Below are 103709 nucleotides of genomic sequence, written 5' to 3' on the forward strand. Positions count from 1 at the left end.
GACGGGTAACTGCGGCAATATGTGGCGTCATCGCCACACGCGGATGTTTCCATAATGGGCTGTTTTCTGGCAGCGGTTCACGACTATAAACATCCAGCATGGCCCCCTTCACCTTGCCGCTTTCCAGCGATGCCAGAAGATCGTCTTCATTGAGATGAACACCGCGTGCAAGGTTCAGCACGTAGGCGCCATCCTGCAATTGGCTAAGTAAATCAGCGTTAATAATGCCTACGGTTTCTGCCGTATTAGGCAGAAGGTTGATCAGCACGCGAGTTTGACTCAAAAACGCGCCCAGTTCCTCAGTACCGGCGAAGCTTTCCACGCCAGACCAGGATTTACGCGTACGACTCCAGCAGCGCAGTGGGAATCCCCATGCCTGCAGGCTTTCGGCAACTTTTGCGCCCAATACCCCAGCCCCCATGATCCCGACGGTAAACTCCTCGCGAGTATATTCTGGCAACGGCTGCCATTTCGCCTGATTTTTCAATGCTTGATAATCATCAAAGCGACGAAACCAGTGCAGCACCTGACTGACAGCATATTCCTGCATTTGCAGGCCCATACCCGTATCTTCCAGACGGAAAAGCGGGATCGACGCATCCAACATTTCCGGATGAGCATTGAGTTTACTGAGAATAGAATCGACACCCGCTCCCAGCGCAAATACGGCTTTTAATTTTCGTCCTGCGAGCATTTCAACCGGCGGATGCCAGACCAGCGCATAGTCAGCATGTGCATTATCACCCGCTTTCCACTCACGTACGTTCGCACCAGGTATTGCCTTTGCCAACGCATTAATCCACCAGGTCGTATCGAATGTTGGGTGATAGAAAATTATATCCATATTGTCTCCTGAACATTGTTGTGCGGAACTTTCTCGCACTTATTATCATCATTTTTCGAGGGAACATCAGAGTAGCAAATTTTAGGATGCTGGCAAAAAAAACAATTCCCGCTTATTTATGCTCCATGTTGCTTGAAGTTTGTGTAAATGCACATTTTTTTCAAAAAGTTGATTGACGGCGGGGCGGTGTTTCCCCTACATTAGCGCCCGTTCCGGTAGCACAGGAACAACAATATGGTGAGGTGTCCGAGTGGCTGAAGGAGCACGCCTGGAAAGTGTGTATACGGCAACGTATCGGGGGTTCGAATCCCCCCCTCACCGCCATATTTTAAGAAGAGCTCGTACGAAAGTACGGGCTTTTTTTTCGCATGTTGCACATCTACGGGGGGATGAGAAGCCCCGACCGGGGTTCGACTACTGGCGCAGCCAGTTGGACAGACCGGGAGCGCAGCGAACGGGCTGCCCCGCAGGGGCGAGCAAAGCGAGTCAATCCCCCCTCACCGCCATATTTTGAGAAGAGCTCGTACGCAAGTACGGGCTTTTTTTTCACATATTGCACATCTGCGGGGGGATGAGAAACCCCGACCGGGGTTCGACTGCTGGCGCAGCCAGCTGGACAGACCGCGAACGGAGTGAGTGGGCTGCCCGAAGGGCGAGCGAAGCGAGTCAATCCCCCCCTCACCGCCATATTTTAAGAAGAGCTCGTACGAAAGTACGGGCTTTTTTTTCGCATGTTGCACATCTACGGGGGGATGAGAAGCCCCGACCGGGGTTCGACTGCTGGCGCAGCCAGCTGGACAGACCGCGAACGGAGTGAGTGGGCTGCCCGAAGGGCGAGCGAAGCGAGTCAATCCCCCCCTCACCCCCATATTTTAAGAAGAGCTCGTACGAAAGTACGGGCTTTTTTTCGCATGTTGCACATCTACGGGGGGGATGAGAAGCCCCGATCGGTCATGTACTGGCGTCAAACAACAAAGCCCGGTTTCCCGGGCCTTGAAGACGGAGTACTTATCAGTTGTAAGCGTTGAGCGTCCGCTGACAGAGCGCAGAGCGGACGCAATCGTCTTTATTGAAACGAACAATCCCAACCATCTCATCTTCTTCGAAACGGGCCAGCGCATCGCTAAGCCCTGAGCGAACGTGGGCTGGTAGATCGCACTGGGTCACATCCCCATTCACAATCACCGTCACATTCTCCCCGAGGCGGGTCAAAAACATCTTCATTTGCGCAGCAGTGACGTTCTGAGCCTCGTCAAGAATGACCACTGCATTTTCAAAGGTACGTCCACGCATATAGGCGAACGGCGCGATTTCCACCTTACCAATCTCAGGTCGCAGGCAATATTGCATGAAGGAGGCTCCCAGCCGTTTGACAAGCACGTCATACACGGGGCGAAAATAGGGAGCAAACTTCTCGGAAACATCTCCAGGTAAGAAGCCGAGGTCTTCATCAGCTTGCAGAACTGGACGGGTTACAATGATCCTGTCCACATCTTTATGGATCAGGGCCTCTGCTGCTTTTGCCGCGCTGATCCAGGTTTTACCACACCCGGCTTCACCGGTGGCGAAGATCAGCTGTTTACTCTCGATAGCATTCAGGTAGTGCGCCTGAGCTTCATTCCGCGCCGTGATTGGCGAGGCGTCGCGACTGTCACGCGCCATACCAATCGTTTCTACGCCGCCCATCTGCACAAGCGAGGTGACCGATTCATCTTCACGTTGCTTATGGCTACGCGAATCCCGCCTCAGCACACGTTTTGCTTCACGACGAGCTTTGATCACTGCTTTTTGTCTTCCCATGGATAGCACCTTGAGTTGTAGGTATACATCACACGCGCCGTTGGCGGCACGATTATGCGCACGAACATCTGAGGGTTGGCTTCCTTGTAAGCCATTGCTTGCTTTCGGATAAGACGCCACGCACAGCTACGCGCACCGTACAGGGCGTCAGTTGCGAAGATAAGAAGTGAATGAGAGAGAGATTTAGCGGTGACGAGGAGGCTACCGGAAGAGAAACGTCCGCGTAAGGTACTGCTGTTACTGTGAAAAACGTGTCCAATACAGGACTTTTCCATTCGCGATCTCCATAGTGAATGACAATCACCGCCGGGAACTACCGCTATTACTTATAAGTACATCATAACCTTTCGCTAATGCAACAATATTTTTACTTGTTGTTAACTTAAATTCTATCTTATCACCAGAGACAGTCTCTTGCAGAAAGATGACAGAATTATTTCAGTCGCATACCGATCATAAAAAATAGTTTGTTCCTTCATCAAGATGTCAGGAAAAACCCCGCTGTACTGCGGGGCATAATCATCAGGCTTCAAGCAGAGACTGTCCCAGATAATTATCTGCAGTTTTAACACCCGGCAAAGCAAAGAAATATCCCCCACCAATCGGTTTGACATATTCTTCCAGCGCTTCACCGTTCAGACGTTTCTGCACTGTCAAAAAACCTTTTTCCAGATCGTGTTGATAGCAGACAAACAACAGCCCCATATCCAGTTGACCGGAATTAGTCACACCGAGCGAATAACTGTAGCCACGACGCATCATCAGGCTGGAGTCGGTCTCTTTCGTACGCGGATTTGCGAGACGGATATGGCTGTCGAGCGCAATCACCTCGCCTTCAGGATCCCTGGCATAGTCAGGCACATCATGCTCATGCTGCATACCCAGCGGTGCGCCGGTGTGTTTATCGCGACCAAAAATCGTTTGCTGCTCTTTCAGCGGCGTACGATCCCAGAACTCAACGCGAAACTGAATGAGCCTGACGGCCTGATAGCTTCCGCCTTGTGCCCAGGCAGGCTCGCCCTGCCCGTCCGTAACCCACACCACGTGTTGCATCAACTTCGCGTCCGTAGCGTCCGGATTCGCGGTGCCGTCTTTAAAGCCAAGCAAATTGACCGGGGTCTCTTTGCCTTTACTACGTGCGGCGTGGTCGGAAATAAAACCTTCACGTTTCCAGCGCACGCTAAGGAGATCGGGCGTATGTTTAATGATATCGCGCAACGCGTGGATGACGGTGTCCTGGGTGTTGGCACAAATCTGCAGCAGCACATCGCCATGGCACAGCGCCGCATCCAGTGAATCATTCGGGAAGCGGGTCATTTTTTGCAGCTTTTTCGGCATCTGCGATTTCAGGCCATAGCGTTCATCAAACAGCGAGGAGCCGACTGACAACGTCATCGTCAGGTTGTCTGGCGCAATGTATGCGCCGAGGATACCTGAATCCATAGGAGGAAGACGCGGATTCGGCGTATCCGGCGCCGGTCCACCGGTGGTCAGAAACGCAAACCGGCTGGTCAGCAACCGGAATAAACGCTCAAGATCGGCCTTGTCGCTGGCAAGAACATCGAATGCCACCAGCATCATTGATGCCTGCTGCGGCGTCAGGATCCCCGCCTGATGCTGACCATAAAACGGCTGCGCTTCACTACGTGCATCCGGAGACAACGTGCCCGGCGCGCTTTGTGGTTTTTGCGCGTGGGCAACCGGACACCCACCCGCCAGCGCCAGCGCCCCACCCAGGGCGCCCATCCCTTTCAGTAAACGTCGGCGTGACGGTTCGCTCACGCCGTTTTCATTATCTTGCTGCATAGTGCTTAATCCAGACCCAGAACACCGCGTAATTGCGACAAATCTTCCGCCAGCGTCGTGATTGGCCCTTTCAGTGCATTACGATCGGCATCAGTCAGTTTGTCATAGGTTTCAAAGCCGTCTTTGGTACGGTACTTGCTCAGAATGGTATCGACCTTTTTGAAGTTCGCATCCACCTTCGCAAGCAGTTCAGCATTGGATTTTTGCAACTGAGGACGCAGGAGATCGACAATTTTCTGCGCACCATCGACGTTGGCCTGGAAATCCCACAGATCGGTATGGCTATAGCGATCTTCTTCCCCACTGATTTTGCTGGCAGCAACTTCTTCAATCAGTCCTGCTGCCCCGCCAACAACTTTAGACGGTGGGAAAGCCAGCTCGCTAATACGCGTTTGCAGGTCAAGAACATCGCTGTTTAATTGGTCGGCGTACTTATCCATACCTTTGGTGGTATTGTCGCCAAACAGCGCTTTCTCCAGGCGGTGGAAGCCGGTGAATTTAGGATCGGCGGCTTTTTGTTCGTAATCATCTTCCCGCGCATCGATGCTGCCGTCGAGATCGGAGAACAGTTCAGCAATCGGTTCAATACGCTCATAATGCTGACGGGTTGGCGCATACAGCGATTTCGCTTTTTCCAGATCGCCTGCCTTAATCGCATCGGTAAAGGCTTTAGTGCCCGCAACCAACTGCGCGGTTTCGGCTGTCACATAGGCTTTGTATTCGGTAATCGCGCCGCTCAGACTCAGCAGAGCCTCGCTTTGCGCGGCATCCGCCGTTGCGCTACCTTTTACGATCAGTTTGCCTTTCGGGTTAGTCAACAGACCGCAGGTCATATCATATTCGCCAGGCTGGAGGTTAGCGGTCATTTTCTGGCTAAAGCCTGGTGCAATGTTTTCGCGCTCTTCAACCACCATAACGCCTTTGAGGATCTCCCACTCCAGCGCTTTCTGGCTATGGTTCTGGATGATGAACTGCGTTTTCCCGGCATTAACCGTGATAGTCATCGGTTCACATTGTTTGTCGTTAACCGTGACTTTCACCTGCGGAATATCGGCAGCTTGTGCATTAAAAGCGGAGGCAAACAGCGCGGCTATACCTAGCTGCAGCGCACTACGGCGAAAATTAAACGTCATAACCTATCCCTATAAATAAGTATGTTGTAACTAAAAAGTATTCTGCATCGCGTTTTTATCAAGGTGCGGTACGCGATGCCGTAGTGCCTGAACGCGGCGGTAACGCAAACATAACCAACGCCGGAATCAGGTAGATAAACCAGACAGCGACTTCACTAACGCTTGGCGCTTCCTGATAGCCGAAAATGCCTTCCATCAATGTGCCAAACAGTGAATGCGTCGACAGCACACTGCTCAGGTCAAACGCCACATCCTGAAAATGATTCCACAACCCGGCTTCGTGGAAAGCGCGGATTGCCCCAGCGGCAAGACCGGCAGCCACCAGCAAAATGAACAGGCTGGTCCATTTAAAGAATGCCCCGAGGTTGAGGCGAATGCCCCCGAGGTAAATCAGGTAACCCAGTACCACCGCGGTAGCCAGTCCCAGCATCGCGCCTAGCGGCGGCCAGATACCTACATCCTGCTGGAATGCTGCCAGCAGGAAGAACACCGACTCCAGCCCTTCACGGGCAACAGCAAAAAAGACCATCATCACCAGCGCCCAGCCGTGATGGTTGCCGCGTTGCAACGCGTTATCGACAGCCTGTTCAAGCTGGACTTTGACGTTGCGCGAAACTTTACGCATCCAGAACACCATCCAGGTGAGGATCACCACGGCAATGACCGCCACGATGCCTTCAAAAAGCTCCTGTTCCTTTTGCGGAAATTCACCGGTGGTTTCGTTGATGAAAATCCCTAACGCCAGGCATAACGCCGCCGCCAGCAGAACACCAATCCACATCACACCAATCCATCGACCACGCTGAGTCCGTTTCAGGTAGCTGGCAATCAGGCTGACAATCAGCGCGGCCTCTAACCCTTCGCGCAACATAATTAGAAATGGAACAAACATGCGAAGAACCCTTAAACGTTATTCTCAGTCAATTGATGAAAAGAAAAGTAAATTACAGTGATAGTGATTATCATTACAGCAAAGAAAAACTCAAGCAGAATGTTTTGAGAATGATGACTGAATGTAAAAGGCCAGGCGGGTAATGGTTATAGCAGGTTTACAACGGAAGCAATAAAAAAGCCCGCACGCGGCGGGCTTGAAGACAGAGGCAGATTATTCTGCCTGTAAACGCGATGGCGGAGCTGAGTGATAATGCGCATCAGCCTCGGCAAAACGTTGCTGCATAGCAGTTGAAGGCGCTTTACCCAACAGGCTGAAGGCCACAATACCGATGCTGCCGAAAACAAAGCCCGGGATGATTTCATACAGACCCAACCAGGCAAACTGCTTCCAGACGATTACCGTCACCGCACCAATGATCATCCCTGCCAGCGCGCCGTTGCGGGTCATACGCGACCACATTACGGAGAACAGGACTACCGGACCAAACGCAGCGCCGAAGCCCGCCCAGGCGTAGCTTACCAGACCAAGTACACGGTTCTCCGGGTTCGCCGCCAGCGCGATAGACACCAGCGCCACGACCAACACCATGATGCGGCCAATCCACACCAACTCTTTCTGGCTGGCATTTTTACGCAGGAACGCTTTGTACAAATCTTCGGTGATTGCGCTGGAGCACACCAGCAGCTGGCAGCTCAGGGTCGACATAACCGCAGCGAGGATAGCAGACAGCAGAATACCGGCAATCCACGGGTTAAACAGGATTTGCGCCAGTTCAATAAACACACGCTCGGCGTTCTGGTTAACGGCACCGGCAAGCTGTGGGTTGTTGTTAAAGTAAGCAATACCAAAGAAGCCCACGGCCACAGCACCTGCCAGACACAGAATCATCCAGGCCATGCTAATGCGGCGAGCATGAACGATGCTATGGTGGGAATCTGCAGCCATAAAGCGCGCCAGAATATGCGGCTGACCAAAGTAGCCCAGACCCCAGCCCATCAGGGAAATGATGGCAACAAAATTCAGCCCTTTGAACATGTCCACGTTCTCAATGCTCTTTTGTTTAATCACTTCCAGCGAATCGTCGAATCCACCCACGCCAATGACTACCATCACCGGCGTCAGGATCAAAGCAAAGATCATCAGGCTGGCCTGGACGGTATCGGTCCAGCTAACCGCCAGGAAACCACCAATAAAGGTATAAATGATCGTCGCGGCCGCGCCCGCCCACAGTGCTGTTTCGTAGCTCATGCCAAAGGTGCTTTCAAACAGACGAGCCCCTGCCACAATACCGGAAGCACAATAGATGGTGAAAAACAGCAGAATAACCAGCGCGGAGATAATACGCAGAATTCGGCTTTTATCTTCAAAGCGACCGGTAAAGTAATCCGGTAACGTCAGCGCATTGTTATTGTATTCGGTGTGTACGCGTAAACGTCCGGCCACCAGCTTCCAGTTGATCCAGGCGCCCAAAATAAGGCCGATGGCGATCCAGCTTTCTGAAATCCCCGACAGGAAAATCGCGCCAGGCAGACCCATCAGCAACCAGCCGCTCATGTCAGATGCCCCGGCGGATAACGCGGTCACGAATGGACCCAGACTGCGTCCACCCAGAATGTAATCGTCAAAGTTTTTGGTTGAACGCCATGCAATAAACCCTATCAATATCATGCCGAAAATATAGACACAGAATGTCACTAACATCGGTGTGCTAATAGCCATCAAAACTCTCCAAAATTATGTATCAGCAATGCCGTGGCTTGCCGTTTTATTACCCTGCCGGAACGTGGCAAAGATATCTATGTTGACCAGGGCGACCGTATCCTGCCGGAAGCGATGGTTTTTCACAATCGATTTAACACACCATTTACATCAAATTTAATCCAGAGTAGATAGCATTTTTCTGTAGGTTGCACTCTCTCACACTTTTTCCGGTTGCACCTTTTAAAAGTGTTAACTACCGCAGAGAAAAAGATTCTGTAATTTTTACAGCCCACATCATAAGACTCATATTTATTAACATCTCATTCATTTCCAAGCTTGCAAACCAAGTCACATTTAACACGGTTGCACAAAGTTGCAACATAGTGGATATTTCTCGGTAACTATCAGACCCGTATTTCAGTACAACAGGAGTAAACGGCATGGGAACCACCACGATGGGGGTTAAACTGGATGACGCCACTCGCGAGCGTATTAAAACAGCAGCATCACGAATCGATCGCACGCCACATTGGCTGATCAAGCAAGCCATCTTTAATTATCTCGAAAGACTGGAAAATGACGACGCGCTTCCTGAACTGCCGGCCCTGCTGGCGGGTGCCGCGAATGAGGGTGAGGAGTCAACCACGCCGCAGAATGAAGCGCATCAACCTTTCCTGGAATTTGCCGAACAAATCCTGCCGCAGTCAGTTTCCCGCGCAGCAATCACCGCCGCGTACCGCCGAGCCGAAACCGATGCTGTGCCGATGCTGATGGAGCAGGCTCGTCTGCCGCAACCCATCGCGGAGCAAGCGCACAAGCTGGCGTACGATCTGGCTGACAAACTGCGTAACCAAAAGACCGCCAGCGGCCGCGCCGGGATGGTACAGGGTTTATTGCAGGAATTCTCACTTTCTTCGCAGGAAGGGGTCGCGCTGATGTGCCTGGCCGAAGCCCTGCTGCGTATTCCAGATAAGGCAACCCGCGATGCGTTGATCCGCGACAAAATCAGCAACGGCAACTGGCAGTCGCACATTGGACGCAGCCCGTCCCTGTTCGTCAACGCAGCGACCTGGGGGCTGTTGTTTACCGGTCGTCTGGTTTCTACGCATAATGAAGCCAGCCTCTCACGCTCACTCAACCGTATTATCGGCAAGAGCGGTGAACCACTGGTGCGTAAAGGTGTCGACATGGCAATGCGCCTGATGGGCGAGCAGTTCGTCACCGGAGAGACTATCGCCGAAGCGCTGGCTAACGCCCGTAAACTGGAAGAAAAAGGTTTCCGCTACTCTTACGACATGCTGGGCGAAGCAGCTCTGACTGCCGCCGATGCCCAGGCTTATATGGTTTCGTACCAACAGGCAATCCACGCCATTGGTAAAGCCTCTAACGGCCGCGGCATCTATGAAGGGCCGGGCATTTCTATCAAGCTGTCGGCGCTGCATCCGCGTTATAGCCGCGCGCAGTATGACCGCGTGATGGATGAACTCTATCCGCGTCTGAAGTCGCTTACTCTGCTGGCCCGCCAGTACGACATCGGTATCAATATCGATGCTGAAGAGGCCGACCGACTGGAGATCTCCCTCGATCTGCTGGAAAAACTGTGCTTTGAACCTGAACTGGCGGGCTGGAACGGTATCGGCTTTGTTATTCAGGCCTACCAGAAGCGCTGCCCGTATGTTATCGACTATCTGATTGACCTCGCCACGCGCAGCCGCCGTCGCCTGATGATCCGTCTGGTTAAGGGCGCCTACTGGGATAGCGAAATCAAACGTGCGCAAATGGACGGTCTGGAAGGTTATCCGGTCTATACCCGTAAGGTCTACACCGACGTTTCCTATCTGGCCTGTGCGAAAAAACTGCTTGCGGTACCGAATCTGATCTACCCGCAGTTCGCCACCCACAACGCCCATACGCTGGCGGCGATTTATCAGTTGGCCGGTCAAAACTACTATCCGGGTCAGTACGAGTTCCAGTGCCTGCACGGTATGGGCGAACCGCTGTATGAGCAGGTCACAGGTAAAGTTGCCGATGGTAAACTGAATCGTCCATGCCGCATTTATGCACCGGTAGGCACGCATGAAACGCTGCTGGCATACCTGGTGCGTCGTCTGCTGGAAAACGGCGCCAACACCTCGTTCGTCAACCGCATTGCAGACACTACCCTGCCGCTGGATGAACTGGTAGCCGATCCGGTCGAAGCCGTTGAAAAACTGGCGCAGCAGGAAGGCCAGGCTGGTCTGCCACATCCGAAGATTGCCCTGCCGCGTGACCTGTACGGTAAAGGCCGCGAAAACTCAGGCGGACTGGATTTAGCGAACGAACATCGTCTGGCCTCACTGTCCTCCGCCCTGCTCAACAGCGCGCTGCAAAAATGGCACGCTAAACCGATGCTCGAACATCCGGTTGCTGACGGTGAAATGACCCCAGTCGTCAACCCAGCCGAACCGAAAGACATTGTCGGTTACGTGCGTGAAGCGACTCACAGCGAAGTGGAACAGGCATTGCAGAACGCGGTAAATAACGCGCCGATCTGGTTCGCCACACCGCCACAAGAGCGCGCCGCTATTTTGCATCGCGCCGCCGTTCTGATGGAAGGCCAGATGCAGCAGTTAATTGGCATTCTGGTGCGCGAAGCGGGCAAAACCTTCAGCAACGCCATTGCGGAAGTGCGCGAAGCGGTAGACTTCCTGCACTATTATGCCGGTCAGGTCCGCGATGACTTCGATAATGAAACCCATCGTCCGTTAGGGCCGGTGGTCTGTATCAGCCCCTGGAACTTCCCGCTGGCCATTTTCACCGGGCAGATTGCCGCTGCGCTGGCGGCGGGCAACAGCGTGTTGGCAAAACCCGCGGAACAAACTCCGCTGATTGCCGCCCAGGGTATTGCCATTTTACTCGAAGCAGGCGTGCCGCCAGGCGTGGTGCAGCTGTTGCCTGGTCAAGGTGAAACGGTCGGGGCACAGCTCACTTCCGATGAGCGCGTACGCGGCGTCATGTTTACCGGCTCAACGGAAGTCGCCACGCTGTTGCAACGTAATATCGCGACCCGCCTTGATGCTCAGGGGCGTCCAATCCCGCTTATCGCCGAAACCGGCGGGATGAACGCCATGATCGTCGACTCTTCTGCGTTAACGGAACAGGTCGTGGTCGACGTTCTGGCTTCTGCCTTTGACAGCGCCGGACAGCGCTGCTCCGCGCTTCGCGTCCTGTGTCTGCAGGACGATGTCGCCGACCATACGCTGAAAATGCTGCGTGGCGCAATGGCGGAATGCCGCATGGGTAATCCGGGCCGCCTGACCACCGATATTGGACCGGTAATCGATGAAGAAGCCAAAGCCAATATTGAGCGCCATATTCAGGCCATGCGCGCCAAAGGGCGTCCGGTGTTCCAGGCCGCGCGCGAAAACAGCGACGATGCGCGTGAATGGCAAACCGGTACCTTTATCGCGCCGACGCTTATCGAGCTGGAAAGCTTCGACGAATTGCAAAAAGAGGTGTTCGGTCCGGTACTGCACGTTGTGCGTTACACCCGCAACAATCTGGGCAGCCTGATTGAGCAAATTAATGCCTCCGGCTACGGCCTGACGCTGGGCGTGCACACCCGTATCGATGAAACCATCGCCCAGGTCACGGGTTCGGCACATGTGGGTAACCTGTACGTTAACCGCAATATGGTCGGCGCCGTCGTCGGAGTGCAGCCATTCGGTGGCGAAGGCTTGTCAGGAACCGGGCCAAAAGCGGGTGGACCGCTGTATCTGTACCGCCTGCTGGCAAACCGTCCGGAAAATGCGTTAGGCATTACGCTTGCCCGTCAGGATGCCGAATACCCTGTCGATGCACAGCTTAAAACGGCGCTCGTTCAGCCGCTGGAAGCGCTTAGCGAATGGGCAACCGATCGTCCAGCACTGCGTGCGCTCTGCCAGCAGTTTGGCGAACTGGCGCAGGCCGGAACGCAACGCCTGCTGCCAGGCCCCACCGGCGAGCGCAATACCTGGACGCTGTTGCCGCGCGAACGCGTGCTGTGTATCGCCGATGATGAACAGGATGCGCTGGTACAGGTTGCCGCTGTAACTTCCGTTGGTAGCTTAATCCTGTGGCCAGATGATACATTCCATCGCGACCTGGCAAAACGCCTGCCAGCAGTAGTTTCCGGGCGCATCCAGTTTGCCAAAGCGGACAACATCACTACGCAGCCGTTTGATGCGGTTATTTTCCACGGTGATTCCGATCAGCTTCGCGCACTGTGTGAAGCGGTGGCGGCCCGCGAAGGGGCGATTGTGTCGGTCCAGGGCTTTGCCCGCGGCGAAAGCAATATCCTACTGGAAAGGTTGTATATTGAGCGCTCACTGAGCGTCAATACCGCCGCCGCCGGAGGCAACGCCAGCCTGATGACAATCGGCTAAGGTTGTGGTTAATTAAGGCTCCGGTAACGGGGCCTTTTTTTATGAAGCCAGAGGGAAGCATGAAACGAATCGTACTGACATGTGCAGCGCTGCTGCTGAGCGGCCAGGCGCTGGCGGATGACTGCGCCAACGCGAACACGCAGATTGAGATGAACACCTGTGCGGCAGAGCAGTATAAAGCGGCCGACGCCAAACTTAATGAAACTTATCAGAATGCGCTGAAGCGCGCCGCCCCAACCCAGCGCGATTTACTGAAAAAAGCGCAAGTATCCTGGATAACTTTGCGCGATGCGGACTGTGCGTTAATCAGTTCTGGCACTGAAGGCGGTAGCGTTCAGGCGATGATTTCCAGCCAGTGCCTGACGGATAAGACCAACGAGCGCGAAGCGTTTCTCGCCTCACTTTTGCAGTGTGAAGAAGGCGATTTAAGCTGCCCGTTACCGCCGGCCAGTTAACGCACGCGGATCCCTTCAATAATCATCCGCTGTACGCTCTCCACCGTTTGGTTAAAAAAGGCTTCATCACGCAGCGTTGCGCCCGTCACCGCCTCTACCTGTGGGGCAAAATCGGCGTAGTGCTGAGTTGAAGCCCAAATCATAAAAATCAGATGATGCGGATCGACCGGAGCCAGTTTTCCGCTTTTGATCCAACCGGCAATCAGCGCGGATTTCTCATCAATTAGCGTTTTGAGATCCCCCTCCAGTTCTGCCATCAATAAAGGCGCTCCGGCCAGCATCTCCATACAAAACAGCCGTGAGGCCTGAGGGTAATCGCGCGACACTTCCAGCTTAAGGCGAATGTATTCTTTAATGGCCACCAGCGGCGCAAAGTCTTCGCGAAAAGCTTTCAATGGAGCCAGCCAGATGTCGAGGATCTGCCGTAAAACGGCGATATAAAGCACCTCTTTTGACGGGTAGTAATAAAGTAGATTGGTTTTTGACACGCCCGCCTGCTCTGCCACCTGCTCCAGGCGCGTGCCGTGGATCCCATATTGGGAGAAGATATTTAATGCCGCGGTTAAGATGGCCTGGCGTTTTGCACTGACGGCCTGCGAGCGCTTACCTGTTTTTTTCTCTGCGCGTTGGACCATGCGCCCTCTCCTTCTTGTGAGGGCGTCAGCATACCAAATCACGCGGTGAATGGTTAAATTAAAGCGATTCCGGCGGCGCCTCTTGTCCAAGCGCTTTTTTCTTTTTGAACTTCAGCTCGCTGACCAGTACGCCAACAATAATGAATGCCGCACCAAGCAATGCAAGTAGCGGTAAGCGTTCACCCGCCAGACGGCCAAAGATCCCCGCCCACACCGGTTCACCGGTATAAATAACCGTCGCGCGCGTCGGCGAAACGCTGCGCTGCGCCCAGTTCATGGTGACCTGAATAATCGCGCTAAAAATACCCAGCCCCAGCGCCACCACCAGCAATCCGGTAGACATTGGTGGTACGTTCTCTCCGGCCGGTCCCATCGCCATAAACGCCACTATCGAAGCGGTTGCCAGTTGCACTACCGTTACCCGACGAACATCCACTTTTCCTGCCCACGCGCTAATCAGGATAATTTCTGCCGCAATCGCCACCGCACCGGCGAGTGTGATCCACTCGCCTTCGCCTAAAGCCAGTAAATTGCCTCCCGGTCCGGCAAGAAAAATCAATCCGATAAAGGCCAGCACAATGCCGACGCACGGCATCAGACCTGGCATGCGTCCCAGACACAACCATTGTAAAAGCGGCACCAACGGTACGTACATCGCGGTAATAAACGCCGATTTACTGCTGGGAATAAACTGTAACCCCCAGGTTTGCAGACTATAGCCCAGCGCAATTGCGATACCGATTGCAACCCCTGCTTTAACTTCCAGCCACGTCAGCTTATGCAGTGTGTGTAACGACAAAAGTGCGACCGCCAGCGCGGCAGTGGCAAAACGCACACCGACAAAGAAAAAAGGGCCGCTCAGGGTAACGGCATATTGCACCGCCAAAAACGTGCCACCCCAGAACATGGTGATCACAATGAGGATCGCTTCCTGAGGTTTAACAGAGAAGGAATAGCGAGAAAGTAATGACATGAGACACCCGATTAACTGAATGTCATTAGTCTGCGTTGCGTTTTGTTACAGTTCAACCTTGCAGACAAAAAAAACCGCCGGAAAGACCCGGCGGCGGTGGCTACGTAACGTCTGTCTCTGACTCTCAGCCGTCACGACATATCTGACAGATAGCCCGACAATTACGATTTGTTGTTGCCGTGACTATTTTTGCCCCCTTTTTTGCCTGCCTCTGAAGCGCGTTGCGGGTCATTCTTGAAGTTGCCCCCGCTGTGCTGGCCACCTTTTCGACCTGCTTCTGATGCTCTTTCGCGGTCTTCCGCAAAGTTGCCGGAACCGCCCCGATGGTTTGCCATTACTGACCTCCGTCATTGATTAGACATCATATTGCATAGGTACTGAGGAGTGATACCTCACGCAGCGTTACGGGCGAGGCCCTGAAAATAACTGCGTGGGAATAAGCATAGTGAAGTGTGGCCAGTGCAGACGCTAACTGTAATATCCTGCAACAGGATCAGGAGTGACAAAGAAATAATCACCATAAGAAATCAATAAGTCTTTCTTATGACTACCGAATTCTACCCGGTTAAATATGTATCATTTTGCTACAAAGAAGGTTGTTATAAAAATTGTTATAAATCAAAGAAGTGATTGTGAAATTTGCACTCCTGACAGTACGTCATATCTTTAAAGGTAGGTAGCGAATCGCTACGGACACGGTTAACTCGAGGAGTAGTGTAAAATGGCAAAAGTTCTGGTGCTTTATTATTCCATGTACGGACACATTGAAACTATGGCCCACGCAGTCGCAGAAGGCGCAAATAAGGTAGATGGCGCGGAAGTGATTATTAAGCGTGTACCAGAGACCATGCAGCCCGAGATTTTCCTTAAGGCTGGCGGCAAAACACAAAACGCACCAGTCGCAACCCCGCAAGAACTGGCTGATTACGACGCCATCATTTTTGGTACCCCCACGCGCTTTGGCAATATGTCCGGTCAGATGCGTACCTTCCTCGACCAGACTGGCGGGCTGTGGGCCTCTGGCGGCCTGTACGGCAAACTCGCCAGCGTATTCAGCTCAACGGGAACCGGCGGCGGTCAGGAACAAACCATTACATCAACCTGGACTACGCTTGCCCACCATGGGATGGTGATTGTACCTATCGGTTACGCGGCGCAAGAGCTGTTTGATGTCTCTCAAGTTCGCGGCGGTACCCCTTACGGTGCAACCACCATTGCCGGAGGCGACGGCTCCCGCCAGCCAAGTCAGGAAGAGTTATCTATCGCCCGCTATCAGGGTGAATATGTCGCAGGTCTGGCAGTAAAACTCAACGGCTAATCTTCAACAGGAGGATTCGAATGCCAACTCAAGAAGCGAAAGCCCATCGCGTCGGCGAATGGGCAAGTCTGCGCAATACATCGCCGGAAATAGCCGAAGCCATTTTTGAAGTCGCACATTATGACGAGAAACTGGCGGAAAAAATTTGGGAAGAAGGTAGCGATGAAGTACTCATCAAAGCCTTTGAAAAAACAGACAAAGATTCGCTCTTTTGGGGTGAACAGACTATCGAACGCAAAAACGTCTAGCGCGCTGACTCCCCCGCGAACACGGGGGAGTTTTCTTTTACTTAGCCGCCTCATTCAGCACACTATCGAACTTATCTATCGGGCAAAAACCATCCGCATCTATCGGACATCCTTTCAGCTCCAGCGTTACGCGCTGCGCCGGGGATTTCAGCGTCAGAACGTCTGCATTACGCAACTGCTGCGAGCTCTGATACACATACTCGATTTTCATCAGATCACGATTTGCATTGCTGTCATGCCAGCGCTGGAAGACAATCTTCCCGCCAATCGGCGTACGCTCGTTCTGATCGTGAAGCTGGTACGGTTTAAAATCCAGCGCGGTGAGCAGCGAAGCGATATTTGAATCATGCCCCACCAGCACGGTTATTTTCGGTGCTTTCGCGCGTTCAGTAACCAGCGCATTATCAATATATTTCACCAGCGGTTTGGCGACGTTCTGCGCCACTTCCGGGGAGGTGAACAGGCTATCCTGATAGCCGTTTTTCAGCTTCGACAGAACCTTCCACTGCTGATCGGATTTAATCTCGCCCCAGGCAACTTTGTCCATCGGGAAGCCTTCGTAATATTGCAACGTGAAGGCATCAACCAGCGAATTCCCCACCTTCAGCGGCCCCGAAACCCCAGGCTCCTGCTGGTACTTCGCGCTAAACGTATCTTTGGCATCGGTCAGGGAACACTGCTGTTTTTCTTTGCAGGACGGAGAGTCTTTGTAGTCGGTCATTTGCTCAAGCAACTGATAGCTATCGTTGAGCTGCATTTTGCTGCGCTCTTTCTCCATGGCCTGAACGGCCTGCTGGCTGAAGGCGGCGGAATCATCGGTGATCACCGGGTTAAAGGTGGGATCCATGGTGCCCATTTTTTCCTGATGATGGACCGGAACATCGCAACCAGGGAAAGCACCGGTGACAAAGAACTGCGCCGTGGCGACCGTACGCTGCAGGCTGTTAGCATAGGTATAGACCGTGTTCGGTGCCGGGCATTCGCCCGATTTCACCATCCCCTGCTCTGCCAGCCACTCTCGCATGTAGTGGCCCATATAGATTTCCAGCACACCGCCTTTAGTAGTGAGTTGTCCGCCGGGGACATCCCATTCTGGCCATTGTTTGGGGGTGGACTGCTCAAGAACGCTGCCATTATTGGCTAAAGGTGCGCGTAAGTTATGCCGACTCATCATCAATACTTGCTGAAGCTGATAGCCTTCCGGCGCGGTCTGCGCCTGCGCGGCGGTTGACAATAAGACAGCCCCTGCCACGGCTGTGGCGATTAACGATTTATTCATCCCTACGACCTCTTGTTGTTATCAATCACAACAGAGTGTGACAGAAATATGACATATTTCCGGGAACGCTTTCGCAAAACAGACCATCTAGCGTGTCGTTTTAACACCAAACTCGGTTTCGAGTTTACGAATGCCAAGAGGTGTGAAGATGACATGACGGCTGCCCTGTTCGGTTTTTATCCATCGCTGTTCACTGAACCAGCGCAGCAGCGTTGCGCCAAGCACACCACCAGGATGATAACGTCGTTCGCTCCAGTCCAGACAACCGCAGGTTAACTTCCGCCGGGATGAGCCAGCCGCCAGGACAATCCCCATCTGTGCCAGCTTTTCCTGCCCAAGAGGAGTCAGCGTTTCACCATCCGGCGTTAACCACTGACGGGAAACCAGCGTATCGAACAACCTCACCGCAACCTCTCCGGCGAGATGGTCGTAGCAGGTGCGGGCATGGCGCAAACCTGGCGGTGTAGTGATTCTGCGGGGCGTTGATGTCGCCCACGCAACGCCCATCAGGCGTTCCAGCAGTTCAGCGATATCGGAACCTGCAAGGCGAAAATAACGATGTCTGCCCTGCGCCAACGCGACAACAAAACGTTGTTCGCACAGACGCGCGAGATGCGCGCTGGCGGTCGACGCGGATATATCCGCCACCGCGCTGAGCTCAGTTGCAGTCCAGGCGCAGCCATCCATTAGGGCGCACAACATACGCGAGCGCGATTTATCGGCCATCACTGCCGCAGTGAGTGCCATTTTCGACTCCAGATCGCCCTCTTCTTCATGTAATATCACGGATGCCATAACGACCTCATTGGCCCTGAATCTCTGAATTAACGATGCCATGAAAGTCGCGCAAAGTCACCGCACCGGTCACACAGCACGTAGCATCATCTCTGTACCCAACCCGACCAGACAAAACAGAAAACAGCGTTTAAACACGAGCGGAGAAATAACCCTTCGCACACGGGTACCTATCCATTGGCCAATCAGCGCAGGAACAATGGCCAAAGCCGACAAACTTAGCGATTGTATGGGCAGCGCGTTGTGCCACCACAGACCCAGCGCCAATGCCAGGGTCGAAAAGGTAAAAGAGATCCCGAGCGCCTGCACCAGTTCATCTTTCTCAAAGCCGAGGGACTGGATCCAGGGCACGGCGGGCATCACAAACACCCCGGTTCCGCCGGTCAATAAGCCGGTCACAAATCCAATAACGAGGGAGTACGGTTTTTCACGCTGCGGGGCCACCGCGATTTTCTTTCCCGCCAGCGTCCAGATAGCGTAGGCCACCAGCGCTACGCCGAGTGCAAACTGAGTTCGGGTGGTGTCACCACCGGTAATCCAGGCGCTGGCAAGCAGTGTCGCCACCACTACTGTCAGCAGCATTGGCCACAGTCGTTTGAGTAATTGGCGTGTATTTCCACCACCGCCAAACTGGAACAAATTGCTTATCAGCGAAGGCAATAACAGCATGGCCGCCGCGGCAACTGGCGAAATAAGCGATCCGAGGATCCCCATAGCCACGGTAGGTAACCCCATACCCGTAACGCCTTTCACCATCCCGGCGAGGACAAATGTGGCGGCAATCATCACCACCAGGGCGGGTCCAAACGCTAAAGAACTCGTCATGTTGCACTTTCCTGGAAAAGAGAAGATGACTGATTCTGGACGTTAATCACTGTGTTTGCTTCGTCAGGCAACGAAATATGCCTTCCTGGGGAGGGCGACGCCATAAAAAATGCCGGGTTTCCCCGGCACATTTATCAGAACGTTTTCGCCCACCACAACCGAAGTTTCATGCCCCAGTAGCTGGTCCAGCCGCTGGTGGTTGATACTACCCGACCTTGTGACATCACCACCAGCGTGGGCGTGACGCTGATTGCCCAACTGCGGGAAATGGCCCCGTTCGCATCATTGATGACCGGAAAGTCCACGCCTTTACGCGACAGCCAGCGAGATACCTCAGCTTCATTTCCGGAACGTAACGCAATGGTCATCACATTTTCCCCTTCCGAACGCAGCCTGGCGACTTCCGGCGTCGTGAAGCGGCATACGCCGCACCAGCTCGCCCAGAAATAAAGCAACACCGGCTCGTCTTTGCTGAGCGCCGCCAGCGTGACGGTTTCACCATCCAGTGTTTGTAAAGGCGTGCTGTCAAAGGAGGCAGGGAGATGCGGCGCGCGCCAGGCATCCATCAACAGCATTGTCCCCGCCAACAGCGCCAGTAAGATCAGCCCTTCGCGCAACCAGCGGCGCAGTTTACTGAGCATTGGCCGCCGCCAGTTTTTCTTTAACCACTTCCTCAAGGGTTTCCCACGACACAGCCCCGGGAATGAGTTCATCACCAATAATCGTTGCCGGGGTTCCCTGCACCCCCACCAGTCGCGCCAGTTGCAGGTTAGTGCTCAGCGTTTCAGCACTTTGGGCGTCCAGCGTCACCGGACTGGCCCCCGCTTTTTCCTGCGCCTGTTTGATACTGACGTCGGTATGATAGCCCTTCTTCTGCATCAATTTTTCATGTAATGCCAGGGACTGTTGCGGATGCTCATGCCATGTCGTCAGCACGGTCCGCGCCGCCAGTTCCGAACTTTCACCTTTAAACGGCAGCGGTTTAATCACTACCGCCACGTCAGGGTATTTCTGCACAATTTTTTCCAGCATTGGATCCAACTGCTTGCAGTATGGGCAGTTGTAATCGGTGAAGTTTATCAGGGTCAGTTTCGCCTGCTTCGCGCCAATCCGCGGGCTGTTGGGATCGTTAAACAAGGCTTCCTGAATTAATGCTTCAATTTGCTTTTCCTGTTCCGGGGTAAACGGCGCAGGCTCTTTCGCGATACTGACGGCAGAAAACAGGGTTAACAACAGAACAATCATCATTTTCATGGGGTTACTCCTTTGGCATCATTCAACGTTTGCAGTACCGCATCGCGGGTTAACAACGTGGGTAACGCCTGGCCATCCGGCAGACCGGGGCCATAAATTTGGTTATACGGCACAGCAACCTGGCCGCGTTTTTTTAGAAATTCGGTAATAGCTTCAGAAGGGAGTGTCCAGTCGCCGCGCAGCGCCACCACATCCGGCTGTTGCAATGCGGCCTGTACGTCTTCTTTATGCAACACGTTGTATTTGTTTACCTTACAGGTGATGCACCAGTCGGCTGTGACGTCAATGAACACGCGCTTATGTTGCGCCAGCGCATCCTCAATCGCCTGCTCGCTTAGCGGTTGCCAGTTCACGCTTTCTTTAGCGCTACTTTGTCCGCTAAACCCTAAGTGTGGGAGCAGCAACGTCGCAAGCCAGATAGCCGAACCCAGCATCATCACGCCAAGCAGACGCCGCAAAATATTCATCCACCGCCCTGGCCGCGGCAAACGCAGCGCCAGACCGGGACGCAGGGCCACCAGCAGCCACGGTAAGCTCATCCCCAGCCCAAGTGCGATAAACAATCCCCACAACGTCGGCAGCGAAGCGGTCAATGCTACCGCCACCGCCGTTCCCAGAAACGGGGCACTGCACGGCGTGGCAAGCAGTGTCGCAAATGCACCTTGCCAGAAATGTCCCGACAGTCCGTTGCCGCCGTGAGTCGCCAGCGTGGTGGTCATTGCAGAAGGGAGTCGGAATTCAAACCAACCGAACAGGCTGGCGCTGAACGTCAGCATCACTAGCACCATGACGCCAATGAACCACGGATTCTGAAACTGGATCCCCCAGCCAAGGGCCTGATTGGTTAAACGCAGTACCGTCATCAAAAGCGCCAGTGCCATAAACGAGACCAGTATTCCGGCTACCGATGCGAGGAACTGACGACGGATCTGGCGACGACTTTTTTCCTCGACCAGCAAAATAGATCCCAGCTTCATGCCCAGAACCGGTAACACACAAGGCATCAGATTGAGGATCAAACCGCCCATCAGTGCCATGAACACCACTTGCCACAGTGGGAGTGAGGCGTTCTCAACAACCGGGGCTTCGCCAATCGCAAGACGACTCTCCTGGGCAACACCGTTGTCTGCCAGCACCAGCGTGACTGACTTACCACGCAGATCCGGCGCGCCTTCTCCCCAACCGTCATGTACAGGTACCGTAGCGCGTAACGTCTCCCCCTCAACATGAATTTGCGGCATGCCAAAATCCGCATCATCAACAGCATCCAGATACAGCCCTGGTTCAGTCCAGCCTCCCGCACGGCGAGCCTCGACGACTAACTCTCCCGCCCGTGCGCCAGCGCTCAGAGCATCGGTCAGGCCGCTGGCAAGTGGGATCTGTCCCATCGCCTGAGCATAGTCATGTGCAAAAGTCGGGTCCTGGGCTGTGGGCGTCACGGAAAAAGGAAAATCCGTCAACAGGCAAACGTTGCTACAGGTGGATAGCGTCAAAACGCCGCTGAGCGTGGCGGGCGCTCTACCGCGCACCACCATCGGGAACGTCACCTTATCGTGATACCCCTGAGTAGTGATATTGGCGACCTCAAAACGAGCAGGGGTTGGCCAGAACCAGTCGACCGCGGGCATTTCCCCTTTCCAGGCGATAGCAGGTGCAACGCCTCCCTCGCCCGGAGAACGCCAGTAGGTTTTCCAGCCGTCCTCCAGTTTGACATCCAGCAACAGACGGGTTTCTCCGCCTGCGGACGTATCAGCGCGTAACCGCACGCTGGCGTGATCGTTATCGGGTGAACGCAGCCAGCCGGGTTCAGCCGCCCAAGATACGGGCAGCCATAGCAATAACAGACAGAGCAGCGCCTGTCTGAAAACAGTCATCATAGTTTTTCTCCGTGAATAATTATCTAACAGTCAGCAACGGCTGTTCTGTCATTCACGGAAGACGCAAAATCGGAGATGCACCCGGAGAGTGGGCGGCGAGATGGCTCGCGGTGGGAAAAAAGGTAGACGAAACGCCCGTACTGGCGCCAGCAACGACAGCAGCAGGCACAGCACCAGAATAGCACCTTCAAACAATACGGGTGGCGCAGCCAGTAATGATTTCGCACTCAGTTCACAAGGGGTAACGGGTGAGGCCTCATCGGTCTGCACTTGTGCGCTGGCGACAACGCTTGTAACGGCGGTATCCATCTGCAACGCGTGCAGGCCCGCCATGCGTTGTGCGGTGCAAACCATCACCACAACACATGCCAGACAGAGGAACCACCATCCCATCCGTTGACGTTTCGCCATTATACCCTCACTCATTGATGCGAGTTATCTTAACCACTCGCCAGGTTTTGGCAACCTTTCCGCTGTAAAGTTATGTCCTGCCATCTGCTGGATATACCGCGATTTCAATCAGATTGAGATCGGGATCCCTGACATACACCGAGCGAATAGGTCCTGTCGCACCGGTACGTGCAACGGGCCCTTCAATAATCTCGACTCCGTGGGTTTGAAACGTCTCCATCACCTCTTCCAGCGTACGCGTGGTGATAAAACATAAATCCAGCGCCCCCGGCGTTGGCGCGTAGGCTTTGGGTTCAAACTCTTTTCCCCGAATGTGGAGATTGATTTTCTGATTGCCAAAGACGAAGGCTTTCCGACCTTGCGCGAAGGTTTCCAGCCTCATGCCTAAAAGCTCGACATAGAAACGAACGCAAGCCTCTTCATGATTGGTGGTTAGTACCAGGTGATCCAGGTGGTCGATCATAGCGATATCCATTTGGGTTGCTCATCTCTGACACTTACCCTATTCATTCACGCGCGACAAGAAAAAGAAAATCTACGGAGTTATTTGCAGAACTTAACGCAACAACCTGTAATTCACGCTTTAAAAACGAAATGATAATTAATCATATTCCCGCCTTTATTTATTACACTATAACATTGCTAAAAACACCCCTGAAAATATCACCCAAGTTATCATTCACTATTTACGAAGAATGCCAAAAGATATTTCCATGACAGCACACAGATAATGCCCACCACGTACTGATGCGTAAATGAAAGTAAGGGTCAGCGCATTTCCAGAGAATTTCCTTATTATATTCAGACGCAATGAATAACGTATTCATTAGCAGATAATTTGTTTATTAAATGTTATTTAGAGTATATGGAAATGAAAAAATATTTATTACCCCTGATTGGGTTACTTTTTACAGTTAGCGCTCAGGCAGCATCATTTACCGACGGCAAAGAGTATATCTCACTGGAAAAACCTGTCGCTTCCGCTCCAGCCGCACTGAAGTTTTTCTCATTCTATTGCCCTTCCTGTTATCAGTACGATGAAGTTTTTGAAATCACTGATAACGTGAAAAAAGTATTGCCTGCAGATGTCAAACTCACCGAATACCACGTCGACTTTTTAGGTCCGCTGGGGCAAGACATGACCCACGCCTGGTCCGTCGCCATGCTGTTGAACGTACAAGATAAAGTTAAGCCGTTGCTTTTTGATGCCGTTCAGAAAAAACAAACCGTTAAAACAGCGGACGATATTCGTAACGTATTTATCAGCGCGGGCGTCAGCGCCAGTGATTATGATGCGGCATGGAATAGCTTTGCCGTGAAATCACTGACCGCTAAGCAGCAAGAAATGGCGAAGGCAGTTGATTTAACCGGTGTGCCCGCCATTTTTATCAACGGAAAATATATGATCAATCCAAAAGGACTGAAGTCAGATGATCTTAATGCATTCGTGCAAAACTATGCTGATACGGTCCGCTTCCTGATAAGCAAATCCTGATGTTTAGCTAATCTCATTTTTCGCACCACACAACAGATGCCGTAACCTCGACTGCGCTGTTGGTGGTGCAATGCCTGCATCGTTTATCGCAATATCCTCCCTTCCCGGTTGGCATTCGCCGTTATCAGGATTACCCTAAACTTAGCGGTGATACCTGTTGTCAGGGTTCACCTTCTGCAAGTGTTGATTTACACGAGAGAACGCTATGGAATTAAAGGATTATTACGCCATTATGGGCGTGAAACCGACAGACGATCTCAAGACAATCAAGACCGCCTATCGTCGACTCGCCCGTAAATATCATCCTGATGTCAGCAAAGAGACTGACGCAGAGGCCCGGTTTAAAGAGGTTGCAGAAGCCTGGGAAGTATTGAGTGATGAGCAGCGACGCGCCGAGTACGACCAGCTGTGGCAGCACCGCAACGACCCACAGTTCAGCCGTCAATTCCAGCAAGGAGAGAATCAAAGCTACAGCGCCGAAGATTTCGACGATATCTTCTCCTCCATTTTTGGCCAGCGTGCGCACCAGTCGCGCCAGCGCCCTGCCAGCCGCGGGCACGACATTGAAATTGAAGTTGCCGTATTCCTCGAAGAAACGCTTACTGAGCATAGCCGCACTATCAGTTACAACCTGCCAGTCTATAATGCGTTTGGCATGGTAGAACGAGAAATTCCTAAAACGCTGAATGTGAAAATTCCGGCTGGCGTCGGTAACGGTCAGCGTATCCGTCTGAAAGGCCAGGGTACCCCCGGCGAAAACGGTGGACCGAACGGTGATTTGTGGCTGGTGATTCATATTGCGCCGCATCCGCTGTTCGATATTGTTAATCAGGATCTGGAAGTTGTCGTTCCCCTCGCGCCGTGGGAAGCTGCGCTGGGTGCGAAAGTTACCGTTCCGACGTTGAAAGAGAGCATCCTGCTGACCATTCCTGCAGGCAGTCAGGCCGGTCAGCGACTCCGCATTAAGGGCAAGGGTCTGGTAAGTAAAAAACATACCGGCGATTTGTATGCGGTGATCAAGATCGTCATGCCACCGAAACCTGACGACGCCAGTGCCGCCCTGTGGCAACAACTGGCGGATGCACAAAAGACCTTTGATCCGCGCAAAGAGTGGGGGAAAGCATAATGGCTAACGTTACCGTCACTTTTACCATTACAGAATTTTGTCTGTACACCGGTGTGTCAGAAGAAGAACTGCATGAGATTGTCGGCTTAGGGGTGATAGAACCTCATGAAGACGAGACGTTTGACGATCATGCGCTGACAGTAATGCGTCGCGCGGTGCGCCTGCGTCAGGAGCTGGAACTTGACTGGCCAGGGATTGCCGTTGCGCTGACGTTGCTGGAGGAGAACGCTCAGTTACGCCAGGAAAACCGCCTGCTGCGCCAGCGCCTGTCTCGCTTTATCAGCCATCCTTAGTATGTCAGGACCAGCATGGTGCTGGTCCTTTTATTATCCGCCCCGCGCTCTTAATGACATTGCCCAGCAGATGGCATACAGTCTGAGATAAGAATTATCTTAAACAATAAGACGTTGAGTCATGCAGCTTAAATCCCTCACGAAAGGTCGTTTTCACAACATCTGGCAGCAGGATGATGCCTTGATTGAGAAGATATTTCAGGAACTGCTCTCTGAAACGCAGATTATCCAGGAAGATGAGTATCTATACCGCCAGGGACAGGTTGTCGATCGACTGATCATGGTGCAATCCGGAAGAATTTCGCTGCGTTATAGCGCGGAGAATGGCCGCCGATTCCAGTTGGGCGCCATGGAATGCGACGAGCAGCTGTTTGGTGAAATGGAGTTTTTTACCGGGTATCGCTGCCAGCTTGATATCGTCGCGGAAGAACCACTGACCGTAGCGGTGTGCAGCTGTGACCGTCTGGAAGAAGCGCTAAATCAGCACCCCAGACTGGCGATATTTTTTGCCAGTGCAATGGCGATTGATTATCAGGATATGCTGGAAATCTTCCTGCACCGGATGCTCTACCCTATCGTACATAACGTGGCGTATGACCTGTATCGCCAGCATCAGAACAAGCAGCCGATGGATGGTTTCCATAAAAAATACCAGGAAGCTGAGCGATTCGGCACAACCGACCGGGTCTATCGGCGGGCGGTTAAAGCGCTGACGGATGCCGGGCTGGTAACGCGAACGAAACAAGGACTGGAAATTAAGGATCTGGATGGGCTGCGTAAATTTCTCGGCAATGACATCATTGACTGACACACCTACGCTCGTTAACAGAGCATCGGTGTGTCATTTCGGCGCAATCAGAACTTATAGGTGAGGCTGAAATAGTGACCGAGCCCGGTGGTACGCCCTGCTCCGCCGTGGTTTTCCATCAATGCCATGTTACGGAAATACTTCAGGCCATAACCGACTGCATAATGCTCTGAATGCCAGTAGATACCGTTATACCATTCAATCGCGTTATTGCTGTATAACGGTTGATTAGCAATCTTATTCGCGGCGAACTGGTAGTCAAAGTACCCCTGATAGTTCAGATAACTGCCGTTGGCAAAGGTATAGAATGGCGTCGACCAGTTAGTCGAGAACATGTAACCATCCCACTTTCCTTCGTTATCCGCACCGTAGTTTTCACGAACATAATGCGCATAGATGTTCATTCCCACCAGACCAAACCACGGGACCTTCACATCTGTACCCAGGCCAACGTAATGTTCAAATAATTCCCGGTCGCCAATGTTATTTACCGTTGCGATATAGAATTCGTTAAACGGCCCAACGGATAAATCTTTATTAAAAATGGCGTCCAGGGAAAAACGCGGAGATATCTTGGCAAAGAAGTTATCCCCCCCATGACGATCGTCCTGCTCGCGATCCAAAATATCAAAGAAATCCACATAACCGTACAGATCGATAATGCCAGAGCGTGCACCAAACTCCAGTTCCAGATAGGTGTCATTGCGAATACCATATGGCACTTTCGCGTCCACACTTTGCATTAAGTTCATCTGCATCCAGTTAAAATCATTTTTACGGATGTTGCCATCAGTATAGTCAGCCGCGAATGCTTGCATACAGCTCATTGCCACTACTGCACCCAGGATTGTTTTTTTAATCATTAACTTATTGTTCTTCAGCATTTTTCAATTCCTTTGAGTAAGGTTGAGTATCGCCCCACCATATAAATGGTGTGGCGACTGGCTATTTAATTAAAGAGGTAAGTATTATTAGTGCTTTTAATTACGCTTGAGTTTTAATGTCACCATCAACATGACAAAGATAATTAAATACAACACCGGTATTGCGTACATAATTTTCTGCAATCCCATTGTTTTTTCCATGAGCGCGCTGATCGCCGGACTAAACATGGCCCCGGCACTGCCGCTAATTAAAATATAAGAAACGTTCTGACTGCTCGCACGCTTCACGAAAGAAACACCATAGGCAATAAATGAGTTATACAGCGCAGCACAGACAAACCCGTAACTGTATGCCAGATAATCAAGCCCAGAGATATTATCCTTCGTGACGATAATTGTGGTAATGATGCTAGCCAGCAAAATAATACTTAGCAGGAAATAATGTATCTTCACCCGAGAAACAATGACGGTTGATACTAATGCCCCGACCAGCGCAGCGCCCCAGTATTGCGTAATAATATTTCCTGCTTCTTCAAAGGGAATGCCAAATTTGTTCTTCACAAATAATGGTGCCCAGGTCAGGAAGGTGTACAGCGCCAGCATACCTAAGAACAGGCCAATGCCTCCGCTGATGATCCCTGGATTCCACTCCGATTTTACCTTGTCTGTCCGATCTGCCGTGGGCGCCGTCTCGCAGGCAGTAAAGCGGGTGAGCGCCACAACGCCCAGCGTGAGTAAGGCCACCATACCTACGCTCAGATAGCTGTAACTCCACGACATATTGTGCGTCAGGGCGAAGGTCGTGATCAGCGGAAAAACCACGCCCGCAACGTTGAAAGTGGCGTCCTGCACCACCAGCATCGTACTTTGAATACGATCCTGCCAGACCGATACCACAATCGTTCCCGCCACGCACAGACCGATCCCACCGCAAAAACCCACCAGGGTCATGGCGACCATCACTGGCCATAAACCAGGGCTTAAATGCATTGCCAGAGCGCAAAGGAACACTATCGAATAGATAATGAGCGTCATACGCTTCACACCGATTTTCTCAATCAGGAAAAAGGCGGCGATAGTGCCGGCTAATGCTCCACCATTGAGCAACGAAAATATCGAAGCAACGGTATTCACATCGGCGCCGTAGCGTACTGCAATCGGTTCGATTAGCATACCGAACTGACTGGCAAACCCTGCCATAATAAAATTTGCCAGAAAACTAATCAGCGTAAGTGCTATTTTATTCTTCATATAATGCCATCTCTGATTGGTTCAATTAAAATCCGGAACTAAGCGGTAACAGCAGTATTTAGCGCCAGCTCAATCATGTTGTTAAAGGTCAATTGCCGTTCTTCTGCGGTTGTTTCTTCTCCGGTCAGGCAATGATCGGAGACAGTTAAAATAGCCAGCGCTTCAATATTAAACTGATGCGCTAAAGCGTATAAGCCTGCTACTTCCATATCTACACCCAGCACACCGAATTTTTCCAGTGCCGGTATTAAATTCTCGTCAGGATCGTAATAAAGATCGCCGCTAAAAACATTGCCGACTTTAATATCGATACCGGCCTTCTGTGCCAGCGTCCACGCCTGCTGCAATAATGGGAAATAGGCGGATGTTGCCATCGCATAGCCTGCGCTACGTTTTAAATTTGTGACTGAATCCGTTCCGGCGGCGACGGCCAGGATAATATCGCGCATTTTGACATGATGTTGTGTTGCCCCTAAACTGCCGACGCGAATAATTCTTTGCACACCAAAATCATGTACCAGTTCATGGGCATAAAGCGTCATTGAAGGAATGCCCATTCCATGTCCCATCACCGAAACAGGTTGCCCAAAATATAAACCGGTATAACCCAGCATATTACGTACATTGGTGACTTCGCGGTAATCCATTAGATAATTTTCGGCAATAAATTTAGCGCGGAGCGGATCGCCCGGCATAATAACGGTTGGAGCGAAATCACCTGGCTTGGCATTAATATGTGCAGTCATAACAATTCCTGAATTATGGGTATTGAAGATATGCAGGGATTGTAACCAGACGTTTGTGAGGTGATTGAGGACAAAAGTCCTGCTCAGAGGATCGGCCTCTCATTTTTGAGAGTTAGTGTTGTAGTGCCCCCCGCAATACAGGCTGGGAACACGTCAGAGATTGTCAGGGCTTGTCGACCCTTCCGAACAGTAACATAGTGTAATGGGTGTTTATTTTACCGCTGCGCTTACCGTCGGTGCCGAAATAGCGGTCATCCCGACACAAACGTTCGTTGGTGTCACAAAACAGGCCACCGCGGAATGTAAAAGCCGAGGTATCGAACTGTCCGGCAGCTGCCAGTTTTTCGCCCTGCTGCTTGCCAAGATATTTCGAGGTCAACGCCACCGACAAACCGTGTTCATCGGCACAGATGGTTTTATCGCACAATACGCCCGGCGCTGGAGTGTTTAGCCCAGTCGTTGCTGCGTACGCCGACAATGACAGAATGCTTAGCGCCAGCAAGGTGCCAACTTTTATCATCATAATCTCCTTATATCAGCTGACTTGCGCCAATATAAAGCAAAAAGCGGGGGCTTTCGGCAACCTATTCTTACAGATAACGTGGCTGTAGCATTTACAGCCCCTTAATCATCCCCAAATGACTCTGCTTACTGCGCTGACTGGCGTCAACATGTCGATCTGGTTTTACATCAATGTTAAACTCCCTTTCTTCCTGTTCAGCATTTTTAATCATGATAAAACTACTTTCTCGCTACATTTCTGTCGGAATCGTAAACACGGCATTGCATTGGGCCGTGTTCGGCATCATGGTGTACATCATGAAAAATGACCAAGCTGTGAGCAATGTAGTGGCATTCTTATGCGCAGTAACATTTTCATTTTTTGCTAACGCAAAATTCACCTTCAATGCAAAAGCCACCAGCAGAGGATACATACTGTTTGTTGGTTTTATGGGGTTGTTGAGTTTCATCTCCGGTCAGATTTCCGATCGCTTTAACATTTCCCCACTCATAACGCTGATTGAGTTCTCCTCAATCAGCTTAGTATGTGGGTTTGTATACTCTAAATTTGTTGTTTTTAGGGATCCGAAATGAAAATTTCTCTGATAGTGCCAGTCTTCAATGAAGAAGATACAATACCTATTTTCTACAAGACGGTGCGAGGATACGAAGAACTAAAAAAGTACGATGTTGAAATTGTGTTTATCAACGACGGTAGCAAAGATGCTACAGAATCAATTATTAATGCCCTTGCCTTATCTGATTCGCTCGTTGTTCCCGTTTCATTCACACGTAATTTTGGAAAAGAAGCCGCCATATTTGCAGGACTGGAATGTTCCACTGGCGAAGCCGTTATCCCAATCGATGTCGACCTACAGGATCCAATTGAAACAATTCCATTGATGATAAATAAATGGTTATCGGGTGCAGATATTGTACTGGCAAAGCGTGCGGACCGTTCTACAGATGGCAAACTTAAGCGAAAAACCGCTGAATGGTTCTATAAATTGCACAATAAAATAAGCGACCCGAAGATCGAAGAGAACGTTGGTGACTTCAGACTCATGTCCCGCGATGTCGTAGAAAATATCAAACTCATGCCGGAACGTAATCTCTTTATGAAGGGCGTTCTTAGCTGGGTTGGAGGTCGTACTGACGTAGTGGAGTACACTCGAGCAGGCCGCATAGCCGGTAAATCAAAGTTTAATGGCTGGAAATTGTGGAATCTCGCACTCGAAGGTATTACCAGTTTTTCAACGTTCCCACTCCGAATTTGGACTTACATTGGTTTTTTTGTCGCCACTTTATCCTTCTTATTCGGCGCATGGATGATTATAGACAAAATATTTTGGGGCAATCCGGTAGCGGGATATCCATCTATTATTGTTTCAATTCTTTTCCTGGGCGGTATTCAGTTAATTGGAATCGGTGTACTCGGGGAGTACATAGGTAGAATATATATTGAAACCAAACAAAGACCGCGCTACATAGTTAAAAAACAAGATGGGATTTAACATGTTTTCTAAATTCGATAAAAAATTATTTTTTATTTATTCAGGACTGGCTCTCCTATTTATTTACCCTTTAATTCAAGCTGGAATATATTATAGAGATGATTTAGACAGATCGATCACTGGAAACTACGGCTGGCGAGGTTTAGGTCGACCTTTTGCGGATGTTATAGCAAGAATTTTTTCTGCAAGTGGGCACTACAATCTTGATTTATTTCCTTATACCATGATCGCGTCCTGCATTCTCTTAGGAGCATCTTCACTTGCACTTAGTAAACATTTGATTAAATCAGATGTACCTAACGCTAAAATGGTTGCCGCACTTTTAATATTCAACCCATTTATCCTGCAAAATATCGCTTATAGATACGATAGTCTGGGAATGTCTATTTCCTTTTTCGTGGCTGTAGTGGCATATACATACCAAAATAGAAACTTGACACTAGAGATAGCAATAAAGTTGATAGCGGGTGTATTATCCTTAACATTGTATCAACCGTGTGCAAATATTTTCATCGGTTTGCTAGCTGTTGACGTAATAATTATCGCAATAAAAAAACAGGCACATATCAAAGAATCGGTAATATTTTTATTTAAAAAAACAATTTTATTTATCTCATTTTATCTTATCTACATGATTTTCTTCTCTCCAAAACACAACTCGCGCTCAGAGTTAATATCTTTGGATAAGGGAGGATTTGAGCACCTAATCGGAACATTAACCTCTTTAAAAGCAATAACCCTTTCATATTTTTACCACCCTGTTTACATTTACTTTGCTATTCCGATACTAATTGGCCTGGTGTTTATGCTCATTTCTTATCGCACAAACATAGGGAGTATAGTATCCTTTATTTTATATAGTGGATTGTCTTTTTTAATATTCATTATATCTCTTATGGGGCCAACTATATTACTTCAGGATGCACCGGTACTCCCCCGTACCTTAGTATCATTTTCAGTCATATTGGTTATAATTGCTATACCCATTATGCATTTTGCTCCACGCTTTAAATATGCAGCATTGATACCGGTTATTGCTTCACTTGCTTTTAGTGCTCAACTAAGCAACACAATGAAATCACAACAAGAATACGAAGATTTTGTTTTTAACATGATTGCGCAAGATATTGCCAAACATAAAAACATCGTATCTATTGGTACTGTAGGTCAACTAAATATAAATGAAAGAGCAAAGCTAATAGTAGAGAGCAAACCGCTCATAGGTTACTTCGTTTTCCCAGCCACTGAATTCTTAGCGTCCTTTCAATTGATCAATAAAGGATTAACACAAACACGACATGGTTATACTGATGTGAATGAAAGCAAAAATCAATTTGCAGATATGATTAACAAAGGAATTAAACCTGTATCATCTAATGAATATTATTCATTATTCATCTCAGATAACACCGCTATCGTCTACTTAGGTAAATTTAACAATTAACGATTACAAGCCCTCACACCTAAATGTGGAGGGCTTTGTTTTTGAAGAAGTTTCTACACCAGTCATTTCAAGTGATATCAGGGATTACCATAGCTCACTCAGGCTGGGCTGGGCTGGGCTGGGCTGGAAAATATGATGGCTGCTTACGTTATTCAGTTTACTTGCCAAATATAGAGCATGTAATGCGCTTCGGCACCACCGACATTCACGACACCCTGTTTTAAATCTTTCTCAAAAGCAAAAAGGGGTTACCTTTCGGTAACCCCTCTTCATGTTTGGCGGAAGCGTAGAGATTCGAACTCTAGAACCCTTTCGGGTCGCCGGTTTTCAAGACCGGTGCCTTCAACCGCTCGGCCACGCTTCCAATGAGGCGCACTATAAACATCCCGAACGGACCTGTAAAGCATCAATGTGTTCGTTTGCCTGAAAAACAGCCAAAATGTTGTTAATCGACTGAAATAACAACAAATTGACCATTTATTCAGCACGAATACCGGCTATAGCGCTTAATGTTTTTTGATGTACATATCTTTGGTGTAGTAATTTCCCCGGTTATCCGGCGCAAATCCCCCCACCCACGGCTTCACCAGATGCGTGCGGACATAGTGGTAAACCGGAATCGCGGGCACATCCTCACCTAAAAGGTCTTCAGCCTGCTGATAGTATTTGCCGCGTTCTTCCAGTGAACTTGCTTTTGCCGCATTACGCATCGCTTCATCAAAGGCGGGGTTACTGTACTTGGTGGTGTTCTCGCTATCACCGGTCCGGAAGATATTGAGGAAACTTGAAGCATCATCATAGTCGGCTATCCACGCATAGCGCACGACGTCAAAATTACCGGTGTGCATAGTGTCCAGCATGGTTTTCCATTCCTGGTTTTGCAGCTTCGCCTCGACGCCAAGGTTTTTCTTCCACATCGACGATGCGGCAATCGCAATACGCTGGTGCGTTTCGAAGGTGTTGTAGAGCAGATTTAAGCTAAGCGGATGCTCAGAACCAAAACCGGCTTCAGTCAGCAGTTTTTTGGCTTCAGCAATACGTTTTTCGAGCGGCCATGACGCATACTCCGGCGCATGCAGTTTCACCCCACCTATTTCCGGCTGGCTGATAACCCACGCTGCTCGCTGCCCCTGCCCCATCACCTTTTGCGCAATGATGTCTTTATCCAACGCCATATTCAGCGCCCGGCGCACGCGCGGATCATTAAACGGCGCGCGGGTTGTATTGAACTGATAGTAATACGTTGAAAGCTGAGGCGAGACATGCAGTTCATCCCCCATCGTCTTTTTCAGTTGCGCGAACTGATTAACCGGTACGCTATACACTATGTCGATTTCACCGGCCTTATAGCGATTTATGTCAGCCGACTCTGAGCTAATGGGCAAATAAGTAACTTTATTAATAACCGTATGCCGATCGTCCCAGTAATGTGGATTACGCTCGGCAACGATGCGCTCATTAACCACCCACTGCGATAATTTGTACGGCCCGCTGCTGACAAAATGCTCTGGCCGGGTCCACTTATCGCCAAAACGACCTATCAACACTTTATCCAGCGGGACCAGAGATGGATGCGCCAGCATCGCCAGAAACGCCGCCGTCGGTTGCGTCAGGGTAATTTCCAGCGTGGTATCATCCAGGGCTTTGACTCCCAGCGTGGCGGGATCTTTTTTCCCCTGGGCAATATCAACCGCGTTCGCAACGTGCATGTTGCCCAGATACGAAGCATAAGGTGAAGCCGTTTGCGGCGAAACCAGACGCTGCCAGCTCCAGACGACATCCTGTGCGGTAATAGCAGATCCATCTGACCAGGTTATGCCCGGGCGTAAATGGAAGGTCCAGACAGTGTTGCCTTTATTCTCCCAGGACGCGGCTAGACGGGGTTCGATAGACCCATCTTGCTTGACAGCAACCAGACCGTCGAACATATCGCTGATTAAATTAAACTCAACGTTGCTTTCAACTTTATGCGGATCCAGAGATGCCGGCTCACTGCCGTTGTTTCTGACCAGTTCCTGTTTTTCTGCCAGTAGTGTTCCTGCGGGAACATTTGCCGCCCTCGCCGCGCCGTTTATAGACATCAAACAGACAGTCAACAGCGTAAACGTCAATATCTTCGGTTTATGTTGAATCATTCCCTTTACCTTATTGCTCTGTTTTATGTAGACACCGATGTCACTGTCAGAGAGATTCAGGAATAACGCAATATTTTTCAGTTACCTGGTAGATAGCGATCTGACATTTTTGCACATACAGTGCTAACATCTAATTCGGGAACTTTTGTTGAAATAATATGCTTAAGTCTGGCGGGCTAAAATGCGTAAAGATGGGTAAAACCGCTGTGTCATTCCCCTTGATTTCATTATCCTCCATCATTAATTACATCTGTCATAAGAGAGTGACTCATGGATCGTATTATTAGTTCTTCGCGCGAGCGTACATCGCTACTCAGCACGCATAAGGTGCTGCGCAATACCTATTTCCTGCTCAGCCTGACGCTGGCGTTTTCAGCGATCACCGCAACCGCCAGTACCGTACTGATGTTACCTTCTCCGGGACTTATCCTGACGCTGGTGGGTATGTATGGTCTGATGTTCCTGACCTATAAAACGGCAGATAAACCGGTTGGTATTTTGTCAGCGTTCGCCTTCACTGGCTTCCTGGGCTACATCTTGGGACCGATGCTGAATACATACCTGTCCGCAGGCATGGGTGATGTTATCGCCATGGCGCTGGGCGGTACGGCGCTGGTCTTCTTCAGCTGCTCAGCCTATGTGCTGACCACGCGTAAAGATATGTCCTTCCTCGGCGGTATGCTGATGGCGGGTGTTGTAGTGGTGTTGATTGGTATGGTTGCCAATATCTTCCTGCAACTGCCAGCATTACATCTGGCAATCAGCGCGGTGTTCATTCTGATTTCTTCAGGCGCAATCCTGTTTGAAACCAGCAATATCATCCGCGGCGGTGAAACCAACTATATTCGTGCCACCGTTAGCCTGTATGTTTCGCTGTACAACATCTTCGTCAGCCTGCTGAGTATTCTGGGCTTCGCCAGCCGCGATTAAGATGTCCACACGCATTATCCAGCCCCGCTTATGCGGGGCTTTCTTTTTTGGTAAACTGCCGCCAGTTTGACTAACGCAGTGACGAATTATGTTGATCTTTGAAGGTAAAGAAATCAGTACCGATAGCGAAGGCTATCTGAAAGATACCACGCTGTGGAGCGAGGCGCTGGCGGAGAGAATCGCCGAAAACGAAGGCATTACGCTCTCCGCGGAACACTGGGAAGTGGTGCGTTTTGTCCGCGAGTTTTATCTGGAGTTTAATACCTCCCCCGCTATCCGTATGCTGGTAAAAGCAATGGCCAACAAGTTTGGCGAAGAGAAAGGCAACAGCCGTTATCTCTACCGCCTGTTCCCGAAAGGTCCGGCCAAGCAGGCGACTAAAATTGCCGGCCTGCCGAAACCGGTGAAATGTATTTAATAGCGGATACTAAATCCCTTTAGCTCGTCGCCAGGACGATGTGGTTCACTAAGAACCCGGTCAACCCTGGCGCTGCTCGGCCCCCCGGCTTTCAACCACTTCATCAGTTGTTCTACCCGGTCGCTTTCACCACAGGCGACAACCTCTACGCTGCCGTCATCCATATTCTTCGCGTAGCCGGTCAACCCCAGCCGTTGTGCTTCATGCTGGGTGGTGTAGCGAAATCCTACCCCCTGAACCCGGCCATAGACCCAGGCGATTATGCAGACTTTCGACATTGCGGTTCTCCTTATCATCACAGCGCGCGTTGCAAATATGCGTAAAACTCAGGACAATGGCGCCCATTTCTTTGAATTGACAGAATAGTAAATTATGAGTGTACGTTTAGTGTTAGCCAAAGGGCGCGAAAAATCATTACTGCGCCGCCATCCGTGGGTATTTTCCGGTGCTGTCGCACGTATGGAAGGTAAAGCCAACCTCGGTGAAACCATCGATATTGTTGACCATCAGGGTAAATGGTTAGCACGCGGCGCGTACTCACCCGCGTCGCAGATCCGTGCACGCGTCTGGACATTCGACAAGTCTGAGTCCATCGATATTGATTTCTTCACCCGTCGTCTGCAGCAGGCGCAGACATGGCGTGACTGGCTGGCGAAAAAAGACGGTCTGGACAGTTACCGTCTGATCGCCGGAGAATCCGATGGCCTGCCGGGCATCACCATTGACCGCTTCGGCAACTTCCTGGTGTTGCAGTTGCTCAGCGCGGGGGCTGAATACCAACGCGCCGCGCTGATTAGCGCTCTGCAAATTGTTTTCCCGGACTGCGCCATTTATGACCGTAGTGATGTGGCCGTACGTAAAAAAGAAGGTATGGAGCTGACTCAAGGGCCAGTAACGGGTGAGCTTCCGCCAGCCCTGCTGCCAATTGAAGAGCACGGAATGAAGCTGCTGGTTGATATTCAGCATGGTCACAAAACCGGCTATTACCTCGATCAACGCGACAGCCGCCTGGCCACGCGTCGTTATGTGGAAAATCAGCGTGTGCTGAACTGTTTCTCTTATACCGGCGGCTTTGCGGTCTCAGCATTAATGGGCGGATGCCGTCAGGTTGTCAGCGTTGACACATCTCAGGAAGCGCTCGATATTGCCCGTCAGAACGTAGAATTGAACAAGCTGGATCTGAGCAAAGCTGAGTTCGTGCGTGATGATGTGTTCAAACTTCTGCGTGCTTATCGCGATCGTGGTGAGAAATTCGACGTCATCGTGATGGATCCGCCGAAATTTGTCGAAAACAAAAGCCAGTTGATGGGCGCCTGCCGCGGCTATAAGGACATCAATATGCTGGCTATTCAGTTGCTCAATCCGGGCGGTGTGCTGCTGACTTTCTCCTGCTCTGGGCTAATGACCACCGATTTATTTCAGAAAATCATCGCTGATGCCGCAATAGATGCTGGTCGTGATGTACAATTTATAGAGCAGTTCCGTCAGGCCGCCGATCACCCGGTGATCGCTACCTACCCGGAAGGGCTGTATCTGAAAGGGTTTGCCTGTCGCATCATGTAACTTGAAAAGTGGAATATTACCCTTACATAAAGGTATCTATTTCCCGGGAGGTGACTATGATTGCCAGCAAATTCGGTATCGGCCAGCAGGTCCGCCATTCCCTGTTAGGTTACCTCGGAGTGGTCGTGGATATCGACCCGGAATATTCGCTTGATCAACCGTCAGCCGATGAGTTGGCGGTTAACGACGAGCTTCGCGCCGCTCCCTGGTATCACGTGGTGATGGAAGACGATAATGGTCTGCCAGTGCATACGTATCTGGCCGAAGCGCAACTGAGTAGTGAGCTACAGGAAGAACATCCGGAGCAACCGTCGATGGATGAACTGGCGCGAACAATTCGAAAACAGCTTCAGGCCCCGCGCCTGCGCAATTGATGCTAACACAGGCCCGATGGCGATTCGCTAATCGGGCCTGTGCGTTTTGTTCGGCTACAGATCAGCCTTACTTCGCCAGTCCCAGCCGCGGGATCTCAATCGCCGGGCAGCGATCCATCACCACCGTCATCCCTGCATCGCGAGCCAGCACGGCTGCCTGCTCGTTAATCACGCCGAGCTGCATCCATAAGGTCTTCGCTCCGATGGCAATTGCCTCCTGAGCAACACCCCACGCCGCTTCAGAATTACGGAAGACATCTACCATATCCACTTTCTCTGGTACATCTGCCAGCGTCGCATAACCCTGCTGCCCCAGCAGCGTTTTTCCGGCAACCTTCGGTGAAACAGGAATAACGTGATAGCCCTGATCGAGTAAATATTTCATCACCCGATAGCTTGGACGATCGGGTTTATCGCTTGCCCCCACCAGCGCAATCGTACGGGTCGTTGTCAAAATGCCAGCAATATCGGTCTCTTTCATCGTTTTCCTCCAGGCTGTTTAGCAAAGTGTACGACAAACCTGACTTTGCAACCATTCATCCCATACTGGCGCATGAGAGCTAAACTCAAAAATATGTCTATATGTTAGTAAACATGATTATCGAAAAATTTAGATACATCTTATAGAGATATTTTCTGGACAGGAGAAACCTATGAAAGCCGGCATTGTGACAGCCTTGATTGCCCTATGTTTGCCGGCAACCGTTTTTGCTACCTCTTTACGTCTGTCCAATGATATTGACCTTCTGGTACTGGACGGAAAAAAAGTCTCCAGCTCATTACTGCGTGGTGCCGACAGTATTGAGCTGGAAAATGGTCGGCACCAGCTCGTGTTTCGCGTAGAAAAAACCATTCGCCTGTCCAGCCACGAAGAACGTCTGTATATTTCGCCTCCGTTGGTCATCAGCTTTGATACCCAACTCGTCAGTCAGGTTAATTTCCACCTCCCACGCCTGAGCAACGAGCGGGATGCAACGCATTTTGATGATGCCCCGCGCGTAGAACTGCTGGATGGGGACTCCATGCCTATACCGGTTAAGCTGGATATTCTGTCAATCACGTCCACCGCAAAAATCGTAGATTATGAAATGGAAACAGAGCGCTATAACAAAGCGGCTAAGCATGCTTCTTTACCACAATTTGCCACGATGATGGCCGATGACAGTTCGCTGCTTTCCGGGGTGTCTGAACTGGATCGCGTGCCGCCTCAGTCGCAAACACTGACCGAGCAGCGCTTAAAATATTGGTTTCAACAGGCTGACGCACAAACGCGAAGTAACTTCTTACAATGGGCTGAGAAACAACCCCCATCGTGACATTTATGTTCGTATACGCATTTTTTTTGTCTTTCTCTTGCAGCGTCAAGTGCTTCCAGTACTCTGTAACAAGGTTAACTTGGGAGCTGTACTATGGAATTAACGACTCGCACATTGCCAGCGCAGAAACATATTGCGTTGGTCGCACACGATCACTGCAAAAAGATGTTGATGAGCTGGGTTGAACGCCACCAGCCATTACTGGAAAAACACGTTCTGTATGCAACAGGAACAACAGGAAACTTAATTCAACGCGCGACAGGAATGGACGTCAACGCCATGCTGAGCGGCCCAATGGGGGGGGACCAGCAGGTGGGTGCGCTGATTTCAGAAGGGAAAATTGATGTGCTGATTTTCTTCTGGGATCCGCTCAACGCCGTTCCCCACGATCCTGATGTCAAAGCCCTGCTACGCCTGGCCACGGTCTGGAACATTCCAGTCGCCACCAACGTGTCAACGGCTGATTTTATTATCCAGTCGCCAAACTTCAACGACGCAACAGATATCTTGATCCCGGATTACGCCCGTTATCTTGCAGAACGCCTCAAATAAACGCTAAGCAGGCGGCAACTGCCGCCTGCTTTTCAGGGTTTCCGGGTCACCGGAACGTCTAATTGCTTAAGCTCATCAACAAAGCATGATGGCGCGTCTTTGCTAAACAGTAGCCATACCCGATGCCGCGCACGCGTTAGCGCCACATACAGCAACCGTCTCTCTTCTGCATCAGGAAAATCTTCAACAGCCGGGAGTAACGCCTCCTCCATAATCGACTCGCGGGCCGGAGCCGGGAAACCGTCATTCCCTTCATGAAGTCCCATAACAATGACGTAATCCGCCTGCTGCCCTTTGCTGGCATGAATAGTCATAAAATCCAGCTGCAGCTTGGGCCAGCGGGTGGCCGCTTTGCCCAGGCTGGCAGGTTTGAGATGATGATATCGCGCCAGCACCAGAATTCTCTCTTCGGCTTTTACAAAACCCGACAGCTTATCCAGCAACAGATCTAACTGGCTTTCGTCGAGCAACGTGACGGCTTTTTTATCACCGGTCGCCAGACTGTTCAGCGGTTTTGTGAGCTGGTGTGGGTTTTGCTGGATAAACTGGTTTGCGACTTCGCCAATACGGCTATTAAAACGGTAAGTCGTATCCAGATTACAGCTATCGCCCTCACCAAAATTTTGCTGGAATGCGGTTGTCAGAGATAGCTGTGCTCCGCTGAACCGGTAAATGGCCTGCCAGTCATCTCCCACGGCAAACAGCGTAGTCTGCGAGTTTTGCTTACGCAAGGCGGCTAGCAGAGCGGCGCGCTGAGGGGAAATATCCTGAAATTCATCGACCAGAATATGTTTCCACGGACTGATAAACCGCCCCTTCTCCAGAATGACAATAGCCTGATGGATCAACCCGGAGAAATCGACGGCATTCTCATCCTTCAGGGCACTCTTCCAGGCCTTGAGCAGCGGCGCCATTAGCTTTATGCGTTTACTGAACAGATCACGGATCTCCTCCGGAGCATTAGCAATCATCTCCGCCTGTGCTCCGCCATGCATACGCATCAAACTAACCCAGCGATCCAACCGGGAAGCCAGACGGCGCTGTAATTTTTCGTCATCCCAGAAGTTACCTTCGGGTACAGACCACTGCATTTCTTCTTCTAACCATTGTCGCCAGCCTTTAGCCTGAGCCTTTTTCTCACTGCACTGCTGACGCCAGGTTGTTATAAAGAGTTTGTTGCGCGCGATAGCATCATTTTCAAGCTTGCTCACCGTTGGAACTTTTTTGCTACCTTGCGAAATAATGTGCAACGCGAGTGAATGGAACGTCCGTGCGGTGACCTCATCCGTATGCAGACGCTCACGGATGCGGTCATCCATCTCCTGGGCGGCTTTGCGTCCAAACGCCAGCAACAGGATCTGTTCTGGTGCAGCTTCTCCTCGTGCAAGCAACCAACCAGCCCGGGCAACCAACACAGATGTTTTACCGCTTCCAGCACCTGCAAGTACCAACAATGATTGCTCACCATTCACCACCGCGCGCGCCTGAGCAGGGTTCAACGGCGAAGATTCAATATGCTGGAAAAACTCGGCATACTCTTCCAGCATTGCATCGGTGTACGCCTGATTGTGCTGTAAGCGGCAGGCTTCAATGTCTTTCAACCATGCCTGGCATTGACGTAACGCCTCCCGGCAATTTTCAAATTCCTCCAGCCGATTAACCGGGAGCGGTAACGCGGCAAAGGCACGGCGAATCTGCTGCTGCAGCCCTGACGTTTGTTCGCGCGTCAGCCATTTACTTTCACTAGTACGCGCCGCTATCGCATCCAACTGCTGCTGTAAAACCCTCGCAGCAACGTCACTCATTTCCTGGCTCCACTGTTGCCAGAGTGCATTTAAATGATGATGGAAGCGCTGGGTTTCCGCCCACTCTGTACCGTGAAGACGAACCACCTTCTCATCCGGGAGTACAAACTCCAGCTCGCCCCATACCAGGCCGCGTTTGCAATGAATAGCCAGTAACTGATTGAAGGGAATAAGATACTCGTGACGATCGCCGGAAACTTTAATCCCGGCATTGAGAATAACGGCCCGATCGTAAGGGTGTTGTGCCAGACGTTTTCCAAGAGAAGTTGCTTTCAGTTCCATAAGACTCAAGCGGATCCACACGAAGAGGTTTGCTTATCAGTGTAACCGCCAGAGAAAACGTGCTCCAGCCCAAAAAAACGTTACAATTGCCGAATTCACAGAAAACCAGAGTTAACCGAGGGTTTATGCGTACTGTTCTGAATATTTTAAATTTTGTGCTTGGGGGGTTCGCCACCACCCTGGCCTGGTTACTGGCAACGCTGGTCAGTGTCGTGCTTATTTTTACTTTACCCTTGACCCGTTCATGCTGGGAGATAACCCGACTTTCGCTGTTTCCCTATGGTAACGAAGCGATTCATGTCGATGAACTGAATCCGGCCGGTAAAAGCGTCCTGTTAAATACCGGCGGCACCGTGCTCAATATTTTCTGGCTGATTTTCTTCGGCTGGTGGTTGTGCCTGATGCACATTATCTCTGGTATTGCTCAGTGCATTACGATTATTGGTATTCCGGTTGGCATTGCAAACTTTAAAATCGCTGCCATTGCGCTCTGGCCGGTGGGTCGCCGGGTGGTTTCAGTAGAAGTTGCCCGTGCAGCGCGTGAAGCCAATGCACGTCGTCGTTTTGAATAATCAGGACCGATGGCCTTTATGTTAAGTCCTCTGCTCAAACGCTATACCTGGAACAGCACATGGCTGTACTACGTGCGGATTTTTATCGCGCTATGCGGCACAACGGCGCTACCCTGGTGGCTGGGTGACGTCAAGCTGACTATCCCACTCACGCTAGGTATGGTCGCTGCCGCACTTACCGATCTGGACGATCGTCTCGCAGGCCGATTGCGCAATTTAATCATCACACTGGTGTGCTTTTTTATTGCCTCAGCCTCCGTTGAACTGCTCTTCCCATGGCCATGGCTGTTTGCTATTGGTTTAACGCTTTCCACCAGCGGCTTTATTCTGCTGGGGGGATTAGGCCAGCGCTATGCAACTATTGCTTTTGGTGCATTGCTGATCGCCATTTACACGATGCTGGGCACCTCGCTTTACGATCAGTGGTATCAACAACCCATCCTGCTGCTCGCTGGCGCTATCTGGTATAACCTGCTGACGCTCACCGGACATCTTCTGTTCCCCATCCGCCCCTTACAGGACAATCTGGCACGCAGCTACGAACAGTTAGCGCACTACCTGGAACTGAAATCGCGTCTTTTTGACCCCGACATAGAAGATGAAAGCCAGGCACCGTTGTATGATTTAGCTCTCGCGAATGGCCAACTGATGGCAACGCTGAATCAGACTAAAGTGTCGCTGCTGTCCCGCCTGCGCGGTGACCGTGGACAACGGGGAACACGTCGCACGCTACATTACTATTTTGTGGCGCAGGATATTCATGAACGCGCAAGCTCTTCACATATTCAGTATCAAACGCTACGCGATCATTTCCGTCACAGCGATGTGATGTTCCGTTTCCAGCGGTTGATGTCGATGCAAGGGCAAGCCTGTTCACAATTATCTCGCTGTATTTTATTGCGCACGCCTTACCAGCACGATCCGCACTTTGAGCGCGCCTTCACCCATATAGATGCCGCACTTGAGCGCATGCGTGCCAGTGGTGAACCTGCCGACCTGCTCAATACGCTGGGTTTTTTACTGTCAAACCTACGGGCAATCGACGCGCAGCTTGCTACCATAGAGTCTGAACAGGCTCAGGTACTCTCGCGCAATGAGTCTGAAAATCAGCTTGCCGATGACAGTCCCCATGGATTCAGTGATATCTGGTTACGTCTGAGCCGTAATTTCACCCCTGAGTCTGCTCTGTTTCGCCATGCCGTTCGTATGTCGTTAGTGCTCTGTGTTGGTTACGCCATTATCCAGATAACCGGCATGAATCACGGATACTGGATCTTGCTGACCAGCCTGTTTGTCTGTCAGCCAAACTACAACGCCACCCGACATCGCCTGGCGCTCAGGATTATCGGCACGTTGGTTGGGATTGCCATTGGTTTACCGATCCTGTGGTTTGTACCCTCTCTCGAAGGGCAGCTGATACTCCTGGTGATCACTGGTGTACTGTTTTTTGCCTTTCGCAACGTCCAGTATGCACACGCCACCATGTTTATCACGCTGCTGGTGTTACTGTGCTTTAACCTGCTCGGCGAAGGCTTTGAGGTTGCACTGCCGCGTGTCATCGATACGCTAATTGGCTGTGCTATCGCCTGGGCTGCTGTCAGTTTCATCTGGCCAGACTGGCGTTTTCGTAACCTACCACGGGTAATTGAACGGGCGACTGACGCTAACTGCCGCTACCTTGATGCTATTCTCGAGCAATATCATCAGGGCCGTGATAATCGTCTGGCCTACCGTATCGCTCGCCGTGATGCGCATAATCGTGATGCTGAACTCGCCTCCGTGGTATCAAACATGTCAAGCGAGCCGGATGTCACGGCCCAAACCCGCGAAACGGCGTTCCGTTTACTATGTCTCAACCATACGTTTACCAGCTATATTTCTGCGCTGGGCGCACATCGCGAACAGCTGACCAATCCAGACGTTTTGGCATTGCTGGATGACGCTGTTTGCTATGTTGATGATGCCCTTCACCATCAACCCGCTGACGAGCAGCGTGTATATCAGGCGTTAGAAGGGCTGAAGCAGCGAATTCAGCACCTGGAACCACGCCCGGACAGTAAAGAGCCGCTGGTCGTTCAGCAAGTTGGGCTATTGATCGCCCTGCTCCCAGAGATCCGGCGATTACAGCAGCAAATTGACGTGCTGCCGTCTAATACCCCGGCTCCGGCGTAAGAGAACTTACCCACTCAACCAGCTCCTGGCGACGCGTCGCCGGGAGCGCGGCTTCATGTATCCCCCCTACCGCGCCTTCAAGGGCATAGAGTACTTTTACCGTCAGAGCCGGGTTATTTTGCCGAAGTTTCAGCCAGCACATTTGTGCTCCCAACGATCGCATGGTCCCCTCATCTTTAATTCCAACTTCATTCAACAGAGTCTCCAGATGAAACGTCATATTCGGCAATTCCCGCAGACGATGCTGGGCAAAGCGACTCTGTTTTTCCTTAACCGCTGCATCCAACGAATATCGCGATAGCGACACCAGCTGCTGCTGGTTTTGCCACAGGGCATCGTTCACCTGGTAATAATTAAGTACAAGAGGACGTCCGCGCTTAATAAATGTCAGCCAGACAGGAGAATTTTGTACACAATACTGGGCGCTCTGCTCACAGGCGCGAAGATACAGCTCACCATTAGCAACCATGGCAAAGACCGTATCGCCAACCGTCAGACTGTAGCCACCAAACAGTGAGCGATAGTGAATTGTCCCCAGAGAAGCCAGATATTCCTGCGATTTATAGATCCTTGCATAAGAAAGCTCTTTCATAAAAATCCTTTTTAAATCATAACGTAAGCAAATGATTTTCAGTAGCGGATCCGTTAATGACGAAAATAGGCAACTTATGCGTATGGGGCAAGATGAATTTTATTTTTCCCGTGACGACGACTAAAAAATGCGAACCTGTTTCCGAAAATAAGGTTGATCTTTGTTGATGGCAGGGTTACTGTATATCCATACAGTAACTCACAGGGCTGGATTGATTATGTACACTTCAGGCTATGCAAATCGTTCATCGTCGTTCTCTTCCACATCAAGCAACATTGCGCGCGTTTCATCAGAGAACGCAACCGCTGGGCTTATCAGTGAAGTTGTCTATCGCGAGGACCAGCCCATGATGACACAACTGCTGCTGCTTCCCCTGCTGCAACAGTTAGGGCAACAATCACGCTGGCAGCTGTGGCTGACGCCTCAGCAAAAATTAAGCCGGGAGTGGGTGCAGTCAGCTGGACTTCCATTGACGAAAGTCATGCAAATTAGTCAGCTCTCCCCCTGCAATACGCTGGAATCGATGATTCGTGCGCTGCGCACGGGTAATTACAGCGTCGTTATTGGCTGGCTGGCGGAAGAATTAACGGAAGATGAACATGCCGAACTTGTCAAAGCGGCTGATGAAGGTAATGCGATGGGATTTATCATGCGTCCGGTTCGCGCTCAGACACTTGCGGGGAGACAGCATTCTGGGCTAAAAATTCACTCGAATTTGTATCATTGAGTAAAATTAGGATTTATCCTGGAATTTTTTTTCATCTCTCAATTTGCCTTTGAGCTGTAATGTGTTTTTCGTCTGAACGCCTGTCAGAAGCGGTTTTCAGGATATCCTCAGTACATTTATTCAGCTATAAATGTTAAATATTGTGTATACAAGCCTTTTTTTTTCATATGCCTGACGGACTTCACACTTGTAAGTTTTCAACTACGTTGTAGACTTTACATCGCCAGGGGTGCTCGGCGTAAGCCGCAGATATCGGTAGAGTAACTATTGAACTGGTCCCCGGGTGAAGGATTTAACCGTGTTATCTCTCTTCGGAGATATTCATGGCGAATTTTGGATGATAACGAGGCGCAAAAAATGAAAAAGACAGCTATCGCAATTGCAGTGGCACTGGCTGGTTTCGCTACCGTGGCGCAGGCCGCTCCGAAAGATAACACCTGGTACGCTGGTGCTAAAATGGGCTGGTCTCAGTACCATGATATTGGCAACAACCAGATCAATAACACCGGGCCTACCCACGAAAGCCAACTGGGTGCCGGTGCGTTCGGTGGTTATCAGGTTAACCCGTACGTTGGTTTCGAAATGGGTTATGACTGGTTAGGTCGTATGCCGTACAAAGGCACTGCCGACACTACCAATCAAAATGGCGCTTTCAAAGCTCAGGGCGTTCAGTTGACCGCTAAACTGGGTTACCCAATCACTGACGATCTGGACGTTTATACTCGTCTGGGTGGTATGGTTTGGCGTGCAGACGCTAAAAGCAGCAGCGGCTTCAAAGACCACGACACTGGTGTATCCCCAGTATTCGCTGGTGGCGTAGAGTATGCAATTACTCCTGAAATCGCTACCCGTCTGGAATACCAGTGGACCAACAACATCGGTGACGCGAACACCGTTGGCGGTCGTCCGGATAACGGTCTGTTGAGCGTTGGTGTTTCTTACCGTTTCGGCCAGCAGGAAGAAGCAGCTCCAGTAGTTGTTGCTCCGGCTCCGGCTCCAGAAGTACAGACCAAGCACTTCACTCTGAAGTCTGACGTTCTGTTCAACTTCAACAAAGCAACTCTGAAACCAGAAGGCCAGCAGGCTCTGGACCAGATGTACAGCCAGCTGAGCAACCTGGATCCGAAAGACGGCTCCGTAGTGGTTCTGGGCTTCACTGACCGCATCGGTTCTGACGCTTACAACCAGGGTCTGTCCGAGAAACGTGCTCAGTCCGTTGTTGATTACCTGATCTCTAAAGGTATTCCTTCTGACAAAATCTCTGCACGTGGCATGGGTGAATCCAACCCAGTTACTGGCAACACCTGTGACAACGTGAAAGCTCGCGCTGCACTGATCGACTGCCTGGCTCCGGATCGTCGTGTTGAGATCGAAGTTAAAGGCATCAAAGACGTTGTAACTCAGCCTCAGGCTTAAGTTATCGTCTTATAAAAAACCCCGCTATGCGGGGTTTTTTTTCATCTGTTTTCATCCAAAGTAAGCCACGCATTAAACCAGCCGACCGCTACTCTTTCCCCAGCAACGCCTGTAAATCCTGTTTCAATGTCGACATTTTGTTCGCGTACTTCTCTTTATGCTCTGCGTCTTCAATTAGCTGCACAATAGTTTCAGAAAGCGTTTTTCCGCGCCGCTGCGCAAGACCAGCCAGACGCTGCCAGACCATAAATTCCAGATCGATGGATTTCTTCCGGGTATGCTGATGCTCAGCATTAAAGTGCCGCTTGCGCCTGGCACGTATGGTTTGTTTCATACGATTAAGCAGCGCAGGATTCATGTGTTCTTCAATCCAGCTATTGACCCGAACCGGTTCATTTTCGAGGGTTAGCAATAAATCAACGGCTTCTTTGGCAGCGCTGGCCTCGACGTAACGGGTGATTAATTCCCCCTCACGATGCTTCTTCACCAGATACTTCCATTTCCAGCCGCTTTCAAGGTTTTCAAGTTGTTGATATTTCATTGCGATCTCAATGTTACCGTGTAACTCTTATCAGAATATCAGCTTTTTCGGCATCTGAAGAAAAGAATATCCAGCCTGTGAACTGTCGCGTGTCATCACAACCGTTTCACGGTGCTTTCCAGGTGTTTAGTGGTGAGGGTTACGGTATAATCTCGTTTTTTACAACAGACTAAAAAACATCAACTTTGACCATTACGAAACTTGCATGGCGTGATCTGGTTCCTGATACCGACAGTTATCAGGAAGTATTTGCACAGCCGCACGTCACTGACGACACCGACACCTTACTTAGTGATACTCAGCCACGTTTACAATTCGCGCTAGAGCAGCTTCTTCAGCACTGGACAACATCCTCGTTCATGTTGGTAAAAGCACCGGAAGAGCTTGAGTATCTCAACCTTATTGCAAAGGCTGCACGTCACTTGCACACGGATGCAGGAAGCCTGACTGGCGGTCATTACGACATCTCCGGTCACACTATTCGTTATCGTACAGCTGAGAAAGCGGAAGACAATTTTGCGACGTTGACGCAGGTGGTCAGCGCTGACTGGGCCGAAGCCGAACAACTGTTTGGCTGTCTGCGTCAGTTCAATGGCGAAATTACGCTGCAGCCAGGTCTGGTACATCAGGCCAATGGAGGTGTGCTGGTTATCTCATTGCGCACGCTGTTGGCCCAACCGCTGTTATGGATGCGCCTGAAAGCCATTGTCAGCCACGAGCGTTTTGATTGGGTAGCTTTTGATGAGTCTCGCCCGCTGCCTGTCTCCGTTCCGCCTATGCCGCTTAAACTGAAAGTGATTTTAGTCGGTGAGCGTGAATCGCTGGCGGATTTCCAGGACATGGAACCAGAGCTGGCTGAGCAGGCCATTTACAGCGAGTTTGAAGATAATCTGCAGATAGTGGATGCCGAAACCATGACGCAGTGGTGTCAATGGGTCACGCATACTGCTATGCGCAATAATTTGCCTTACCCCGCTCCTGATGCCTGGCAGGTTCTGATCCGTGAAGCCGTTCGCTATACCGGTGAACAGGATACATTGCCGCTTAACCCGCTGTGGATCACCCGACAGTTCAAAGAGGTGGCTCCGTTATGCGAGGGCGAAACCTGCAACGCTGAACAGTTCAGCCTGATGCTGGCTCAGCGCGAATGGCGTGAGGGATTCCTGGCTGAACGCATGCAGGATGAAATTCTGCAAGAGCAGATCCTTATCGAGACGGAAGGCGAGCGTATTGGCCAGATCAACGCCTTGTCGGTGATTGAGTTTCCGGGCCACCCACGCGCATTTGGCGAGCCTTCTCGTATCAGTTGCGTCGTGCATATTGGCGACGGCGAGTTTACGGATATTGAGCGCAAAGCCGAGCTTGGCGGAAATATTCATGCCAAGGGTATGATGATTATGCAGGCGTTCCTGATGTCGGAACTCCAGCTGGAGCAACAAATCCCCTTCTCTGCCTCGCTGACCTTTGAGCAATCTTACAGTGAGGTGGACGGTGACAGCGCGTCTATGGCAGAACTGTGCGCATTGATTAGCGCTCTCGCCGACGTTCCTGTAAATCAAAGTATCGCCATTACCGGTTCTGTCGATCAGTTTGGTCGGGCACAACCTGTCGGTGGTCTGAATGAGAAAATTGAAGGTTTCTTCACCATCTGCCAGCAGCGTGAGCTGACGGGCACGCAGGGCGTTATCATTCCTTCGGCTAACGTCAGACACCTCAGCCTGCAGCCTGCGCTGCTACAGGCCATAGAAGAAGAAAAATTCACTATCTGGGCGGTGGACGACGTGACCGATGCGCTGCCACTGTTGTTAAATCTGGTGTGGGATGGCGAAGGCCAGACAACGCTGATGCAAACCATTCAGGAGCGTATTGCCACGGCAACGCAACAGGAAGGTCGTCACCGTTTTCCATGGCCGCTACGTTGGCTGAACTGGATTATTCCGAACTGATCGGACTTGTTCAGCGTACACGTGTTAGCTATCCTGCGTGCTTCAATAAAATAAGGCTTACAGAGAACATGGTAGATAAACGCGAATCCTATACGAAAGAAGACCTTCTTGCCTCTGGTCGCGGTGAGCTGTTTGGCGCTAAAGGGCCACAACTGCCAGCACCAAGCATGCTGATGATGGACCGTGTCATCAAGATGACCGAAACCGGTGGCAACTTTGACAAAGGTTATGTTGAAGCTGAACTGGATATCAACCCGGACCTGTGGTTCTTCGGTTGTCACTTTATCGGCGATCCGGTGATGCCGGGCTGCCTGGGTCTCGACGCCATGTGGCAACTGGTTGGATTCTATCTCGGCTGGCTGGGCGGCGAAGGTAAAGGCCGTGCGCTGGGCGTAGGCGAAGTTAAATTCACCGGCCAGGTTCTGCCGACCGCGAAGAAAGTCACTTACCGCATTCACTTCAAACGCATCGTTAACCGTCGCCTGATCATGGGCCTGGCAGATGGTGAAGTGCTGGTTGATGGTCGTCTGATCTACACAGCAAACGATCTGAAAGTGGGTCTGTTCCAGGACACTTCCGCGTTCTAATCCAGAATTGCGAAGCAGCCAGACATTAACGTTTCCCCGTTTTTTTCTGGTGTGCAAAAAGGCGAAACCTCCGCTCTGCGGAGGTTTCTTTTATCTAAAGAGACAGAATCAGGCCATTAAAACCCTATCCCCCATGGCTTCTCGCCAGCCTCCCAGCCAGTATGACCTCTGATTCAGCGTCTGATAGGGACACATTTCTTTTGAGCGTCCGGCAATGCCGGCCTGATATCCACGTTGATGTGCCCGTTCCAGGCGATCTCGTTTTTGTCTCTTCATGCCTCGTTTCCCTCATTTTTTGGTCTGGTGGAAAAGAAAACAGTGATTACTAAGTGTGCAATCACACTAAACGAATACCCCTAAACATCAGGCTCGTCAATGCGCAAAATTCACGCCAGTGTCATATTTGTGAGCTAGCCTCTAAATCATTTGTACAAAAATAGTCAGTCAGAACAGCTATCTTCACGGCTAAAAAAATAAAAAAAACCGCCCCGGGCAATGAACCAGGGGCGGCATAATTTACAATTATTTAAGCTTAAGGGATGCGTTTCAGCTCTTGAGCAATGGCCGTTGCTTCCTGACTCCAGGCGTTGGCAAGAACCTTCACCATCTCATCGTAGCCGTCTTTAGTCTGTACAGCTTCGATGTGGAACGGGCGTTTGATCAGTTGTCCCTGATGATTCAGCAACCATTCACCGCTCACAATAACCTTACCATCGTACCGACCGTGGAAGCCGGTTACGGTAACGTTCAGCGTATCCTGAGTGCTTCCCAGCGGCTGTGAAGCGACAACCCAGCCAGGCAACTGCATACTGAGGTTCGCAACCAGTGTATTGCGCAATTGCTGATCTAATGGGCTGGCCCAGAGATTATTATTGGCTATCACATATTTCACATCGCTGGTCTGGTAAACCACCCCATTACCGGCCAGATAATCAGGTACCGCAATCTGTTCAACCCACAGCAGACGGTTTCCCTGATTGGCAGAACTCTGCACTCCGCCTTGTGCGATAGGGAGCTGGTAATAGCTTTTATTTTCTCCGCTGGAGCTGCATGACGTCAGCCAGACCGCCATCATCACCACTAGCCACTTTTTCATTGTTTCGCCCTCTTCGGCTCTGGATCTTTTTTGTCCTTCGCTTCAAATACCAGCGCATTACTCTTATCGTTCAACGTTTTCAGTACCGGTTGCAGTTCACGCAGTACCTGATCAAGACGCTGCATATCCGCCACCATCTTGTTGTAGGCCGCGGAACCAGGCTGGAAGCCCTGCATACTACGATTCAGTTCACGTAGCGTGTTCTGCATATCCGCCGGCAGATCCTGCATCGACTGGCTGGACGTGATCTTGTTCATGTTATCCAGCGTGGTTTGCAGATGTTTCATCGTGCGTTGGCTTTCCGACAGCGTATTGGTTGCCTGCTCAATCATCGGGTTCAGCGGCAGATTGTTAATCTTATCCAACGCTTCCATCAGACGCTGTTGGATCTGCGCCAGACCACCGCTCACGGTCGGAATAATTTGATAACCATTGAATTCGCGTACACCGGTAATCGGCGGCTCTTTCGGGTAGAAGTCGAGATCGACATACAGCGCGCCGGTTACCAGGTTCCCGGTTTTGAGCGATCCTCGTAATCCGCGTTTAAGCAGTTGCTCCAAATGAGCGCCAACATCGGTATCTTCTCCCAGCTGTGCCTTCAGACGTTCAGGTTCAATACGCACCAGCACCGGAATGCGGTAATCATTGTTAAATACCTGACGCATATTCGGTGAGAAGAAAGGTACTTTACTCACCGTACCCAAGCGGATGCCACGGAATTCCAGCGGTGCACCAGGCTGTAGGCCACGAATCGAATCTTTAAAGAACATCAGGTAATCAATATGATCGGTATACAGGGAATCCTGAATACTTTTTTGATCGTCATAGAGGTTAAATGAGGCCTGCTGCTCAACCGGTTGACCTTGTTCCAGTCCTTCGGGCACATCAAAACTTACACCACCGCCAAACAGCGTGGAGAGCGATCCCATTTCTACGCGCATACCTGCTGAGGTAAGATCTACGGCGATCCCGCTGTCTTTCCAGAAACGTACATTGCTGGTCACCAGACGATCGTTAGGCGCATTGATGAAAAGCTGATAGCTGATCGTACGCTTTTGCGCATCAAACGTGCTGGTTTCAACCGAGCCCACACGATAGCCGCGGAAAAGCACCGGATCGCCTGGGCTCAACTGACCGGCTTTTTTGCTGTCCAGAATCACACGGATCCCTTTTGCATCTGGCGGGGCCAGCGGCGGTGAATCCAGCAGTTGGTAATTTTCCAGCTTACTGCCTTTATTGCCAGGCTGCAGTTCAATATAAGCCCCGGACAATAGCGTGCCGAGCCCACTGATACCTTCACGTCCAACCTGCGGCTTCACCACCCAAAAGACAGAATCTTTATGCAGCAGCTTTTCCATTCCGGAGTTAAGACGCGCTTTAATCTCCACATGGGTCAAATCATCAGTCAGGGTTGCGCTCTCGACGATACCGACATCCACGCTGCGGCTCTTAATCGTCGTTTTGCCCCCTTCAATACCTTCGGCATTGGTGGTAATCAGCGTGACCTGTGGCCCCTGATGACTGTAGTGATAAAACAGTACCCACGCGCCAATGAGTGCAGTGACGATAGGGAATATCCACACGGGCGACCAGTTTTTTACCTTTTGCACTTTGGCTTCCCCACTTTTAGATTCCATGCTGTCAGGACTCCTCATGGCCTGGTTCTGGTTCACGGTCCCACGACAGACGCGGATCAAATGTCATCGCAGAAAACATTGTCATAATGACGACTAAAGCAAACATCAAAGCACCCATTGCAGGATAAATGTTCATTAACCCTCCCATGCGGACCAGCGCAGAGAGTACCGCAATCACAAAGACGTCGATCATTGACCAGCGACCGACAAATTCCACAACTTCATAAATCAGGTGCATACGTTCGCTGTCGCGTTTGCCGTGGCCTTTGGCATCCCAACATAGCCAGGCAATGGCGATCATTTTCAACGTCGGCACCATAATACTGGCGATAAAAATAACCGCAGCCACCGGATACGAGCCTTCGCTCCAGATTAAAACCACCCCCTCAAGTATCGTTGATGGCAGCTTTGACCCGAGCAGATCGGTAATCATAATCGGCAAAATATTGGCAGGAAGATAAAGCATGATCGACGTGAACAGTAATGCCAACGTCCATTGCAGACTGTTTTTACGCCGCACATAGCCTTTCGTCTGGCAGCGCGGACACACCCGTTCATCAGCGGGAAGAATCGCGGTGCAGCAAGAGCAGGAACGCAGTCCCTGTCGAATGCCGGGCACGCCAGGTTTTAACTCCTGCTTAATCACTGGCATTGGCGCAATATCATCCCACAGCCAGCGACGGTCAACGCACTGGAATGCGCGCAGTTGCAAAACGCAAAAGAAGCACCACGGAATAAAGCTGCTGCCCACGCCAATATCGCCGTAAGCCATAAGCTTAACGAAGCTGACCAGCACGCCAGCGAGGAAGATTTCCGCCATCCCCCAGCTTTTTAACTGGAACAGGACGCGTGCAAGACCCGCCTTAAGTCTGGCGGGCATCTGCACCCGATTCACCAGCAGCAAGATAGTCAGCAGGCAAAACGCGGGGACCAACTGCACGAATAATAAAAAGAAGGTGCCGAGACTGGCGTAGTCTTCAGAAAAGAGAACGCTGGGGATCTCCAGCAACGTCACTTCGCTGCTCACCCCTGCAACGTTCATATTCACAAAGGGGAAGAGATTTGACAGAAGCAGCATGAACAATGCTGCTAAAACATAGGCGGTAGGACGCTGCCGCGGCGCGTCCCACTCAACCGTTAACGTAGTGCCACATCGTGGACATGCCGCTTTTTGACCATGCTCAAGGCGAGGTAACGCCACCAGCATGTCACACTGCGAGCACAAAATATGCTTCGCGGCATGGTGATGTTCGCACATATGTGCTCCTTTAAATTATGCGCCGTTCTTCAAAGACTCAAGATACTCCCAGCGCTCAAAGGCTTGCTCAAGTTCTTGTTCCGCTTCGTTCAGATTAGCTAATACCTGCTGTGTTTGCTCATGTGGCTGACTGAAAAAAGCGGCGTCAGCAACCTGCGCTTGTAGCCTTTCCAGTTTAGCTTCCAGTTCTTCAAGCTGAGCGGGGAGCTGCTCCAGTTCGCGCTGCAGTTTATAGCTTAGTTTGCTCGTGCCACGTTTGACAATTTCTGCTTTAGGAGCAACAGCTTCCTCTGTTTTTTTCGCGACCGGTTGTTTAAACGCCACATACTGAGATTGCTGGCTGCGCGCGTCATGATAACCACCGACATAACGACCAATTTTACCGCCGCCTTCGAAGATCCAGCATTCAGTTACAGTATTATCCACAAACTGACGGTCGTGGCTTACCAGCAGTACAGTCCCCTGATAGCTATCAATTAGTTCTTCAAGCAGTTCCAGCGTTTCGACGTCAAGATCGTTCGTTGGTTCATCGAGAATCAAAAGATTGCTGGGTTTCAGAAAAAGACGCGCCAACAGCAGGCGATTTCGTTCCCCACCAGAGAGCGCTCGCACTGGCGTCATCGCGCGTTTCGGATGGAACAGGAAGTCCTGCAGATAACCCAGCACATGGCGAGGTTTACCGTTAACCATCACCTCTTGCTTACCTTCAGCCAGGTTGTCCATCACGGTTTTATCTGGATCCAGTTCGGCGCGGTGCTGATCGAAATAGGCCACTTCCAGCTTGGTGCCGACGTGAATGCGTCCACTGTCAGCCTGAAGCTGGCCTAACATCAGCTTCAGCAGCGTTGTTTTGCCGCAGCCGTTCGGTCCGATTAGCGCAATTTTGTCGCTACGTTGTACCTGTGCGGAGAAATCTTTTACCAGCTGCTTTCCATCAACCTGGTAATCCACGTTCTCCATTTCGAAAACAATCTTGCCTGAACGGCTCGCCTCTTCGACCTGCATCTTCGCCGTGCCCATCACTTCGCGGCGTTCGCCACGCTCGCGACGCATGGCTTTCAGTGCGCGCACGCGGCCTTCATTACGGGTACGGCGCGCTTTGATCCCCTGACGGATCCAGACCTCTTCCTGCGCCAGCTTGCGGTCAAACTCTGCATTTTGTAACTCTTCTACGCGCAGCGCTTCTTCTTTCTCCAGCAGATACTGATCGTAATTCCCCGGATAAGTCACCAGTTTGCCACGATCGAGGTCGACGATACGCGTCGCCATATTGCGTATAAATGAACGGTCGTGGGAAATGAAGATGATTGTCCCATTGAAGGATTTCAGGAACCCTTCCAGCCAGTCGATAGTTTCAATATCCAGGTGGTTCGTTGGCTCATCCAGCAGCAATACACGCGGATTACTCACTAACGCGCGGCCCAGCGCCGCTTTACGCAGCCAACCGCCAGAAAGCGAAGAAAGTGCGGCGTTTGGATCCAGCCCCAACTGCTCCAGCACTTCATTAATACGGCTTTCGAGCTGCCACAGATTGTGGTGATCGAGCATTTCCTGAACCCGCGCCATCTCATTCAGATTTCTGTCGCTCGGATCAGTCATCACCAGACGCGAAATATCGTGATAACGCTTGAGATATTCGGCCTGCTCTTCGATACCCTCGGCAACGAAATCATACACGCTGCCCTCAACATTACGCGGCGGATCCTGTTGCAGACGCGCCACAACCAGATCCTGCTCATAAATGATACGCCCGTCGTCAAGCCCCTGCTCACGGTTCAGGATCTTCATCAGCGTCGATTTACCTGCGCCGTTACGGCCAACCAGACAGACGCGTTCGTTATCTTCGATATGCAGTTCTGCATTATCAAGAAGCGGCGCATCGCTGAACGACAGCCATGCACCATGCATACTGATCAATGACATTTATTTATCCTTTCAGGCTGCGGTAATCAGCCAGCAATTGTGGATCTGACGGTTACGGGCAAAATCCTGGGAAAGCGTTTTTTGGGTAATTTCTTGTGCTTTCAATCCCAGTTCAGCCAAACCGTCGAGATCCATACGGAACCCACGTTTGTTGTTGGAGAACATGATCGTGCCGTCTTTACGCAGCAGACGTTTCAGATCTTTCATCAGCGCCAGATGATCGCGCTGCACATCAAACGAATCTTCCATACGTTTTGAGTTAGAGAACGTCGGCGGATCGATGAAAATCAGATCAAACTGTTCATTCGCATCACGCAGCCAGCCCAGGCAATCGGCCTGAATTAAACGGTGAGCGCGACCGCTCAGGCCGTTCAGACGCAGGTTACGTTCCGCCCATTCCAGATAGGTACGCGACATATCGACCGTCGTGGTGCTACGCGCGCCGCCCAATCCTGCATGTACGCTGGCGCTACCGGTGTAGGAAAACAGGTTGAGGAAGTCCTTACCTTTACTCATCTGCCCCAGCATGCGGCGCGCAATACGGTGATCGAGGAATAAACCCGTATCAAGGTAGTCAGTCAGGTTAACCCACAGGCGCGCGTTGTACTCGCTTACCTCAATGAATTCACCCTTCTCATTCATCTTCTGATACTGATTCTTGCCTTTCTGACGCTCACGGGTTTTCAGCACCAGTTTGTTTGGCGCGATTTCCAGTACTGACAGCGTGGCGGCAATGATGTCGAACAAGCGTTGACGTGCTTTTTGCGCATCAACCGTCTTCGGCGGTGCGTATTCCTGAACCACGACCCAATCACCGTAACGATCTACTGCAACGTTGTATTCCGGCAGGTCAGCGTCATACAGGCGATAGCATTCAATGCCTTCCTGACGCGCCCATTTTTCCAGCTTCTTAATATTCTTGCGCAGGCGGTTGGCATAATCTTCCGCTACCGTAGCCGGCTTGCTGTCCGCAGTGGTCTCTGCAACGTGATAATTCTTCTGCACACAATCCAGCGGGCCGTTTTTCGCTTTGAACTGCTTGTCGGCACGTAATTGCAGGCTGCTGAGCAGATCCGGCGAGGCGCTGAACAGCGACAAATTCCAGCCGCCAAACTGGTTTTTCATCGTACGGCCCAGCAGGCTGTGCAGGGCAATCAGCGCCGGTTCGCTATCCAGACGTTCGCCGTAAGGCGGGTTACTGATAACTGTCCCATACGGTCCTTTCGGCAGCGGATTGCTCAGTTTGGCGACATCTTTCACGTCAAACGTCATCAGATCGGCGATACCGGCGCGGCGAGCATTACTACGCGCTTTTTCAATCACGCGCGCATCGCTATCGGATCCATAAAAATGCGAGGTATAGTCAGCCAGTCCCTTACGCGCACGCACCTGCGCTTCGGCTTTAACTTCTTGCCAGACAGCTTCGTCGTGTTGCGCCCAACCGCTGAAGCCCCAGTATCCACGGTGCAGACCCGGCGCGCGATCGGTCGCCCACATTGCCGCTTCAATCAGCAGCGTGCCGGAACCACACATCGGATCGAGTAACGGGGTTCCCGGCTGCCAGCCAGAACGCATAACAATTGCCGCGGCCAGCGTCTCTTTAATCGGTGCCTGACCCGCGCGATCGCGATAGCCACGCTGATGCAAACCGTCACCGCTCAGATCGAGCGCAATGCTGGCAGTATCTTTGTTCAACCAGACGTTGATGCGCAGATCCGGAGATTCACGATCCACATTCGGACGCGGCATATTTTTGCGGGTAAAGGCATCGACAATCGCATCCTTGACCTTCAGTGCGCCGTACTGGCTGTTACGAATGGTCTCGTTCAGTCCGCTAAAATGGACGGCAAACGTAGCACCAGGGTTAAATATCTCTGTCCAGTCGATTGCCTGAACGCCGAGGTACAGATCAAGATCGCTGTAGACCTTGCACTCTCCCATCGGCAGGATAATGCGCGAGGCCAGGCGGCTCCACATCAGGCTCTGGTAAACAAGCCGCGTGTCGCCCTTAAAATGGACCCCACCCTGAACGACCTGACACTCCAGCGCGCCGAGGTTTTCCAGTTCAGTTTTTAACAGCTCTTCCAGCCCGCGGGCCGTACTGGCAAACAGAGAATTCATAATGTCACTTTTACTCCAAGAAAATTGCTGCGCATTATAGCTAATATGGGCTGTATGTCATAAAGTTGAAGGCTTATTTTCATTCGAGGGGCTGTACAGTGGTCACGTTAACCCGACTTTTTATTCATCCGGTTAAATCAATGCGCGGCATTGGGCTTACGCATGCCCTGGCAGATATTAGCGGTCTCGCCTTTGATCGCATATTTATGATCACTGAACCTGACGGAACGTTCATAACCGCCCGCCAGTTCCCACAAATGGTCCGTTTTACGCCTTCCCCATTCCACGATGGGCTGCATCTTACAGCTCCAGATGGCAGCAGCGCGCTCGTGCGATTTGCCGATTTCGCTAGCCAGGATGCGCCAACAGAAGTATGGGGAAACCATTTTACCGCGCGTATTGCGCCAGCGGCTATCAACCAGTGGCTTAGCGGCTTTTTCTCCCGTGAAGTGCAGTTACGCTGGGTCGGCCCGCAGCTGACGCGCCGTGTAAAACGCCATGTTGATGTTCCTTTATCCTTCGCTGATGGTTATCCCTATCTGCTGGCCAACGAAGCATCCCTGCGCGATGTGCAACAGCGCTGTCCGGCAAGCGTCAAAATGGAACAGTTTCGCCCCAATATAGTAGTTTCGGGAGCTGGTGCCTGGGAAGAAGATACCTGGAAAGTGATTCGTATTGGCGACGTCATTTTTGATGTAGCAAAACCCTGTAGCCGCTGTATTTTCACGACAGTTAGCCCGGAAAAAGGCCAGAAACATCCATCCGGTGAACCGCTTGCCACATTACAAACCTTCCGCACTGCGGTAGATAACGGCGATGTCGATTTCGGTCAGAATCTTATCGCGCGTAACAGTGGCGTTATTCGCGTCGGCGATGAGGTAGAAATTTTGGCAACCGGCCCCGCCAGAGCGTACGGCGCGGCTGAATCAGACGAAACTACACCCGAACAACAACCTGATGCCACGGTGCTTATTGACTGGCAGGGACAGACCTTTCGCGGAAATAATCAGCAGGTATTGCTTGAGCAGTTGGAAAACCAGGGTATCCGGGTTCCCTATTCATGCCGGGCAGGCATTTGCGGATGCTGTCGAATTCGGCTGGTAGAAGGCGAAGTTAGCCCGTTGAAGAAATCAGCGATGGGGGACGACGGAACAATTCTTTGCTGCAGCTGTGTTCCCAAAACGGCAATCAGGCTGGAGAGCTAAACCGCCTGCTCAAGGCTGAAACTGTCAACAACGGCCTGCGGTTTCAGTCTGTCATTCATTATTTTAATCGCATCGCCAAGCTGCATCGTACGCCCGGCGATAACCACGCCAGGTTGCGCAAGCAGGCAAAGCGCGGCGTTTTCACCCGGCTCAACCACTAACAGGTTTACCTGTTCATCAGTATCGCTTAAATCAACACAGGCTGCGTCACCCACGACCGGCGACCAGTTAATACCGTGTGCGACAAAGTGCCAGCTTTTTGGCATTTGCGGTTTGAGATAACGAATCGCCACCAGCGCATTAAGCACCAGTTCCGCTTTTTGTTCTTTGGCTAAATCCAGGTAGCGACATTTTTCTTCAAAGGAAAAATAAAGCGCGGCGTCATCAACACAAAAACCTGACGGAGAAAATGCATCAGGAGTGAGCATTTTACGAGCAAAACGCGAACGGAATAACATGCCATTGGCTAAATCGAGCATCATACGATCGTGCTCTTCATCATAATACCAGCGCCAGTTATCGTCGGGTTTAATTCGCATCAGTTTCTCTCCTTTCCTTAATCATCACCGTTACGACAGTATCCTTTTGCCGCTTCGTTTATTACCCTAATAATAAAAGCTCAGAATGTTTAAATAAGCAACAGTAAAGGAATATAAAACAACCAGGGCTAGAAATAAAGCCCTGGTTTGTGATTAAGGTAGCATTCAGATATTGCTGACGATTTCTTTTATCAACGGCGGACCTTTAAAAATAAAGCCCGAATAAATCTGTACGAGGGTTGCACCAGCAGCTATTTTCTCACGTGCAGCAATCACCGAGTCGATACCACCAACGCCAATAATCGGCAGCTGACCTTTTAATTCCTGAGACAACTGGCGAATAATTTCTGTACTTTTTAATTGCAACGGTCGACCGCTCAGACCACCCATTTGATCGCAATTTTTCATTCCCTGAACAAGAGAACGATCGAGGGTGGTGTTAGTCGCAATTACGCCATCAATATTATGACGAACTAAACTATCGGCGACCTGGATCAGTTCTTCCACAGAAAGATCCGGCGCGATCTTTACTGCCACCGGAACATATTTATGGTGGATCGCTTGCAGATCGTTTTGCTTATTTTTAATTGCCGTCAGGAGATCGTCCAGCGCCTCGCCGTATTGCAGCGTACGTAATCCCGGCGTATTCGGCGAAGAGATATTAATCGCGATATAACCAGCATAAGCATAGACTTTTTCCATACAAATCAGATAGTCATCTTTGCCGTTCTCTACTGGGGTATCTTTGTTCTTACCAATATTAATACCCAGAATACCGTCGAAATGCGATTTTTTAACGTTCTCAACCAGGTTATCAACCCCGTGGTTATTAAACCCCATACGGTTGATCAAACCTTCTGCATCGACCAGACGGAACAGACGCGGTTTATCGTTACCCGGCTGAGGGCGTGGCGTCACGGTACCAATCTCAATGGAACCAAATCCCATCGCGCCGAGCGCATCAATGCACTCCCCGTCTTTATCCAGTCCGGCAGCAAGCCCGAGCGGATTTTTAAACGTCAACCCCATACAGGTAACCGGTTTTGCCGGTACTTTCTGGCGCACAAGCGCTTCAAGCGGTGTGCCGGTAATGCGACGTAATTGCTGGAATGTCAATTCATGAGCGCGCTCTGGATCGAGCTGAAAAAGGGCTTTACGAACGAAGGGGTAGTACATGAACTCTCCTGGATTCCCGGTGTGCAAACCGGGGGCGTATTATGTGCGATCGCGAGCAAAAAGGGAATTGACCTGCGGCAATAAATAGCAATCGTTTTCCTCGCCTCTGCCTTTTTATTCAATTTCCAACTTTTCTATCCCGTATAAATCATTTCGATAAACAAAATCTCTCTGCCAGACTGCTCAAATTGTTATCAATGTTAACCAAAAGCAAACAATTAGTTATAAGGGGAGAATGAAATTATGCGCGTCATCACTCTGGCGGGGAGCCCTCGCTTTCCCTCTCGATCCAGTGCGTTACTGGAATATGCCCGAGAAAAACTTCACGGTCAGGATGTCGAAATCTTTCACTGGAACCTGCACAATTTTGCCCCGGAAGACCTGATCTATGCTCGTTTCGACAGTCCGGCGCTGAACACATTTATCGAACAATTGCAGGATGCAGACGGGCTGATTGTCGCAACACCAGTCTATAAAGCCGCTTACTCTGGCGCCCTGAAAACCCTGCTCGACCTACTCCCCGAGCGGGCGCTGGAAGGGAAAGTGGTTTTGCCGTTGGCGACCGGCGGCAGCGTGGCGCATTTACTTGCCGTCGATTACGCGCTGAAACCGGTACTGAGCGCATTAAAGGCCCAGGAGATCCTGCACGGTGTGTTTGCTGATGATTCACAGGTAATTGATTATCAACATAAACCTCAGTTTACGCCCAACCTTCAGCAGCGTCTGGACAGTGCGCTCGATACCTTCTGGCTGGCGTTGCATCGTCGCGATGTCCAACTTCCTCAACTGAACACCCTGCGAGGTGCCGCTCATGCTTGATTTTCTCAGGCGTCACACGTCATGGCTGGCACTGACCGGGTTGTTGTCGCTGTCAACGCTGGGGCATGCCGCAGAATCGGCCCCCGATGCTCTGCGTATTGGTTACCAGAAAGGAAGCGTCAGTATGGTGCTGGCCAAAAGCCATCAGCTACTCGAGAAACGCTATCCGCAGACTAAAATCTCGTGGGTTGAATTCCCGGCTGGGCCGCAAATGCTGGAAGCACTCAATATCGGCAGTATCGATCTCGGCAGTACCGGTGACATTCCGCCGATTTTCGCCCAGGCCGCCGGAGCCGATCTGGTTTACGTGGGCGTTGAACCGCCTAAACCAAAAGCCGAAGTAATTCTGGTGCCAAAAAATAGCCCGATCCAGAGCGTCGCGCAGCTTAAAGGACATAAAGTCGCCTTCCAGAAAGGCTCCAGCGCCCACAATTTACTGCTCCGGGCGCTGCAACAGGCCGGACTGAAATTTACCGATATTCAACCGACGTATCTGACTCCCGCCGATGCGCGAGCGGCCTTTCAGCAAGGAAACGTGGATGCGTGGGCTATCTGGGATCCCTATTATTCCGCCGCGTTACTTCAAGGTGATGTACGCGTACTGAAGGACGGCTCAGACCTCAAGCAAACCGGTTCGTTTTATCTCGCCGCCCGTCCTTATGCCGAGAAAAATGGCGCTTTTGTACTTGGCGTACTGGATACCTTTAGCCAGGCCGATGCGTTAACGCTCAGTCAGCGCCAGCAAAGCATTACCCTGCTGGCCAAAACCATGGGGCTGCCCGAACCGGTGATTGCGTCTTATCTGGATCACCGTCCGCCAACCACCATTGTGCCAGTCAACGCCTCTGTTGCTGCCCTGCAACAACAAACCGCCGATCTGTTTTATGACAACCGTTTGGTGCCGAAAAAAATCGATATTCGCCAGCGTATCTGGCAACCCACTCAGCAGGCAGGAGAAAAATTATGAGTCTGAATATGTTCTGGTTTTTACCCACCCACGGTGACGGTCATTATCTTGGAACGGAAGAAGGTTCGCGCCCGGTCGATCACAGTTATCTGCAACAAATCGCGCAAACGGCCGATCGTCTTGGATTTACCGGCGTCCTGATCCCAACCGGTCGCTCTTGCGAAGATGCCTGGCTGGTCGCCGCTTCGATGATCCCGGTCACCCAGAGATTAAAGTTTCTGGTCGCGCTGCGCCCAAGCGTCACCTCGCCAACGGTTGCCGCACGTCAGGCTGCGACGCTCGACAGACTCTCAAATGGCCGGGCGTTATTTAATCTGGTGACCGGCAGCGATCCGCAGGAGCTGGCAGGCGACGGCGTGTTCCTCGATCACACAGAACGATATGAAGCCTCTGCTGAATTTACTCAGGTCTGGCGGCGACTGCTGCAAGGTGAAACGGTGGATTTCAACGGCAAACATATTCATGTTCGCGGCGCGAAGCTGTTTTTCCCTCCCGTACAACAACCCCAGCCACCGCTTTATTTCGGCGGCTCGTCTGATGTCGCACAAGACCTTGCTGCCGAGCAGGTTGATCTTTATCTGACCTGGGGCGAGCCCCCTGAGCAGGTGAAAGCGAAGATTGAACAGGTGCGAGCCAAAGCGGCGGCGCTCGGGCGCAAGATCCGCTTTGGTATTCGTCTGCATGTGATCGTACGGGAGACAACCCGCGAGGCGTGGCAGGCAGCGGATCGTCTGATAGCCCACCTTGATGACGACACCATTGCCAAAGCCCAGGCCGCCTTCTCAAGAACGGATTCGGTTGGTCAGCAGCGAATGGCTGCACTGCACAATGGTAAACGCGACAAACTGGAAATTAGTCCGAACCTGTGGGCAGGCGTTGGACTGGTACGCGGTGGCGCGGGTACCGCGCTGGTCGGAGATGGTCCGACTGTCGCGGCGCGTATCAACGAGTATGCCGCGCTGGGAATCGACAGCTTTGTGTTGTCCGGATACCCACATCTGGAAGAGGCATACAAGGTTGGCGAGCTGCTGTTCCCGCATCTGGATGTTGCTATACCGGAAATTCCGCAGCCGCAATACCTGCAACAACAAGGTGAAGCGGTGGCAAACGAATTTATTCCGCGCAAAGTCGCGCAAAGCTAAGGAGCGGCTAATGGCAACGCCGAAAAACAGGTGGTTATTACGCCTCGCGCCCTGGTTTTTACCGGTAGGTTTGGTGGCGCTCTGGCAGCTCGCATCTTCAATGGGCTGGCTGTCCACTCGCATTCTGCCCTCTCCGGAAGGTGTTATCGAAGCTTTCTGGACGCTTTCCGCCAGCGGCGAGCTTTGGCAGCATCTGGCCATCAGTTCCTGGCGCGCGCTGATCGGATTCTCCATCGGTGGATCGATTGGCCTGACACTGGGACTTATCAGCGGTCTTTCGCGTTGGGGAGAACGCCTGCTGGATACCTCGGTGCAGATGCTGCGTAACGTACCGCATCTGGCGCTGATCCCGCTGGTGATTTTGTGGTTCGGCATTGATGAATCCGCCAAGATCTTTCTCGTGGCGTTGGGCACACTGTTCCCAATTTACATCAACACCTGGCATGGGATCCGTAATATTGATCGTGGGCTGGTAGAAATGGCGCGCAGCTATGGATTATCCGGCTTTTCACTGTTTGTTCATGTGATCCTCCCCGGCGCCCTGCCCTCGATTATGGTCGGCGTGCGTTTTGCTCTCGGGCTGATGTGGCTGACGCTGATTGTGGCGGAAACCATTTCTGCCAATGCCGGTATTGGTTACCTGGCGATGAACGCCCGCGAATTTCTGCAAACCGATGTGGTCGTGGTGGCCATTATTCTCTACGCCCTGCTCGGCAAACTTGCCGACGTCAGCGCCCAACTGCTGGAGCGAGTCTGGCTACGCTGGCATCCGGCTTACCATGTAAAGGAGGCTACCGTATGAATACCGCTCGCCTGAACCAGGGTATACCGCTGTTGCTGAGCGCCGTGACAAAACAATACGCCGCCAATACAGTGCTCAATCAATTAGATTTGCATATTCCGGCCGGACAGTTTGTTGCCGTGGTTGGCCGCAGCGGCGGTGGTAAAAGTACGTTGCTGCGTCTGCTGGCAGGGCTGGAATCACCGACCTCAGGCGCATTACTTGCCGGAACCACCCCACTGGCGGAAATTCAGGATGATACGCGAATGATGTTCCAGGATGCGCGTCTGCTGCCATGGAAGACGGTTATCGATAATGTGGGCCTGGGTCTGAAAGGTCAGTGGCCCGATGCGGCCCGAGATGCGCTGGCCGCCGTTGGGCTGGAGAGTCGTGCTCACGAATGGCCGGCTGCGCTGTCCGGTGGACAAAAACAGCGTGTAGCCCTGGCACGGGCATTAATTCATCGCCCCGGTTTGCTGCTGCTGGATGAACCCCTCGGCGCTCTGGATGCCCTAACCCGCCTTGAAATGCAGGATCTGATCGTCTCTTTATGGCAAGAGCACGGCTTTACCGTACTGCTGGTCACTCATGACGTCAGTGAAGCGGTGGCAATGGCCGATCGCGTGTTGCTGATTGAGGACGGAAAAATCGGGTTGGATCTGACGGTGGATATTCAGCGCCCCCGCCGTTTGGGATCGGTACGGTTAGCCGATCTGGAAGCGGAAGTGTTGAACCGGGTTATGAAACGCGGCGAGACGGAACAATCGATCCTTCGACATGGATAACCGCTCAGAAAACCAGGCCCGGTAGCGCTTACCGGGCCTTTTGCCGGATGGCGGCGTTACCGCCTTATCCGGCCTACTAAACTACAGGTCAACGTTTCAGGCTAACGCTTTGTCAATCTTCTCGAACAGATCGCCGGAGAGATTCTCCAGACCTTTCAGCTGTTCCAGCGCCGCACGCATTTTCGCCTGACGTTTTGCATCATAACGTTTTAAGCGAATCAGCGGCTCAATCAGACGTGACGCCACCTGCGGGTTACGACTATTAAGCTCAGTCAACATGTCGACCAGGAACTGATATCCACTACCATCTTCCGCATGGAATGCCGCCGGGTTGCTACCCGCAAAGGCACCGATCAGCGAACGAATTCGGTTCGGGTTACTCATACTGAAAGAGCGATGCTTCAGCAGGCCGCGTACCGTTTCCAGCACGTTTTTCGCCGGGCTGGTGGATTGCAGGATAAACCATTTGTCCATCACCAGACCGTCATGGTGCCACTTATCGTCATACTCCTGCATTAGCGCGTCGCGACAAGGCAGCTGCGCCGCCACTGCCGCGGATAGCGCCGCCAGCGCATCGGTCATATTGTTCGCTTCACGATACTGCTTGCTTACCAGCGTGTCAGCCAGATGGGTTTCGCCAAAGGCCAGGAAACGCAGGCAGGCATTGCGCAGCGTACGCTTGCCAATATCGGCATGCTCAACGCGGTACTCATCAAGATGATTAGCGTTATAGATGGCGAGGAATTCATCTGCCAGCTCGGCCGCCAGCGTGCGGGTTAACGCTTCGCGTACTTCGGTTATCGCCACCGGATCGATGATGTCGAACAGTTCGGCTATTTCATTTACTGAAGGCAGCGTCAGGATCTCTGCCGCCAGCGCCGGATCGATTTTCTCATCCAGTAAAATTGCGCGGAATGCATCAGCCACGTGTACCGGCAGCGACAGCGGTTGTCCCTGCTGATGACGGGCAACGTTAAGCTTAATATAGGTCGCCAGCAGGCTTTGCGCCGCGTCCCAACGAGAGAAATCGTTACGCGCATGACGCATCAGGAAGGTCAGTTGCTGATCGCTCCATTTGTATTCCAGTTTTACCGGCGCGGAGAATTCGCACAGCAGCGCCGGAACCGGCTGGAAGTAGACGTTATCGAAGACAAACGTCTGCTCTGCCTGGGTGACGTTGAGTACAGAATTCACCGGGTGCCCGCCTTTTTGTAGCGGGATCACTTTCCCTTCGTTGTCATACAACTCGAGGGCGAAAGGAATATGCAGCGGCTGTTTTTCGGCCTGATCCGGCGTGGCCGGCGTGCGCTGGCTGATCGTCAGCGTGTACTGCTCAGTTGACGGATTGTAGTCATCACGCACGGTCAGAATCGGCGTACCGGACTGACTGTACCAGCGGCGGAAATGGGAGAGATCAACGTTAGAAGCATCTTCCATCGCCTGCACGAAATCATCACAGGTTGCAGCACTGCCGTCATGACGCTCAAAGTACAGTTGCATCCCTTTCTGGAAGTTAGCCTCACCGAGCAGGGTGTGGATCATACGGATGACTTCAGCGCCCTTTTCGTACACGGTCAGGGTATAGAAGTTGTTCATTTCGATGACCATATCCGGACGGATAGGATGCGCCATTGGGCTGGCATCCTCGGCAAACTGCAGGCCACGCATGGTACGCACATTGCTGATCCGGTTTACCGCACGTGAGCCGAGATCGGAACTGAACTCCTGATCGCGGAACACGGTTAACCCTTCTTTCAGGCTCAACTGGAACCAGTCGCGACAGGTCACGCGGTTGCCGGTCCAGTTGTGGAAATACTCATGACCGATGACGCGCTCAATATCGAGGTAGTCTTTGTCGGTGGCGGTATCGGTACGTGCCAGCACATATTTGGAGTTAAAGATGTTCAGACCTTTATTCTCCATCGCGCCCATGTTGAAGAAATCCACAGCGACAATCATATAGATGTCGAGGTCATACTCGAGGCCAAAGCGCTCTTCATCCCATTTCATGGAGTTTTTCAGCGAGGTCATCGCCCACGGAGCGCGGTCAAGGTTGCCGCGATCGACGTACAGTTCCAGCGCTACTTCACGCCCGGAACGGGTAGTAAAGGTGTCGCGAAGAACGTCGAAATCGCCGGCTACCAGCGCAAACAGATAGCACGGTTTCGGGAACGGGTCCTGCCACTGTACCCAGTGACGACCATTTTCCAGTTCCCCCTGCGCCACACGGTTGCCGTTAGAGAGCAGGAACGGATATTGGGTTTTATCGGCGATAATTTTGGTGGTAAAACGCGCCAGGACATCAGGCCTGTCGAGATACCAGGTAATATGACGGAAACCTTCCGCTTCACACTGGGTGCACAGCGCGTCGCCGGACTTGTACAGTCCTTCCAGCGCGGTATTGGCCGCTGGGCTAATTTCATTCACGATACGCAGCGTAAAACGTTCCGGCAGTTGACTAATGACCAGAGCGCCCTCTTCTTCTTTATACTCTGTCCACGGCTCGTCGTTCACGTGGATCGACACCAGAGTCAGATCTTCGCCATTCAGGCGCAGAGGCGCATCAGGCGCGCCATGACGGACAGCCTGGCTCACTGCGGTGACCACGGTTTTTTCAGCATCCAGGTCAAAGGTCAAGTCAATATCAGTAATCTGGTAATCCGGCGCACGATAGTCGTGACGGTATTTGGCTTGTGGCTGTTGTGTCATAAAAAAACCTTTAGCATCTTTAATAGAGTCTCGGCTTCAGTCTATTCCTGTTGCGTAAATCGCGCTACGCAGAATGTTCATCTTTTCAGGCACAAACACCCTTTTTGCTACATTTTTATAACACGCGGCACGAAATGCCCTCGACCAGAAAGACAGCTTATGGTGTGATCGGGGTTCAATAAATCGCTAAACAGGGTATACTCCAGCGGTTTTCTTAGTTGTTTATTGTACTAAACGCTCCCGTGAGAGGATGCTACTGCGCACCTATGACACAATTCGCTTCTCCTGTTCTGCACTCGCTGCTGGATACAGACGCTTATAAGTTGCATATGCAGCAAGCCGTTTTTCACCACTACTATGATGTACAAGTAGCGGCTGAATTTCGTTGCCGTGGCGATGACCTGCTCGGTATTTATGCCGATTCTATTCGTGAGCAGGTGAATGCTATGCAGCACCTGCGACTGCAGGAGGATGAGTACCAGTGGCTCTCCGGCCTGCCTTTCTTTAAAGCTGATTACCTCACCTGGTTACGTGATTTCCGCTATAACCCGGAACAGGTTTGCGTCACCAATGATAACGGCAAGCTAAACATCCGCTTAACCGGTCCGTGGCGTGAAGTGATCATGTGGGAAGTCCCGCTGTTAGCTGTGATTAGCGAACTGGTACACCGTTACCGTTCACCTGAATCAGGCGTCCCGCAGGCACTCGATGAGCTGGAAAGCAAACTAGTAGAATTCTCTGCTTTAACGAAAGATGTCGATATGTCCCGCTTCCATTTGATGGATTTCGGTACGCGTCGTCGTTTTTCGCGCGAAGTACAGCAGGCTATCGTTAAACGCCTGCAGCTAGAGCCCTGGTTTGTCGGCACCAGTAACTACGATCTGGCCCGCCGCCTGTCATTAACCCCAATGGGTACGCAGGCGCATGAGTGGTTCCAGGCTCATCAGCAAATCAGTCCAGAACTTGCCACCAGCCAGCGCGTAGCCCTGGCAGCCTGGTTAAATGAATACCCTGATCAACTCGGCATTGCATTGACCGATTGCATTACCATGGACGCATTTTTACGCGACTTTGGCGTTGAGTTTGCTACCCGCTATCAGGGTCTACGCCATGACTCAGGCGATCCGGTGGAATGGGGTGAAAAAGCCATCGCCCATTATGAAAAACTGGGTATTGATCCGCTAAGCAAAACGCTGGTCTTCTCAGATAATCTCGATCTGAAAAAAGCGATTGAACTCTACCGCCACTTCTCTTCCCGTGTACAGTTGAGTTTTGGTATTGGGACACGGCTAACATGCGACATTCCGCAGGTTAAGCCACTCAATATTGTGATCAAGCTGGTGGAATGTAACGGCAAACCGGTGGCGAAGTTATCTGACAGCCCGGGTAAAACCATCTGCCACGATAAAGCATTTGTTCGTGCACTGCGCAAAGCCTTCGATCTCCCGCATATCAAAAAAGCCAGTTAAGCCTTCCAGGGAGCCATTTTGGCTCCCTTTTTCGCGTTTATTTCCGAAATCTTTCACTCCAGCTACGAATTCTGCTTGTCTGATTGCAGATGCCAGGTAACATAGGTATCCCCCCATTACGGGTGGACATGTGTTTATATATCCGACTATTAACAGAGAGAATATTATGAGCGTTGTGCCTGTAGCCGACGTACTCCAGGGCCGCGTAGCCGTTGACAGCGAAGTCACCGTGCGCGGATGGGTGCGTACCCGCCGAGATTCAAAAGCTGGCATCTCCTTCCTCGCCGTTTATGACGGTTCCTGCTTTGATCCTGTACAGGCCGTCATCAATAATTCTCTGCCCAATTACAATCAGGACGTACTGCGCCTGACGACGGGTTGTTCAGTTATCGTAACGGGTAAAGTCGTTGCATCTCCTGGACAAGGACAGAGCTTTGAAATTCAGGCCACTGAGGTTGAAGTAACGGGCTGGGTTGAAGATCCTGACACTTACCCAATGGCAGCTAAGCGTCACAGCATTGAGTATCTGCGTGAAGTGGCGCACATGCGTCCGCGTACCAACATGATTGGTGCGGTAGCGCGTGTACGTCATACGCTGGCGCAAGCTCTGCATCGTTTCTTCCACGAGCAGGGTTTCTTTTGGGTATCGACTCCGTTGATCACCGCTTCCGATACGGAAGGTGCCGGTGAAATGTTCCGTGTTTCTACGCTGGATCTGGAAAACCTGCCGCGTAACGATCAGGGCAAAGTCGATTTCGACAAAGACTTCTTTGGTAAAGAAGCCTTCCTGACCGTTTCCGGTCAGCTGAACGGTGAAACCTACGCCTGCGCCCTGTCTAAAATTTATACTTTTGGCCCGACATTCCGTGCAGAAAACTCTAACACCAGTCGTCACCTGGCAGAGTTCTGGATGCTGGAACCAGAAGTGGCTTTTGCTGACCTGAATGATGTTGCAGGCCTGGCTGAAGCGATGCTGAAGTACGCGTTTAAAGCCGTACTGGCAGAGCGTGCGGATGATATGAAATTCTTCGCTGAACGTGTCGATAAGGACGCGATTTCACGCCTGGAACGTTTCATTGACGCTGACTTCGCGCAGGTGGATTACACTGACGCGGTAAGCATTCTGGAAAAATGCGGTAAACAGTTCGAAAACCCGGTTTACTGGGGTGTGGATCTGTCTTCTGAGCATGAACGTTACCTTGCTGAAGAGCACTTTAAAGCGCCGGTGGTAGTGAAAAACTACCCGAAAGATATCAAAGCGTTTTATATGCGCCTTAACGAAGACGGTAAAACCGTTGCTGCAATGGACGTACTGGCCCCGGGAATCGGTGAAATCATCGGTGGTTCTCAGCGTGAAGAGCGCCTGGACGTGCTGGATGCCCGTATGCTGGAAATGGGTCTGAACAAAGAGGATTACTGGTGGTATCGCGACCTGCGTCGCTACGGTACCGTTCCGCATTCCGGCTTCGGATTGGGCTTCGAGCGTCTGATCGCTTACGTCACCGGCGTACAGAACGTCCGTGATGTTATTCCGTTCCCGCGTACTCCACGTAACGCCACCTTCTAAACGTGCGTTATTGTTTCAAAGGCCAGCATTGCTGGCCTTTTTTATACCCTTTTCGTGCTATCTGGATACCCATCTCACGTTAAACACAACCTTTCAATCCCCTCCACCTGTTACGTAATATTTCATCGCAATACATTTGCACAAAAAATAATCAGCAATTTTATTGTGGATTAGCATTTTCTGATTAAATAGTACATTTTTTAACCTCTCGCACGGCATTCCAGACGTCCAAAAATCGTTACCTGTAAAATCCGAACTTTCCGGTATAACGGATAAAAAATGACCTTAGCAAAATTAAACATAAGAAAATCATATAAATAGAAATAAAAACGAGAATCTTAAGCGCAGGGGCATTCGAAGTTTGACGCTGTTCACAAAGTTGCACAAAAATAACATATTGTTACACATTTTTTCTTTTTGAAACTAAATCTTTATATTTGTAGCACTTTGACGGTAGCGAAACGGTAGTTTGAATGGAAAGATGCCTGTCAGACACATAAAGACACCAAACTCTCATCAATAGTTCCGTAAATTTTGATTGACGGAATTTATTGGCGGCAGTGGCAGGTGTCATATAAAAACCGATGAGGGTAATAAATAATGATGAAGCGCAATATTCTGGCAGTGGTTATCCCTGCTCTGCTGGTAGCCGGGGCAGCTAACGCTGCAGAAGTTTATAACAAAGATGGCAACAAGCTGGATGTATACGGTAAAACCGTAGGTCTGCACTATTTTTCTGATAACGCTGGCAACGATGGCGATCAGACTTATGCCCGTCTTGGTTTCAAAGGGGAAACTCAGATTAATTCCGATCTGTCCGGTTACGGTCAGTGGGAATACAACTTTGCCGGTAATAACTCTGAAGGCGGCAGTGACGCTCAGAACGGCAACAAAACCCGTCTGGCATTTGCTGGTCTGAAATATGCCGATCTGGGCTCTTTCGACTACGGTCGTAACTACGGTATCGTTTACGATGCACTGGGTTACACCGATATGCTGCCAGAATTTGGTGGTGATACCGCATACAGCGACAACTTCTTCGTTGGCCGTGTGGGTGGTGTTGCAACCTACCGTAACTCTAACTTCTTCGGTCTGGTTGACGGCCTGAACTTCGGTATCCAGTATCTGGGTAAAAACGAGCGTGATGGCAATACCGGTCGTTCTAACGGTGACGGCGTTGGCGGTTCTGTAAGCTACGAAATGGATGGCTTCGGTATCGTCGGTGCATACGGCGCTGCTGACCGCACCAACGCGCAGGAAAACTCTTTCTACGGCAACGGCGGCAAAAAAGCTGAGCAGTGGGCAACTGGCGTTAAATACGATGCTAACAACATCTACCTGGCAGCGAACTACGGTGAAACCCGTAACGCAACTCGCATCTCAGGTGCCGGAAACAGTGGCTTCGCCAACAAAACTGAAGATTTCTTTGTTGTCGCTCAGTACCAGTTCGATTTCGGTCTGCGTCCATCCCTCTCCTACAACAAATCTAAAGCGAAAGACGTAGAAGGCGTGGGTAACGAAGATCTGGTTGACTACATTGAAGTAGGCGCTACCTACTACTTCAACAAAAACATGTCCACCTATGTTGACTACCAGATCAACCAGATCGACTCTGATAACAAACTGGGCGTGAACTCTGACGACACCGTAGCAGTCGGTATCGTTTACCAGTTCTAATAGCAGACCTCTTTGTTAAATGCCTATAAAACAGGACTTCGGTCCTGTTTTTTTATATCTGCTAGCGAATTCTTGCGTCTTAAAAAAACACCTCAGCTTTTCGTCAGTAACGGTTGGCATTTTGTAAATCTACCGTTAACCTGATAGCGGACTTCCCTTCTGTAATCACTATGGAACCTCGTCATGTTTGAGAACATTACCGCCGCTCCTGCCGACCCCATTTTGGGTCTGGCTGATTTGTTTCGTGCCGATGACCGCCCTGGAAAAATAAACCTCGGGATCGGTGTATATAAAGATGAGACAGGCAAAACGCCGGTGCTGACCAGCGTTAAAAAAGCCGAGCAATATATACTGGAAAATGAAACCACCAAAAATTACCTTGGCATTGACGGTATTCCAGAGTTTGGTCGCTGCACTCAGGAATTACTGTTTGGTAAAGAAAGTTCGCTGATCAACGACAAACGCGCACGTACAGCACAGACCCCTGGCGGCACTGGTGCACTGCGTGTGGCAGCTGATTTCCTGGCAAAAAATACGTCGGCTAAACGCGTATGGGTGAGCAATCCAAGCTGGCCGAACCATAAGAGCGTCTTTAACTCTGCAGGCCTGGAAGTTTGTGAATACAACTATTACGATGCAGCAAACCACTCGTTAGATTTTGATGCGCTGCTGGCAAGCCTCAGCGAAGCGCAGGCTGGCGACGTGGTGCTATTCCACGGCTGCTGCCATAACCCTACCGGCATCGATCCTACGCTGGAACAGTGGCAAACGCTGGCTCAGATGTCTGTCGAAAAAGGTTGGTTACCGCTGTTCGACTTCGCATACCAGGGTTTTGCCCGTGGCCTGGAAGAAGATGCAGAAGGTCTGCGCGCATTTGCGGCTCTGCACAAAGAGCTGATCGTTGCCAGCTCCTACTCCAAGAACTTTGGACTGTACAATGAGCGTGTAGGCGCCTGTACGCTGGTTGCTGCCGATACTGAAACCGTTGACCGTGCGTTCAGCCAGATGAAATCAGCCATTCGCGCTAACTATTCCAACCCACCAGCACACGGTGCATCCGTAGTGGCCACGATTCTGAGCAACGATGCGCTGCGTGCCATCTGGGAACAGGAACTGACTGATATGCGCCAGCGCATTCAGCGCATGCGTCTACTGTTCGTGAATACGCTGCAGGAGAAAGGTGCAAACCGCGACTTCAGCTTTATCATCAAACAGAACGGCATGTTCTCATTCAGCGGCCTGACCAAAGAACAGGTTCTGCGTCTGCGTGAAGAATTTGGCGTCTATGCCGTCGCTTCCGGACGCGTAAACGTGGCAGGAATGACGCCAGATAATATGGCGCCGCTGTGCGAAGCGATTGTCGCAGTACTGTAATCTATCGCGCACAAAAAAGGCCGCAATAGCGGCCTTTTGTTTATCTGAGATATTACCAGACAGGCATTTCATCCTGCAGGAACGGGTTATGTAGCCGTTCGTTACCCAGCGTAGAAAGTGGGCCGTGACCCGGAATAAACGTCACATCATCGCCCAACGGCAAAAGTTTACGTTTAATCGAATCGATCAGTTGGCTATGATCTCCGCGAGGAAAATCGCTGCGCCCTACGCCGCCTTTGAAAATCACATCACCAGAAATCAGTAATTTTGATTGCTCATCAAAGAAGACCACATGTCCCGGTGTATGACCCGGACAATGCAGAACCTGTAACGTCACGTTGCCAACGCTTATCCGGTCACCTTCATTCAACCAGCGATCGGGCGTCAGCGGCTCACAATCTCCCAGGCCAAACATGCGGCTCTGAGCAGGGAGTCCCTGTAACCAGAACTCATCTTCTTTTTCCGGGCCAATAACCGGTACACCATAATGCTGTGCCAGTTCAGCCGCCGCTCCAACATGGTCAAGATGACCGTGAGTAAGCAGGATCTGCATTAGCGTCAGACCGCTGGCATCCACTTCCTGTTTGATTTTCTCGGCATCGCCGCCGGGATCGACCAGCGCGGCCAGACGAGTTTGCTCACACCAGATTAACGAGCAGTTCTGGGCGAAGGCAGTGACCGGAATAATACGATAGTTCATACAGCTCCTGTTTCATTAAGCTTATGGATCACCAGTGCCGTGCAGGGCCGGTGTCAATATGCACAAAGTTACTGCTGGGGTAGTATCCTACACCACCTGCGCGCATAGATAACGCAGCTTTGCGAATATTACTTAATGCGATGCCTTCAATATGGAAATCCATGGCCTGACCTTTAGTGTGGTAGCTTTTCTTGGCCACACCACGGCTACGTGCACGGAGTTCATTATTGGTATCGATAGAGCGATAGCCTGAGATCAGCTGTACGGGTTTACGCGTGCCCAGCAGGCCCTGCAGACGGAAGAGTTGATCAAACAGTCCCGGGTCAATGGATTTCACTTTATTGGCCCGAAAATCACGGAAAAAGTGGTTAAGTTTTGCTAATTCGTCCTGAATATAGCCCCTGCCATCAAAAAACTCTGCTTTTATTGACTCACCGGTATGCAGGTTATTCAGAGTCAATATACGCGGACGTGGGGTAGAGAGTGTTGCAAACGCAGGCGTAGGCAAGATGGCAGCGCCGAGGGCAATACCACCAAGCGCCAGCAGTTTGCGGCGATTAGCGTCAAATTTGTCCATGGTATTAAGGTCTACAAGGTCAATGTTATCGTATGTATGCTCTAGCGCACGCGGGAAACCTTATCTGGCTAAGTAGTCCACGTCAAGGCTCCCAACCCCAGGAAATACGGGGCTCACAGCCATTTTGCCCCGTTTCCAGCATAACTTACGACAATCATTTTCCTCGAACTGCTTCATTTATCTGATTAATTGCTCGGCTTTTGACACAATTTGTGCGCTGGATCGCGCTGTCAGATCGTAATTGTAAATATCTGTACGATACTGCGTGCGCCCATCAGGGCCGACAAATGCGGTCAGATAGTAGAGGTTGACCGGAATATTCTGGCGAATATTCACATACCGCGTATCCCCTTGCTTCAGGGCATCCGAGATGCGCGTATCATTCCAACCCGCATCCTGTAGCAGCATATTCGCCAGCTCAGATGCCTTGTTCACACGTACGCATCCGGAGCTTAGCGCCCGCGTATCTTTCTGGAACAGATTGTGGTTCGGCGTATCGTGCAGATAAATAGCGTCCGAACTCGGCATATTGAATTTATAGCGGCCGAGCGAGTTACGTGCACCCGGAGCCTGCTGAAAGCGGAACGGCAGATTGGACGCAGTGATGGTCGCCCAGTCAACCTGCCACGGATCTATCGTCTCTTTACTGTTCCAGCCGCGCATTACGGTATAGCCGTGACGTTCAAGATATCCCGGATCATTCCATAACTTAGGCAGAATATCTTTACGTGCCAGCGTCGGCGGAACGTTCCACGGTGGGTTAACGACCACGTTATTTAGCGCACTGCTCATCATCGGCGTTTTACGATCGGGACGCCCGACAATAACGCGCGAGGCCAGCACCTGATTGCCATTCTGATAATAAACCAGCGAATAGGCAGGAATGTTCACCATGATACCGGTAGACAGCTCACTCGGCAGCAGGCGCAAGCGCTGAATATTTAACGCCAGCACGCCCGCACGCTGAGCAGGCGTCACGTTCAGCCAGTCACGCGTCGCAGGGCCAATCGCGCCATCTGCGCCAAGTCCCTGCCACGTCTGAAAACGCTTTACCGCATCAACCAATTCACGATCGTAGGTACCACGCCCTTCTTTGCCAGACGTACTGACGGCAGGCTCCAGCATCCCGGTTCGACGCAAAATTTCACGCAGCGCGGGGATGTCATTACTCCACTCCCCCGGACGCAGCGTTGCTGTACTGGTGAGCTGTGGCCAGGGACGTGTATCGCCCACCAGCTTGAGCAGTGATTCATGCATGGCTGCATACTGCGGATGTTGAGGCGCAAGGCTGGCCACAAATGAAGTCAGTTGACCGTTATCCAGTGCGACCTGCCACTGGTTGATGACGGAAATCGGCGGCGTCGTTAGCGCATAGGGCTTATCGCTGTAAAGCCAGCGATTACCTTTGACAGGGATGTTAGCGATAAAGTGCAGATACCCCATCATCGCATCAGAGAGCACGATGTCTCTCGCCTGACCGGTTACTGCCGGGTCAGTCAGAAGTGCAACCCAGGTAGTGAACTGCGGCTGAAAGCCGGCAATTGCGACCTCGGCTAACTGTTGCTGAAATGCCTTTACCGCATCACGATTTTCCCACATCGGCTTCATTTCGCGTGCGGCATACAGCAGTTCCAGCTGGCTCATGTAAACCGGCGTATAACCTGCTGGCAGCTGAGAGTGTATTTCGGCGCGGGCTTTATCAACAGACACGCCTTCTGGCAGCGGTTGAATACCCGCCATGATAGCCGTCGCAGAAGATTGAACCTGCGGCTGCGATAACGCTGTTGGCTGTTCACTGACGGTCGCAGAGCTATCGCCAGGGATCATTTCAGGCTCATCGGCCTGAGCATTGAACAGTGGAGCGAATGTTACGGCCAGGCACAAACTAATTGCCGACAGCCGACGACCACACATTTTATTAAGCAACATCCCTTGCCCCCTGTTTTCTTTATCATACTCTGAATAGCCAGGCCGTCTGTATTCCCCTTTATTCTAACGAGGGTCGGACCTGTAAAACGCCAATACAAACTGAAGTATGACGAGCAAGCCTGTGACGCGTTAGGCTCACCTTTAGTATATAAACATCAAAAACTTTTTGCCTAACCTAATGTAAAGAAGTCTAAAGAAATTACACCAGGCATGAAGTCTTTTCGGAAAAAAATAAGGCGGCCATGTAGCCGCCTTTATACTTATTACTTAGCTTGCCTGCGAGGAGGCATCTTCAGTCCCCGGCAGCGGTTCCGGTAACTGAGGCGCAAATCCGCGCAGCCCCACCACGTGAACGTGTTCGGTGTTCTGGAAGACTTTACGCACCAGTTTGTAGGTGGTGCCTTTCTCTGGGCTGATGTTTTCCGGCGCAGCGATAATCAGCTGCATCTGCAAACGCTCACACAGCTCAAACAAGGTCGCAATAGAACGCGCATCGAGTCGTGCAGCTTCATCAAGGAACAGCAGTCGGCAAGGAGAGATATCTTTCCCGCGCAATCTGCGGCCTTCATCTTCCCAGCTTTGCACCACCATCACCAGAATAGACATCCCGGTCCCGATCGCTTCACCCGTTGACAACGCACCAGACTCAGCACGCAGCCAGCCGTCAGAGCCACGGTTAACCTCAACTTCCATTTCCAGATAGTTACGATAATCCAGCAGCTCTTCACCAATGGTTTGCGGCGTGCGTTGCCCCATGTCTATCTGCGGATTCAGACGCTGATACAGCTTCGCCAGCGCTTCTGAGAAGGTCAGGCGATTGCTGTTAAACAGATCCTGATGCTGTTCATGCTGCTCTGAAAGTACGTCCAGCAAGGTAGCATGTGTTTCACGCACATTGACGTTCAGGCGAACGCTGTTGACCTGGCCAAACGACACGCTTTGCAGCCCCTGGTTCAGCATGCGAATACGGTTCTGTTCACGCTGAATGGTCTTACGAATAATATTCGCCACGCTGCGTGAGCTGATCGCCAGCTTCTGTTCACGTGAGGTTAACTCTTCCGTCAGACGGCTCAGCTCAATCTCCATCTGTTCAATGGCTTCCACCGGATCATCGGTACGAATAATATCCTGGCGAATACGTTCACGCAGATGCTGGTAAACCGCGACGAAGAACTGAATTTTGCGCTCTGGACGTTTTGGATCTTCAGACAGACGCAACACATCGCGCAGGTGCTCGTTATCCGCAACCGCCAGACGTAGCGCACCGAGCGCCTTATCCGACATCGAACGCAGTTCGTCACCGGAAAGATAGGCCAACTCGCGGCGGTGAAGACGACGTTCCACACCGTTATCTTTCACCATCCGCATGACTGCACACCAGCCGGCTTTGGCGGTGACTACCTGCTCGCGCATTTCATGATAATCACGTTCCAGCTTGCGCAGTCTGCGGGTCAGGTTTTCCATCTCCGCTTCGCAGAAGGTCAGTGCTTTCTCAAGTTGGTTGCGGCGTGCACGGTTGTTGCTGAGCTGCGCATGCAGTTCGTCACGGCGGATACGCGCGCGCTCTTCGGCACCGCTGTCCGCACGAACGCCGATATCCTGCAGTTCACGTTGTAAATCGTTAAGCAGCTCTTTTTTGGTGTCAAAAGAGCTTTTCAGCGATGCCATGACCTGGTTGTACTGGCTTAACTGTGCGGCGTGGCTGCGCAGCGCTTCACGAGCGCGGGTACGTTCGGCTTCCGCCTGTTCCAGGCGTTCACGCAATTTTTCGTTCAGATCGCTATTGCCGCTCAGCATTTCGGCTGAGTCGGAATAACTAAAGTGCGCCCGACGCTGTACGACTTCGGTCAGCGCAAAAGCCTGCTGACGCGCATCGCGCTGCATCTGCTGGGAGTACGAATAGTCTTCCTTCAGCTGTTCAAACTGCTCAGGGTCATTTTGCAGAACCGAAACGATAGGTTCCAGTTTCGCCAACTGATTGCCATGTTGCTGTACAAAACGCGCGGCTTCCTGAGCTTCATCCAGACGCTCGCGAATTTCGTCTACGCGATCGGCTAGCGTATCATCTGCCAGCAGATTCAAGCGCGGCAGCAGGCGGTTCAGCGCAGAGACACCCTCTTTCGCCTGTTCAAACTGCATACGGCTTTGCTGGTTATCATTTTCATGATTGGTCAGCGCACGTTCCAGTTCAACGCGACGGCTATTCAGTTGGCGAATTTCCGCTTCTGGATCGGCTTCAAACGCCACCGACAGATGGCTGCCGATAAAGCGACTGAACGCCTGATGCAGACGTTGGGTTTTCTGGACGTCAAAGGAGAGCGTGGCGAAACGTTCAGACAGCCCTTCACGCTCGGCATGCAGGGTTTCGATACGGCTTTCACGTGCTGCACGCCCAAAAATAGGCACCGTCGGGAAGCGAGAATAACGCCACTGACGCTCGGCAGTTTTCACCACCACCGCATTTTCCAGTTCATCAACGCTGAAGACGCTGTCATCAAACGACTGCGGATCCCCTTCGATGAAATAGAGATCTTCCGGGCAATCCGTCAGCCCTTCAAGCTGTTCGGTAATCAGCGACAGATCCGGTACCACAATGGCATGACGCGAAGGACCGTATAGCGCAGAGAAGTACGGTGCATCTTCAAGGCTAACGTCATCATAAATTTCTGACAGCAGTACGCCGCCAAAGCGTTCCGCCAGCGCGTTCAGACGCTGATCTTCCGCCCCGCCCGGCTGACTTAAACGTTCAATCTCTTCATCAACGGCATTTTTACGTGCACCGACTTCATCACGCTCAACAATGGCCTCACGCTCGCGCTCCAGCAATTGTTGCAGATACTCGGTCACGTCCTGGCTGGAGGTAAACTCTTCGCCACACTGCTCGCTAAGCTGATTCAGGCTATTTTGCGCAGCCAGCCAGACAGGTGCCCGCTTCATCAAATGCTGAATACGGGATTGTAGTTGTTCCTGCTCCTGACGCAGCGTCATACGCTGTTCGCTGGCAGACGAGACGCTGTCCGACAAGGCGGCGATGCGTGCTTCCAGCTCCTGGTGCAGCGCTTCCAGCTCATCAATATCGAACTGTTTACCCTGACGCTTGCAGAATTCGGCCAGCAGACGCTCGGCATCCTGCTGTTCGCGCAGACGCTGCTCCAGTTCGCTCAGTCGCATACGCAACGGCTGAACCTGTTCCGCCAGATGGCGCTGTTCCACACCTTCGCGCAGCAGTTCACGTGCCACGCTCCAGGCTTCACCGCGCGCCAGCGGGCCGTTGATAGCCGCCACCAGCTGATAAGCCTGTTCGAACTGGCTATGCGCGGTTTGCGCCACGCTCATTTTTTGTTCTAGCGTCAGCAGCTTTTCAGTGGCTTCCTGCTCTTTGGCCTGGAAAGTCTCCAGCCATTCGGCGGCGCTGTCGGCTGTCAGGTCCGGTAAGTGGCAGAGCTCTTTCGCCCGGTTTAGGGCCTGGATCGCCTGAGTATACTGGATGGCTCGCGTTTGCTGGACGTCCAGCGCTTGCTGGTAATCGGCAAGCTGGCTTTTCAGCTCATCCACTTCCAGCTCAGCGGCTTCTGCGCGGGCTTCGTTTTCATCCTGGCGGTCAACGGCTTCCGCGACCACCTCGTTTTGTTCTTCAAGACGGACCTGCAATTCTTCGAGATCCGCCTCGTAGCGTTCAATTTTTTCCTGCTGACGCAGCGCGGTTTGCACCAGATTCAGGTGATCGCTCGCGGCCTGGTAATCAGCTTCCAGATCGCCTTCCGCACCGTTGTGTTCACCCAGTTCACGCGCCATATCCACGTGTTTGTACTGCTCTGCCGCCAGCTGCTTGCGCGAGGTATACAGTTCACGACGATATTCCAGTGCTTTATCCAGATGGATGCGACGTTCATTGGCGTGGCGCATATAATCTGCGGCCACATAGTTGGTCGCTTCACTGATTAAATGCTTAAACAGGTCGCGGTCAGACTGGGTTACGCGAATCGCTTCCAGCGTCATACGGTTTTCACGCAGCGCGGCTTCCATATCCTGGAACGCTTTACGTACGCCGCTGTTTTCCGGCAGCAGGTAGTCACGCAGTGAACGGGTAATGGCGCTGGAGATCCCGCCGTACAGCGAGGCTTCAATCAGACGGTAGAATTTACTACGATCGGACGCAGAGCGCAGACGACGGGCAATGATGCCCAGATCGAACATCAATGAGTGATAATCGGTTATTGAGTTGAACTGCTTAAACTGCACGCCTTCCATCTCATCAAGCTTCTCTTTCAGCTCAGGTAGAGACAGTACGCGCGCCTGGCGTTCGTTCAGCGTTTCCGTCACCAGTTGGGTTGGCTGTACCGACATCGGCAGCCCCTGAATGGCAAACGGTTTGATATCCACTTTGCGATCGCGACCAGCAACCTGTTGCAGACGCACACCCACGACCACGCGCTGATGACGCGAATTAAGGACGTCGAGCATTGAATAACAAACCCCTGCTTTCAGCTTACCGTGCAGGCCTTTATCACGTGAACCGCTGGTTGCACCGGCTTCGGTGGTGTTACGGAAATGCAGCAGGGTTAAGTCCGGAATGAGCGCCGTAACAAATGCCGCCATGGTGGTGGATTTACCCGCACCGTTACCACCGGACAGCGTGGTGACCAGCTCATCGAGATCAAACGTACGGGCAAAAAAACCATTCCAGTTAATCAGCGTAAGTGAGCGAAATTTACCGCGTTCAATCATTATTCTTCTTCTCCACTGTCCGGCTGATTCTCTTCGGGCTCATCGTTGAGCTGCAGACGGTTCTCGACCGCCATCGCTTCACCATCACGAATTAAGCGACGCTGTGCTTCACGCGGATCGTCACCGCTACGCACATCCGCACCAAAGCGGAAGACAGATTCCGTAATACGGAATTTGCTGCTGTCGTGGCCCAGAAACCACACCATGCCTAAGCGGCGCAAGCGGTTGAGCGAAGAACGCACTTTTTCCTGTAGCTTCTGGCGGTCAACGTCAGAACCGGTTGAACGGTTGTTCACCAGCTTCAGTAACTTCGCTTCATCTGCCAGCGTTAGCAGCTCGTCGTACAGCTCTTGCTGGGTAAAAATCCCTTCGTTCGCCAGGCGTTCCGGGCTGAGATAGAGATAGCAAAGAATTTTACCCACCATCATGTCCAGTTCAGACAGGACCGAACGCGGAATGAGCGTCGTTGAACGCGGACGAAGGTAGAAGAACCCTTCCGGCGCACGGATCAATTCCACGTTATAGCGGCTGTAAAACTCTTCAAAATATTCCTGAAAATCCATCAGGAAGGCATGATTATCCAGTTCATCCAGACCGATATGGCGGCCCGAACGTAAGGCACTATCCAGTGCCGGAAATAACGGATTCGCCAGCGCCTGCGCCAGCTTTACCGGCATCACTTGTTCAATATTTGTCAATGACATGCGCCTGTACCTTGGCTCCGTAATCATTAATCGGCTGCCATTTGGCTGGCAGTCCGGTGAAGTCTGCTTGCGCTACGCCAAGGCGTACCGCCTGATCGATAACAATACGCGCGACGTCGAAATGACGCGCACGTGGGTATTGCGCCAGATACTCGCGCACTACCAAGCCGAGATCCAGTGGTGTTTGTCTGGATTTGTAGATAGCCAGCTGTTCTTCGATGATCGCCGCCAGCTGCTCACGGATCTCGTTAAATTCTTCATATTCCAGGTCTTCCGGAAGTTCACCGGTGACCTCTTCGTCACGCAGCACCATCTCCTCGTCACGCATATCCAGCAGACGATCGGCGTTGGCATAGGTCAGCGCCCATGGGTCGTCAAAGTAGGTCTGCACGGACTGACGCAGACGCTGGGCGAAGACGCGGTTTTTATCCATGTCGATCGCGGTACGGATAAATTTATGCACGTGACGATCGTAGCCGATCCACAAGTCAATTGACTGCTGGCCCCAGCTAATAATGCGGTCGAGCTTGCTTTGTAAATCAAACACCAGCCGATCGACAAAATGCAAATCGTCATGCGTCATCGTGGCGTCCTGGATGCGTAACAGGTTAGCCTGCAGCTTATCCCCTGCCGCTTCCAGCGTATCTTGCAGCTCACGCAGCGTACCAGATGTTTCAGACAGCAGCATTTCACAGCTGGAAATCGCCGCCCGCCAGTCTTTGTTTAGCAACTGTGCGATGTCGTCTTTTACCTGCTGCTGCTGTTCATCCATGATGCGCTGGGTCAGATCGATACTGTCGAAAATCTCCGCCACCGAGTATTTCAATGGCGCATAGACGTTGCGATGCCAGTGGAACTCATCACCACCTTCCGCTGCCGCATCCGCCGCGCGCTTCAGTTCGCCTGCCACAATTGACAGCTGCATAGAAAGACGCAGCGTAGAGAATTCGCGCTGACGAATATAGTAATCTGTGATGCCAATCCCGAGCGGCGTTAAACGGTAAATGGCGTTGCCTTCAGCCTGCTCGCTGGTAAAGCGGTTCAGCAGACGTTGACGCACCATATCGTTGATCGCGTTGTTGGCGCGGACGCCGATGGTTTCGCTGGTTTGCTCAAACGCATCACTCACATGGCGGAACGCATCCACCAGTTCACCTTCACTCATCTCACCGTCAAGTCGCTCACCGTTCAACGTGGCGACCGCCAGCAGGAACGAAAGTCTGTCTACCGGCAGAGAGATGGAGAAGTCATTTTTTCTGGCCCAGGCAACCAGTTCGGGGACTGTCTGGGAAAATTCACTCATAGGTTATCCTTGCATCTGCGGCTCGGGCCGGACGTTTAATCGCGGTGACATGAATATAGCGCCCAAGGCTGATATACGGTTCCTGGCGGCAATAACGTGTTTCTATTTCTGTTAAAGCATCAAAACAGTCATGCTGTTTTTGTTTATCACGCAGATAATCATGAAACACCCTCACGCCCGTTTTACCGGTTATCTCCCAGCCAATCTCCTCCAGCCAGCCATAGACCTGCTGAGGGTCGCGCGGAAAATCGGGAGACAACGTGCGCCGTTTCTTTTTATACATTCCCTGCTGTACATAGCCGAAATTACCGACCAACACATTACGCATCAACAGACCGTTTGCATTGTAGAACATCAGCGATAAAGCACCGCCCGGGCGTAACATCGACCACAATGTTTTTAAGACGGCTTGCGGATCGGCCACCCATTCCAGCACAGCATGAAACAATATCAGATCAACCTGAGAATCCAAATGCTGTGGGATGTCCTGAGCGGCACAATGTATAAAATGCATGTTGTCGCTCACACCTTGCTCTTCTGCCGCCCTTTGCGCTCGCGCCACCATCTCAGCAGAAAGATCGCACAAGGTGACGTGATGGCCCCGCTGCGCCATCAGAATGGCTGTCTGTCCTTCTCCGCCACCCGCATCAAGCACACGCAACGTTTGGCCCGCGTAGTCGGCAAGAAGTTTGTCCAGATCCTGCCAGAGGATCGTCTGACGAAGCTGACCTTTGGTGGTGCCGTAAATGTTACGGGAAAACTTCTCTGCAATGTCATCAAAATTGCGATCCCGCATCGGGCTCTCCACATGCTGGCTTTAGGGTGACTAAGTAAAACCGCTATTTTGTCACACCCACGCCGAGAATGAACCTTCCTGGTGTAATATCCCTGCTGATCCCCTGCTGTATGGTTAAAAAAGGAACCAAAAAGGATGCTTTTTACGCTGAAGAAAGTGATTGGCGGTATGATGCTGCCACTTCCGCTAATGCTCATTATCATGGGTATAGGCCTGGCGCTGCTCTGGTTTAGCCGCTTTCAAAAAACAGGGAAAGTGTGCATTAGCCTGAGTTGGCTGGCACTGTTACTTCTAAGCTTGCAGCCCGTCGCCGACAGTCTGCTGAAACCGATTGAGGATAGCTATCCAACCTGGCAGGATACACAAAAAGTGGAATACATTGTGGTGCTGGGCGGAGGGTATACCTGGAATCCACAGTGGGCGCCGAGTTCAAACCTGATCAGCAACAGTCTTCCGCGTCTGAATGAAGGTATTCGCCTCTGGCGTGCTAACCCGGGATCGAAGCTTATCTTTACCGGCGCTGCGGCAAAGAGCAATAACGTCAGTACTGCAGAAGCGGGAGCCCGCGTAGCGCAGTCACTGGGTGTGCCGCCCGGTGATATCATCACGCTGGATAAACCTAAAGACACCGAAGAAGAAGCAACAGCGGTTAAGCAGGCCATCGGCAGCGCGCCGTTCTTGCTGGTGACCTCCGCATCGCACTTACCGCGAGCAATGATTTTCTTCCAACAAGCCGGACTACATCCGTTGCCCGCGCCAGCCAACCAGTTAGCGATTGACTCACCGCTTAATCCGTGGGAGCGCGCGATCCCCTCTCCCGTCTGGTTGATGCATAGCGATCGTGCTGGTTACGAAACGTTGGGGCGAATCTGGCAGTGGCTAAAGGGATCGGAACATTGACAGGAATGTTGCCTGATAGCGACACTAACGCGTCTTATCAGGCCTACGTGTTCAGCGCAGAATTGTAGGCCGGATAAGGCGTTCACATGTTCATCAGGCGAGCCACGGCAGCAGTGATTTCGTGGCCAGGTCAAAGTTAGATCGATTAAAACGTCCGGTGTTGACCAGTTGCGCCACCTCATCCCATAACACATACAGCCAGCGCCGCCAGATGAAGGACTCCGCCACGGGCGCGCGTTGCAGGTATTGCCAAAGCAGACTTTCCGCCAGCGCGTTATCCATTAAACGGAACAATTCATACTCTCTGGGTGCCCACAGCATCAATCCCGGTCCGACCATCGCCAGAAGCTGATCGCTACGGGCGTCTTTGAGCATGCTACGTAAACTAAAATTACCGTGGATCAGCACGCAGTTATCATTGAATCCTTCAAATAAAGCGGGCAAACACTCACGGGTACGAAACAGGATCCGCTTATCCTGCATCGTCAGCCCGGTATTGTTGAACTGATTTAACGTGGTCCACAACACTTCAACACGCTGACGATACCAGGATGGCCAGATATTCTCTTGCGTGTTATCCACCATTCCCACGCAGCCACGGCTATCCTGCCGATGCCATGACAGCAGACCTTCTACGATCTGATCTTTTAAATGCTCCCAGCGTTCGGGCGTTCGGGCTGGCGCTTCCACCGGCACGCCACGTAAACGCTCAAGCAGTAGCACATCGGGACCGGGATGCTCCTCGTGGGTTAAGACCCCATAAATGACGGGCATTCGCACCGTACCACTGCGCGCCAACATGGAGGTTTTCCATGCCAGCTGCTGCGCCATACCTGGCGTGGTGAAACTTCTCGCCATCAGCGGCATCGGATTTCCCTGGCTGTCGTACAGTGACCACAGGGCCGTATCCACTTTTTCATTCACGCATTCTATACGACTGAGTTTTTCGCCCAGCAGGTGGCTGAGTTCGGCACGCAACTGTTCCATTTCAGATTGCCCTCATAAATGCTACTGCTTTCATAATGAGCGTCGTGCAGACAGATGTCACCCGGATGAGATCAATTGATGAAAAGAAAAGTGGAGGGAAAGCGCAACGATACGACACTCCTCCCAAAAATACGCCTCAATATGGGGGAGTGTCGTGAGAAAAACTAATGCATCTCGGCGCGAACGCGCTCAAGATCTTCGGCAGTGTCTACGCCGGTACCCGGGACTTCTTTTGCGACGGCAACGTGAATTTTTTCGCCGTACCACAGCACTCGCAGCTGCTCCAGCATTTCGATATGCTCAAGCGGGCTAGGCTGCCAGTTAACATAGCGGCGAATAAAACCGGCGCGATAGCCGTAAATGCCCAGATGGCGCAGGAAGGTGTCCCCCACCGTTTCCAGACTTTTGGCGAAACGATCGCGATCCCATGGGATGGTCGCGCGTGAAAAATAGAGAGCATATCCTTCAGCGTCCAACACGACTTTTACCGCATTCGGATTAAATGCCTCTTCCGCACTGTGAATCGGAGCCGCAAGAGTCGCCATACCGACCTGACGTTGCGCCAGATTCTCAGCCACCTGGCGAATAATGACCGCAGGAATCATCGGCTCATCACCCTGTACGTTCACAATAACGGTATCATCGCTAAAACCACATTTCTCGACGACTTCCGCCAGGCGCTCCGTACCAGACTGGTGATCGGCGCGAGTCATGCACACTTCGCCACCCACCGCTTCTACCGCGCGAGCGACATCCTCGTGATCGGTGGCAACGATGATACGTTCAGCGCCAGATTCACGCGCACGCTCCAGTACATGCACGATCATCGGTTTACCGTTGATATCCAGCAACGGCTTACCCGGCAGACGTGTGGACGCATAACGCGCAGGAATAATGACCACAAAACTCATGATTTACTCTCATCAGCAGTCAGAACGCGGGCCTCGGTTTCCAGTAACACGGGAATGCCATCACGCAGTGGGAAAGCAAGGTTATCCAGTTTACAAATCAGTTCCTGTTTTTCCTGGTTAAACCAGAGTTTGCCATTGCATACCGGGCAGGCAATGATTTCAAGCAGACGATGATCCATAGTTCCTCCAGATGGACCGGATTGTGAATCCGTAAATATTAACATAATCGCTTAAAGGGCTGGGTCTATTTCCCAACCATGGCGTGCATCAGCAAATAAACCTTCAGGATAACGTCCCAGCGTCACGCGTGTTGCCTGTTGCCAGCGGGCAAAATCGTCAATCGCCTGAAACAATCCTTTTTGCAACGTCACTCCAGGCTTAACCCCATCCTGTAACCACAGCGAAATAACGTCCAGCACACCTGTTTTGCGGTGCATTTTGGCATCCATCCGCCCAACCAACTGTCCACGATGCAGCAACGGCAAGACAAAATAACCATACTGACGTTTCGGTGCTGGCGTGTAACACTCCAGCCGATAGCTAAAATCGAATAGCTGCTCTGCCCGTTTACGATCCCAGACCACCGGATCAAAAGGTGATAATACTGCACTGTGAGTCGCCGTTAATTTGCCCGCCAGCGCCTGTTCAAGCAGCGGCTGAAGGTGGCTATGCAGCCACAAAGTTCCCAGCCCTTCAACGTCGACAGGAATAATCTGCTGCTGTTCCGCCCGTTCGTTGCACCAGTTTTTTAGCGCCGGGCGCTTCAGGCGGTAGTAGTCTGCCAGCCATTGTTCGCGGAAAATCCCCAGACTGCGGGCGCTGTTATCCAGCATGACACTTTCCGCATCTTCCTGCGAAAGTGGGTCGCGTTCATCGTCCCAGTGCGGCATGACGCGATGGGTTAAATCATACACTCGCTGGAAATTACGCCGTTCCACGACCATCACTTTCCCGGCGGTAAACAACCCTTCAAGATGACGCTTCTGCGGTTTCCATTCCCACCAGCCGCTGGTCCCTTTGCGTGGATGCTCAAAATCAGCTGAGCGTACCGGCCCGTTATGCTGGATGTGCTGGAGCAGTTGCTCAATATCATGCGCATGTTCTTTCATCCACGCCGCTTTATATTTCCAGCCCATATTCTCCGGGGCCAGCATGCGGTGACGTATCAGCATAAAATCGCTGCGCGGCAAAAAACAGGCCTCGTGCGCCCAGTATTCCATCAGTTCGCCCTGCTGTAACGAGTCGTCCAGCCATTGGGGGGAATAATCGCCTAAACGACTAAACAGCACCAGGTAAGGACTGCGCGCCACAATATTGATGGTGTCGATTTGCAGTAACGACATGCGCGAAATGGTCGCGAGAATATCTGCCGGGGTTGCCCGGCGGCGTGTTTTTTTCAGCAGGCCTTGAGCAGCAAGGTGAAGATGACGGGCATCCGTCAGAGAAAGGCGCGGCAACGACATTTATGGCCTCATAAATGATTCGCTGCCGCAGCGTGAATCAGTTAGCGAGTCAGCGAGATTAAGCTATTCAGCAATACATCAGGCCGATCGCCTGACAAATGTGCATCAACAGGTAAATACCACCAGTTTTCATCGGCAAATTCCCGGCACTTAACCGCATCTTTTTCCGTCATGACCAGCGTTTGCCCGGCGTCTACAAACGCACTGACGTCACTGTAGGTCAGAGACTGATGGTCTGCCAGCGCAATGCTTTTTTGCACGCTAGCACCACATGCTTTCAGCGTGGCAAAAAAACGCGGTGGATGACCAATGCCCGCCATGGCGACAATATTGGACAATTGCGCCACACCACGGCGTTCACCTGTACGTAAATTAACGGCCAGCCCCGGTTCAAGTCGCATAGGGATTTCCCCTGGTTGCGCAACGCCACCGTTAACAATAGTCGCATCCACCGATTTAAGGCGACCTTCGCGTTCCCGCATTGGACCAGCGGGAAGCCACCAGCCGTTGCCAAACCGACGTTCGCCGTCAATGACTACGATTTCAACATCTCGCGCCAGACGATAGTGCTGTAGTCCATCGTCCGTCACAATAATCTGCACGTCGTGTTGGGCCAAAATGGCTTTTACCGCATCCGATCTTACCGGGGATACCGCTACCGGCACGCCGGTACGTTGGGCGATCAGCACAGGTTCATCGCCCGCTTCTGCGGTAGTAGTATCAGCAGTTAGCAACAGCGGGTAAGCAGTCGCTTTCCCGCCATAACCACGCGACACCACACCCACGCGAATCCCGCGTTGTCGCAGTTGTTCAACCAACCAAATCACCACCGGCGTTTTACCGTTTCCGCCCGCAGTAAGGTTTCCGACCACCACTACTGGGACTGGCGCGCGCCATGCGCGTTTAAGCCCCAACTTGTAGCATAAGCGGATCGCGCCACTCACCAGGCCATACAGCCAGGAGAGTGGAAGTAACAATCGCCACAGCGGCGATTCACCAGACCAGATACGTGCGATCATTGACCAAATTGCATTTTGTGTAATTGCGCATACACCCCGCGCTGCTCAATCAGCTCGCTATGGGTTCCGCGTTCGACAATCAGACCATCCTCCACCACGATGATTTCGTCGGCTTGTTCAATGGTTGAAAGACGGTGAGCAATGACCAGAGAAGTACGGTTTTTCTGTAGCTCATCCAGCGCAGACTGAATCGCGCGTTCAGATTCAGTATCAAGAGCCGATGTTGCTTCATCAAGGATCAGTATTGGGCTGTCACGCAACAAGGCACGGGCGATAGCGATACGCTGACGTTGTCCGCCGGAAAGCAGGACGCCGTTTTCACCAATCACCGTATCCAGGCCATTATCCATCTTGTTGATGAAATCCATGGCGTAGGCCATCTGTGCCGCTTTTTCGATCTGCTCACGGCTGTACATATCGGTACGCGCGTAGGCGATGTTGTTGGCAACCGTATCGTTAAACAAGTGCACATTCTGCGAAACCAACGCAACCTGATCGCGCAGTGATGCCAGGGTATATTCGCGCAGATCGTGTCCGTCCATCAGAATCTGCCCTTCATCAATATCGTAGAAGCGCGTAATCAGGCTGGCGAGAGTGGATTTCCCTGAGCCCGAACGGCCAACCAGAGCAACGGTTTTACCCGCTGGAATATTCAGGTTGATGTTACGTAGAGCCGGTACTTCACGTCCAGGATAAGTGAAAGTCACGTTGCGGAACTCGAGATCGCCGGTAGCACGATCGATCACACGTTTACCTTCATCTTTCTCCTGTTCGCTATCCAGAATCGTAAATAAGGTCTGGCATGCCGCCATACCGCGCTGGAACTGCGCGTTGACGTTGGTCAGCGATTTCAACGGACGCATTAATGCGATCATTGAGGAGAAGACAACCGTAATTGTCCCTGCTGTCAGGTTTTCCATTACGCTTGGGAAGCTAGCCGCATATAACACGAAGGCCAGTGCCAAAGACGCAATCAGCTGGATGATAGGGTCGGAGATAGAAGAAGCGGAAACCATCTTCATACCCTGCAAACGCATCTTGTTGCTGACCTTATCAAAGCGCTTGGTTTCGACTTCCTGACCACCAAAAATCAGAACTTCTTTGTGGCCTTTCAGCATCTGCTCCGCACTGGTCGTAACCTGACCCATGGTGTTTTGCATGTTTTTACTGATGCTACGAAAGCGCTTGGAAACCACACGGATTGCCACTGACACAATTGGCGCCAGTACAATCAGGATCAGTGACAGCTGCCAGCTGTAATAGAACATCATGATAAAAAGGCCAATAATTGAGGCCCCTTCACGCACCACGGTGATCAGCGCGCCGGAAGACGATGACGCAACCTGTTCTGAATCATAGGTAATACGCGATAACAATGTCCCTGTAGACTGTTTATCAAAAAAGGAGACGGGCATGCCCATCATATGGCCAAACAGGCGGCGGCGCATGGTCATGACCACTTTGCCTGACACCCATGAGATACAGTAGCTGGAGACATAGCTGGTTAAGCCACGAACTATCATCAGCCCAATGACCACCAGCGGCATCCACAGCAGCACCGAGCGATCCGTTTTACCAAAACCATCATCCAGTAATGGTTTAAGGAGCGATAACATGAAGGTATCGCTGGCCGCGTTAAGGACTAACGCTATACCCGCCACGATCAGACCCGATTTAAAAGGCGCTATGGTTGGCCATAGTCGGCGAAACGTCTGCCACGTAGAGAGATCTTTATCGTTATGCATTCAAAAAACCAGCATTTGTTAGAATAGCCGCATATTCTACCCGTTATCCTCCGACACGCCAAACCACTGATGATACCAACGAGGTAAAATCTGATCCCGCATGCTGCGTATGCGCCAGTTTTTTTGATAAAAATCCAGCGTAATCTGTCCCTGATGGGGGGTATCCAGCCATTGATAATTTTGTTGCCGATAACGTTGCTTAACTTTCCAGGACGGCAGACGCCAGGCGTTGTAACGGGATGCAGAGGCGAGTGCGACCTGCCCGTCAACCCGCTGAATGAGTGCCAGTGATGATGAAGTATTGCTGCCATGATGTGGAACCTGCATCACCGTCGACTGTAGGTGCTGCCAATAGTGACTTAGCATTTTTTGTTCAGCAGGAGATTCGATATCACCGGTCAGCAGAATACTCTGATATCCGTCATCGACCTTAACCACGCAGGAGTGGTTATTCCCCTGGTCTGTATTTCCACGCACAGGCCAGTGCGCACTAAAGGTTAACCCTTGCCATTGCCAATGCTCTCCGCGAAAACACGGGAGATGACCTTTCCAGCTCAGCGGACTTCTTACCCATAGCGACGGCCAGGCTTGTTGTAAGGAGTGCAACCCGCCGCGGTGATCCATGTGCTCATGGCTTAAAATAATTCCTTCTGGCTCCAGATTATGCCAACGCAACCAGGGAATAATCAGCTGTTGTGCGCTATCGCCTTCAGGCCATGCCAGACCGGTATCGTAAAGCAGTGCTTTCCCATTTCGCGCGATCACCATCGCCAGCCCCTGCCCGACATCCAGCATATGCACTTGCCACACATCAGTACGCGGTGCACGCCAAAGCGGCCCACTCAGCAAAAGGAGCACAGAGAAACAGACCACCGGTAGCGTACGCAAGATATTTAGTCGCCATGCGATAATCATCATTCCGGGTAAAAATGCCAGCCATTGCCAGCGTGCATCAATATTGATCCACCCTTGAGGCAGACTTCTGAGCCCCCAAAATAGCAGCGCCAGAGAACGATCCGCTAGATACCACAGGCTTGATTCAACCATCACCGTCCCGGCTAAATGCACGATCATGCCTGCTAATATCAAGGGTACGGAAACAAACGTGACCAAAGGGACGGCAAACAAATTAGCCAGAAACGAGGTCAGACTAAAACCGTGAAACATTGCGATTTGCACGGGAAAAAGCAGAAGCGTAATACCCATTTGCAGATGCGCCAGCGCCAGAAATTGACGTCCAGCACGCGACAGCGACCAGTCCGGGAGCGGTACCCATTGGTACCAGAACAGCAGTGCCGCAACGGCGGATGCAGACAACCATAGGCTTTGCGAAAGAACAGCAACAGGATCCACCACCACGATGGCTGCCAGACAGCAGATCCAGACCGACCATCCACTCCACTGCCTGCCGCTAAGTCTCAGCGCCCCCCAGACTAGCAGCGCAACAACCGTTCGTAATGCCGGGGGTTGCAGCCCCGTCAGCCAGGCATAAAATGTGGCGCAGACAATCCCACCCACTAATGGCATCTGCCAGCAAATCCACCTTGTTGGCATAAAAAATTGTCCAGCACGTATCAATCCTGCGGTCAGTAATGCAGCAAACGCAATATGCAGCCCGGAGATAGCCATCAAATGAGCCGTACCGGTATCACGCATAATCGTTTTCACCTCTTGTGACACAGACAAGCGCTCCCCCATTCCCAGACCCAGTATGACCTGCTGCCAGGGATAGTCGGTGAGTTCCGTTTTCAGCGAGGCGAGATACCGCGAACGCAAACTGCATTGTGGTGTGATTACCGAAGCCTGCAAGAATCGTCCCGTCAGCAGTTGATGCTGCGCCAATGCGTAACGCTGGCTATCAAATCCGCCTTCGTTTAATTGACCGTGTACAGCGCGGACTTTCAACGTCATCGCCCATGTCTGACCCGCACAAACATCACCGGGTAAATACTGCCCGTACAAGACGATTCCTTGCGCAGGAAAGATTCGTTTCCCCTGAAGGTGAGTGATCTGGCCGTAGTGCGTTGTCATATTGTCAGTTCCGGTTATCCGCACAATGGCTTGCTGGGTTTTCGCAGGCAGCGTATTACCGGCCCACATAGCCTCTTTCGCGGCCAGGATTCCCCAAAGAAAAAACAGCAGGGTTAGTCCGGCGGAACGCATATATTTGTAGGGGAGAAAACAGAGCAGACATGCCAGACAAAATACAATGCCGATACACAACATGCCTGGCAGCATAGGTAATAGCATGAGTGGGAGAATGCCGAGTAATGCGCAGATACTCACCGTTGTTATTTTCATCAATCACCTCCCTGTTACAGGGAGTGTGCAGTACTCTTCGACGGTTGTCTGGCATCAATTTATCGTTATACGACCTGAGTTCCGCAGACATTTAGTGATGGTTGTAACGTACAAATTAACTGGGATGAGGATTCCAGGATAGGTGGACAGAAATGAAAAAAGCACCCATTTGGGTGCTTTTCTCGGCGTTAAGTCTCGCTAAAAACTTAACCGTAAATATTGGCGCGATCGCGCAGTTCTTTACCTGGTTTAAAGTGCGGAACGTATTTCCCTTCCAGATCCACTTTATCGCCGGTCTTCGGATTACGTCCGGTGCGTGGTGCGCGGTAATGCAAAGAGAAGCTGCCGAAACCGCGGATTTCAATACGCTCGCCCTGCGCAAGAGTCGAGGCCATATGTTCCAGCATCTCTTTAACTGCATCTTCAACCGCTTTCGCGGGAATATGAGGTTGCTGGGTTGCAAGTCTTTCAATCAATTCTGACTTGGTCATGATTCCTCCGGTTCCTTAAAGGCATAATTAGCTGCTGCATTGATTAAGGGCGGCCGTAGCCGCCCTTTGTCATTGATTACAGGACGAATCCTGTAATCTGTCAAGCTACTCGTCACCCTTTGTGCCGTTAACAGCACAAAGGATTTAGAGCACTCGATATTACTCGCCTTTAGCTGCTTTGAAAGCTTCAGCCATTGCGTTGTTAGAGAAGTTAGCATCTTCCTGTTTGTTAACAGTTGCGATTGCATCTTTCTCATCAGCTTCGTCTTTAGCACGAACAGACAGGCTGATTGCACGGTTCTTACGATCAACGCCGGTGAATTTAGCTTCAACGTCGTCGCCTACGCTCAGAACCAGAGTTGCATCTTCAACGCGGTCACGTGAAGCTTCAGAAGCGCGCAGATAACCTTCAACGCCGTCAGCCAGTTCTACGGTTGCGCCTTTAGCGTCAACTGCAGTGACTTTACCGTTTACGATTGCGCCTTTCTTGTTCAGTGCAACCCAGTTGTTGAACGGATCTTCTGCGAGCTGTTTAACGCCCAGAGAGATACGCTCACGCTCTGCGTCAACCTGCAGAACAACTGCTGCGATTTCGTCGCCTTTTTTGTATTCACGAACTGCTTCTTCGCCTGCAACGTTCCAGGAGATGTCAGACAGGTGAACCAGGCCGTCGATGCCGCCGTCCAGGCCGATGAAGATACCGAAGTCAGTGATAGACTTGATTTTACCTTCAACACGGTCACCCTTGTTGTGGGTTTCCGCGAACTGCTGCCATGGGTTGTTTTTGCACTGCTTCAGACCCAGGGAGATACGACGACGTTCTTCGTCGATATCCAGAACCATAACTTCCACTACATCGCCAACGTTAACAACTTTGGACGGGTGGATGTTTTTGTTGGTCCAATCCATTTCGGAAACGTGAACCAGGCCTTCAACGCCTTCTTCGATTTCAACGAAGCAGCCGTAGTCGGTCAGGTTGGTCACGCGACCAGTCAGTTTGGTACCTTCCGGATAACGCTTAGCGATAGCTACCCATGGATCTTCGCCCAGCTGTTTCAGGCCCAGAGATACACGAGTACGCTCGCGGTCGAACTTCAGCACTTTAACAGTGATTTCGTCGCCAACGTTTACGATTTCGCTCGGATGCTTAACGCGTTTCCATGCCATGTCGGTGATGTGCAGCAGGCCGTCAACGCCACCCAGATCAACGAATGCACCGTAGTCAGTGAGGTTCTTAACGATACCTTTAACTTCCATGCCTTCCTGCAGGTTTTCCAGCAGCTGATCGCGTTCTGCGCTGTTTTCGGATTCGATAACGGCACGACGGGAAACAACAACGTTGTTACGCTTCTGATCCAGCTTGATTACTTTGAATTCAAGCTCTTTGCCTTCCAGGTGCAGCGTGTCGCGGACCGGACGAACGTCTACCAGGGAACCCGGCAGGAACGCGCGAATACCATTCAGCTCAACAGTGAAGCCACCCTTGACTTTGCCATTGATAACACCAGTAACGGTTGCAGCTTCTTCGTAAGCTTTTTCCAGCGTGATCCAAGCTTCGTGACGTTTAGCTTTTTCACGGGACAGCAGGGTTTCACCGAAGCCGTCTTCTACTGCATCCAGAGCAACGTCAACTTCGTCACCAACCTGGATTTCCAGCTCGCCCTGGGCGTTTTTGAACTGCTCTGCCGGAATGGCGGACTCAGATTTCAGACCAGCGTCAACCAGTACTACGTCTTTGTCGATAGCAACAACAACACCACGAACGATGGAACCCGGACGGGTTTCGATTTCTTTTAAGGATTCTTCAAACAGTTGAGCAAAAGATTCAGTCATGTTTAATCTTCAGGTTTTATATTTAACGTCCACCTGGCTCCATGCCGGATGGGGTTGTTTAACATACCCGCTGTCAATCCATTGCAACGGGGGTACTGCAAATTCGGTCGCACTTAAGCGAGAGCCAGTTTTTGGCGCGCGTATTGTAACGCTTTTTCAATCACTTGCTCAATGCTTAATCGGGTTGAATCCAAAACTAAAGCATCAGCAGCGGGAACCAGCGGCGCTACAGCACGATTACGATCGCGATAATCGCGTTCTTCGATCTCGGCCAAAAGGCGTTCAAAGTTAACACTAAAGCCCTTCTCCTGCAACTGTAGCATACGTCTATGCGCACGTTCTTGCGAGGAGGCGTCCAGAAAAATTTTCACCGGCGCATCCGGGAACACCACGGTGCCCATATCACGTCCATCAGCAATCAGACCTGGGGATTCGCGAAATGCGCGTTGACGACGTAATAACGCTTCACGCACGCGGGGAAACGCCGCAACCTGAGAGGCTGCATTCGCTACTTCCTGAGTACGTATTTCACCGCTGACATCTTCACCTTCAAGAATGACTTCCAGGTTGCCGTCTGTTGAGATAAAACGCACATCAAGGTGTGAGGCAAGCGGTACCAGAGCATCTTCAGATGTGACATCAACATGGTGATGTAACGCTGCGAGCGCCAGTACGCGGTAGATCGCGCCTGAATCTAACAGATGCCACTGCAATGCTTCCGCCATTGCCTTGCACAAGGTGCCTTTACCTGCACCACTTGGGCCATCAATGGTAATAACCGGGGCAATTGCCGTCATCTTTTTCTCCTTAAACGGGCGTACATTAACGTGAACGCCGCGCATTATACGCGCCAACGCCAACGATCGTTATCTTTGTGTGAAAAATGCAGAATCATTGAAGCTGAGTGTAGAATAAATAGGCAATCGGAGATGTCAGAATGTGCCGCACCCGAAAGTGCGGCAATAAAATCAGGCAGATGTACTAATACGAGCCAACTGTTCGAAATAATCCGGGAAGGTTTTGGCGGTACATTTTGGGTCAAGAATGGTCACCGGCGTGTCAGACAGCGCCACCAGCGAGAAACACATCGCCATGCGGTGATCGTTGTAGGTCGCGATGTCCGCAAATTGCAATGTTGCAGGCGGGGTGATGCGGATAAAGTCATGCCCCTCTTCCACTTCCGCGCCCACTTTGCGTAACTCCGTCGCCATCGCGAACAGACGATCGGTCTCTTTGACGCGCCAGTTGTAGATATTACGTAATGTCGTGGTGCCTTTAGCGAACAGCGCCGCCGTTGCAATGGTCATCGCCGCATCAGGAATATGGTTCATATCCATATCCACTGCGTTCAACTCGCCGTGAGTACAGGCAATAAAATCGTCGCCCCATGTAATGGTTGCGCCCATTTTCTCCAGTACATCGGCAAAACGAATATCACCCTGCATGCTGTTGCGGCCAATCCCGGTAACTTTTACCGTACCGCCTTTAATAGCACCTGCCGCGAGGAAATAGGAAGCGGAAGAAGCATCACCTTCAACCAGGTATGCACCCGGTGACTGATACTGCTGCTGCCCCTTCACGACAAAGCGCTGGTAGTTTTGATTTTCAATTTCAACACCAAACGTTTTCATCAGGTTCAGTGTGATATCAATGTAAGGTTTGGATACCAGGTCACCTTTAATTGCGATCGTCGTATCCTGCGGCGCCAGCGGCGCAGTCATCAGCAACGCAGTGAGGAACTGGCTGGAAACGCTACCGTCTACCTCAACCTGGCCTCCGGTAAAGCCACCGCGCAGACGTAAAGGTGGATAGTTTTCCTGCTCCAGATAGTCAATTTTGGCTCCGCCCTGGCGCAGCGCATCAACCAGATGGCCAATCGGGCGCTCTTTCATGCGCGGTTCGCCCGTCAGCACGATGTCATTGCTGCCCAGACATAGCGCTGCGGCCAGCGGGCGCATTGCGGTTCCGGCGTTGCCAAGGAACAGCTCAACTGCACCTTCTACGTGCAACGCACCGCCATTGCCAATTATCTCGCAGCGGGTACGATCGGCAGAAAGGGTATAGCTAATCCCTAACGCATTCAGAGCATTGAGCATATGGCGAACATCATCGCTGTCCAGCAGATTGGTCAGGACAGTGGTGCCATTGGCTAATGCAGCCAGCAGCAAAGCGCGGTTAGAAACACTTTTGGATCCAGGCAGATTGATGGTGCCATCCACCCGCGCAATGGGTTGTAACGTCAGGGATTCCATGAAACTCGACTCTCAAAAACAGACATAAAAACCCCACAGACGGGCTGTGGGGATGAAAAGTACAGCAGATTAGCCGCGGCGGCGTTCGAAATCGACCATGAAATCGGTCAGTGCTTTAACACCTTCAAGCGGCATGGCATTGTAGATGGACGCACGCATACCGCCGACTACACGATGCCCTTTCAGCGCGTGCAGGCCCGCAGCAAAAGACTCTTCCAGGAACAGTTTATCCAATGCGCTATCAGCCAGCTGGAACGGTACGTTCATGCGTGAACGGTTAGATTTCGCCACATCGTTACGGTAGAAATCGCTGTTATCGATTACGCCGTAGAGCAATTCCGCTTTTTGCTGGTTAATTTTATCCATCGCATTAACACCGCCCTGCTTTTTCAGCCATTTAAAGACCAGGCCAGACAGATACCAGGCAAAGGTTGGCGGCGTATTGAACATGGAATCGTTGTCATTCAGCACGGTATAGTCGAGGATTGACGGGCATGAGACATGAGCTTTACCCAGCAAATCTTCACGGACGATGACAATCGTCAGACCGGCCGGGCCGATATTTTTCTGTGCCCCGGCATAAATTACGCCATAACGGCTAACGTCAAGCGGTGCGGAAAGAATGGTAGAAGACAGATCTGCCGTGACCACAACGTTGCTGGCAAAATTCGGCGTTTCATCGATCGCAATGCCATCGATGGTTTCGTTCGGGCAATAGTGCAGGTATGCCGCGTTATCAGAAAGTTGCCATTCACTCATCGGCTTAACAGCACGCAGGCCGTCCACGGTGACTTTGGCATCAATAACGTTTGGCGTGCAGTATTTTTTCGCTTCTTTAATTGCGCTGGCGGCCCAATAACCGGCATCGACGTAATCCGCGGTGGTTTTATCGCCCAGAATATTTAACGGGATACCCGCGAACTGCCCGCGACCACCGCCATGGCAGAACAACACTTTATAGTTGGAGGGGATGCTGAGAAGATCGCGAAAATCCTGCTCCGCTTCCTCTGCGACCTGGATGAATTCTTTGCCACGGTGGCTAATTTCCATCACTGACGTGCCAAGACCGTTCCAGTCACAAAGATCCTGTTGAGCCAGTTTAAGTACTTCTGCCGGTAACATTGCCGGACCTGAACTAAAATTGAAGACCTGAGCCATTTCCCCTCACCACGTTGTGTTGTTGTCCAATCAACATCCTGTCATTGACGATAATCCGGTGACAGACATTGGTATAAGTTATTCCTGTGGATATCGGTTTTATCATTCAGTGACACGCGCCGCAATGGGTAAAACTGGCAAGGGTAAAAATGTGTCATCGGTCACACAACAGAATCTATCGGATTGACGGGTAAAAACCGAGATTTTTGCTGTCAGGTAACCCGTTTTGCCCGACTGGCCTTCGACCATTCTGGATTTGCACAGCGCGGACATAATTGATGATCTCCGGCCTTCATTTGCACCACTTCGCTACAACGTATGCAGGCATAGTCCCCTGCTTCAGGTATTACTTTAAATCGTTGCGTACAACGTTTAGGCAGAATACTGAGCCCCGGCTTTACATCTTCATCGGCAAAGAAGTAGACGCTGATTTGCCCATTCGTCTCCAGAATAGCCAGTTTCACTTGTCCCAATTGCTCCACGCCGTTCAAACGCAGTTCCATAAAGAATTCAAATTCCGTCATATTGGCGCTATTGAGCTTTGACCATGCCAACTCGCCGTCTTCAATGATCACGACGGGTTTGCCCTCCAGAAGGTCCTCCATTTTTTCACTATGCGCCATTAGCCACATTACCAGCCGATACAGCACAGCAAGAGTAATAAAGACCACCAGCACCGGCAGCATCGGAACATCGTCATAAAACGCCACGTCTCCCGCCGCGGAACCCAGCGTAAGGATGATAAGGACTTCAAAAAGCGACATCTGGCGTACGCCACGACGTCCGGTGATTTTTAAAAACAGAAAAACCAATATAAAGGTGTAAAGGCTGCGTAGCGCAACTTCCCCCAGAAAATCCATGGGCACCTTATCAAGCGCCATACGGTGTAAATCGAAAGCTTTCATTAATATGCTCTAAACGTGATTGGCTGTAAGAAAGCATAGCCAATGCTTTTATTTACGCATGGGCTCCGGCGACGATAGCGCCGTTCATTGAAAACCCGTATCATTGCGCGCTTTCCGTACGACAAAAGTGATTTTCATGACGCAAACATTTATCCCCGGCAAAGATGCCGCTCTGGAAGACTCCATCGCTCGCTTCCAGCAAAAATTGCTCGACCTCGGTTTTCAAATTGAAGAAGCTTCGTGGTTGAATCCCGTCCCTAACGTCTGGTCTGTACATATTCGCGACAAAGAATGCGCGCTGTGCTTCACCAACGGTAAAGGCGCGACAAAAAAAGCGGCGCTGGCTTCTGCGCTGGGCGAATACTTTGAGCGTCTGTCGACTAACTACTTCTTTGCAGATTTCTGGCTGGGCGAAACTATCGCCAATGGCCCCTTCGTACATTACCCGAACGAAAAATGGTTCCCGCTGACTGAAGAAGACGATGTTCCAGAAGGTTTACTGGATGCGCGTCTGCGTGCATTTTACGATCCAGATAACGAACTGACCGGCAGCATGCTTATCGATCTACAGTCTGGTAATGAAGAGCGTGGCGTCTGTGGCCTGCCGTTTACCCGCCAGTCTGATAACCAGACCGTCTACATTCCGATGAATATTATCGGCAACCTGTATGTTTCTAACGGCATGTCTGCGGGTAACACACCTAACGAAGCTCGCGTTCAGGGCCTGTCTGAAGTCTTTGAGCGCCATGTGAAGAACCGTATTATCGCCGAAAGTATCAGCCTGCCGGAAATCCCGGCCGAGGTGATGGCGCGCTATCCGGCAGTGGTGGAGTCCATCGCCACACTGGAAGCGGAAGGTTTCCCGATTTTTGCCTACGATGGCTCGCTGGGCGGCAAGTATCCGGTGATTTGCGTTGTCCTGTTCAACCCGGCCAACGGTACCTGCTTTGCCTCCTTCGGCGCACACCCGGATTTCGGCGTTGCGCTGGAGCGTACCGTGACTGAACTGCTGCAGGGCCGTGGTCTGAAGGATCTTGATGTCTTCACCCCTCCGACCTTCGACGATGAGGAAGTGGCAGAACATACCAACCTTGAAACTCACTTCATCGATTCCAGCGGTCTGATCTCCTGGGATCTGTTCAAGCAGGATGCCGACTATCCGTTCGTTGACTGGAATTTCTCCGGCACCACGGAAGAAGAGTTCGCCACCCTGATGGCCATCTTCAATGCTGAAGATAAAGAAGTGTATATCGCTGACTATGAGCACCTGGGCGTTTACGCGTGCCGCATTATTGTTCCGGGAATGTCTGACATCTATCCGGCAGAAGATCTGTGGTTAGCCAACAACGCTATGGGCACCCATCTGCGTGACACCATTCTCTCTCTGCCAGGCAGTGAGTGGGATAAAGAAGACTACCTCAATCTGATTGAACAGTTGGATGAAGAAGGTTTTGACGACTTCACCCGCGTGCGCGAGCTGCTCGGTCTGGCGACCGGTGCGGATAACGGTTGGTACACCCTGCGTATTGGCGAGCTTAAAGTGATGCTGGCGCTGGCCGGTGGCGATCTGGAGCAGGCCCTGGTGTGGACCGAATGGACGATGGAATTTAACGCCTCCGTCTTTAGCGCGGAACGTGCAAACTACTATCGCTGCCTGCAAACTTTGTTGCTGCTGTCTCAGGAAGAAGACCGTCAGCCGCTGCAGTATCTGAACGCATTCGTCCGCATGTACGGCGCTGAGGCGGTTGAAGCGGCAAGTGCGGCACTGAGTGGTGAAGCGCCGTTTTATGGACTTCAGCCAGTAGACAGCGATCTGCACGCATTCCCGGCACATCAGTCTCTGCTGAAAGCCTATGAGAAATTGCAACGCGCGAAAGCGGCACACTGGTCAAAATAGTGACAAACAACTTGCCTCGAGTAGGCTAAATGTATTGTCTGAGCTATATTACGGGGCGCTTAAAGCGCCCCGTTTTTTATTTTGGTCAGACCAAAAAATAAATGTAAAAGCAAGGTTAAATATTAGTAGTTGATATTAAAAAAATTAGCTTATTAATGTGGTTTTTTATCTCAATTACTCCATTTTAATTAACCGTCCCATAGGAGGCTGAAAGAAAAAATTC

At 51.5% G+C, this 103709-nt stretch carries 92 protein-coding genes, 2 tRNA genes and 2 other RNA genes (1 of these 96 running past the window's edge); 38 read left to right on the forward strand and 58 right to left on the reverse strand.

The window, feature by feature from the left end; genetic code table 11:
* Positions 1 to 844 carry the 5' portion of a glyoxylate/hydroxypyruvate reductase GhrA gene (gene ghrA / locus BZK40_RS15075; RefSeq protein WP_057067489.1) on the reverse strand. It extends 95 nt beyond the left edge of the window, so the window shows 844 of its 939 coding nt (coding positions 1-844); it begins with the start codon at positions 842 to 844; its stop codon lies off the left edge, out of view.
* Positions 845 to 1080: 236 nt separating this feature from the next.
* Here ghrA and BZK40_RS15080 point away from each other — a divergent pair.
* The 3 genes from BZK40_RS15080 to BZK40_RS15090 all read left to right on the forward strand — a co-directional run bounded on the left by BZK40_RS15080 (position 1081) and on the right by BZK40_RS15090 (position 1712).
* Positions 1081 to 1168: transfer RNA gene (locus BZK40_RS15080), tRNA-Ser, on the forward strand.
* Between the two features lie 226 nt (positions 1169 to 1394).
* Positions 1395 to 1531, forward strand: a non-coding RNA gene (locus tag BZK40_RS15085) — RtT sRNA.
* 44 nt (positions 1532 to 1575) lie between these two features.
* Positions 1576 to 1712, forward strand: a non-coding RNA gene (locus tag BZK40_RS15090) — RtT sRNA.
* A gap of 143 nt (positions 1713 to 1855) precedes the next feature.
* Here the strand turns inward: BZK40_RS15090 and phoH are convergent.
* The 6 genes from phoH to putP all read right to left on the reverse strand — a co-directional run bounded on the left by phoH (position 1856) and on the right by putP (position 8197).
* Positions 1856 to 2644, reverse strand: a complete 789-nt coding sequence (gene phoH / locus BZK40_RS15095) for a phosphate starvation-inducible protein PhoH (protein WP_032942942.1) — start codon at positions 2642 to 2644, stop codon at positions 1856 to 1858.
* Positions 2623 to 2919 (reverse strand): hypothetical protein, encoded by a 297-nt coding sequence (locus tag BZK40_RS24645; protein WP_172111178.1) that lies wholly within the window; start codon positions 2917 to 2919, stop codon positions 2623 to 2625. Before BZK40_RS24645 ends, phoH begins: the two co-directional genes overlap by 22 nt.
* A gap of 247 nt (positions 2920 to 3166) precedes the next feature.
* Positions 3167 to 4450 (reverse strand): iron uptake transporter deferrochelatase/peroxidase subunit, encoded by a 1284-nt coding sequence (gene efeB, locus BZK40_RS15100; protein ID WP_079934902.1) that lies wholly within the window; start codon positions 4448 to 4450, stop codon positions 3167 to 3169.
* 5 nt (positions 4451 to 4455) lie between these two features.
* The gene (gene efeO, locus BZK40_RS15105) at positions 4456 to 5583 is read right to left on the reverse strand and encodes an iron uptake system protein EfeO (RefSeq protein ID WP_008784327.1); all 1128 of its coding nucleotides are present in this window, start codon (positions 5581 to 5583) and stop codon (positions 4456 to 4458) included.
* Between the two features lie 58 nt (positions 5584 to 5641).
* On the reverse strand, positions 5642 to 6475 hold the full coding sequence (gene efeU / locus BZK40_RS15110; protein WP_032942940.1) for an iron uptake transporter permease EfeU: 834 nt from the start codon (positions 6473 to 6475) through the stop codon (positions 5642 to 5644).
* Positions 6476 to 6688: 213 nt separating this feature from the next.
* Complete coding sequence (putP, locus tag BZK40_RS15115) at positions 6689 to 8197, reverse strand: sodium/proline symporter PutP (RefSeq protein WP_008784326.1); 1509 nt, start codon at positions 8195 to 8197, stop codon at positions 6689 to 6691.
* Between the two features lie 422 nt (positions 8198 to 8619).
* On the opposite strand from putP, the gene putA reads away from it, so the two are divergent.
* Both putA and BZK40_RS15130 read left to right on the forward strand, forming a co-directional pair.
* A complete protein-coding gene (putA, locus tag BZK40_RS15125; RefSeq protein ID WP_079934903.1) occupies positions 8620 to 12582 on the forward strand; it encodes a trifunctional transcriptional regulator/proline dehydrogenase/L-glutamate gamma-semialdehyde dehydrogenase in 3963 nt (1320 codons plus the stop codon).
* 59 nt (positions 12583 to 12641) lie between these two features.
* Positions 12642 to 13037, forward strand: coding sequence for a lysozyme inhibitor LprI family protein (locus BZK40_RS15130; protein ID WP_008784323.1), 396 nt, complete (start codon positions 12642 to 12644; stop codon positions 13035 to 13037).
* On the opposite strand, the gene rutR is transcribed toward BZK40_RS15130, so the two are convergent.
* The 3 genes from rutR to BZK40_RS15145 all read right to left on the reverse strand — a co-directional run bounded on the left by rutR (position 13034) and on the right by BZK40_RS15145 (position 14980).
* Complete coding sequence (rutR, locus tag BZK40_RS15135) at positions 13034 to 13672, reverse strand: HTH-type transcriptional regulator RutR (protein ID WP_003036026.1); 639 nt, start codon at positions 13670 to 13672, stop codon at positions 13034 to 13036. The two genes, BZK40_RS15130 and rutR, sit on opposite strands and share 4 nt — an antisense overlap.
* 58 nt (positions 13673 to 13730) lie before the next feature.
* Positions 13731 to 14645: a DMT family transporter gene (locus tag BZK40_RS15140; protein WP_079934904.1), complete on the reverse strand. Its 915-nt coding sequence runs from the start codon at positions 14643 to 14645 to the stop codon at positions 13731 to 13733.
* A gap of 161 nt (positions 14646 to 14806) precedes the next feature.
* The gene (locus BZK40_RS15145; RefSeq protein WP_003036022.1) at positions 14807 to 14980 is read right to left on the reverse strand and encodes a con-10 family general stress protein; all 174 of its coding nucleotides are present in this window, start codon (positions 14978 to 14980) and stop codon (positions 14807 to 14809) included.
* Between the two features lie 386 nt (positions 14981 to 15366).
* Between BZK40_RS15145 and wrbA the strand changes: the two genes are divergently transcribed.
* Positions 15367 to 15963, forward strand: a complete 597-nt coding sequence (gene wrbA, locus BZK40_RS15155) for an NAD(P)H:quinone oxidoreductase (RefSeq protein WP_003832057.1) — start codon at positions 15367 to 15369, stop codon at positions 15961 to 15963.
* A 20-nt stretch (positions 15964 to 15983) separates the two neighbouring features.
* A complete protein-coding gene (locus tag BZK40_RS15160) occupies positions 15984 to 16211 on the forward strand; it encodes a YccJ family protein (protein WP_003036015.1) in 228 nt (75 codons plus the stop codon).
* 37 nt (positions 16212 to 16248) lie between these two features.
* Here the strand turns inward: BZK40_RS15160 and agp are convergent, their stop codons facing one another.
* The 8 genes from agp to BZK40_RS15200 form a co-directional block, all read right to left on the reverse strand.
* A complete protein-coding gene (agp, locus tag BZK40_RS15165) occupies positions 16249 to 17490 on the reverse strand; it encodes a bifunctional glucose-1-phosphatase/inositol phosphatase (RefSeq protein ID WP_048235673.1) in 1242 nt (413 codons plus the stop codon).
* An 87-nt stretch (positions 17491 to 17577) separates the two neighbouring features.
* The gene (locus BZK40_RS15170) at positions 17578 to 18285 is read right to left on the reverse strand and encodes an ArsR/SmtB family transcription factor (RefSeq protein WP_079934905.1); all 708 of its coding nucleotides are present in this window, start codon (positions 18283 to 18285) and stop codon (positions 17578 to 17580) included.
* A 69-nt stretch (positions 18286 to 18354) separates the two neighbouring features.
* On the reverse strand, positions 18355 to 19110 hold the full coding sequence (locus BZK40_RS15175; RefSeq protein ID WP_048214487.1) for a sulfite exporter TauE/SafE family protein: 756 nt from the start codon (positions 19108 to 19110) through the stop codon (positions 18355 to 18357).
* A 134-nt stretch (positions 19111 to 19244) separates the two neighbouring features.
* The gene (locus BZK40_RS15180) at positions 19245 to 19751 is read right to left on the reverse strand and encodes a protein disulfide oxidoreductase (RefSeq protein WP_079934906.1); all 507 of its coding nucleotides are present in this window, start codon (positions 19749 to 19751) and stop codon (positions 19245 to 19247) included.
* Positions 19741 to 20364, reverse strand: coding sequence for a DsbA family protein (locus tag BZK40_RS15185; protein WP_079934907.1), 624 nt, complete (start codon positions 20362 to 20364; stop codon positions 19741 to 19743). The genes BZK40_RS15180 and BZK40_RS15185 overlap by 11 nt, the downstream gene beginning before the upstream one ends.
* Positions 20361 to 22241: a cytochrome c biogenesis protein CcdA gene (locus BZK40_RS15190; protein ID WP_079934908.1), complete on the reverse strand. Its 1881-nt coding sequence runs from the start codon at positions 22239 to 22241 to the stop codon at positions 20361 to 20363. The genes BZK40_RS15185 and BZK40_RS15190 overlap by 4 nt, the downstream gene beginning before the upstream one ends.
* Positions 22242 to 22289: 48 nt before the next feature.
* On the reverse strand, positions 22290 to 22652 hold the full coding sequence (locus BZK40_RS15195) for a hypothetical protein (RefSeq protein WP_008784315.1): 363 nt from the start codon (positions 22650 to 22652) through the stop codon (positions 22290 to 22292).
* 70 nt (positions 22653 to 22722) lie between these two features.
* Positions 22723 to 23127 (reverse strand): VOC family protein, encoded by a 405-nt coding sequence (locus BZK40_RS15200; protein WP_079934909.1) that lies wholly within the window; start codon positions 23125 to 23127, stop codon positions 22723 to 22725.
* A 396-nt stretch (positions 23128 to 23523) separates the two neighbouring features.
* Between BZK40_RS15200 and dsbA the strand changes: the two genes are divergently transcribed.
* From dsbA to BZK40_RS15220, 4 genes are all read left to right on the forward strand, one after another.
* Complete coding sequence (gene dsbA, locus BZK40_RS15205; protein ID WP_008784313.1) at positions 23524 to 24147, forward strand: thiol:disulfide interchange protein DsbA; 624 nt, start codon at positions 23524 to 23526, stop codon at positions 24145 to 24147.
* A gap of 205 nt (positions 24148 to 24352) precedes the next feature.
* Complete coding sequence (gene cbpA, locus BZK40_RS15210; protein WP_003832035.1) at positions 24353 to 25273, forward strand: curved DNA-binding protein; 921 nt, start codon at positions 24353 to 24355, stop codon at positions 25271 to 25273.
* Entirely contained in the window at positions 25273 to 25566 is a 294-nt protein-coding gene (gene cbpM, locus BZK40_RS15215; protein WP_003832033.1) for a chaperone modulator CbpM, read from the forward strand. The genes cbpA and cbpM overlap by 1 nt, the downstream gene beginning before the upstream one ends.
* A 121-nt stretch (positions 25567 to 25687) precedes the next feature.
* Positions 25688 to 26374: a Crp/Fnr family transcriptional regulator gene (locus BZK40_RS15220; protein ID WP_079934910.1), complete on the forward strand. Its 687-nt coding sequence runs from the start codon at positions 25688 to 25690 to the stop codon at positions 26372 to 26374.
* Positions 26375 to 26421: 47 nt separating this feature from the next.
* Here the strand turns inward: BZK40_RS15220 and BZK40_RS15225 are convergent, their stop codons facing one another.
* From BZK40_RS15225 to BZK40_RS15240, 4 genes are all read right to left on the reverse strand, one after another.
* Complete coding sequence (locus tag BZK40_RS15225) at positions 26422 to 27258, reverse strand: nucleoside-specific channel-forming Tsx family protein (protein ID WP_008784309.1); 837 nt, start codon at positions 27256 to 27258, stop codon at positions 26422 to 26424.
* A 96-nt stretch (positions 27259 to 27354) separates the two neighbouring features.
* Entirely contained in the window at positions 27355 to 28509 is a 1155-nt protein-coding gene (gene tsgA, locus BZK40_RS15230; RefSeq protein WP_079934911.1) for an MFS transporter TsgA, read from the reverse strand.
* 38 nt (positions 28510 to 28547) lie between these two features.
* The gene (gene deoD, locus BZK40_RS15235) at positions 28548 to 29255 is read right to left on the reverse strand and encodes a purine-nucleoside phosphorylase (RefSeq protein WP_032942921.1); all 708 of its coding nucleotides are present in this window, start codon (positions 29253 to 29255) and stop codon (positions 28548 to 28550) included.
* Positions 29256 to 29418: 163 nt separating this feature from the next.
* Complete coding sequence (locus BZK40_RS15240) at positions 29419 to 29778, reverse strand: YcgJ family protein (protein ID WP_095533146.1); 360 nt, start codon at positions 29776 to 29778, stop codon at positions 29419 to 29421.
* A 209-nt stretch (positions 29779 to 29987) separates the two neighbouring features.
* On the opposite strand from BZK40_RS15240, the gene BZK40_RS15245 reads away from it, so the two are divergent.
* Genes BZK40_RS15245 through BZK40_RS15255 form a run of 3 tightly spaced genes read left to right on the forward strand, consistent with a single transcriptional unit; the run spans position 29988 to position 32714 of the window.
* Positions 29988 to 30350 (forward strand): GtrA family protein, encoded by a 363-nt coding sequence (locus BZK40_RS15245; RefSeq protein WP_048214495.1) that lies wholly within the window; start codon positions 29988 to 29990, stop codon positions 30348 to 30350.
* Positions 30347 to 31270, forward strand: a complete 924-nt coding sequence (locus tag BZK40_RS15250; protein WP_048214496.1) for a glycosyltransferase family 2 protein — start codon at positions 30347 to 30349, stop codon at positions 31268 to 31270. Before BZK40_RS15245 ends, BZK40_RS15250 begins: the two co-directional genes overlap by 4 nt.
* Before the next feature lies 1 nt (position 31271).
* On the forward strand, positions 31272 to 32714 hold the full coding sequence (locus BZK40_RS15255) for a glucosyltransferase domain-containing protein (protein ID WP_079934913.1): 1443 nt from the start codon (positions 31272 to 31274) through the stop codon (positions 32712 to 32714).
* A gap of 276 nt (positions 32715 to 32990) precedes the next feature.
* On the opposite strand, the gene BZK40_RS15260 is transcribed toward BZK40_RS15255, so the two are convergent.
* Together BZK40_RS15260 and BZK40_RS15265 are read right to left on the reverse strand one after the other, a co-directional pair.
* Positions 32991 to 33078, reverse strand: a tRNA-Ser gene (locus BZK40_RS15260).
* 142 nt (positions 33079 to 33220) lie between these two features.
* The gene (locus BZK40_RS15265) at positions 33221 to 34849 is read right to left on the reverse strand and encodes an ABC transporter substrate-binding protein (protein WP_079934914.1); all 1629 of its coding nucleotides are present in this window, start codon (positions 34847 to 34849) and stop codon (positions 33221 to 33223) included.
* 270 nt (positions 34850 to 35119) lie between these two features.
* Between BZK40_RS15265 and yccA the strand changes: the two genes are divergently transcribed.
* Positions 35120 to 35779, forward strand: coding sequence for an FtsH protease modulator YccA (gene yccA, locus BZK40_RS15270; RefSeq protein WP_008784297.1), 660 nt, complete (start codon positions 35120 to 35122; stop codon positions 35777 to 35779).
* Positions 35780 to 35867: 88 nt separating this feature from the next.
* A complete protein-coding gene (tusE, locus tag BZK40_RS15275; RefSeq protein ID WP_008784296.1) occupies positions 35868 to 36197 on the forward strand; it encodes a sulfurtransferase TusE in 330 nt (109 codons plus the stop codon).
* On the opposite strand, the gene yccX is transcribed toward tusE, so the two are convergent.
* On the reverse strand, positions 36194 to 36475 hold the full coding sequence (gene yccX, locus BZK40_RS15280) for an acylphosphatase (RefSeq protein ID WP_020996508.1): 282 nt from the start codon (positions 36473 to 36475) through the stop codon (positions 36194 to 36196). The two genes, tusE and yccX, sit on opposite strands and share 4 nt — an antisense overlap.
* 94 nt (positions 36476 to 36569) lie before the next feature.
* Here yccX and rlmI point away from each other — a divergent pair, with 94 nt between their 5' ends.
* Entirely contained in the window at positions 36570 to 37760 is a 1191-nt protein-coding gene (gene rlmI, locus BZK40_RS15285; RefSeq protein ID WP_008784294.1) for a 23S rRNA (cytosine(1962)-C(5))-methyltransferase RlmI, read from the forward strand.
* Between the two features lie 56 nt (positions 37761 to 37816).
* A complete protein-coding gene (hspQ, locus tag BZK40_RS15290; RefSeq protein WP_003035905.1) occupies positions 37817 to 38134 on the forward strand; it encodes a heat shock protein HspQ in 318 nt (105 codons plus the stop codon).
* A gap of 67 nt (positions 38135 to 38201) precedes the next feature.
* Here hspQ and BZK40_RS15295 read toward each other — a convergent pair whose 3' ends face one another.
* Positions 38202 to 38615, reverse strand: a complete 414-nt coding sequence (locus BZK40_RS15295) for a CoA-binding protein (RefSeq protein ID WP_032942909.1) — start codon at positions 38613 to 38615, stop codon at positions 38202 to 38204.
* 172 nt (positions 38616 to 38787) lie between these two features.
* On the opposite strand from BZK40_RS15295, the gene csgI reads away from it, so the two are divergent.
* On the forward strand, positions 38788 to 39450 hold the full coding sequence (csgI, locus tag BZK40_RS15300) for a curli synthesis inhibitor (protein WP_008784291.1): 663 nt from the start codon (positions 38788 to 38790) through the stop codon (positions 39448 to 39450).
* Between the two features lie 93 nt (positions 39451 to 39543).
* Positions 39544 to 40002 carry a methylglyoxal synthase gene (mgsA, locus tag BZK40_RS15305; protein WP_003035897.1) on the forward strand — a complete coding sequence of 153 codons (459 nt, stop codon included), beginning with the start codon at positions 39544 to 39546 and terminating at the stop codon, positions 40000 to 40002.
* A 32-nt stretch (positions 40003 to 40034) separates the two neighbouring features.
* On the opposite strand, the gene helD is transcribed toward mgsA, so the two are convergent.
* Positions 40035 to 42089 carry a DNA helicase IV gene (gene helD, locus BZK40_RS15310; RefSeq protein ID WP_079934915.1) on the reverse strand — a complete coding sequence of 685 codons (2055 nt, stop codon included), beginning with the start codon at positions 42087 to 42089 and terminating at the stop codon, positions 40035 to 40037.
* Positions 42090 to 42214: 125 nt separating this feature from the next.
* Between helD and BZK40_RS15315 the strand changes: the two genes are divergently transcribed.
* On the forward strand, positions 42215 to 42661 hold the full coding sequence (locus BZK40_RS15315) for a YccF domain-containing protein (RefSeq protein WP_003831998.1): 447 nt from the start codon (positions 42215 to 42217) through the stop codon (positions 42659 to 42661).
* A gap of 18 nt (positions 42662 to 42679) precedes the next feature.
* Positions 42680 to 44833 (forward strand): YccS family putative transporter, encoded by a 2154-nt coding sequence (gene yccS, locus BZK40_RS15320; protein WP_079934932.1) that lies wholly within the window; start codon positions 42680 to 42682, stop codon positions 44831 to 44833.
* On the opposite strand, the gene BZK40_RS15325 is transcribed toward yccS, so the two are convergent.
* The gene (locus tag BZK40_RS15325) at positions 44811 to 45425 is read right to left on the reverse strand and encodes a TfoX/Sxy family DNA transformation protein (RefSeq protein ID WP_079934916.1); all 615 of its coding nucleotides are present in this window, start codon (positions 45423 to 45425) and stop codon (positions 44811 to 44813) included. The two genes, yccS and BZK40_RS15325, sit on opposite strands and share 23 nt — an antisense overlap.
* 217 nt (positions 45426 to 45642) lie before the next feature.
* Here BZK40_RS15325 and sulA point away from each other — a divergent pair, with 217 nt between their 5' ends.
* The gene (sulA, locus tag BZK40_RS15330) at positions 45643 to 46152 is read left to right on the forward strand and encodes an SOS-induced cell division inhibitor SulA (protein ID WP_008784287.1); all 510 of its coding nucleotides are present in this window, start codon (positions 45643 to 45645) and stop codon (positions 46150 to 46152) included.
* A gap of 357 nt (positions 46153 to 46509) precedes the next feature.
* Positions 46510 to 47568: a porin OmpA gene (gene ompA, locus BZK40_RS15335; RefSeq protein ID WP_079934917.1), complete on the forward strand. Its 1059-nt coding sequence runs from the start codon at positions 46510 to 46512 to the stop codon at positions 47566 to 47568.
* 88 nt (positions 47569 to 47656) lie between these two features.
* On the opposite strand, the gene matP is transcribed toward ompA, so the two are convergent.
* Positions 47657 to 48109: a macrodomain Ter protein MatP gene (gene matP / locus BZK40_RS15340; protein WP_032942905.1), complete on the reverse strand. Its 453-nt coding sequence runs from the start codon at positions 48107 to 48109 to the stop codon at positions 47657 to 47659.
* A gap of 185 nt (positions 48110 to 48294) precedes the next feature.
* On the opposite strand from matP, the gene BZK40_RS15345 reads away from it, so the two are divergent.
* Together BZK40_RS15345 and fabA are read left to right on the forward strand one after the other, a co-directional pair.
* Positions 48295 to 50055, forward strand: a complete 1761-nt coding sequence (locus BZK40_RS15345; RefSeq protein ID WP_079934918.1) for an AAA family ATPase — start codon at positions 48295 to 48297, stop codon at positions 50053 to 50055.
* Between the two features lie 68 nt (positions 50056 to 50123).
* Complete coding sequence (gene fabA, locus BZK40_RS15350; protein ID WP_003035875.1) at positions 50124 to 50642, forward strand: bifunctional 3-hydroxydecanoyl-ACP dehydratase/trans-2-decenoyl-ACP isomerase; 519 nt, start codon at positions 50124 to 50126, stop codon at positions 50640 to 50642.
* A 108-nt stretch (positions 50643 to 50750) separates the two neighbouring features.
* Here fabA and rmf read toward each other — a convergent pair whose 3' ends face one another.
* The 6 genes from rmf to rlmKL form a co-directional block, all read right to left on the reverse strand.
* Positions 50751 to 50918, reverse strand: a complete 168-nt coding sequence (rmf, locus tag BZK40_RS15355; RefSeq protein ID WP_003035871.1) for a ribosome modulation factor — start codon at positions 50916 to 50918, stop codon at positions 50751 to 50753.
* A gap of 256 nt (positions 50919 to 51174) precedes the next feature.
* Entirely contained in the window at positions 51175 to 51738 is a 564-nt protein-coding gene (gene pqiC / locus BZK40_RS15360) for a membrane integrity-associated transporter subunit PqiC (RefSeq protein WP_071444985.1), read from the reverse strand.
* Positions 51735 to 53375 (reverse strand): intermembrane transport protein PqiB, encoded by a 1641-nt coding sequence (gene pqiB / locus BZK40_RS15365; RefSeq protein WP_020996511.1) that lies wholly within the window; start codon positions 53373 to 53375, stop codon positions 51735 to 51737. The genes pqiC and pqiB overlap by 4 nt, the downstream gene beginning before the upstream one ends.
* A 4-nt stretch (positions 53376 to 53379) precedes the next feature.
* Positions 53380 to 54633 (reverse strand): membrane integrity-associated transporter subunit PqiA, encoded by a 1254-nt coding sequence (gene pqiA / locus BZK40_RS15370; RefSeq protein ID WP_032942902.1) that lies wholly within the window; start codon positions 54631 to 54633, stop codon positions 53380 to 53382.
* 15 nt (positions 54634 to 54648) lie between these two features.
* Positions 54649 to 56556, reverse strand: a complete 1908-nt coding sequence (locus tag BZK40_RS15375; RefSeq protein WP_008784281.1) for an ABC transporter ATP-binding protein — start codon at positions 56554 to 56556, stop codon at positions 54649 to 54651.
* A 12-nt stretch (positions 56557 to 56568) separates the two neighbouring features.
* Positions 56569 to 58677 carry a bifunctional 23S rRNA (guanine(2069)-N(7))-methyltransferase RlmK/23S rRNA (guanine(2445)-N(2))-methyltransferase RlmL gene (rlmKL, locus tag BZK40_RS15380; protein WP_003831977.1) on the reverse strand — a complete coding sequence of 703 codons (2109 nt, stop codon included), beginning with the start codon at positions 58675 to 58677 and terminating at the stop codon, positions 56569 to 56571.
* A 98-nt stretch (positions 58678 to 58775) separates the two neighbouring features.
* On the opposite strand from rlmKL, the gene BZK40_RS15385 reads away from it, so the two are divergent.
* Positions 58776 to 59882 carry a YcbX family protein gene (locus BZK40_RS15385; RefSeq protein ID WP_079934919.1) on the forward strand — a complete coding sequence of 369 codons (1107 nt, stop codon included), beginning with the start codon at positions 58776 to 58778 and terminating at the stop codon, positions 59880 to 59882.
* Here BZK40_RS15385 and zapC read toward each other — a convergent pair.
* Positions 59879 to 60421 carry a cell division protein ZapC gene (zapC, locus tag BZK40_RS15390; RefSeq protein WP_003035852.1) on the reverse strand — a complete coding sequence of 181 codons (543 nt, stop codon included), beginning with the start codon at positions 60419 to 60421 and terminating at the stop codon, positions 59879 to 59881. The two genes, BZK40_RS15385 and zapC, sit on opposite strands and share 4 nt — an antisense overlap.
* A 165-nt stretch (positions 60422 to 60586) precedes the next feature.
* Positions 60587 to 61597 (reverse strand): quinone-dependent dihydroorotate dehydrogenase, encoded by a 1011-nt coding sequence (gene pyrD / locus BZK40_RS15395; protein WP_003831973.1) that lies wholly within the window; start codon positions 61595 to 61597, stop codon positions 60587 to 60589.
* Positions 61598 to 61840: 243 nt separating this feature from the next.
* On the opposite strand from pyrD, the gene ssuE reads away from it, so the two are divergent.
* From ssuE to ssuB, 5 genes are read left to right on the forward strand one after another with little or no spacing between them, the layout of a single operon-like run.
* On the forward strand, positions 61841 to 62416 hold the full coding sequence (ssuE, locus tag BZK40_RS15405) for an NADPH-dependent FMN reductase (RefSeq protein WP_032942900.1): 576 nt from the start codon (positions 61841 to 61843) through the stop codon (positions 62414 to 62416).
* Positions 62409 to 63383, forward strand: a complete 975-nt coding sequence (locus BZK40_RS15410; RefSeq protein ID WP_048235698.1) for a sulfonate ABC transporter substrate-binding protein — start codon at positions 62409 to 62411, stop codon at positions 63381 to 63383. The genes ssuE and BZK40_RS15410 overlap by 8 nt, the downstream gene beginning before the upstream one ends.
* On the forward strand, positions 63380 to 64525 hold the full coding sequence (gene ssuD / locus BZK40_RS15415; protein ID WP_079934920.1) for an FMNH2-dependent alkanesulfonate monooxygenase: 1146 nt from the start codon (positions 63380 to 63382) through the stop codon (positions 64523 to 64525). Before BZK40_RS15410 ends, ssuD begins: the two co-directional genes overlap by 4 nt.
* A gap of 10 nt (positions 64526 to 64535) precedes the next feature.
* Complete coding sequence (gene ssuC, locus BZK40_RS15420; RefSeq protein WP_048227025.1) at positions 64536 to 65327, forward strand: aliphatic sulfonate ABC transporter permease SsuC; 792 nt, start codon at positions 64536 to 64538, stop codon at positions 65325 to 65327.
* Positions 65324 to 66091 (forward strand): aliphatic sulfonates ABC transporter ATP-binding protein, encoded by a 768-nt coding sequence (gene ssuB / locus BZK40_RS15425; RefSeq protein ID WP_079934921.1) that lies wholly within the window; start codon positions 65324 to 65326, stop codon positions 66089 to 66091. Before ssuC ends, ssuB begins: the two co-directional genes overlap by 4 nt.
* A gap of 96 nt (positions 66092 to 66187) precedes the next feature.
* Here ssuB and pepN read toward each other — a convergent pair whose 3' ends face one another.
* A complete protein-coding gene (pepN, locus tag BZK40_RS15430; RefSeq protein ID WP_079934922.1) occupies positions 66188 to 68800 on the reverse strand; it encodes an aminopeptidase N in 2613 nt (870 codons plus the stop codon).
* A 266-nt stretch (positions 68801 to 69066) separates the two neighbouring features.
* Between pepN and pncB the strand changes: the two genes are divergently transcribed.
* From pncB to aspC, 4 genes are all read left to right on the forward strand, one after another.
* A complete protein-coding gene (gene pncB, locus BZK40_RS15435) occupies positions 69067 to 70269 on the forward strand; it encodes a nicotinate phosphoribosyltransferase (RefSeq protein ID WP_079934923.1) in 1203 nt (400 codons plus the stop codon).
* 166 nt (positions 70270 to 70435) lie between these two features.
* Entirely contained in the window at positions 70436 to 71836 is a 1401-nt protein-coding gene (gene asnS / locus BZK40_RS15440; protein ID WP_020996514.1) for an asparagine--tRNA ligase, read from the forward strand.
* A 600-nt stretch (positions 71837 to 72436) separates the two neighbouring features.
* A complete protein-coding gene (gene ompF / locus BZK40_RS15445; protein ID WP_079934924.1) occupies positions 72437 to 73513 on the forward strand; it encodes a porin OmpF in 1077 nt (358 codons plus the stop codon).
* A gap of 183 nt (positions 73514 to 73696) precedes the next feature.
* Positions 73697 to 74887, forward strand: coding sequence for an aspartate transaminase (gene aspC, locus BZK40_RS15450; RefSeq protein ID WP_048235707.1), 1191 nt, complete (start codon positions 73697 to 73699; stop codon positions 74885 to 74887).
* A gap of 52 nt (positions 74888 to 74939) precedes the next feature.
* On the opposite strand, the gene BZK40_RS15455 is transcribed toward aspC, so the two are convergent.
* From BZK40_RS15455 to cmoM, 7 genes are all read right to left on the reverse strand, one after another.
* Positions 74940 to 75587 carry an MBL fold metallo-hydrolase gene (locus BZK40_RS15455; protein WP_003831949.1) on the reverse strand — a complete coding sequence of 216 codons (648 nt, stop codon included), beginning with the start codon at positions 75585 to 75587 and terminating at the stop codon, positions 74940 to 74942.
* 28 nt (positions 75588 to 75615) lie between these two features.
* Positions 75616 to 76164: a peptidoglycan L,D-endopeptidase MepK gene (gene mepK, locus BZK40_RS15460; RefSeq protein ID WP_003831948.1), complete on the reverse strand. Its 549-nt coding sequence runs from the start codon at positions 76162 to 76164 to the stop codon at positions 75616 to 75618.
* Positions 76165 to 76341: 177 nt separating this feature from the next.
* Positions 76342 to 78093 (reverse strand): L,D-transpeptidase, encoded by a 1752-nt coding sequence (ldtD, locus tag BZK40_RS15465; protein ID WP_032942892.1) that lies wholly within the window; start codon positions 78091 to 78093, stop codon positions 76342 to 76344.
* 267 nt (positions 78094 to 78360) lie between these two features.
* Positions 78361 to 82821: a chromosome partition protein MukB gene (gene mukB / locus BZK40_RS15470; RefSeq protein WP_079934925.1), complete on the reverse strand. Its 4461-nt coding sequence runs from the start codon at positions 82819 to 82821 to the stop codon at positions 78361 to 78363.
* Positions 82821 to 83525: a chromosome partition protein MukE gene (mukE, locus tag BZK40_RS15475; protein WP_003035809.1), complete on the reverse strand. Its 705-nt coding sequence runs from the start codon at positions 83523 to 83525 to the stop codon at positions 82821 to 82823. Before mukE ends, mukB begins: the two co-directional genes overlap by 1 nt.
* Positions 83506 to 84828, reverse strand: a complete 1323-nt coding sequence (gene mukF / locus BZK40_RS15480) for a chromosome partition protein MukF (RefSeq protein WP_003831939.1) — start codon at positions 84826 to 84828, stop codon at positions 83506 to 83508. Before mukF ends, mukE begins: the two co-directional genes overlap by 20 nt.
* Positions 84821 to 85624, reverse strand: a complete 804-nt coding sequence (gene cmoM, locus BZK40_RS15485) for a tRNA uridine 5-oxyacetic acid(34) methyltransferase CmoM (RefSeq protein WP_003035803.1) — start codon at positions 85622 to 85624, stop codon at positions 84821 to 84823. The genes mukF and cmoM overlap by 8 nt, the downstream gene beginning before the upstream one ends.
* Positions 85625 to 85759: 135 nt before the next feature.
* On the opposite strand from cmoM, the gene elyC reads away from it, so the two are divergent.
* Positions 85760 to 86524, forward strand: a complete 765-nt coding sequence (gene elyC / locus BZK40_RS15490; protein ID WP_057067095.1) for an envelope biogenesis factor ElyC — start codon at positions 85760 to 85762, stop codon at positions 86522 to 86524.
* 93 nt (positions 86525 to 86617) lie between these two features.
* Here elyC and BZK40_RS15495 read toward each other — a convergent pair whose 3' ends face one another.
* From BZK40_RS15495 to BZK40_RS15555, 13 genes are all read right to left on the reverse strand, one after another.
* The gene (locus BZK40_RS15495; protein WP_003831934.1) at positions 86618 to 87511 is read right to left on the reverse strand and encodes a YcbJ family phosphotransferase; all 894 of its coding nucleotides are present in this window, start codon (positions 87509 to 87511) and stop codon (positions 86618 to 86620) included.
* A gap of 164 nt (positions 87512 to 87675) precedes the next feature.
* Positions 87676 to 88422, reverse strand: coding sequence for a 3-deoxy-manno-octulosonate cytidylyltransferase (gene kdsB / locus BZK40_RS15500; RefSeq protein WP_003831932.1), 747 nt, complete (start codon positions 88420 to 88422; stop codon positions 87676 to 87678).
* Entirely contained in the window at positions 88419 to 88601 is a 183-nt protein-coding gene (gene ycaR, locus BZK40_RS15505; protein WP_003035793.1) for a protein YcaR, read from the reverse strand. Before ycaR ends, kdsB begins: the two co-directional genes overlap by 4 nt.
* A gap of 51 nt (positions 88602 to 88652) precedes the next feature.
* Positions 88653 to 89885, reverse strand: a complete 1233-nt coding sequence (locus BZK40_RS15510; protein WP_048235713.1) for a winged helix-turn-helix domain-containing protein — start codon at positions 89883 to 89885, stop codon at positions 88653 to 88655.
* A 41-nt stretch (positions 89886 to 89926) separates the two neighbouring features.
* On the reverse strand, positions 89927 to 90904 hold the full coding sequence (gene lpxK, locus BZK40_RS15515; RefSeq protein WP_079934926.1) for a tetraacyldisaccharide 4'-kinase: 978 nt from the start codon (positions 90902 to 90904) through the stop codon (positions 89927 to 89929).
* Complete coding sequence (gene msbA / locus BZK40_RS15520) at positions 90901 to 92649, reverse strand: lipid A ABC transporter ATP-binding protein/permease MsbA (RefSeq protein WP_079934927.1); 1749 nt, start codon at positions 92647 to 92649, stop codon at positions 90901 to 90903. Before msbA ends, lpxK begins: the two co-directional genes overlap by 4 nt.
* Before the next feature lie 36 nt (positions 92650 to 92685).
* The gene (locus BZK40_RS15525) at positions 92686 to 94950 is read right to left on the reverse strand and encodes a ComEC family protein (RefSeq protein WP_079934928.1); all 2265 of its coding nucleotides are present in this window, start codon (positions 94948 to 94950) and stop codon (positions 92686 to 92688) included.
* 206 nt (positions 94951 to 95156) lie between these two features.
* The gene (gene ihfB / locus BZK40_RS15530) at positions 95157 to 95441 is read right to left on the reverse strand and encodes an integration host factor subunit beta (protein WP_003035780.1); all 285 of its coding nucleotides are present in this window, start codon (positions 95439 to 95441) and stop codon (positions 95157 to 95159) included.
* A gap of 159 nt (positions 95442 to 95600) precedes the next feature.
* A complete protein-coding gene (gene rpsA, locus BZK40_RS15535; protein ID WP_003035776.1) occupies positions 95601 to 97274 on the reverse strand; it encodes a 30S ribosomal protein S1 in 1674 nt (557 codons plus the stop codon).
* 113 nt (positions 97275 to 97387) lie between these two features.
* The gene (gene cmk, locus BZK40_RS15540) at positions 97388 to 98071 is read right to left on the reverse strand and encodes a (d)CMP kinase (RefSeq protein WP_003831921.1); all 684 of its coding nucleotides are present in this window, start codon (positions 98069 to 98071) and stop codon (positions 97388 to 97390) included.
* 171 nt (positions 98072 to 98242) lie between these two features.
* On the reverse strand, positions 98243 to 99526 hold the full coding sequence (aroA, locus tag BZK40_RS15545) for a 3-phosphoshikimate 1-carboxyvinyltransferase (RefSeq protein WP_079934929.1): 1284 nt from the start codon (positions 99524 to 99526) through the stop codon (positions 98243 to 98245).
* Between the two features lie 69 nt (positions 99527 to 99595).
* A complete protein-coding gene (gene serC, locus BZK40_RS15550) occupies positions 99596 to 100684 on the reverse strand; it encodes a 3-phosphoserine/phosphohydroxythreonine transaminase (protein ID WP_032942886.1) in 1089 nt (362 codons plus the stop codon).
* Between the two features lie 212 nt (positions 100685 to 100896).
* Positions 100897 to 101589, reverse strand: coding sequence for a DUF421 domain-containing protein (locus tag BZK40_RS15555; protein WP_008784261.1), 693 nt, complete (start codon positions 101587 to 101589; stop codon positions 100897 to 100899).
* Positions 101590 to 101725: 136 nt separating this feature from the next.
* Between BZK40_RS15555 and ycaO the strand changes: the two genes are divergently transcribed.
* Positions 101726 to 103486, forward strand: a complete 1761-nt coding sequence (gene ycaO / locus BZK40_RS15560; RefSeq protein WP_020996515.1) for a 30S ribosomal protein S12 methylthiotransferase accessory factor YcaO — start codon at positions 101726 to 101728, stop codon at positions 103484 to 103486.
* The last annotated feature ends 223 nt before the right edge of the window (positions 103487 to 103709 follow it).

Origin of the sequence: Citrobacter portucalensis, from assembly GCF_002042885.1 — a bacterium.
GTDB classification, from domain to species: Bacteria; Pseudomonadota; Gammaproteobacteria; order Enterobacterales; family Enterobacteriaceae; genus Citrobacter; species Citrobacter portucalensis.

Coding starts and splice junctions, on each gene's coding strand:
- phoH (WP_032942942.1), bottom strand. CDS start 2,644: ATGGGAAGACAAAAAGCAGTGATCAAAGCTCGTCGTGAAGCAAAACGT.
- BZK40_RS24645 (WP_172111178.1), bottom strand. CDS start 2,919: ATGGAAAAGTCCTGTATTGGACACGTTTTTCACAGTAACAGCAGTACC.
- efeB (WP_079934902.1), bottom strand. CDS start 4,450: ATGCAGCAAGATAATGAAAACGGCGTGAGCGAACCGTCACGCCGACGT.
- efeO (WP_008784327.1), bottom strand. CDS start 5,583: ATGACGTTTAATTTTCGCCGTAGTGCGCTGCAGCTAGGTATAGCCGCG.
- efeU (WP_032942940.1), bottom strand. CDS start 6,475: ATGTTTGTTCCATTTCTAATTATGTTGCGCGAAGGGTTAGAGGCCGCG.
- putP (WP_008784326.1), bottom strand. CDS start 8,197: ATGGCTATTAGCACACCGATGTTAGTGACATTCTGTGTCTATATTTTC.
- putA (WP_079934903.1), top strand. CDS start 8,620: ATGGGAACCACCACGATGGGGGTTAAACTGGATGACGCCACTCGCGAG.
- BZK40_RS15130 (WP_008784323.1), top strand. CDS start 12,642: ATGAAACGAATCGTACTGACATGTGCAGCGCTGCTGCTGAGCGGCCAG.
- rutR (WP_003036026.1), bottom strand. CDS start 13,672: ATGGTCCAACGCGCAGAGAAAAAAACAGGTAAGCGCTCGCAGGCCGTC.
- BZK40_RS15140 (WP_079934904.1), bottom strand. CDS start 14,645: ATGTCATTACTTTCTCGCTATTCCTTCTCTGTTAAACCTCAGGAAGCG.
- BZK40_RS15145 (WP_003036022.1), bottom strand. CDS start 14,980: ATGGCAAACCATCGGGGCGGTTCCGGCAACTTTGCGGAAGACCGCGAA.
- wrbA (WP_003832057.1), top strand. CDS start 15,367: ATGGCAAAAGTTCTGGTGCTTTATTATTCCATGTACGGACACATTGAA.
- BZK40_RS15160 (WP_003036015.1), top strand. CDS start 15,984: ATGCCAACTCAAGAAGCGAAAGCCCATCGCGTCGGCGAATGGGCAAGT.
- agp (WP_048235673.1), bottom strand. CDS start 17,490: ATGAATAAATCGTTAATCGCCACAGCCGTGGCAGGGGCTGTCTTATTG.
- BZK40_RS15170 (WP_079934905.1), bottom strand. CDS start 18,285: ATGGCATCCGTGATATTACATGAAGAAGAGGGCGATCTGGAGTCGAAA.
- BZK40_RS15175 (WP_048214487.1), bottom strand. CDS start 19,110: ATGACGAGTTCTTTAGCGTTTGGACCCGCCCTGGTGGTGATGATTGCC.
- BZK40_RS15180 (WP_079934906.1), bottom strand. CDS start 19,751: ATGCTCAGTAAACTGCGCCGCTGGTTGCGCGAAGGGCTGATCTTACTG.
- BZK40_RS15185 (WP_079934907.1), bottom strand. CDS start 20,364: ATGAAAATGATGATTGTTCTGTTGTTAACCCTGTTTTCTGCCGTCAGT.
- BZK40_RS15190 (WP_079934908.1), bottom strand. CDS start 22,241: ATGATGACTGTTTTCAGACAGGCGCTGCTCTGTCTGTTATTGCTATGG.
- BZK40_RS15195 (WP_008784315.1), bottom strand. CDS start 22,652: ATGGCGAAACGTCAACGGATGGGATGGTGGTTCCTCTGTCTGGCATGT.
- BZK40_RS15200 (WP_079934909.1), bottom strand. CDS start 23,127: ATGGATATCGCTATGATCGACCACCTGGATCACCTGGTACTAACCACC.
- dsbA (WP_008784313.1), top strand. CDS start 23,524: ATGAAAAAATATTTATTACCCCTGATTGGGTTACTTTTTACAGTTAGC.
- cbpA (WP_003832035.1), top strand. CDS start 24,353: ATGGAATTAAAGGATTATTACGCCATTATGGGCGTGAAACCGACAGAC.
- cbpM (WP_003832033.1), top strand. CDS start 25,273: ATGGCTAACGTTACCGTCACTTTTACCATTACAGAATTTTGTCTGTAC.
- BZK40_RS15220 (WP_079934910.1), top strand. CDS start 25,688: ATGCAGCTTAAATCCCTCACGAAAGGTCGTTTTCACAACATCTGGCAG.
- BZK40_RS15225 (WP_008784309.1), bottom strand. CDS start 27,258: ATGCTGAAGAACAATAAGTTAATGATTAAAAAAACAATCCTGGGTGCA.
- tsgA (WP_079934911.1), bottom strand. CDS start 28,509: ATGAAGAATAAAATAGCACTTACGCTGATTAGTTTTCTGGCAAATTTT.
- deoD (WP_032942921.1), bottom strand. CDS start 29,255: ATGACTGCACATATTAATGCCAAGCCAGGTGATTTCGCTCCAACCGTT.
- BZK40_RS15240 (WP_095533146.1), bottom strand. CDS start 29,778: ATGATGATAAAAGTTGGCACCTTGCTGGCGCTAAGCATTCTGTCATTG.
- BZK40_RS15245 (WP_048214495.1), top strand. CDS start 29,988: ATGATAAAACTACTTTCTCGCTACATTTCTGTCGGAATCGTAAACACG.
- BZK40_RS15250 (WP_048214496.1), top strand. CDS start 30,347: ATGAAAATTTCTCTGATAGTGCCAGTCTTCAATGAAGAAGATACAATA.
- BZK40_RS15255 (WP_079934913.1), top strand. CDS start 31,272: ATGTTTTCTAAATTCGATAAAAAATTATTTTTTATTTATTCAGGACTG.
- BZK40_RS15265 (WP_079934914.1), bottom strand. CDS start 34,849: ATGATTCAACATAAACCGAAGATATTGACGTTTACGCTGTTGACTGTC.
- yccA (WP_008784297.1), top strand. CDS start 35,120: ATGGATCGTATTATTAGTTCTTCGCGCGAGCGTACATCGCTACTCAGC.
- tusE (WP_008784296.1), top strand. CDS start 35,868: ATGTTGATCTTTGAAGGTAAAGAAATCAGTACCGATAGCGAAGGCTAT.
- yccX (WP_020996508.1), bottom strand. CDS start 36,475: ATGTCGAAAGTCTGCATAATCGCCTGGGTCTATGGCCGGGTTCAGGGG.
- rlmI (WP_008784294.1), top strand. CDS start 36,570: ATGAGTGTACGTTTAGTGTTAGCCAAAGGGCGCGAAAAATCATTACTG.
- hspQ (WP_003035905.1), top strand. CDS start 37,817: ATGATTGCCAGCAAATTCGGTATCGGCCAGCAGGTCCGCCATTCCCTG.
- BZK40_RS15295 (WP_032942909.1), bottom strand. CDS start 38,615: ATGAAAGAGACCGATATTGCTGGCATTTTGACAACGACCCGTACGATT.
- csgI (WP_008784291.1), top strand. CDS start 38,788: ATGAAAGCCGGCATTGTGACAGCCTTGATTGCCCTATGTTTGCCGGCA.
- mgsA (WP_003035897.1), top strand. CDS start 39,544: ATGGAATTAACGACTCGCACATTGCCAGCGCAGAAACATATTGCGTTG.
- helD (WP_079934915.1), bottom strand. CDS start 42,089: ATGGAACTGAAAGCAACTTCTCTTGGAAAACGTCTGGCACAACACCCT.
- BZK40_RS15315 (WP_003831998.1), top strand. CDS start 42,215: ATGCGTACTGTTCTGAATATTTTAAATTTTGTGCTTGGGGGGTTCGCC.
- yccS (WP_079934932.1), top strand. CDS start 42,680: ATGTTAAGTCCTCTGCTCAAACGCTATACCTGGAACAGCACATGGCTG.
- BZK40_RS15325 (WP_079934916.1), bottom strand. CDS start 45,425: ATGAAAGAGCTTTCTTATGCAAGGATCTATAAATCGCAGGAATATCTG.
- sulA (WP_008784287.1), top strand. CDS start 45,643: ATGTACACTTCAGGCTATGCAAATCGTTCATCGTCGTTCTCTTCCACA.
- ompA (WP_079934917.1), top strand. CDS start 46,510: ATGAAAAAGACAGCTATCGCAATTGCAGTGGCACTGGCTGGTTTCGCT.
- matP (WP_032942905.1), bottom strand. CDS start 48,109: ATGAAATATCAACAACTTGAAAACCTTGAAAGCGGCTGGAAATGGAAG.
- fabA (WP_003035875.1), top strand. CDS start 50,124: ATGGTAGATAAACGCGAATCCTATACGAAAGAAGACCTTCTTGCCTCT.
- rmf (WP_003035871.1), bottom strand. CDS start 50,918: ATGAAGAGACAAAAACGAGATCGCCTGGAACGGGCACATCAACGTGGA.
- pqiC (WP_071444985.1), bottom strand. CDS start 51,738: ATGAAAAAGTGGCTAGTGGTGATGATGGCGGTCTGGCTGACGTCATGC.
- pqiB (WP_020996511.1), bottom strand. CDS start 53,375: ATGGAATCTAAAAGTGGGGAAGCCAAAGTGCAAAAGGTAAAAAACTGG.
- pqiA (WP_032942902.1), bottom strand. CDS start 54,633: ATGTGCGAACATCACCATGCCGCGAAGCATATTTTGTGCTCGCAGTGT.
- BZK40_RS15375 (WP_008784281.1), bottom strand. CDS start 56,556: ATGTCATTGATCAGTATGCATGGTGCATGGCTGTCGTTCAGCGATGCG.
- rlmKL (WP_003831977.1), bottom strand. CDS start 58,677: ATGAATTCTCTGTTTGCCAGTACGGCCCGCGGGCTGGAAGAGCTGTTA.
- zapC (WP_003035852.1), bottom strand. CDS start 60,421: ATGCGAATTAAACCCGACGATAACTGGCGCTGGTATTATGATGAAGAG.
- pyrD (WP_003831973.1), bottom strand. CDS start 61,597: ATGTACTACCCCTTCGTTCGTAAAGCCCTTTTTCAGCTCGATCCAGAG.
- ssuE (WP_032942900.1), top strand. CDS start 61,841: ATGCGCGTCATCACTCTGGCGGGGAGCCCTCGCTTTCCCTCTCGATCC.
- BZK40_RS15410 (WP_048235698.1), top strand. CDS start 62,409: ATGCTTGATTTTCTCAGGCGTCACACGTCATGGCTGGCACTGACCGGG.
- ssuD (WP_079934920.1), top strand. CDS start 63,380: ATGAGTCTGAATATGTTCTGGTTTTTACCCACCCACGGTGACGGTCAT.
- ssuC (WP_048227025.1), top strand. CDS start 64,536: ATGGCAACGCCGAAAAACAGGTGGTTATTACGCCTCGCGCCCTGGTTT.
- ssuB (WP_079934921.1), top strand. CDS start 65,324: ATGAATACCGCTCGCCTGAACCAGGGTATACCGCTGTTGCTGAGCGCC.
- pepN (WP_079934922.1), bottom strand. CDS start 68,800: ATGACACAACAGCCACAAGCCAAATACCGTCACGACTATCGTGCGCCG.
- pncB (WP_079934923.1), top strand. CDS start 69,067: ATGACACAATTCGCTTCTCCTGTTCTGCACTCGCTGCTGGATACAGAC.
- asnS (WP_020996514.1), top strand. CDS start 70,436: ATGAGCGTTGTGCCTGTAGCCGACGTACTCCAGGGCCGCGTAGCCGTT.
- ompF (WP_079934924.1), top strand. CDS start 72,437: ATGATGAAGCGCAATATTCTGGCAGTGGTTATCCCTGCTCTGCTGGTA.
- aspC (WP_048235707.1), top strand. CDS start 73,697: ATGTTTGAGAACATTACCGCCGCTCCTGCCGACCCCATTTTGGGTCTG.
- BZK40_RS15455 (WP_003831949.1), bottom strand. CDS start 75,587: ATGAACTATCGTATTATTCCGGTCACTGCCTTCGCCCAGAACTGCTCG.
- mepK (WP_003831948.1), bottom strand. CDS start 76,164: ATGGACAAATTTGACGCTAATCGCCGCAAACTGCTGGCGCTTGGTGGT.
- ldtD (WP_032942892.1), bottom strand. CDS start 78,093: ATGTTGCTTAATAAAATGTGTGGTCGTCGGCTGTCGGCAATTAGTTTG.
- mukB (WP_079934925.1), bottom strand. CDS start 82,821: ATGATTGAACGCGGTAAATTTCGCTCACTTACGCTGATTAACTGGAAT.
- mukE (WP_003035809.1), bottom strand. CDS start 83,525: ATGTCATTGACAAATATTGAACAAGTGATGCCGGTAAAGCTGGCGCAG.
- mukF (WP_003831939.1), bottom strand. CDS start 84,828: ATGAGTGAATTTTCCCAGACAGTCCCCGAACTGGTTGCCTGGGCCAGA.
- cmoM (WP_003035803.1), bottom strand. CDS start 85,624: ATGCGGGATCGCAATTTTGATGACATTGCAGAGAAGTTTTCCCGTAAC.
- elyC (WP_057067095.1), top strand. CDS start 85,760: ATGCTTTTTACGCTGAAGAAAGTGATTGGCGGTATGATGCTGCCACTT.
- BZK40_RS15495 (WP_003831934.1), bottom strand. CDS start 87,511: ATGGAACAGTTGCGTGCCGAACTCAGCCACCTGCTGGGCGAAAAACTC.
- kdsB (WP_003831932.1), bottom strand. CDS start 88,422: ATGAGTTTTGTGGTCATTATTCCTGCGCGTTATGCGTCCACACGTCTG.
- ycaR (WP_003035793.1), bottom strand. CDS start 88,601: ATGGATCATCGTCTGCTTGAAATCATTGCCTGCCCGGTATGCAATGGC.
- BZK40_RS15510 (WP_048235713.1), bottom strand. CDS start 89,885: ATGTCGTTGCCGCGCCTTTCTCTGACGGATGCCCGTCATCTTCACCTT.
- lpxK (WP_079934926.1), bottom strand. CDS start 90,904: ATGATCGCACGTATCTGGTCTGGTGAATCGCCGCTGTGGCGATTGTTA.
- msbA (WP_079934927.1), bottom strand. CDS start 92,649: ATGCATAACGATAAAGATCTCTCTACGTGGCAGACGTTTCGCCGACTA.
- BZK40_RS15525 (WP_079934928.1), bottom strand. CDS start 94,950: ATGAAAATAACAACGGTGAGTATCTGCGCATTACTCGGCATTCTCCCA.
- ihfB (WP_003035780.1), bottom strand. CDS start 95,441: ATGACCAAGTCAGAATTGATTGAAAGACTTGCAACCCAGCAACCTCAT.
- rpsA (WP_003035776.1), bottom strand. CDS start 97,274: ATGACTGAATCTTTTGCTCAACTGTTTGAAGAATCCTTAAAAGAAATC.
- cmk (WP_003831921.1), bottom strand. CDS start 98,071: ATGACGGCAATTGCCCCGGTTATTACCATTGATGGCCCAAGTGGTGCA.
- aroA (WP_079934929.1), bottom strand. CDS start 99,526: ATGGAATCCCTGACGTTACAACCCATTGCGCGGGTGGATGGCACCATC.
- serC (WP_032942886.1), bottom strand. CDS start 100,684: ATGGCTCAGGTCTTCAATTTTAGTTCAGGTCCGGCAATGTTACCGGCA.
- BZK40_RS15555 (WP_008784261.1), bottom strand. CDS start 101,589: ATGAAAGCTTTCGATTTACACCGTATGGCGCTTGATAAGGTGCCCATG.
- ycaO (WP_020996515.1), top strand. CDS start 101,726: ATGACGCAAACATTTATCCCCGGCAAAGATGCCGCTCTGGAAGACTCC.